The sequence below is a fragment of the Rhizobium sp. Leaf371 genome, from assembly GCF_001424045.1.
In the GTDB taxonomy this organism is placed as follows: domain Bacteria; phylum Pseudomonadota; class Alphaproteobacteria; order Rhizobiales; family Rhizobiaceae; genus Ferranicluibacter.
Genome location: NZ_LMQB01000023.1, coordinates 230,687 through 343,593, shown reverse-complemented (window position 1 = coordinate 343,593; position 112,907 = coordinate 230,687). Strand labels below are relative to the sequence as shown.

Annotated in this window: 104 protein-coding genes, 2 tRNA genes, 3 pseudogenes and 1 riboswitch (2 of these 110 running past the window's edge); of the genes and pseudogenes, 68 read left to right on the top strand and 41 right to left on the bottom strand. The window is 64.1% G+C overall.

Annotation, left to right across the window (positions count from 1 at the left end):
* The 5 genes and pseudogenes from raiA to lptC all read right to left on the bottom strand — a co-directional run.
* Positions 1-294, bottom strand: the 5' portion of a protein-coding gene (gene raiA, locus ASG39_RS12345; RefSeq protein ID WP_062595279.1) for a ribosome-associated translation inhibitor RaiA. The gene continues 279 nt to the left of window position 1, outside the view; the window shows 294 of its 573 coding nt (coding positions 1-294); its start codon is at positions 292-294; its stop codon lies beyond the left edge, outside the window.
* A gap of 242 nt (positions 295-536) precedes the next feature.
* On the bottom strand, positions 537-2,078 hold the full coding sequence (gene rpoN / locus ASG39_RS12335; protein ID WP_062595277.1) for an RNA polymerase factor sigma-54: 1,542 nt from the start codon (positions 2,076-2,078) through the stop codon (positions 537-539).
* A 449-nt stretch (positions 2,079-2,527) separates the two neighbouring features.
* Positions 2,528-3,259, bottom strand: a pseudogene (gene lptB, locus ASG39_RS12330) (LPS export ABC transporter ATP-binding protein); the annotation flags it as partial.
* A gap of 119 nt (positions 3,260-3,378) precedes the next feature.
* Entirely contained in the window at positions 3,379-3,966 is a 588-nt protein-coding gene (locus ASG39_RS12325) for an LptA/OstA family protein (protein ID WP_062595275.1), read from the bottom strand.
* Between the two features lie 15 nt (positions 3,967-3,981).
* Positions 3,982-4,650, bottom strand: coding sequence for an LPS export ABC transporter periplasmic protein LptC (gene lptC, locus ASG39_RS12320; protein WP_062595274.1), 669 nt, complete (start codon positions 4,648-4,650; stop codon positions 3,982-3,984).
* A gap of 299 nt (positions 4,651-4,949) precedes the next feature.
* On the opposite strand from lptC, the gene sppA reads away from it, so the two are divergent.
* From sppA to ASG39_RS12305, 3 genes are all read left to right on the top strand, one after another.
* Positions 4,950-5,900 (top strand): signal peptide peptidase SppA, encoded by a 951-nt coding sequence (gene sppA, locus ASG39_RS12315; RefSeq protein WP_062595273.1) that lies wholly within the window; start codon positions 4,950-4,952, stop codon positions 5,898-5,900.
* Between the two features lie 118 nt (positions 5,901-6,018).
* Positions 6,019-6,333, top strand: a complete 315-nt coding sequence (locus ASG39_RS12310) for an integration host factor subunit beta (protein ID WP_062472306.1) — start codon at positions 6,019-6,021, stop codon at positions 6,331-6,333.
* Positions 6,334-6,434: 101 nt separating this feature from the next.
* Entirely contained in the window at positions 6,435-6,830 is a 396-nt protein-coding gene (locus ASG39_RS12305) for a hypothetical protein (RefSeq protein ID WP_062595272.1), read from the top strand.
* Positions 6,831-6,833: 3 nt separating this feature from the next.
* Here the strand turns inward: ASG39_RS12305 and ASG39_RS12300 are convergent, their stop codons facing one another.
* Positions 6,834-7,289, bottom strand: coding sequence for a carbon monoxide dehydrogenase subunit G (locus tag ASG39_RS12300; RefSeq protein ID WP_062595271.1), 456 nt, complete (start codon positions 7,287-7,289; stop codon positions 6,834-6,836).
* A 157-nt stretch (positions 7,290-7,446) separates the two neighbouring features.
* On the opposite strand from ASG39_RS12300, the gene ASG39_RS12295 reads away from it, so the two are divergent.
* The 5 genes from ASG39_RS12295 (at position 7,447) to ASG39_RS12275 (ending at position 13,486) form a co-directional block, all read left to right on the top strand.
* Positions 7,447-8,619 (top strand): class I SAM-dependent rRNA methyltransferase, encoded by a 1,173-nt coding sequence (locus ASG39_RS12295; RefSeq protein WP_062595270.1) that lies wholly within the window; start codon positions 7,447-7,449, stop codon positions 8,617-8,619.
* Entirely contained in the window at positions 8,616-9,500 is an 885-nt protein-coding gene (locus ASG39_RS12290) for an RNA methyltransferase (RefSeq protein ID WP_062595269.1), read from the top strand. The genes ASG39_RS12295 and ASG39_RS12290 overlap by 4 nt, the downstream gene beginning before the upstream one ends.
* Positions 9,497-10,024, top strand: coding sequence for a signal peptidase II (gene lspA, locus ASG39_RS12285; protein ID WP_062595268.1), 528 nt, complete (start codon positions 9,497-9,499; stop codon positions 10,022-10,024). Before ASG39_RS12290 ends, lspA begins: the two co-directional genes overlap by 4 nt.
* Positions 10,025-10,078: 54 nt before the next feature.
* On the top strand, positions 10,079-12,397 hold the full coding sequence (locus tag ASG39_RS12280) for an ATP-binding protein (protein ID WP_082477195.1): 2,319 nt from the start codon (positions 10,079-10,081) through the stop codon (positions 12,395-12,397).
* 180 nt (positions 12,398-12,577) lie between these two features.
* Entirely contained in the window at positions 12,578-13,486 is a 909-nt protein-coding gene (locus ASG39_RS12275) for a GNAT family N-acetyltransferase (RefSeq protein WP_132534832.1), read from the top strand.
* 111 nt (positions 13,487-13,597) lie between these two features.
* Here ASG39_RS12275 and ASG39_RS12270 read toward each other — a convergent pair whose 3' ends face one another.
* A complete protein-coding gene (locus tag ASG39_RS12270) occupies positions 13,598-15,880 on the bottom strand; it encodes an NADP-dependent malic enzyme (protein WP_062595267.1) in 2,283 nt (760 codons plus the stop codon).
* A gap of 195 nt (positions 15,881-16,075) precedes the next feature.
* Between ASG39_RS12270 and mutS the strand changes: the two genes are divergently transcribed.
* The 18 genes and pseudogenes from mutS to ASG39_RS12180 all read left to right on the top strand — a co-directional run bounded on the left by mutS (position 16,076) and on the right by ASG39_RS12180 (position 37,657).
* On the top strand, positions 16,076-18,754 hold the full coding sequence (gene mutS / locus ASG39_RS12265) for a DNA mismatch repair protein MutS (RefSeq protein ID WP_244481232.1): 2,679 nt from the start codon (positions 16,076-16,078) through the stop codon (positions 18,752-18,754).
* Positions 18,755-19,052: 298 nt separating this feature from the next.
* Positions 19,053-21,899: pseudogene (locus tag ASG39_RS12260) on the top strand ([protein-PII] uridylyltransferase); the annotation flags it as partial.
* Between the two features lie 155 nt (positions 21,900-22,054).
* A complete protein-coding gene (gene murJ, locus ASG39_RS12255; protein WP_062595265.1) occupies positions 22,055-23,674 on the top strand; it encodes a murein biosynthesis integral membrane protein MurJ in 1,620 nt (539 codons plus the stop codon).
* A 19-nt stretch (positions 23,675-23,693) separates the two neighbouring features.
* Positions 23,694-24,089, top strand: coding sequence for a VOC family protein (locus ASG39_RS12250; protein ID WP_062595264.1), 396 nt, complete (start codon positions 23,694-23,696; stop codon positions 24,087-24,089).
* Positions 24,090-24,224: 135 nt separating this feature from the next.
* Positions 24,225-25,289 carry a tryptophan--tRNA ligase gene (trpS, locus tag ASG39_RS12245; RefSeq protein ID WP_062595576.1) on the top strand — a complete coding sequence of 355 codons (1,065 nt, stop codon included), beginning with the start codon at positions 24,225-24,227 and terminating at the stop codon, positions 25,287-25,289.
* Positions 25,290-25,364: 75 nt separating this feature from the next.
* Positions 25,365-25,856: a universal stress protein gene (locus tag ASG39_RS12240; protein ID WP_062595263.1), complete on the top strand. Its 492-nt coding sequence runs from the start codon at positions 25,365-25,367 to the stop codon at positions 25,854-25,856.
* A gap of 192 nt (positions 25,857-26,048) precedes the next feature.
* The gene (locus ASG39_RS12235; protein WP_062470835.1) at positions 26,049-26,615 is read left to right on the top strand and encodes a NifU family protein; all 567 of its coding nucleotides are present in this window, start codon (positions 26,049-26,051) and stop codon (positions 26,613-26,615) included.
* Between the two features lie 119 nt (positions 26,616-26,734).
* The gene (tsaB, locus tag ASG39_RS12230) at positions 26,735-27,406 is read left to right on the top strand and encodes a tRNA (adenosine(37)-N6)-threonylcarbamoyltransferase complex dimerization subunit type 1 TsaB (protein ID WP_062595262.1); all 672 of its coding nucleotides are present in this window, start codon (positions 26,735-26,737) and stop codon (positions 27,404-27,406) included.
* 1 nt (position 27,407) lies between these two features.
* Positions 27,408-27,908, top strand: coding sequence for a GNAT family N-acetyltransferase (locus ASG39_RS12225; RefSeq protein ID WP_062595261.1), 501 nt, complete (start codon positions 27,408-27,410; stop codon positions 27,906-27,908).
* An 8-nt stretch (positions 27,909-27,916) separates the two neighbouring features.
* A complete protein-coding gene (locus ASG39_RS12220) occupies positions 27,917-28,705 on the top strand; it encodes a lysophospholipid acyltransferase family protein (protein WP_062595260.1) in 789 nt (262 codons plus the stop codon).
* A gap of 76 nt (positions 28,706-28,781) precedes the next feature.
* A complete protein-coding gene (miaB, locus tag ASG39_RS12215; protein ID WP_062595259.1) occupies positions 28,782-30,173 on the top strand; it encodes a tRNA (N6-isopentenyl adenosine(37)-C2)-methylthiotransferase MiaB in 1,392 nt (463 codons plus the stop codon).
* A 40-nt stretch (positions 30,174-30,213) separates the two neighbouring features.
* Entirely contained in the window at positions 30,214-31,260 is a 1,047-nt protein-coding gene (locus ASG39_RS12210) for a PhoH family protein (protein WP_062595258.1), read from the top strand.
* A gap of 3 nt (positions 31,261-31,263) precedes the next feature.
* Positions 31,264-31,779: an rRNA maturation RNase YbeY gene (gene ybeY, locus ASG39_RS12205; protein WP_062595257.1), complete on the top strand. Its 516-nt coding sequence runs from the start codon at positions 31,264-31,266 to the stop codon at positions 31,777-31,779.
* Between the two features lie 12 nt (positions 31,780-31,791).
* Complete coding sequence (locus ASG39_RS12200) at positions 31,792-33,015, top strand: hemolysin family protein (protein WP_062595256.1); 1,224 nt, start codon at positions 31,792-31,794, stop codon at positions 33,013-33,015.
* A gap of 209 nt (positions 33,016-33,224) precedes the next feature.
* On the top strand, positions 33,225-34,820 hold the full coding sequence (lnt, locus tag ASG39_RS12195) for an apolipoprotein N-acyltransferase (protein ID WP_062595255.1): 1,596 nt from the start codon (positions 33,225-33,227) through the stop codon (positions 34,818-34,820).
* A 151-nt stretch (positions 34,821-34,971) separates the two neighbouring features.
* A complete protein-coding gene (locus ASG39_RS12190; protein ID WP_062595254.1) occupies positions 34,972-35,397 on the top strand; it encodes a helix-turn-helix transcriptional regulator in 426 nt (141 codons plus the stop codon).
* 220 nt (positions 35,398-35,617) lie between these two features.
* Positions 35,618-36,859 (top strand): methionine adenosyltransferase, encoded by a 1,242-nt coding sequence (gene metK, locus ASG39_RS12185; protein WP_062595253.1) that lies wholly within the window; start codon positions 35,618-35,620, stop codon positions 36,857-36,859.
* Between the two features lie 81 nt (positions 36,860-36,940).
* Positions 36,941-37,657, top strand: coding sequence for a tRNA (guanosine(46)-N(7))-methyltransferase TrmB (locus ASG39_RS12180; protein WP_062595252.1), 717 nt, complete (start codon positions 36,941-36,943; stop codon positions 37,655-37,657).
* A 21-nt stretch (positions 37,658-37,678) separates the two neighbouring features.
* Here the strand turns inward: ASG39_RS12180 and ASG39_RS12175 are convergent, their stop codons facing one another.
* The 3 genes from ASG39_RS12175 to ASG39_RS12165 form a co-directional block, all read right to left on the bottom strand.
* Complete coding sequence (locus ASG39_RS12175) at positions 37,679-38,572, bottom strand: DMT family transporter (RefSeq protein WP_062595251.1); 894 nt, start codon at positions 38,570-38,572, stop codon at positions 37,679-37,681.
* Between the two features lie 161 nt (positions 38,573-38,733).
* On the bottom strand, positions 38,734-38,991 hold the full coding sequence (locus ASG39_RS12170) for a DUF1150 family protein (RefSeq protein WP_062595250.1): 258 nt from the start codon (positions 38,989-38,991) through the stop codon (positions 38,734-38,736).
* Between the two features lie 141 nt (positions 38,992-39,132).
* Positions 39,133-39,561 carry an Hsp20 family protein gene (locus ASG39_RS12165; protein WP_062595249.1) on the bottom strand — a complete coding sequence of 143 codons (429 nt, stop codon included), beginning with the start codon at positions 39,559-39,561 and terminating at the stop codon, positions 39,133-39,135.
* Positions 39,562-39,766: 205 nt separating this feature from the next.
* Here ASG39_RS12165 and ASG39_RS12160 point away from each other — a divergent pair, with 205 nt between their 5' ends.
* Entirely contained in the window at positions 39,767-40,711 is a 945-nt protein-coding gene (locus ASG39_RS12160) for a nucleoside hydrolase (RefSeq protein WP_062595248.1), read from the top strand.
* Positions 40,712-40,787: 76 nt separating this feature from the next.
* On the opposite strand, the gene ASG39_RS12155 is transcribed toward ASG39_RS12160, so the two are convergent.
* The 3 genes from ASG39_RS12155 to ASG39_RS12145 all read right to left on the bottom strand — a co-directional run bounded on the left by ASG39_RS12155 (position 40,788) and on the right by ASG39_RS12145 (position 43,404).
* Entirely contained in the window at positions 40,788-41,108 is a 321-nt protein-coding gene (locus tag ASG39_RS12155) for a hypothetical protein (RefSeq protein WP_062595247.1), read from the bottom strand.
* A gap of 110 nt (positions 41,109-41,218) precedes the next feature.
* Positions 41,219-42,118: a ribokinase gene (locus tag ASG39_RS12150; RefSeq protein WP_062595246.1), complete on the bottom strand. Its 900-nt coding sequence runs from the start codon at positions 42,116-42,118 to the stop codon at positions 41,219-41,221.
* A 62-nt stretch (positions 42,119-42,180) separates the two neighbouring features.
* On the bottom strand, positions 42,181-43,404 hold the full coding sequence (locus ASG39_RS12145; protein ID WP_082477193.1) for a DNA recombination protein RmuC: 1,224 nt from the start codon (positions 43,402-43,404) through the stop codon (positions 42,181-42,183).
* Positions 43,405-43,547: 143 nt separating this feature from the next.
* On the opposite strand from ASG39_RS12145, the gene def reads away from it, so the two are divergent.
* Genes def through truA form a run of 3 tightly spaced genes read left to right on the top strand, consistent with a single transcriptional unit; the run spans position 43,548 to position 45,819 of the window.
* Positions 43,548-44,072 carry a peptide deformylase gene (def, locus tag ASG39_RS12140; protein ID WP_062595245.1) on the top strand — a complete coding sequence of 175 codons (525 nt, stop codon included), beginning with the start codon at positions 43,548-43,550 and terminating at the stop codon, positions 44,070-44,072.
* A 55-nt stretch (positions 44,073-44,127) separates the two neighbouring features.
* Entirely contained in the window at positions 44,128-45,063 is a 936-nt protein-coding gene (gene fmt, locus ASG39_RS12135; protein ID WP_062595244.1) for a methionyl-tRNA formyltransferase, read from the top strand.
* On the top strand, positions 45,064-45,819 hold the full coding sequence (gene truA, locus ASG39_RS12130; protein WP_062595243.1) for a tRNA pseudouridine(38-40) synthase TruA: 756 nt from the start codon (positions 45,064-45,066) through the stop codon (positions 45,817-45,819).
* Between the two features lie 9 nt (positions 45,820-45,828).
* On the opposite strand, the gene ASG39_RS12125 is transcribed toward truA, so the two are convergent.
* On the bottom strand, positions 45,829-46,428 hold the full coding sequence (locus tag ASG39_RS12125; RefSeq protein ID WP_062595242.1) for a hypothetical protein: 600 nt from the start codon (positions 46,426-46,428) through the stop codon (positions 45,829-45,831).
* Positions 46,415-47,665 (bottom strand): succinyl-diaminopimelate desuccinylase, encoded by a 1,251-nt coding sequence (dapE, locus tag ASG39_RS12120; RefSeq protein WP_062595241.1) that lies wholly within the window; start codon positions 47,663-47,665, stop codon positions 46,415-46,417. The genes ASG39_RS12125 and dapE overlap by 14 nt, the downstream gene beginning before the upstream one ends.
* A gap of 115 nt (positions 47,666-47,780) precedes the next feature.
* Between dapE and ASG39_RS12115 the strand changes: the two genes are divergently transcribed.
* From ASG39_RS12115 to ASG39_RS12100, 4 genes are all read left to right on the top strand, one after another.
* A complete protein-coding gene (locus tag ASG39_RS12115) occupies positions 47,781-48,059 on the top strand; it encodes a metal/formaldehyde-sensitive transcriptional repressor (protein ID WP_062595240.1) in 279 nt (92 codons plus the stop codon).
* Positions 48,056-49,057: a CDF family Co(II)/Ni(II) efflux transporter DmeF gene (dmeF, locus tag ASG39_RS12110; protein WP_062595239.1), complete on the top strand. Its 1,002-nt coding sequence runs from the start codon at positions 48,056-48,058 to the stop codon at positions 49,055-49,057. Before ASG39_RS12115 ends, dmeF begins: the two co-directional genes overlap by 4 nt.
* 117 nt (positions 49,058-49,174) lie before the next feature.
* A complete protein-coding gene (locus ASG39_RS12105; RefSeq protein WP_062595574.1) occupies positions 49,175-50,215 on the top strand; it encodes an aldo/keto reductase in 1,041 nt (346 codons plus the stop codon).
* 118 nt (positions 50,216-50,333) lie between these two features.
* A complete protein-coding gene (locus tag ASG39_RS12100) occupies positions 50,334-51,485 on the top strand; it encodes a GAF domain-containing sensor histidine kinase (RefSeq protein WP_062595238.1) in 1,152 nt (383 codons plus the stop codon).
* 26 nt (positions 51,486-51,511) lie between these two features.
* Here ASG39_RS12100 and dapD read toward each other — a convergent pair whose 3' ends face one another.
* Positions 51,512-52,369, bottom strand: coding sequence for a 2,3,4,5-tetrahydropyridine-2,6-dicarboxylate N-succinyltransferase (gene dapD, locus ASG39_RS12095; protein ID WP_062595237.1), 858 nt, complete (start codon positions 52,367-52,369; stop codon positions 51,512-51,514).
* A 166-nt stretch (positions 52,370-52,535) separates the two neighbouring features.
* Between dapD and ASG39_RS12090 the strand changes: the two genes are divergently transcribed.
* On the top strand, positions 52,536-53,435 hold the full coding sequence (locus ASG39_RS12090) for an LOG family protein (protein ID WP_062595236.1): 900 nt from the start codon (positions 52,536-52,538) through the stop codon (positions 53,433-53,435).
* A gap of 87 nt (positions 53,436-53,522) precedes the next feature.
* Complete coding sequence (locus ASG39_RS12085) at positions 53,523-53,939, top strand: pyridoxamine 5'-phosphate oxidase family protein (RefSeq protein WP_062595235.1); 417 nt, start codon at positions 53,523-53,525, stop codon at positions 53,937-53,939.
* Between the two features lie 86 nt (positions 53,940-54,025).
* Here the strand turns inward: ASG39_RS12085 and ASG39_RS12080 are convergent, their stop codons facing one another.
* Positions 54,026-54,544, bottom strand: coding sequence for a hypothetical protein (locus ASG39_RS12080; RefSeq protein ID WP_062595234.1), 519 nt, complete (start codon positions 54,542-54,544; stop codon positions 54,026-54,028).
* Between the two features lie 188 nt (positions 54,545-54,732).
* Complete coding sequence (locus tag ASG39_RS12075; RefSeq protein ID WP_062595233.1) at positions 54,733-55,446, bottom strand: pyrimidine 5'-nucleotidase; 714 nt, start codon at positions 55,444-55,446, stop codon at positions 54,733-54,735.
* A gap of 86 nt (positions 55,447-55,532) precedes the next feature.
* Here ASG39_RS12075 and ASG39_RS12070 point away from each other — a divergent pair, with 86 nt between their 5' ends.
* The gene (locus tag ASG39_RS12070) at positions 55,533-56,165 is read left to right on the top strand and encodes a histidine phosphatase family protein (RefSeq protein WP_062595232.1); all 633 of its coding nucleotides are present in this window, start codon (positions 55,533-55,535) and stop codon (positions 56,163-56,165) included.
* 4 nt (positions 56,166-56,169) lie between these two features.
* Here ASG39_RS12070 and argB read toward each other — a convergent pair whose 3' ends face one another.
* Positions 56,170-57,057, bottom strand: a complete 888-nt coding sequence (argB, locus tag ASG39_RS12065; protein WP_062595231.1) for an acetylglutamate kinase — start codon at positions 57,055-57,057, stop codon at positions 56,170-56,172.
* A gap of 237 nt (positions 57,058-57,294) precedes the next feature.
* On the opposite strand from argB, the gene ASG39_RS12060 reads away from it, so the two are divergent.
* Complete coding sequence (locus ASG39_RS12060) at positions 57,295-58,038, top strand: anti-sigma factor (protein WP_062595573.1); 744 nt, start codon at positions 57,295-57,297, stop codon at positions 58,036-58,038.
* Positions 58,039-58,194: 156 nt separating this feature from the next.
* A complete protein-coding gene (gene msrB / locus ASG39_RS12055; RefSeq protein ID WP_062595230.1) occupies positions 58,195-58,689 on the top strand; it encodes a peptide-methionine (R)-S-oxide reductase MsrB in 495 nt (164 codons plus the stop codon).
* Between the two features lie 61 nt (positions 58,690-58,750).
* On the opposite strand, the gene yihA is transcribed toward msrB, so the two are convergent.
* From yihA to rpmH, 4 genes are all read right to left on the bottom strand, one after another.
* A complete protein-coding gene (gene yihA, locus ASG39_RS12050; protein WP_062595229.1) occupies positions 58,751-59,404 on the bottom strand; it encodes a ribosome biogenesis GTP-binding protein YihA/YsxC in 654 nt (217 codons plus the stop codon).
* Between the two features lie 67 nt (positions 59,405-59,471).
* A complete protein-coding gene (gene yidC / locus ASG39_RS12045) occupies positions 59,472-61,286 on the bottom strand; it encodes a membrane protein insertase YidC (protein WP_062595228.1) in 1,815 nt (604 codons plus the stop codon).
* On the bottom strand, positions 61,286-61,684 hold the full coding sequence (gene rnpA, locus ASG39_RS12040) for a ribonuclease P protein component (RefSeq protein WP_062595227.1): 399 nt from the start codon (positions 61,682-61,684) through the stop codon (positions 61,286-61,288). Before rnpA ends, yidC begins: the two co-directional genes overlap by 1 nt.
* An 81-nt stretch (positions 61,685-61,765) precedes the next feature.
* On the bottom strand, positions 61,766-61,903 hold the full coding sequence (gene rpmH / locus ASG39_RS12035; RefSeq protein ID WP_037104763.1) for a 50S ribosomal protein L34: 138 nt from the start codon (positions 61,901-61,903) through the stop codon (positions 61,766-61,768).
* A gap of 368 nt (positions 61,904-62,271) precedes the next feature.
* Here rpmH and ASG39_RS12030 point away from each other — a divergent pair, with 368 nt between their 5' ends.
* The 3 genes from ASG39_RS12030 (at position 62,272) to ASG39_RS12020 (ending at position 66,273) form a co-directional block, all read left to right on the top strand.
* Positions 62,272-64,380, top strand: coding sequence for a methyl-accepting chemotaxis protein (locus ASG39_RS12030; protein WP_062595226.1), 2,109 nt, complete (start codon positions 62,272-62,274; stop codon positions 64,378-64,380).
* Positions 64,381-64,553: 173 nt separating this feature from the next.
* Complete coding sequence (locus tag ASG39_RS12025; protein WP_062595225.1) at positions 64,554-66,035, top strand: HAMP domain-containing sensor histidine kinase; 1,482 nt, start codon at positions 64,554-64,556, stop codon at positions 66,033-66,035.
* 161 nt (positions 66,036-66,196) lie between these two features.
* A tRNA-Arg gene (locus ASG39_RS12020) sits at positions 66,197-66,273 on the top strand.
* Positions 66,274-66,322: 49 nt separating this feature from the next.
* Here ASG39_RS12020 and ASG39_RS24235 read toward each other — a convergent pair.
* The 5 genes from ASG39_RS24235 to ASG39_RS12000 all read right to left on the bottom strand — a co-directional run bounded on the left by ASG39_RS24235 (position 66,323) and on the right by ASG39_RS12000 (position 72,008).
* Entirely contained in the window at positions 66,323-66,475 is a 153-nt protein-coding gene (locus tag ASG39_RS24235) for a hypothetical protein (protein WP_200943889.1), read from the bottom strand.
* Between the two features lie 34 nt (positions 66,476-66,509).
* Positions 66,510-66,995: a DUF1810 domain-containing protein gene (locus ASG39_RS12015; protein WP_062595224.1), complete on the bottom strand. Its 486-nt coding sequence runs from the start codon at positions 66,993-66,995 to the stop codon at positions 66,510-66,512.
* 80 nt (positions 66,996-67,075) lie between these two features.
* Complete coding sequence (locus tag ASG39_RS12010; RefSeq protein ID WP_062595223.1) at positions 67,076-67,672, bottom strand: YigZ family protein; 597 nt, start codon at positions 67,670-67,672, stop codon at positions 67,076-67,078.
* 112 nt (positions 67,673-67,784) lie between these two features.
* Positions 67,785-71,480 (bottom strand): trifunctional transcriptional regulator/proline dehydrogenase/L-glutamate gamma-semialdehyde dehydrogenase, encoded by a 3,696-nt coding sequence (putA, locus tag ASG39_RS12005; RefSeq protein ID WP_062595222.1) that lies wholly within the window; start codon positions 71,478-71,480, stop codon positions 67,785-67,787.
* A gap of 213 nt (positions 71,481-71,693) precedes the next feature.
* Positions 71,694-72,008, bottom strand: a complete 315-nt coding sequence (locus ASG39_RS12000) for a YkgJ family cysteine cluster protein (protein ID WP_062595221.1) — start codon at positions 72,006-72,008, stop codon at positions 71,694-71,696.
* Between the two features lie 181 nt (positions 72,009-72,189).
* On the opposite strand from ASG39_RS12000, the gene ASG39_RS11995 reads away from it, so the two are divergent.
* Together ASG39_RS11995 and ASG39_RS11990 are read left to right on the top strand one after the other, a co-directional pair.
* On the top strand, positions 72,190-73,224 hold the full coding sequence (locus ASG39_RS11995) for a proline racemase family protein (protein ID WP_062595220.1): 1,035 nt from the start codon (positions 72,190-72,192) through the stop codon (positions 73,222-73,224).
* Positions 73,225-73,420: 196 nt separating this feature from the next.
* Entirely contained in the window at positions 73,421-73,804 is a 384-nt protein-coding gene (locus ASG39_RS11990) for a DoxX family protein (RefSeq protein WP_062595219.1), read from the top strand.
* Positions 73,805-73,876: 72 nt separating this feature from the next.
* On the opposite strand, the gene ASG39_RS11985 is transcribed toward ASG39_RS11990, so the two are convergent.
* Together ASG39_RS11985 and ASG39_RS11980 are read right to left on the bottom strand one after the other, a co-directional pair.
* Positions 73,877-74,311 carry an RbsD/FucU domain-containing protein gene (locus ASG39_RS11985; protein WP_062595218.1) on the bottom strand — a complete coding sequence of 145 codons (435 nt, stop codon included), beginning with the start codon at positions 74,309-74,311 and terminating at the stop codon, positions 73,877-73,879.
* Positions 74,311-75,543: an ROK family transcriptional regulator gene (locus tag ASG39_RS11980; protein WP_062595217.1), complete on the bottom strand. Its 1,233-nt coding sequence runs from the start codon at positions 75,541-75,543 to the stop codon at positions 74,311-74,313. The genes ASG39_RS11985 and ASG39_RS11980 overlap by 1 nt, the downstream gene beginning before the upstream one ends.
* 257 nt (positions 75,544-75,800) lie before the next feature.
* Between ASG39_RS11980 and ASG39_RS11975 the strand changes: the two genes are divergently transcribed.
* From ASG39_RS11975 to ASG39_RS11940, 8 genes and pseudogenes are all read left to right on the top strand, one after another.
* On the top strand, positions 75,801-76,823 hold the full coding sequence (locus ASG39_RS11975) for a sugar ABC transporter substrate-binding protein (RefSeq protein WP_062595216.1): 1,023 nt from the start codon (positions 75,801-75,803) through the stop codon (positions 76,821-76,823).
* Positions 76,824-76,990: 167 nt separating this feature from the next.
* The gene (locus ASG39_RS11970; protein WP_062595215.1) at positions 76,991-78,073 is read left to right on the top strand and encodes an ABC transporter permease; all 1,083 of its coding nucleotides are present in this window, start codon (positions 76,991-76,993) and stop codon (positions 78,071-78,073) included.
* The gene (locus ASG39_RS11965) at positions 78,073-78,870 is read left to right on the top strand and encodes an ATP-binding cassette domain-containing protein (protein WP_062595214.1); all 798 of its coding nucleotides are present in this window, start codon (positions 78,073-78,075) and stop codon (positions 78,868-78,870) included. The genes ASG39_RS11970 and ASG39_RS11965 overlap by 1 nt, the downstream gene beginning before the upstream one ends.
* Positions 78,867-79,502: a nucleoside triphosphate hydrolase gene (locus tag ASG39_RS11960; RefSeq protein WP_062595213.1), complete on the top strand. Its 636-nt coding sequence runs from the start codon at positions 78,867-78,869 to the stop codon at positions 79,500-79,502. The genes ASG39_RS11965 and ASG39_RS11960 overlap by 4 nt, the downstream gene beginning before the upstream one ends.
* Before the next feature lie 159 nt (positions 79,503-79,661).
* Positions 79,662-80,726, top strand: a complete 1,065-nt coding sequence (pyrC, locus tag ASG39_RS11955; protein WP_062595212.1) for a dihydroorotase — start codon at positions 79,662-79,664, stop codon at positions 80,724-80,726.
* Positions 80,727-80,733: 7 nt separating this feature from the next.
* A pseudogene (locus ASG39_RS11950) lies at positions 80,734-81,102 on the top strand (glyoxalase superfamily protein); the annotation flags it as partial.
* 53 nt (positions 81,103-81,155) lie between these two features.
* A complete protein-coding gene (locus tag ASG39_RS11945; RefSeq protein ID WP_062595211.1) occupies positions 81,156-81,851 on the top strand; it encodes an orotate phosphoribosyltransferase in 696 nt (231 codons plus the stop codon).
* A 69-nt stretch (positions 81,852-81,920) separates the two neighbouring features.
* A complete protein-coding gene (locus tag ASG39_RS11940; protein WP_062595210.1) occupies positions 81,921-82,847 on the top strand; it encodes a carbohydrate kinase in 927 nt (308 codons plus the stop codon).
* Between the two features lie 49 nt (positions 82,848-82,896).
* On the opposite strand, the gene ASG39_RS11935 is transcribed toward ASG39_RS11940, so the two are convergent.
* The 3 genes from ASG39_RS11935 to ASG39_RS11925 form a co-directional block, all read right to left on the bottom strand.
* Complete coding sequence (locus ASG39_RS11935; RefSeq protein ID WP_062595209.1) at positions 82,897-83,607, bottom strand: L,D-transpeptidase; 711 nt, start codon at positions 83,605-83,607, stop codon at positions 82,897-82,899.
* Between the two features lie 220 nt (positions 83,608-83,827).
* On the bottom strand, positions 83,828-85,453 hold the full coding sequence (gene pgi / locus ASG39_RS11930) for a glucose-6-phosphate isomerase (protein ID WP_062595571.1): 1,626 nt from the start codon (positions 85,451-85,453) through the stop codon (positions 83,828-83,830).
* A gap of 192 nt (positions 85,454-85,645) precedes the next feature.
* The gene (locus tag ASG39_RS11925; protein ID WP_062595208.1) at positions 85,646-87,346 is read right to left on the bottom strand and encodes a long-chain-fatty-acid--CoA ligase; all 1,701 of its coding nucleotides are present in this window, start codon (positions 87,344-87,346) and stop codon (positions 85,646-85,648) included.
* A 322-nt stretch (positions 87,347-87,668) separates the two neighbouring features.
* Between ASG39_RS11925 and ASG39_RS11920 the strand changes: the two genes are divergently transcribed.
* The 4 genes from ASG39_RS11920 (at position 87,669) to ASG39_RS11905 (ending at position 92,730) form a co-directional block, all read left to right on the top strand.
* Positions 87,669-88,868 (top strand): MFS transporter, encoded by a 1,200-nt coding sequence (locus ASG39_RS11920; RefSeq protein ID WP_062595207.1) that lies wholly within the window; start codon positions 87,669-87,671, stop codon positions 88,866-88,868.
* A 138-nt stretch (positions 88,869-89,006) separates the two neighbouring features.
* A complete protein-coding gene (locus ASG39_RS11915; RefSeq protein ID WP_062595206.1) occupies positions 89,007-90,176 on the top strand; it encodes an AI-2E family transporter in 1,170 nt (389 codons plus the stop codon).
* Positions 90,177-90,283: 107 nt separating this feature from the next.
* Complete coding sequence (locus ASG39_RS11910; protein WP_062595570.1) at positions 90,284-92,338, top strand: NAD(+) synthase; 2,055 nt, start codon at positions 90,284-90,286, stop codon at positions 92,336-92,338.
* Positions 92,339-92,469: 131 nt separating this feature from the next.
* On the top strand, positions 92,470-92,730 hold the full coding sequence (locus tag ASG39_RS11905) for a hypothetical protein (protein WP_062595205.1): 261 nt from the start codon (positions 92,470-92,472) through the stop codon (positions 92,728-92,730).
* A gap of 31 nt (positions 92,731-92,761) precedes the next feature.
* Here ASG39_RS11905 and ASG39_RS11900 read toward each other — a convergent pair whose 3' ends face one another.
* Positions 92,762-93,481 carry a Crp/Fnr family transcriptional regulator gene (locus tag ASG39_RS11900; RefSeq protein WP_062595569.1) on the bottom strand — a complete coding sequence of 240 codons (720 nt, stop codon included), beginning with the start codon at positions 93,479-93,481 and terminating at the stop codon, positions 92,762-92,764.
* 260 nt (positions 93,482-93,741) lie between these two features.
* Here ASG39_RS11900 and ASG39_RS11895 point away from each other — a divergent pair, with 260 nt between their 5' ends.
* The gene (locus tag ASG39_RS11895; protein ID WP_062595204.1) at positions 93,742-93,978 is read left to right on the top strand and encodes a hypothetical protein; all 237 of its coding nucleotides are present in this window, start codon (positions 93,742-93,744) and stop codon (positions 93,976-93,978) included.
* A 147-nt stretch (positions 93,979-94,125) separates the two neighbouring features.
* Here the strand turns inward: ASG39_RS11895 and ASG39_RS11890 are convergent.
* A tRNA-Thr gene (locus tag ASG39_RS11890) sits at positions 94,126-94,201 on the bottom strand.
* A 141-nt stretch (positions 94,202-94,342) separates the two neighbouring features.
* Positions 94,343-95,302 carry a nitronate monooxygenase family protein gene (locus tag ASG39_RS11885; RefSeq protein WP_062595203.1) on the bottom strand — a complete coding sequence of 320 codons (960 nt, stop codon included), beginning with the start codon at positions 95,300-95,302 and terminating at the stop codon, positions 94,343-94,345.
* Between the two features lie 389 nt (positions 95,303-95,691).
* Here ASG39_RS11885 and ASG39_RS11880 point away from each other — a divergent pair, with 389 nt between their 5' ends.
* Positions 95,692-96,954 carry a hypothetical protein gene (locus tag ASG39_RS11880; RefSeq protein ID WP_062595202.1) on the top strand — a complete coding sequence of 421 codons (1,263 nt, stop codon included), beginning with the start codon at positions 95,692-95,694 and terminating at the stop codon, positions 96,952-96,954.
* A 64-nt stretch (positions 96,955-97,018) separates the two neighbouring features.
* Here ASG39_RS11880 and ppk2 read toward each other — a convergent pair whose 3' ends face one another.
* Entirely contained in the window at positions 97,019-97,894 is an 876-nt protein-coding gene (ppk2, locus tag ASG39_RS11875; RefSeq protein WP_062595201.1) for a polyphosphate kinase 2, read from the bottom strand.
* A 246-nt stretch (positions 97,895-98,140) separates the two neighbouring features.
* Between ppk2 and phoR the strand changes: the two genes are divergently transcribed.
* The 7 genes from phoR (at position 98,141) to phoB (ending at position 106,038) form a co-directional block, all read left to right on the top strand.
* Positions 98,141-99,388: a phosphate regulon sensor histidine kinase PhoR gene (gene phoR / locus ASG39_RS11870; protein WP_062595200.1), complete on the top strand. Its 1,248-nt coding sequence runs from the start codon at positions 98,141-98,143 to the stop codon at positions 99,386-99,388.
* A 197-nt stretch (positions 99,389-99,585) separates the two neighbouring features.
* Positions 99,586-100,620 (top strand): substrate-binding domain-containing protein, encoded by a 1,035-nt coding sequence (locus ASG39_RS11865; RefSeq protein WP_062595199.1) that lies wholly within the window; start codon positions 99,586-99,588, stop codon positions 100,618-100,620.
* Between the two features lie 142 nt (positions 100,621-100,762).
* The gene (pstC, locus tag ASG39_RS11860) at positions 100,763-102,247 is read left to right on the top strand and encodes a phosphate ABC transporter permease subunit PstC (protein ID WP_062595198.1); all 1,485 of its coding nucleotides are present in this window, start codon (positions 100,763-100,765) and stop codon (positions 102,245-102,247) included.
* The gene (gene pstA, locus ASG39_RS11855) at positions 102,244-103,566 is read left to right on the top strand and encodes a phosphate ABC transporter permease PstA (RefSeq protein ID WP_062595197.1); all 1,323 of its coding nucleotides are present in this window, start codon (positions 102,244-102,246) and stop codon (positions 103,564-103,566) included. Before pstC ends, pstA begins: the two co-directional genes overlap by 4 nt.
* Before the next feature lie 14 nt (positions 103,567-103,580).
* Positions 103,581-104,396, top strand: a complete 816-nt coding sequence (gene pstB, locus ASG39_RS11850) for a phosphate ABC transporter ATP-binding protein PstB (protein ID WP_062470642.1) — start codon at positions 103,581-103,583, stop codon at positions 104,394-104,396.
* A 55-nt stretch (positions 104,397-104,451) separates the two neighbouring features.
* Positions 104,452-105,162, top strand: a complete 711-nt coding sequence (gene phoU / locus ASG39_RS11845) for a phosphate signaling complex protein PhoU (RefSeq protein WP_062595196.1) — start codon at positions 104,452-104,454, stop codon at positions 105,160-105,162.
* 192 nt (positions 105,163-105,354) lie between these two features.
* A complete protein-coding gene (phoB, locus tag ASG39_RS11840) occupies positions 105,355-106,038 on the top strand; it encodes a phosphate regulon transcriptional regulator PhoB (protein WP_062595195.1) in 684 nt (227 codons plus the stop codon).
* A gap of 17 nt (positions 106,039-106,055) precedes the next feature.
* Here phoB and ASG39_RS11835 read toward each other — a convergent pair whose 3' ends face one another.
* Together ASG39_RS11835 and ASG39_RS11830 are read right to left on the bottom strand one after the other, a co-directional pair.
* On the bottom strand, positions 106,056-106,529 hold the full coding sequence (locus ASG39_RS11835; RefSeq protein ID WP_062595194.1) for a hypothetical protein: 474 nt from the start codon (positions 106,527-106,529) through the stop codon (positions 106,056-106,058).
* Between the two features lie 50 nt (positions 106,530-106,579).
* Entirely contained in the window at positions 106,580-107,149 is a 570-nt protein-coding gene (locus tag ASG39_RS11830) for a GcrA family cell cycle regulator (protein ID WP_062595193.1), read from the bottom strand.
* A gap of 439 nt (positions 107,150-107,588) precedes the next feature.
* Between ASG39_RS11830 and ASG39_RS11825 the strand changes: the two genes are divergently transcribed.
* The 3 genes from ASG39_RS11825 to ASG39_RS11815 all read left to right on the top strand — a co-directional run bounded on the left by ASG39_RS11825 (position 107,589) and on the right by ASG39_RS11815 (position 110,999).
* On the top strand, positions 107,589-108,788 hold the full coding sequence (locus ASG39_RS11825) for an aspartate aminotransferase family protein (RefSeq protein ID WP_062595192.1): 1,200 nt from the start codon (positions 107,589-107,591) through the stop codon (positions 108,786-108,788).
* Positions 108,789-108,886: 98 nt separating this feature from the next.
* Complete coding sequence (gene argF, locus ASG39_RS11820) at positions 108,887-109,804, top strand: ornithine carbamoyltransferase (protein ID WP_062595191.1); 918 nt, start codon at positions 108,887-108,889, stop codon at positions 109,802-109,804.
* 208 nt (positions 109,805-110,012) lie between these two features.
* Complete coding sequence (locus tag ASG39_RS11815; protein WP_062595190.1) at positions 110,013-110,999, top strand: Hsp33 family molecular chaperone; 987 nt, start codon at positions 110,013-110,015, stop codon at positions 110,997-110,999.
* Positions 111,000-111,047: 48 nt separating this feature from the next.
* Here ASG39_RS11815 and apaG read toward each other — a convergent pair whose 3' ends face one another.
* Both apaG and ASG39_RS11805 read right to left on the bottom strand, forming a co-directional pair.
* Positions 111,048-111,440, bottom strand: coding sequence for a Co2+/Mg2+ efflux protein ApaG (gene apaG / locus ASG39_RS11810; RefSeq protein WP_062595189.1), 393 nt, complete (start codon positions 111,438-111,440; stop codon positions 111,048-111,050).
* A gap of 153 nt (positions 111,441-111,593) precedes the next feature.
* Positions 111,594-112,787 (bottom strand): O-succinylhomoserine sulfhydrylase, encoded by a 1,194-nt coding sequence (locus ASG39_RS11805; protein WP_062595188.1) that lies wholly within the window; start codon positions 112,785-112,787, stop codon positions 111,594-111,596.
* 45 nt (positions 112,788-112,832) lie between these two features.
* Positions 112,833-112,907: riboswitch (SAM riboswitch) on the bottom strand (it continues 4 nt past the right edge of the window).

The window sequence follows — 112,907 nt, the reverse complement described above, 5'->3', positions numbered from 1 at the left end:
ATGGTGGTCCTTCAGCCTGCGCTTGTAACGCCGAATGCGCTTTGCGATCCGTTCCGATGCCGCGTCGAATGCGGCTTGCGGCTCTGTGGCCTCGCCGTTCGCATGCAACGTAGCGCCCGTGTCCAGATGGATCATGCAGTCCGCGCTGAAACGCGGTCCCGACTTCACCACCGTGACCTGGCTCGAATACCCTCCGTCAAAATACTTGGTGACCGCCTGAGCGATCTGGTCCTCGATACGAAGACGAAAGCTCTCGCCGATTTCCATATGTTTACCGGATACACGCACACTCATGGAGTTTCCTCTCTTTCATGATTTGCGCACCCAGTTTATTCCAAGCGCCTTCCACCTCCAAGCCTTTCACGCAGCCGTTTTCACTTTGCGCGTGATCGACGATGTCCGGGAGAGGGGGAAAAGAAGCCTATCAATCATGACTGTCGGCGCGCCCTATAAGCTTGCCGCTAAAAAATGTCAATGAATGCTGAACAGCCTGCGCGTGTTTCCGTGCTGCACTGCACGCGGTCTCCGTCCGGCCTCTAGGCGGAAACCTTTGCCATGGCGCGCTTTTCGCGCCGCCGCTGCACCGAGGAGGGGATATTCATCGCTTCACGATATTTTGCGACCGTCCGGCGTGCGAGGTCGACGCCGCCCGTCTTCAGGATCTCCACGATGTCGTCGTCCGACAGCACGGCCTCCGGGCTTTCCAGCACGATCATGTTGCGGATGCGGTGGCGAACCGACTCTGCCGAATGGCCATCGCCGCCCTCCGCCGAACCGATCGACACGGTGAAAAAATACTTTAGCTCGAACAGGCCGCGCGGCGTCATCATATATTTGTTCGAGGTGACGCGGCTGACCGTCGACTCATGCATCTTGATCGCATCGGCGATGGTCTTGAGATTGAGCGGACGCAGATGATCGACGCCGTTGACCAGAAAGGCATCCTGCTGGCGAACGATCTCGGTCGCCACCTTCATGATGGTCTTGGCGCGCTGGTCGAGGCTTCGCGTCAGCCAGTTGGCCGTCTGCAGGCACTCCGACAGGAAGGCATGGTCGCCGCTGTTCTTGGGCGCATGCCGCGACACCGTCGTGTAGTAGACCTGGTTGACGAGCACGCGCGGCAGTGTTTCCGGGTTCAGCTCCACCGCCCAGGTGCCATCGGGCGCGGCGCGAACGACGATATCCGGCACGATCGCCTCGCAGGGCGTCATCTCGAAGCTCGTGCCGGGTTTCGGATCGAGCTTGCGGATCTCGCCGAGCATATCGATCAGGTCCTCCTCATCGACGCCGCAGAGCTTCTTCAATGTCGCGAAATCCCGTCGCGCCAGCAGTTCGAGATTGCCGATCAGGGCCGACATGGCCGGGTCCAGCCGGTTCTTCTGGCGCAGCTGGATCGCCAGACATTCGCTGAGGCTGCGGGCGAAGACACCGGGCGGATCGAAGCGCTGCAGCGTGCCGAGCACGGCTTCGACGTCGGGCGCCGTGCAGCCGAGCCGCTCGGCGATCTCGGCCGTGTCCGCATGCAGATAGCCTGCATCGTCGAGCTGGTCGATCAATGTTTGGGCGATCATCCGGTCGCGGGCGCCGTGGATGCTGAGGATCAGCTGCTCGTTCAGCGCGTCGCGCAAGGTCAGCCGGTTGGCGACGAAATCCTCGAGGTCGTAGCCGTCGCTCGTCTCCCCGTCGCCCCCGCCGGACATGGATTTCCACTGGCTGAGCAGTTCCGGCGCATCGGCCCTTTGCGGTGCCGTGTCATCCGGGAAGACGTTTTCGAAATTGGCGTCGAGCGTCTCGCTCATGCGCAGCGCGTCGTCGCGCGTCGTGCCGTCATAGACGTCGGTCAGTCCGGAAAGATCTTCCGAGTCGCGATGGTCCGGCGACGTGTCGTCGCGGGCGCTGTCGCTCGGCTGTTCGGCTTCGGACACGAATTCGAGAAGCGGGTTCTTCTCGACCTCCTGCTCGATGAACTGGGTCAGTTCGAAATGCGTCATCTGCAGCAGCTGGATCGACTGCATCAGCTGCGGCGTCATGGCCAGGCTTTGGGACTGGCGCAGATACAGGCTGGCCGAAAGTGCCATGAACGCAAAACTCCCCTACGTCAGACATCGCGCGAACCGGAAGCGGCACGGCGACCTCTGCATCAGCTTAAAGCATGGAGCAAAGTCGAGATCGTGAAGATGACGCGCAACGCTCCGGATGTCCGGCACGATCTTCGCCTCGACGCGAAATCTCGCCTGACTTCGTCAACTGGCCCGAAAATTGCTTATTACGGAGGTTTGGTCAAGCGGCTGTAATAAAATTGATAAGATTGCCGCATGCGAAGCTTGGGTGCCGTCGCCAGCGGCAGGGACGTGCTTTGTCCGTATCCACGCGACGAGCGAGGCGTACCGGTACGCGGATGTCGCACGGGGTGAGCCGGCAACGTCAGGATCGAGCGTCGCGCAATCCAAAGGATGCGTCAAGGGCGATGCGGCGGACGATCCTGTGCCATGGGAAACAGGACCGTCGTCTCGCCGCTTTCTGGGGTCTACAGGCTGAAATTATCGCCGAGATAGAGGCGGCGCACGTCCGGATTGTTGACGATGTCGTTGGCGCGTCCATGCGTCAGCACCTCGCCGGCATGGATGATATAGGCGCGGTCGATCAGGCCCAGCGTCTCGCGAACATTGTGGTCGGTGATCAGCACCCCGATGCCGCGGGAGGTGAGATGGCGCACGAGCGCCTGGATATCGGCGACCGAAATGGGATCGACGCCCGCAAAGGGCTCGTCGAGCAGCATGAAGGTCGGGTCCGTCGCCAGCGCGCGCGCAATTTCCAGCCGCCGCCGCTCGCCGCCCGAGAGCGAAATCGCCGCCGCCTTGCGCAGATGCGCGATGTTGAACTCATCTAGCAACGCATTCAGCTTGGCATCCTGTGCCGCGCGCTTCGGTTGATGCAGCTCCAGCACGGCGCGAATGTTGTCTTCGACCGAGAGTCCGCGGAAGATCGACGCTTCCTGTGGAAGGTAGCCGACGCCGAGCCGCGCCCGTCGATACATCGGCATGGATGTGACGTCGTTGCCGTTGATCTCGATCGTGCCCTCATCGACAGGAACGAGGCCGGTGATCATGTAGAAGCACGTGGTCTTTCCGGCCCCGTTCGGGCCGAGCAGTCCGACCGCTTCGCCGCGGCGCACCACGAGCGACACGCCACCCACCACCTTGCGGTCGCGATAGCTCTTGGTCAGGCCCCGGGCGATCAGCGTGCCGTCGTACCGGGCCTTGTCCTCGGGCGTTCTGTCGTCGAATACGGCGGTGCCGAGGTCCTTGGCAAAGGACGGAACGGCGGGCTCGGCGCCGCGCTTGCGCTTGAAAGGAATGTTCACGGTCTGGGGCTGCGTCAGTTGGTCTTCTGGGATTTCGGATCGAGCTGGATCTGGACGCGGCCGCCGCAGGAATCCAGCTGTGCCTCTCCGGTTTCCATATGCACGTTGAGCTGACACCCGCTGAAGACGTTCTTGCCTTCCGACAGCACCACCTGCTTGCCCTTGAGCACCAGTGTCTGTGCCGCCATGTTGAACTGGCCGCTGTCGGCCGTCGCCTGCTGCGTTCCCGACTGCAGGAAGACCTTGTTGTCGACCTCGATCCGATCGATCTCGGCATTGCCGCCCGAAATCGAGCCGCCGCCGGACTTGTAGTAGACGACCATGTTGCCGGCCTGCAGCGTGGTTGCGCCCTGAACCACCTTCACATTGCCGGTGAAGATCGCCTTGCTTTCGGGATCCTTGATCTCCAGCTTGTCGCTCTCGATCTGGATCGGCTGATCGTTGGAGAGCTTCATGCCGCTCATCCGGCTCTTCTGCTGGGCCATGGCCGGCATGAAGGTCAGGCAGAGGCAGGCGAGAGACGAGGCGAGGAGGCCGGCGAGCGGAAGGCTGCGGCGGGGAAGGGAGGCATGGCGGAGAGGGGAGGCAGGGAGGGTCGACATGGGCTGCACCGGGTCCTAATTTGCGTTCTTGCGTATGGTGCTCGGCTCGACGACGACCTTCACCATGCCTTCAAAGGAGATTACCCGCCCTTTATCCGTCATTCTCATCTCTTGCGCAACAATCGACCCACCGGACATCCGAATGGCGATGGGCTTCTGGCTCCGCATCTCGCCGGCGTTGATATCCAGATAGGCGGCCTGGAAATCGGCGATGACCCCATTGTTCATGGAGATCGTAAAGGGCGCGTTCATGTCGAGCGTATTGCCGCCACGATCATAGAGCCCGCTCGTCGCATCCACGGTGGCGATCGTCTTGTCGTTGACCGGCATTTCCGCATGGATCCTCTCCAGCGTGATCAGGTCGGGATTGGCGATATCCTGCAGGGCCCGCTCGGCCTTCATCGAATAGCTGATGTCCTGCTTGTTGCGCCCTGAAATCGCAGGGTTCTGCATGACGATTTTGCCGTTCTCGATCGTCGCGTTCTCGATGTGCAGTTCCTCCGGCAGCATGGTGCGGATGATCGAAACGGCAGCGAAGATGATGGCGATGATGACGGCGACGATCGGCAGGACGATCTTCAGCCGCTTGACGCGACGCGAGTGTCTGGCCGCCCGTTCATAGGCGTCGTTGACCGTCGGCCCCGTATGCGGCAGGGCGCCGGGAAAATGCACATCGTTCGCCATGAGCGGTTCCGTAAGTCCAGGGGTCGGACGACGTCGGGGTCCAGACGTCGTCGGCCGATGGTGTCAAGATGCGTGAATATGGAGATTTTTATGTCGCCATACAATGGATACGTGGAATTCTTTGTCGATCGGGTCTGCAAGCGTTAGCGTGGCGTGTCGGAAACAGCACGCGCGCCCGTCCGTGGCGACGGATTTTTTCCCATACGCCGATACCGGTTCGCTTGAATATGCAGTAGGAGTCGTCGTCGGAAAATCCGGTGCCGGCTTTTGCTGCTGCGCGCTGAACAGGGAAATATGGAATGGATCCTCTCGCATTCGTCGATCGGCGACAGCTGCGTCGCAAGCTGGGCTTCTGGCGTCTCGTGGCCATCGGGCTCATCGTGCTCGTCGCCATCGGCGTCTATGTCGGCATCGCCCAGTCGCGCTCGGGCGTGCTCGGCGCAAGCCAGGTTGCGCGCATCACCGTGTCCGGCGTCATTCTGGATGATCGCGAGCTGCTCGAACGTCTCGACCGCATCGCCAAGGCCGACCAGGTCAAGGGCCTGATCGTCAGCATCAATTCACCCGGCGGCTCCACCTATGGCGGCGAGACGCTCTATGACGCGATCCGCAAGGTGGCGGAGAAGAAGCCTGTCGTGTCCGACGTCCGGACCCTGGCGGCGTCCGCGGGATACATGGTTGCGATTGCGGGCGACCGGATCGTTGCCGGCGATACGTCCATCACCGGTTCCATCGGCGTCCTGTTCCAGTATCCGCAGGTGAAGACGCTGCTCGACAAGCTCGGCGTCTCGCTCGAGGAGATCAAGTCCGCGCCGCTGAAGGCCGAGCCATCGCCGTTTCATCCGCCGAGCGATGCGGCAAAGGCCGTAATCCAGTCGATGATCGACGACAGCTACGCCTGGTTCGTGGATCTCGTCGCGGAACGTCGCAAGATTTCGCGTGAGGAAGCCCTGCGCCTCGGCGATGGCCGGATCTTCACCGGACGCCAGGCGGTCGATCTGAAACTGATCGACGAGCTCGGCGGCGAGCGGGAGATCCGCGACTATTTCAAGAGCCGGAACGTGGCCGATACCCTGCCGATCGTCGATTGGGAAAAGCCGGAGACCGGACTGCCGTTCGGGCTGGGTTCGCTGGCCGCGATCTTTGCCAAATCGTTGGGATTTGACGGTTTTCCGTTTTCGGGAAATCTGGCGCAGGACAAGTTGTTTCTTGACGGTCTCGTTTCCGTTTGGCAGGTTGGCCGCGATTGAGAGACGCCGAGCGCGGGGCAACCCGCGCTGGAGCGTGTCCGGTCCGCGAAAGGATCTCGATCGTTAGCCCGCGGATGACGGGCGTCTCGCGAAGAACGTCGTCAAGAGGGGGCAGAGGGTGATCAAGTCGGAACTGGTGCAGATTGTGGCGGCTCGAAACCCGCACCTCTATCACCGCGATGTCGAGAACATCGTCAACGCCGTTCTCGATGAGATTACGGATGCGCTGGCGGGGGGCAATCGCGTCGAGTTGCGCGGCTTCGGCGCCTTCTCCGTCAAGAACCGACCCTCCCGCTCGGGCCGCAATCCGCGCACGGGCGACAGCGTCTTCGTCGAGGAAAAATGGGTGCCGTTCTTCAAGACCGGTAAGGAGCTGCGCGAACGGCTGAATCCCGGTTCCGACGCGGATGTCGACGAGGAAGACGAAGACTGATTTCGCGATCGCTGTATCAGCACATGATCGCATGATCTTGACCCGGCGCGTTTGACGCCCATCTTGTCGTCAGGCCCTGATAGACGCGGAGACCGGCTCGCATGCTGCGTAAAATTCTGAACATCGTCGTTCTCGTTCCGCTCGGGATCGTGCTTATCGTGCTCTGTGTCGCAAACCGGCAGCAGGTCACGCTCGGCTTCAATCCGTTCGATCCGTCCGACACGGTTCTGGCGATCTCGGGGCCGTTCTTCGTCTTCCTGTTTCTCGCCGTCATTCTCGGTCTCGTGATCGGTGCCTGCGCCGTCTGGTTCAGTCAGGGCAAGTATCGCAAGCGCTCGCGCGTCGAGGCGAAGGAAGCGCTGAAATGGCACACGGAGGCCGAAAAGCGTCGCCAGCAGCAGGAAGCGATCGTTTCGGCGCAGGCCGCAAACGCGCCGATCGATCGCCCGGCATTTCAAGGCTCCAGCCCGACGATGATCGCAGCCCAGCAGAAGTAGGGCTCAGGCCTTTGCAGCCTTCGCATTGGCGGCGGACGTAAAGTCCGAAAAGAAGCGGCTCGCGATCCGGTTTGCGCCGGATTGCACGAGCTTCGATCCGAGCGCTGCGATCTTGCCCGAGACGTCGGCAACAATGGCGTAATGCAGGATCGTCTCCTCGCCATCCTCGACCAGCCGCACATCTGCTCCACCCTTCGCATATCCGGCAAGGCCGCCCTTGCCTTCACCGGAGATCGTATAGCTCTCGGGCGGGTTCATGTTCGTGAGCGTGATGACGCCCGAAAACGCCATGGACATGAAACCGAACTTGACCGTGACGACGGCATCCAATGTTGTGGGAGAGGTCCATTCGAGCCGCGTGCAGCCGGGAATACAGCCCTTCAGCACCTCGGGATCGTTGAGGGCAGCCCAGACGGCATCGCGCGGGGCGGAGATCCGCTCTTCACCGGTCATGTCCATGGATAGTCTCCTCGATCTCATGCCAAGCGGCGGCCATCCTGATTACGCCCGCCCGGCCGCGCCTTGCACCGAAATCTACGGGCGGAAACCGCTTTGCCAAGAGCAGTTGCGATGCTATTTGCACGCCACACGCTGAAGAAACGGGAAATGACGCCCCTTGAAGGACAAGCAGAGACGATCGCCCGGTAAGGCGCCTCCGAAATCCGGTCCGTTCCGCAAGGGTCCGCCGATCGCCGGCCCGGCGCGCTCGGACGCCGGTTCCAAACCGTCAAAGCAGGAGCCTTCGAGACAGGAACCGCACGGGAAGCGCTCGTCGAGCCGCCCGCAGCCGGCAACCTCGCGTCCGTCGCCGGCAGAGCCAACTTCGGATACATCCACGCCCGTCACCATGCGTCAGCGCGCCGGCACCAAGCCGGGGGAGCGCGTGCCTGTGATCCTGGAGACGGCGGGGGAGGCGGATTATCGCCTGATCGACAGCGGCGATGCGCTTAAGCTCGAGCAATACGGCCCCTACACGATCGTTCGTCCCGAGGCGCAGGCACTGTGGCCGAAGTCGCAAGGCCCGCTCTGGGAGCAGGCGGACGCGATCTTTACCGGTGACACCGACGAAGACGGCATGGGCCGTTGGCGTTTTCCGCGCGAAATGCTCGGCGAGACCTGGCCGATGCGTCTGCTCGACGCCGAATTCTTTGGCCGTTTCACCTCCTTCCGCCATGTCGGCGTCTTTCCCGAGCAGCTGGCGCACTGGCGGTGGATGAAGGCGCAGGTGGAGGAGGCCGGCCGGCCGCTGAAAGTGCTCAATCTTTTCGGCTACACCGGCGTCGCCTCGCTGATTGCGGCGAAGGCCGGCGCTGAGGTGACGCATGTCGACGCCTCGAAAAAGGCGATCGGCTGGGGTCGCGAGAACCAGGCGCTCGGCCGGGCCGAGGCGCTGCCGATCCGCTGGATCTGCGACGATGCGATGAAGTTCATCCAGCGCGAGGAGCGCCGCGGCAGCCGCTACGACATCATTCTCACAGACCCGCCCAAGTTCGGCCGTGGTCCGAACGGCGAAGTCTGGCACCTGTTCGATCACCTCGCCGGCATGCTCGACATCTGCCGCGAACTCCTCTCCGACGACGCACGCGGTCTCGTGCTGACCGCCTATTCCATCCGGGCGAGCTTCTATTCCATCCACGAGCTGATGCGCGAGATCATGCGCGGCCGTGGTGGCGTCGTCGAATCGGGCGAACTGATCCTGCGCGAAAACGCGGGATCCAAACAGGATGGTGACGCCGGCGTCGGCCGGGCGCTGTCCACGTCTCTCTTCAGCCGGTGGGTGCCGAAATGAGCAGCGATTACAGCAACGGCAATCCGCGCGGACAGGTGGGACGCGGCGAGGGCCGGGTCGGACAGGTGAAAGAGGTCACGAGCCTTGCCAATCCGATCATCAAGGATATCCGTGCGCTCACCCAGAAGAAGGCGCGCGACGAGAGCGGCACCTTCATCGCCGAGGGTCTGAAGCTCGTCATCGACGCGGTCGAGCTCGGCTGGACCATCCGCACGCTGGTCTATGCCAAGGCCGCCAAGGGCAAGAAGCCTGTGGACGACATCGCCGCACGCACCGTGGCGCGCGGCGGCCTCGTGCTGGAAGTCAGCGAAAAGGTGATCGCCACCGTCACCCGCCGCGACAATCCGCAGATGGTCGTCGGCGTGTTCGAGCAGCGCTACGGCATGCTGAAGGATATCAAGCCGCGGGCGAACGAGACCTATGTGGCGCTCGACAGGGTGCGCGATCCCGGCAATCTCGGTACGATCATCCGCACGGCGGATGCGGCCGGCGTCTCCGGCGTCATCCTGATCGGCGAGACGACGGATCCCTTCTCGCTCGAAACCGTGCGGGCGACCATGGGTTCGGTCTTCGCCGTGCCCGTATTCCGCGCGACGGTGGCCGAGTTTCTCGCATGGCAGAAATTGACCGGCGTCATGGTCGTCGGCACCCATCTGGCCGGGGCGGTCGATTACCGCACGATCGATTACCGCCCGCGCCCGGTCGTCGTCCTCATGGGCAACGAGCAGGCCGGGCTGCCGGACGAACTTGCGGCCAAGGCCGACAAGCTCGCCCGCATCCCCCAAGCCGGACGTGCGGACTCGCTCAATCTCGCCATCGCCACCGGCGTCATGCTGTTCGAGGCCCGGCGCCACCTGCTGACACTGGACGATCGCGGATGACCGACAGCCGGACACCTCTCGCCCCGACCGCGCCCGAAAGCCGGCCGACCCTGTTTTCGCGCCCCAGGCCCATCGCGATCTTCATCCTTCTCGCGCTTGTGCTCGATCAGGCGATCAAGCAGGCGGTGGAGGCCTATCTGCCGATGGAGGAGGCCGTTCACGTCATCCCCATGCTGGCGCTCTACCGGGTCTATAATTACGGCGTCGCCTTCTCCATGCTGTCCGGCATGGAAGGCTGGTTCATCGTGGGCATGCGCCTCGTGGTGGTTTGCTTCGTGCTCTGGCTCTGGCGCAAGACGCCGAAGGACCGCTTCTTCGCCCATCTCGGCTATGCCATGATCATCGCCGGTGCGCTCGGCAATCTCGTCGACCGGTTTCTCTACGGCTATGTGATCGACTATATCCTGTTCTACACCGAGACCTGGTCTTTCGCCGTCTTCAACCTCGCCGATGTCTTCATCTCCGTTGGGGCCGGCGCGATCGTGCTGGACGAGATTCTGCAGGCAAAAAAGCGCGATCGTTAAAATGCAATCGATCGGCTGAAATCATTTCCAACGGCTGCATGATAGGCAAAGCGCATGAGCGAGCCTTCGAGACTGCAGCGCACGATCGTCCAGCACCTGTCGCAGACCCCTGCTGAGGGGCACGACGCGCTGCCCGAATTGCTCCCTGCGCGCGCAGCGTTTCCCGAGCATGACGGCACGGACATCACGCCCGGCAGCGCCCGCCTTTTAGCCCTCCGCCCTGCCATTGCCGGCGTCGGCCTTCTCGCCTCGGGCGCCATTCTTGCCGAAGGCCTGCAGGCAAACCTGATCTTGTTGCCGCTTTGCCTCGCCATTGCGGGCTTGGCCGGCATTGCCCTTCTGTTCAGTGACGGGCGTCGCGGAGGCAGCGCTCTGTCCGAAGGCTCGGGCGATCGCGCCTGGGAAGCCCGCGAAGCCAGCACGGCGCGCTTCGCGATCCACGACGCGCTCGGCGACGTGGCGATGCTGCGCGACTCCGGAGGCCTTATTCTCGAAGCCAACGAGACCTTTCGCACGCTCACCGGCTCGCCGATGCCCGAGGGACAATTTTGTCAGGCCTTCGGGCTTGCGCTGCGTCCTGCCGGCACCTCCGGTCGCTATACGGTCGAATTCCCCACACCCGACGGTCCGCGCTGCTTCGACTGGCACGACGTGCTGACGCGCGAGGCCGGAACCGGCACGTTGCGCATCGTCAGCGTTGGTCGCGATATCACCGACAATGTCAGTGCGGCGCGCGACAACGCGGCGGCGCTGCGAAGAGCCGAGGCCGAAAGCCAGGCGAAATCGCATCTGCTGGCCACGGTCAGCCACGAGATCCGCACGCCGCTGTCGGGCATTCTCGGCATGAGCGACCTGCTCGACCAGACCCGGCTGACGCCGCAGCAGGCGAACTATCTTGCCGGCATGCGCCAGTCCGGTCACGACCTCGTGCAGCTCGTCGATGATCTGCTGGATTGTGCCTCGATGGAAGCAGGGCGGTTCGCTCTGCGCCCGACACGCCAGGCCCTTCGTCCGCTGGTCGAGAGCGTCGTGGAAATGCTGTCGCATCGTGCGCACGCCAAAGGCATCGAAATCGCCTCCACCATCGCGGCAGACGTGCCCGACACGCTGCAGATCGACGGTCCCCGCCTCAAGCAGGTCCTCTTCAACGTGGTGGGCAATGCCGTCAAGTTCACGACGACGGGCGGCGTTCTCGTCAGCTGCGCCGAGCAGATGGGCAGCCTCGTGCTGCGCGTCACGGACACCGGGCCGGGCATGACGACGGACGACCAGTCGCGCATTTTCGATGCGTTCGAACAGGCCGGCAGCACGGCCTCCCGGGCCGGCGGCACCGGCCTCGGCCTCGCCATCTCGCGGCGGATCGTCCGGGCCTTCGGCGGAGACATCACCGTCTCCAGCCGTCTCGGCGCCGGCAGCCTCTTCGAGATCCGCTTTCCCCTGCAGGCATCCGGCCCGTCGCTCGCCCCGGCCCGCAGCCGCACGCTTTCCAGCTCCCGGGTGCTGCTGGTCGCGCCGAAAGGTCCCGCGTCCGAGGCGCTGGCAGCGACGATCGAGACGCTGGGCGGTCGCTGCCGCCTCGTCTCCTCCTTGGGACAGGCGGAGCACCTGCTGCAGGCAACGACGGACACGGACGGCGCCGCGCGGCTGACCGATGTCATCGTCGATCATCGCTGTGCCGCCCTGTTCCGGAGGATCTGCGACGACAAGCCCGACCTCGATGCCTTGCCGCTGCGGCGGACCTATCTGGCCAATCCGGAAGAGCGCATCCAGCAGCCGCTGCACCAGACGGACGGCTTTCACGCCTGGCTCATTCGCCCGCTGCGGGAACGCTCGCTGGTGGCCGTGCTCAAAGGCCAGCTGAGGGGCATCGAGGTTCGCGACGCCATCAACGACAACCGCCCCGTCCTTCGGGATGAGATGCTCCTTCGGGACGAGATGGATACCGCATCCTCAGCCGTTGCGCTGGTCGAGCCGACCGTGCTGCTCGGGGAGGACGATCCGGTCAATGCGGCGATCCTGAAAAGCACGCTGGAGCGCGCGGGGCACGCCGTTCGCCATGTCGTGGACTTTGCCGCATTGGACGACCTGCTCGATCGCGAAGCACCGGAGGCTGCTGGCAAGGGGCCTGCGCCAAAAATCCTGATCACGGACCTCAACATGCCCTCGGGCGACGCTTTGACGACGCTGCGTCGGCTGCGTCTGTCCGAGCAATCGACGGACGCCGCGTCCCGGCTTCCCGTCATCGTGCAGACCTCCGACCGCCGACCGGAAACCCATCGCGCCTTGCTGGAGGCGGGTGCGGATGCGGTGCTGGCCAAGCCTGCCGACCCCAAGCTTCTGATCGATCTGGTCACGCGATTGATTGCCGGCTAAGGATCACCACTCAAGCCTTGTCACGGTCTTGTTGCAGTGACATGCTTAAAGGCCTGCAGGAAGCGGACTGCCACCGCAGCCCGGGCGTGATTCGGAAAATGTCGGGAAAATACCCGTTTTCTTCCCTCAGCGTTCGCGGTTTACGTGCAGGCGCATGCTCGCGATTAGGGGTAATCTGCGATGACGATCGAAATTCTGGAATCCATGACGGCTCTGCGCACCCTGTCCGTGCCCGTGGCGAGCCCGACCCTTGCTCGGGCCCGCCCGCCGCGCGATCTCGCGCCGGCCAGCGATGTGCTCGGCCGCATCGGGCCGCTCGAAACGCGGATCGCCCGCACGCCCTCTGAGATCGATGCCGCACAGGCCCTGCGCTACAAGGTGTTCGTCGAGGAAATGGGCGCCCGCGTCCCGGCTGGTGCCGCCCTGATCGGCCGCGATATCGATGGCTGGGATGCCGTCTGCGACCATCTCCTCGTGCTCGACACCTCGCTTCCCGGACAGTCGGAAGCCCAGATCGTCGGAACCTACCGCTTGCTGCGACAGGATGTAGCCGTCGCCGCCCAGGGTTTTTATTCGGCCTCGGAATTCCTGATCGACCCGATGATCGCCCGTCACCCCGGCAAGCGGTTCATGGAACTCGGCCGCTCCTGCGTCCTGCCGTCCTATCGCACCAAGCGGACCGTGGAGCTTTTGTGGCAGGGCAATTGGGCCTATGCGCTGAAGCATGGCATCGATGCGATGTTCGGCTGTGCCTCGTTCCCCGGCACCATTCCGGAACATCACGCGCTGGCTCTGTCCTTCCTGCATCACACGGTGCCGGCCAGCGGCGATTGGCAGGTGGAAGCGCGACCGGAACTTTACCGCGTCATGGACCTCATGCCGGTCGAGGCGATCCAGGCGCGTGCCGCCCTCTCCGCCATGCCGCCACTGATCAAGGGCTATCTGCGCATCGGCGCCATGGTCGGCGACGGCGCCGTGGTGGACGAGGCCTTCCGCACGACTGACATTCTCGTCGTCCTGCCCATCACCAACATCGCCGGCCGTTACCTGAATTACTACGGCGCCGACGCCACCCGCTTCGCGCTTTGAACAGCCGTTTCGCTCTCTGAAAAAGAGGCGTGATCGCGCGGGTTCCCGGATCTCATGCCCTTCCCAGACCGGGAAGGGCATTTTTCGTTGGGGTTCGGGAAGGCCCCCGCGTTACCCGGCGTTATAAGCGGCCAGCGCCGCCATGTTGACGATCTCGGAGTCCTTGGCCGTCAGGGAGACGATCTGCACGGGCTTGTCGAGGCCGACCAGCAGCGGGCCGATGATCGTGGCACCGCCCAGTTCCTGCAGCATCTTGGTCGAGATGGAGGCGGAATGGAACGCCGGCATCACGAGCACCGTGGCCGGGCCTGACAGACGGCAGAACGGATACTGCTCCATCGCTTTCATGTTCAGCGCGACATCGGCCGCCATTTCCCCGTCATACTCGAAATCGACGCGACGCCGGTCGAGGATCTTCACAGCCTCGCGGACCCGGTCCGAGCGCTCGCCATGCGGATGCCCGAAGGTGGAGTAGGCCAGCATCGCCACGCGCGGGACATAGCCGAGGCGTCTTGCGAGCCCTGCGGCCTCCACGGCGATATCCGCCAGTTCCTCGGAGGACGGCATGTCGTGCACCGCCGTATCCGCGACCAGAACCGTGCGGCCCCGGCAGAGCGCGATCGACACGCCGATCACCCGGTGCCCCGGCTTGGCATCGATACAGCGCCTGACATCGTCGAGGGCGGTCGAGTAGTTGCGGGTGATGCCTGTCACCATGCCGTCGGCGTCACCCAGCGCGACCATGCAGGCGGCGAAGTGGTTGCGGTCGTTGTTGATCAGCCGCTGCGCGTCGCGAAACAGGTAACCCTCCCGCTGCAGGCGGGCATAGAGATAGTCCGTGTAGGCGCCGGTGCGATCGGAAATGCGGGCATTGACGAGCTTGATGCCGGGGCGGTCGAGATCGATGCCCTCGCGCGCCGCCGTCTCGCGCATGCGGTCCTCGCGGCCGAGCAGCAGGGCCGTACCGAGCTTCTGATTGGCATAGGCGAGGGCCGAGCGCATCATCGGCACTTCCTCGCCCTCGGTAAAGACGATCCGCTTCGGCGCAAGCCGCACCCGCTCGTAGATCCGTGCGAGCGTCGAGGCGATGGGGTCGCGGCGCATCGAAAGCTGGTGGCCGTAGGCGGCGAGATCGGCGATCGGCTTCTGCGCCACGCCGCTTTCCATCGCGGCCTTGGCGACGGCGACCGGAATCGACGAGATCAGGCGCGGATCGAAGGGCACGGGAATGATGTACTGCGCGCCGAACCGGGGACGGTTGCCCTGATAGGCAGCCGCGACGTCGTCGGGCACATCCTCCTTGGCAAGGCTTGCGAGCGCCCGCGCCGCGGCGATCTTCATGTCCTCGTTGATCGTGGTCGCCCGCACGTCCAGCGCGCCGCGGAACATGTAGGGGAAGCAGAGAACGTTGTTGACCTGGTTCGGATAGTCGGAGCGCCCGGTCGCCATGATCGCGTCGTCACGGATGGAGGCAACCTCTTCCGGCGTGATTTCCGGATCGGGATTGGCCATGGCGAAAATGATCGGCTGCGGCGCCATCGAGCGGATCATGGCTTCGGAGAAAGCGCCCTTCTGCGACAGGCCGAGCACGACGTCCGCGCCGTCCATCGCCTCTTCCAGCGTCCGCCGGTCGGTCTTGACCGCATGGGCCGACTTCCACTGGTTCATGCCCTCGGTGCGGCCCTGGTAGATCACGCCCTTGGTGTCGCACATGATGATGTTCTCGGGCGCAAAGCCGAGCGACTTGATCAGTTCGACGCAGGCGATGGCCGCAGCACCCGCGCCGTTGCAGACGAGCCGGGTGGTCTTCAGGTCGCGGCCGGTCAGCTCCAGCGCGTTGATCAGGCCGGCCGTCGCGATGATCGCGGTGCCGTGCTGGTCGTCGTGAAACACCGGAATGTCCATGATCTCGCGCAGCTTCTGCTCGATGATGAAGCATTCCGGCGCCTTGATATCCTCGAGATTGATGCCACCGAAAGAGGGCCCGAGATAGCGCACGCAGTTGATGAAGGTGTCCGCATCTTCGGTATCGACTTCGAGGTCGATGGAATCGACGTCCGCAAACCGCTTGAAGAGAACCGACTTGCCTTCCATGACGGGCTTGGAGGCGAGGGCGCCGAGATTGCCGAGGCCGAGAATGGCGGTGCCGTTGGAGATGACGGCGACCATGTTGCCGCGCGTCGTATAATCATAGGCCGTTGCCGGATCGGCGGCGATCGCCTTCACGGGAACCGCGACGCCGGGCGAGTAGGCGAGCGACAGATCGCGCTGCGTTGCCATCGGCTTCGTCGGCGTGATCTCCAGCTTGCCGGGGCGTCCCTGCGCGTGAAAATCCAGCGCTTCCTGATCGGTGACGGCTGTACCGCCTGCACGGGCCTTGCGTTCGTTTGCCATGTCGATGCTCCCTCGGATCCCTCAAGCTTCTGTGGGCGGCCACCCCCGGCCGCGCTTTCTTGTTGTCTTCTATAGACGCCGTTCGCTAGGGTGACACTGTCTTTTTGGCCGGCTGGCGGCTTTTTTAGCGAAATCTGGTATATCTTGACGACACATTTCCCCTCGACGGCCGAAGCAACGGCTGCGTCATCCGCGGTGCCGCCCGAAGTGCGCGTGCAGGCGACGCCGATGATGGAACAGTATATCGAGATCAAGGCCAACAATCCCGGCTCCCTCCTGTTCTATCGCATGGGGGATTTTTACGAGCTGTTCTTCGACGATGCTCTGGAAGCCTCGCGCGCACTCGGGATCGTGTTGACGAAGCGTGGGCAGCACCTCGGTCAGGACATTCCCATGTGCGGCGTGCCGATCCACGCTGCCGATGATTACCTGCAGAAGCTGATCGGCCTCGGCTTCCGCGTCGCCGTTTGCGAACAGACGGAAGACCCGGCCGAGGCCCGCAAGCGCGGCTCCAAGTCGGTCGTCAAGCGGGACGTCGTGCGTCTGGTCACGCCGGGAACCATCACCGAGGAAAAGCTGCTCGTCGCGTCGGAGAGCAACTACCTGATGGCCATGGCGCGTCTGCGCGGCAGCGCCGAGCCGGCCTTTGCGCTTGCCTGGATCGATATTTCCACCGGCATCTTCCGTCTCTCCGAAACGACGGAAACGCGGCTTCTCGCCGATATCCTGCGCATCGAGCCGCGCGAACTCATCCTCGCCGACACGCTGTTCTACGATCCCGACATGCGCCCCGTGCTCGATGTCATCGGGCGCGTTGCCGTGCCGCAGCCGGCCATCCTGTTCGATAGCGCCACCGCCGAAAACCGTCTGGCCCGTTATTACGGCGTGAAGACGCTCGATGGTTTCGGCCAGTTTTCCCGCGCCGAGCTGGCCGCCGCCTCGGCCGCCGTCGGCTATGTCGAAAAAACCCAGCTCGCCGAACGCCCGCCGCTCGACATCCCCGAGCGCGAAAGCGCCGCCTCGACGCTCTTCATCGATCCCGCCACGCGCGCGAACCTGGAACTGGTCAAGACCCTCTCGGGCAGCCGGGACGGTTCCCTGCTGCGAGCCCTCGACCGCACCGTGACCGGCGGCGGCGGCCGTCTTCTCGCCGAGCGGCTGATGTCGCCTTTGACCGATCCGGACCGCATCCGCACGCGTCTCGACTCCATCGCCACGATCCTCGCGCAGCCGTCGCTCTCGGCCGATCTGCGGGCGGCGCTGAAGCATGTGCCGGACATGCCGCGCGCCCTGTCGCGCCTCTCGCTCGGCCGCGGTGGTCCGCGCGATCTCGGCGCGGTGCTGATCGGCATCCGGACCGGTTCCGAGATCGCCCGGCTGATCGGCCAGCCGGACCTGCCGCCGGAGCTGGAAGCGGCACGCACCTCGCTTGCCCGGTTGCCCTCCCAACTGTCCGAAAAACTGTCCGGCATGCTCGCCGACGACCTGCCGCTCCTGAAGCGCGACGGCGGCTTCCTGCGGGATGGCTGCCATGCCGAGCTCGACGAGATGCGCGCGCTGCGCGACCAGTCCCGCCGGGTCATCGCCGCGCTGCAGCTGAGCTATGCCGAGGAAACCGGCATCCGCTCGCTGAAGATCAAGTACAACAATGTGCTCGGCTATTTCATCGAGGTGACGGCAGGCAATGCCGGTCCCATGACGGACGGAGAGGGCGCCAAAGCCCGCTTCATCCACCGCCAGACCATGGCGAATTCGATGCGGTTCACCACCACCGAGCTTGCGGACCTCGAGACCAAGATCGCCAATGCCGCCGACCGGGCACTCGGGATCGAGCTTGCCGCCTTCGACAGCATGGTCGAAGCCGTCATTGCCGCAGCCGAGGAGATCAAGGCGGCGGCGTTGGCGCTTGCCATTCTCGACGTCTCCGCCGGGCTTGCCGTGCTTGCCGAAGAGCAGGATTACCGACGTCCGACGGTGGATGCCTCGAAGATGTTTGCGATCGACGGGGGCCGGCATCCGGTGGTCGAGCAGGCGCTGCGCCGCCAGGCATCCGCCGCCTTCGTCGCCAATACCTGCGATCTCTCGCCCCTGTCGCCAGAAGGCGATGGCGCCCTGTGGCTGCTGACCGGCCCCAACATGGGCGGTAAATCGACCTTTCTTCGCCAGAACGCGCTGATCGCCATCATGGCGCAGATGGGCTCCTATGTGCCTGCCGCCAGCGCCCATATCGGCGTGGTCGATCGCCTCTTCTCCCGTGTCGGCGCCTCCGACGATCTCGCGCGCGGGCGATCGACGTTCATGGTCGAGATGGTCGAGACGGCGGCCATCCTCAATCAGGCGACGGATCGCTCGCTCGTCATTCTCGACGAAATTGGCCGGGGCACGGCGACCTTCGACGGTCTGTCGATCGCCTGGGCGGCCGTCGAGCATCTGCACGAGGCCAATCGTTGCCGCGGCCTGTTCGCCACGCATTTCCACGAGCTGACCGTGCTTTCGGAGAAGCTCAAACGCCTGTCCAACGTCACCATGCGCGTCAAGGAATGGGACGGCGACGTGATCTTTCTGCACGAGGTGGGCCCGGGTTCGGCCGATCGCTCCTACGGCATCCAGGTCGCACGTCTGGCCGGCCTGCCGGCTGCCGTCGTCGCGCGCGCAAAGGACGTGCTGGCGAAACTCGAGGATGCCGACCGGAAAAACCCGGCGAGCCAGCTGATCGACGATCTTCCTCTGTTCCAGGTGGCCATCCGCCGCGAGGAGGTCGCGCGCGCCAAACCGTCCGCGGTCGAAGATGCGCTGAGGCGGCTCAACCCCGACGACATGACGCCGCGCGAGGCGATGGACGCGCTCTACGCCCTGAAGAAGCAGCTCTCCTGACGCCTGTAACGCCCGTGCCTGAGGCGGGGCCGCGCAGGATCCTGTCCGCCCCCGCTTGACCTTTCCGGCGCGCCGCGAGCATATCCAGCCCTGGGTCAGGCGGGCGGCTTAAAGACGCCTTTGAAAGGGCGCATTTGCCCGCTTGGAAGCAACGGATCGGCCCGGACGGAAACGTCTTGGCAATCGTTTGGCCCTATCGTCTTCAGGCCCCATGGGAATTCGGGGGTGGGGCGCAAGCGACGATCGAGCCGCGACCGGTGGCAGAGAGACGCCGGAAGGGCGGAAGGTTCGGAATGTGATGCCAAAAGAGCGGCTCGCAGCTATCGCGCGCCCGGAGTACATCCGGCCGGCGCCAAGGAGACAGGACATCGACTTCAGCGACATCCTGGACATCGCAGCCCTCAAGGCCAAGGTGGATTTCATCGCATCGGCGCATGCCGAGCAGCGCGATCCCATGCGGCAGGCCTTGCTCGCCACGCTCAAGGACGCCAATGTTCGTGGACGTGCCAAGGCCTACGAACTGCTCAAGCAGGACGGCGGCGGGCTTGCCTGTGCGGCGCGCATTTCCTGGCTGCAGGACCGGCTGATCGCCATCCTGCACGATTTCGTGCTGCACCACATCTTCAGCGCCTCGAGCGTGCCGCCCTCCATGCAGATCGCGGTGGCGGCCGTCGGCGGCTACGGCCGCGGCACGCTGGCGCCCGGTTCCGACATCGATCTCCTGTTTCTCCTGCCGTCCAAGAAGATGCCCTTCTGCGAGCCGGCGATCGAATACATGCTCTATCTTCTGTGGGACATGGGTTTCAAGGTCGGCCACGCCACCCGCACGGTCGAAGAGTGCATCCGTCTGTCGGAAGAGGATATGACGATCCGCACCGCCATTCTCGAAGCGCGCCTGATCTGCGGCTGCGCCGGACTGGTGGACGATCTGGAAGCCCGGTTCGACGACGAGATCGTGCGCAATACCGGCCCGCAATTCATCGCCGCCAAGCTCGCCGAGCGCAACGAGCGCCACCGCAAGGCCGGCGATACGCGCTATCTCGTAGAGCCGAACGTCAAGGAAGGCAAAGGCGGCCTGCGCGATCTGCACACGCTGTTCTGGATTGCGAAATATTATTACCGCGTCCGCGAATCGGCCGATTTGGTGAAGCTCGGCGTTCTCTCGCGCTCCGAATACCACCTGTTCCGCAAGTCCGACGATTTCCTCTGGGCCGTGCGCTGCCACATGCACTTCCTGACCGGAAAATCCGAGGAGCGCCTGTCGTTCGACATCCAGCGCGAGATCGCCGAGAGCCTCGGCTATCAGGATCATCCCGGCATGACTTCCGTCGAGCGCTTCATGAAGCACTATTTTCTGGTCGCCAAGAATGTCGGCGACCTCACGCGCATCTTCTGCGCGGCGCTGGAAGACCAGCAGGCCAAGGAACTGCCGGGCTTCTCCGCCGTCATCAACCGCTTCCGCCGCCGTGTGCGGAAAATTCCCGGTTCGCTCGAATTCGTCGACGATGGCGGCCGCATTGCGCTGGCGAGCCCCGACATCTTCCGGCGCGACCCGGTCAACCTCATCCGCTTCTTCCACATCGCCGATGTCAACGGATTGGAGTTCCACCCGGCCGCGCTCAAGCAGCTGACGCGCTCGCTCGGCCTCATCACGCCGGCCCTGCGGGAAAACGAGGAGGCGAACCGCCTCTTCATCTCCATCCTCACCTCGCGCCGCGACCCGGAACTCGTCTTGCGCCGCATGAACGAGGCCGGCGTGCTCGGACGCTTCATTCCCGAGTTCGGCCGCATCGTCTCGCTGATGCAGTTCAACATGTACCACCACTATACGGTGGACGAGCATCTGCTGCGGTCCGTGGACATGCTGTCGCGCATCGATCGCGGGCTCGACCAGGACATTCATCCGCTCGCCGGCAAGCTCATGCCGCAGGTCGAGGAGCGCACCGCGCTTTATGTCGCCGTGCTTCTGCACGATGTCGCCAAGGGGCGTCCGGAGGATCATTCCCAGGCCGGCGCGCGGCTCGCCCGCCGTCTCGGACCCCGCCTCCGACTGACGCACAAGCAGACGGAAACGGTGGCGTGGCTGATCGAGGAGCATCTGACGATGTCGATGGTCGCGCAGACGCGCGACCTCAACGACCGCAAGACGATCCTCGACTTCGCCGAACGCGTCCAGTCGCTCGACCGATTGAAGATGCTGATGATCCTGACGGTCTGCGACATCCGCGCCGTCGGCCCCGGCGTGTGGAACGGCTGGAAGGGCCAGCTGCTGCGCACGCTATACTATGAGACGGAGCTGCTGCTGTCCGGCGGATTTTCGGACGTGCCGCGCAAGGAGCGGGCTGCACATGCGGCCTCGCTGCTCTTCGATGCGCTGGCCGATTTCAGCCAGAAGGATCGCAAGACCTATTCGCGGCTGCACTACCAGCCCTATCTTCTATCGGTGTCGCTGGACGATCAAGTGCGGCATGCCCGTTTCATCCGGGAGACGGACAAGGCCGCGCGGACGCTGGCGACCATGGTGCGGACGCACCAGTTCCACGCCATTACCGAGATCACGGTGCTCGCACCCGACCATCCGCGCCTGCTGGCCATCATCGCCGGCGCCTGCGCGGCGGCGGGTGCCAACATCGTTGATGCGCAGATTTTCACGACGTCGGACGGGCGCGCGCTCGATACCATTCTCATCAACCGCGAATTCACGGTCGATGACGACGAAACGCGACGTGCTGCAAGCATCGGCCGCATGATCGAGGACGTTCTGTCCGGCAAGAAGGATCTGCCGGGCGTCATCGCCAGCCGCACCAAGGGGCGCAAGCGCAACAAGACCTTCACCGTGCCCCCGGCCGTCACGATCAGCAATTCGCTGTCGAACAAGTTCACGGTCATCGAGGTCGAGTGCCTCGACCGGACCGGTCTTCTGTCCGAAATCACGGCGGTGCTGGCGGACCTGTCGCTCGATATCCACTCCGCCCACATCACCACCTTCGGCGAAAAGGTCATCGACACCTTCTACGTCACCGATCTCGTGGGCGCGAAGATCACCAACGAGACGCGGCACGGCCACATCACCGCCCGCCTGAAGGCGGTGATGGCCGAACAGGCCGACGAGGTGCGCGACCGCATGCCGGCCGGCATCATCGCCCAGGGGATCGCACCCCTAGGCCATGTTCCCATGGGTAAGGAACCACCGGGCCAGGTTGCCCCGGGCAATGCCCCGCAGGGTCAACCGGCGCCGGGTGCCGCTGCACCGCCGCCGAACACGCGGCCTGCAGGACCCCGCAAAATGAAGGCCGAAGGATGAGTCTCGCGCGCAAGTTTGCAACCGTCGGCGGAGCCACGCTCGGCAGCCGACTGCTCGGCTTTGGCCGCGAAACGCTGATGGCTGCAGCGCTCGGCACCGGTCCCATGGCCGATGCCTTCTACGCCGCCTTCCGCTTCCCCAATCTCTTCCGCCGGCTCTTTGCCGAAGGTGCCTTCAACGCCGCTTTCGTGCCGCTGTTTGCCAAGGAGATCGAGGCGAACGGCATCGATGGCGCGAAGCGCTTCTCCGAGGAGGTCCTCGGCGTTCTCTTCACCGTGCTGCTCGTCATCACCATCGCGATGGAACTGGCCATGCCGCTGATCGTCTCGACGATCATTGCGCCCGGCTTCGTCGGCGATGCCGAGAAGTTCGACATCACGGTGAAGCTTGCCGTCGTCATGTTTCCCTATCTGATGTGCATGTCGCTGACGGCGATGCTGTCGGGCATGCTGAACTCGCTGCATCATTATTTCGCAGCCGCCATCGCCCCGGTCTTTCTCAATCTGACCCTGATCACGGCGCTCGCCTACGGCCTGTGGACCGGTGCCGATCCGCTGATGACGGCCTGGTATCTCTCCTGGGGCGTGCTCGTTGCGGGCATCCTTCAGATGGCTGTGCTCTATGCAGGCGTGCGCCATGCCGGCATGCGGTTCGGCCTTCGCCGCCCGCGCTATACGCCGAACGTTAAACGCCTGCTGGTGCTTGCCTTTCCCGCCGCAATCACCGGCGGCATCACCCAGATCAACCAGCTGATCGGGCAGATGATCGCCTCCACCAAGGACGGCGCCATCGCCGTGCTGCAATATGCCGACCGGGTGTACCAGTTGCCGCTCGGCGTCGTCGGCATCGCCGTCGGCGTCGTGCTCCTGCCCGAACTGTCGCGCGCGCTGCGCGGGGGTGCGATGAAGGAAGCGGCGAACCTGCAGAACCGCTCGCTCGAATTCGTCCTGTTTCTCACCCTGCCGGCCGCTGGCGCCATCTGGGTCATCTCCGACGAGATCGTGCGGGTGCTCTACGAGCGCGGCGCCTTTTCGCCGGCGACCACGGCAACCGTCGCCTCGACGCTCGCGATCTACGGCCTCGGTCTTCCCGCCTTCGTCATGATCAAGGCGCTCAATCCGGGCTTCTTCGCGCGCGAGGACACCAAGACGCCGATGCGGTTCACCGGCATTTCGGTCGCTTTCAACTGCCTGCTGGCCGTCTCCCTCTTTCCGCTCTACGGGGAACGCGGCATTGCCACCGCCGAAGCCGCCTCCGGCTGGCTGACGACGGTGCTGCTCTTCGTCACGCTCGTGCGCCGCGGTCACTGGGCGTGGGAGCCCGCGCTCTTCTCGCGCGTCCTGCGCCTTCTCGCGGCAACGGCCGTCATGGCGGTCGCGCTCCACTATGCCTCCGGCTACCTCGCCGACTGGCTGACCCCGCAGGCGCGTCTCCTGACGCAGCTGACCGCATTGATGCTGCTGATCGGGATGGCGATGATGGTCTATTTCGTGCTCGCCTTTGCGATCGGTGGCGCGGATGCCTCGATGCTCCGCCGCAACCTGAAGCGCAAGCCGCGCCCGCAAACCGCCAAGGAGGAGGCCGACACCAGCGTCCTGCCTCCACCGCAGATCTGACCGCGCTCAAGAGGAACAGATGGCCCAGACAATCGCCCGCATAACGCTCGTCGTGCCCGATTACGACGACGCGATCGCCTTCTACCGCGACGATATCGGCTTCGAGCTCCTGGAGGACGTCGATCTGGGAGACGGCAAGCGCTGGGTGGTCCTGCGGCCACCGGGCGCGCAGGAAACAGCGCTTCTGATCGCCAAGGCCGACGGCGTGGGCCAAGTGGCAGCCATCGGCAACCAGACTGGCGGACGGGTCTCGTTCTTCCTCTTCACCGACGATTTCGCCCGCGATCACGCTGCGATGCTTGCCAAAGGCGTCACGTTCAAGGAGGAGCCGCGGCACGAGCCCTATGGCACTGTCGCCGTCTTTTCCGACCCCTTCGGCAATCTCTGGGATCTCCTTCAACCAATCAACGGATAGTCTCGTGCGGCGGGAACGCGCGGCCGACGGAGAACCACCTTGATTGTCGGGCATCGCCCGTGCATAAGCCCGGAAAATTCCGCCGGCCGTTCCCGCGGCAGAACGCATGATTTCCCGCGCCTGATCGAGGTTTCCATGTCAAACTTTCCGCCGCTCGTCTTCTCCGGTGTCCAGCCGACAGGCAATCTTCACCTCGGCAACTATCTCGGTGCCATCCGCAAATTCGTGGCGCTGCAGGAGAAGAACGACTGCATCTACTGCGTGGTGGACCTCCACTCGATCACGGCGCAGCTCGTGCATGAGGACCTGCCGGGGCAGATCCGCTCGATCGCCGCCGCCTTCATCGCATCCGGCATCGATCCCAAGGCCCATATCGTCTTCAACCAGTCGGCCGTGCCGCAGCATGCCGAACTCGCCTGGATCTTCAACTGTGTCGCGCGCATCGGCTGGATGAACCGCATGACGCAGTTCAAGGACAAGGCCGGCAAGGATCGGGAAAATGCCTCGCTCGGCCTGCTCGCCTATCCGAGCCTGATGGCGGCCGACATTCTCGTCTATCGTGCAACGCATGTGCCGGTCGGCGACGACCAGAAGCAGCATCTGGAACTCGCGCGCGACATCGCCATGAAGTTCAACCTCGATTATCAGGCCCATATCCGCACCGGCGGCAAGGGCATCGACATCACCGTCGGCGAAGAGCCGGTGCATGCCTATTTCCCGATGGTCGAGCCGATGATCGACGGCCCCGCGCCGCGGGTCATGAGCCTGCGCGACGGTACGAAGAAGATGTCGAAATCCGATCCGTCGGATCTGTCGCGCATCAACCTCGTGGACGATGCCGAGATGATTTCGAAGAAGATCCGCAAGGCGAAGACCGATCCGGACGGCTTGCCCTCGGAGGTCGAAGGCCTTGCCGGCCGCCCGGAAGCCGACAATCTCGTCGGCATCTATGCGGCCCTTGCCGATCGCACCAAGGCCGAGATCCTGGCCGAGTTCGGCGGTCAGCAGTTCTCCGTCTTCAAGCCGGCGCTGGTCGATCTCGCGGTCAACGTGCTCGCCCCGATCACCGGCGAAATGTCGCGGCTGATGGCCGACACCAGCCATATCGACGCGATCCTGCGCGATGGCGGCGAGCGGGCACGGTCCCGCGCGGAAACGACGATGCGCGAGGTTCGCGACATCATCGGCTTCCTCCAATAGGCCATTCCCGTTCCCGAACGGGGACGGCATCAAAACGGTCTTGCGAAGGGCCGGCGCGAGTGTCAGAGTTCGCCCATGGTCTCGACACGTCTCTCTCGTATGGAAGGTCACCGCCGCAAGTTTCTGGCGGTGATCGACGGCACCCCGGAATGCGGCCGCGCCGTGCATTATGCCGGCATGCGCGCCAGGCACTCCTCCGGCGCCCTCGTTCTGCTCTATGTCATTCCCGATGGCGATTTCCAGCAATGGCTGGGCGTCGAGGGGATCATGCGGGCCGAGGCCCGTGCGGAAGCCGAAGCGACGCTTGCAAAGGTCGCCCATGACGTGCGCGAAAAGATCGGCATCGAGCCGGAGATGATCATCCGCGAGGGCATGCCCACCGAGCAGATCTACGGCCTGATCGAGGAGGATCGGGATATCGCCATTCTCGTCCTCGCCGCCGGCTCCTACAAGGACGGTCCCGGCCCGCTGGTGGCTTCGATCGCCGGCAAGACGGCCGTCTTCCCGATCCCGGTCACCGTCATACCGGATTTGCTGACGGACGAAGAGATCGATGCGCTGAGCTGACGAGGGTGAAGCCTCTCGGCGACGGATCTTTCTGTCGAACGACAGGCACCTCTGGTATGCAGGCCACGCAATCACCATTTTCCCGCAATCGCTATGCGACAGTCCGGGCGCAGGCTTGATGGCGAGGCGCCGTACGCTTATGCTCGATCGCATTCTTTCACCGTCGGCCTTTACCCGACAGGGAGCACCATCATGTTCATTCAGACCGAATCGACCCCGAACCCCGCAACGCTGAAGTTCCTGCCGGGCAAGGTCGTCCTGGAAAACGGCACGGCCGAGTTCCGCGACGAGACCGAGGCCCGCGCCAGCTCCTCGCTTGCCGCCCGCATCTTCGACATTCCCGGCGTCACCGGCGTGTATTTCGGCTACGACTTCATCACGGTCACCAAGGCCGATGCCGAGTGGCAGCACCTGAAGCCCGCCATTCTCGGCTCCATCATGGAGCACTTCATGTCCGGCCAGCCGATCATGGCGGGGCAGGGTCGAGCGGAAGAAGCCGATCAGGAAGGCGAGTTCTTCGAGAAGGGTGACGAAACCATCGTCGCGACCATCAAGGAACTGCTGGAAACCCGCGTCCGGCCGGCCGTCGCGCAGGATGGTGGCGATATCACCTTCAAGGGATTTCGCGACGGCACGGTCTTCCTCAATATGAAGGGCGCCTGTTCGGGCTGCCCATCCTCCACGGCAACCCTGAAGCACGGCGTGCAGAACCTGCTGCATCATTTCGTGCCCGAGGTTCAGGCCGTCGAAGCGGTCTGAGCCGAATTCATGAAACGGCTCTTCGGGCAGCGCCAGGGGCGGCGCGTCCAGAAGGGTGAGACGACCGCCCGGGGAGGTGAAACCTGCACGGGCATCCTGAGACGGGGCCATCCTTTCGCATGATCGTTCTTGCCATCGATACTGCCGGCACGGCCTGCAACGTCGCGCTCTATGAGTCGGCGCGGGACGCGACGCTCGGCATCGCCGGCGCCGACATCGGCCGCGGCCACGCCGAGCAATTGATGGGCTTCATCGACGAGGCCCTGGAGAAGGCCGGCGTCGGGATGGAGGCGATCGATCGCGTCGCCGTCACCATCGGTCCGGGCTCGTTCACCGGCATCCGCGTCGGCGTTGCCGCTGCCCGGGGCCTTGGCCTGGCTCTGGGCAAGCCGGTGGTCGGCGTCTCCATCCTGCAGGCGCTCGGCCTTTCCGTGCTTTCCGACAAGCCGGGCCATCCCGTCCTCATCGTCACCGACGCGAAGCGTGAGGAAGTCTATCTCCAGTCCTTCGATGCCGCAGGACAGCCCCTCGCGGACGCTGAAGCGCTCGACATCGCCGCCGCCCAGGCGCGGTTCGCCCGCTTTTCCGGCACCGTCAGCGGCTCCGGCGCAGGTTTGTTGCGCGGTGAAGGCGGTATCGATGGGAGCGAGCGTGTCTCCGATACGGCCGACATCGCCGTGGTGGCGAAGCTCGGTGCGGCTCTCGATCCGTCCGTCGCCCTGCCGAAGCCGCTGTATCTCAGGGGCCCTGATGTCCGCTCGCAGGCGGGCTTTGCCGTGGCGCGCGCCTGAGATGGCATTGATCGACTACTTCCTGCGCCGTCCCGAATTCGACATCTTCCAGATGACGGGCGACCACCTCCCGGATGTCGCCCGCATCCACGGCGTCCTTTTCAAGCCGGCCTGGAGCGCCAGCGCGTTCTACAGCCTGCTGTCGCAGGACAGCGTCTCCGGCTTCGTCGCCCGCCAGAACAATTCGAGCGGAGGATCGGCAATGGGCGGCTTCGTGCTGACGCGTTCGGCCGGCGGCGAGGCGGAGATTCTGACCGTCGGCGTTGACCCGCGTTATGGCAGGGCGGGGCTGGGTTGGCGCCTCATGCAGGCGGCGGTCGGCCGCGCCCGGCAGGATGGCGCAGAGACGATGTTCCTGGAGGTCGATCAGGCGAACGTCGCCGCTTTGGCGCTCTACCGTCGGCTGGGCTTCCGCAAGGTCGGCGAGCGCAAGGCCTACTACAAGCCGTCCGCGCAGGATGCGTCCCCCGGCGGTGCCGATATTCTCCGTCTCGATCTCTGACGCGCACGATGATCGTCTGGCTCCGGGTCCTCGTCTGCGTCTTGCTTCTGATCGTGGCGACACTTCTGCTCGCGCCGGTCCAGATGTTTCTGCTGTGGCGTGATTGGCCGGCACGGCGGACCCTTCCACGTCTCTGGCACGGCATCGCCTGCCGGATGATCGGGCTGCGGGTGCATGTCCACGGCGCTCCCGACACGCGCCGGCCTCTGATGCTCGTGTCCAACCACGTCAGCTGGAAGGACATTCTGGTCCTCGGCTCGGTCGCGGATGTCGTCTTCATTGCCAAGGCGGAGGTGAAGGCCTGGCCGGTCTTCGGCCTGCTCGCCCGGTTGCAGGCGACCATCTTCGTGGCACGCGAGCAGAAGCGCACGACCGGAAACCAGGTCAACGAGATCGGCGCGCGCCTTGCCGCGGGCGAAATCGTCGTGCTCTTTCCGGAGGGAACCACCTCCGACGGCAATCGGCTGCTGGAAATCAAGACCTCGCTCTTCGGTGCGGCGGCGGCAGCCGTTCCGCTTTCGCCGGCCGGCATCGTCCATGTCCAGCCGGTGGCGATTGCCTATACCCGCGTCCACGGCATGCCGATGGGCCGCTATCACCGGCCCATCGCCGCCTGGCCCGGCGATATCGCGCTCGTGCCGCATCTCATGGGGGTGCTCCGCGAGGGGGCCGTCGATGTCGATCTCGTCTTCGGCGAAACCATCGACTACCGTGCCGACAGCAATCGCAAGCAGGTGAGCCGGGACGTGGAGAAGCAGATGAAGACCATGCTTCTTGCGCGGCTTCGCGGGCGCTGAGCGCGGCGTCTCCCTCTCCGGCCTCGCCCGACCCACATCGCTTCATTTTCACCCCGAATTACGCTATGGAGCTGCCATGACCGACCCAACGCTCCTTGCTCCCGTTTCCCATCCCGCCGCGGCCCCTGTGAAGAAGGTCTTCGTAAAGACCTATGGCTGCCAGATGAACGTCTATGATTCCGACCGGATGACGGACGCTCTGGCAAAGGATGGCTACGTCGCGACGGACAATGCCGAGGATGCGGATCTGGTTCTTCTGAACACCTGCCATATTCGCGAAAAGGCCGCCGAAAAGGTCTATTCCGCCCTTGGCCGCCTGCGCGATCTGAAGAAGCGCAAGGCGGGTGAGGGGCGCGAGATGATGATCGGCGTGGCCGGCTGCGTTGCGCAGGCCGAAGGCGACGAAATCCTGCGCCGCGCGCCCGCGGTCGATCTCGTCATCGGGCCGCAGACCTATCACCGTCTGCCGGAGGCGCTGAAGCGCGTCGGCCGCGGCGAGCGCGTGCTGGAAACCGACTATGCGATCGAGGACAAGTTCGAACACCTGCCGGCGCCCGACAAGGCAAAGACCCGTGCCCGCGGCGTCACAGCCTTTCTGACCGTGCAGGAAGGCTGCGACAAGTTCTGCACCTTCTGCGTCGTCCCTTACACGCGTGGCTCGGAGGTCTCGCGGCCGATGGCGCAGATCGTCGCGGAAGCCGAAAAACTCGTCGCAGCCGGCGTTCGCGAGATCACGCTGCTCGGCCAGAACGTCAATGCCTGGCATGGCGTCGTCACCACGGGCGGCGAGGGCCTCGGTGCCTTGCTGCAGCGGCTGTCGGAAATCCCCGGTCTTGCCCGGCTGCGCTACACCACCAGCCATCCGCGCGACATGGACGACAGCCTGATCGAGGCCCATCGCACCCTGCCGGCGCTGATGCCCTATCTCCACCTGCCGGTTCAGTCCGGCTCGGACCGCATCCTCAAGGCCATGAACCGTCGCCACACGGCGGCCGAATATGTCGCACTGGTCGAGCGGATCCGCCGCGCCCAGCCGGACCTCGCTCTGTCCGGCGATTTCATCGTCGGCTTCCCCGGCGAAACCGACGCGGATTTCGAGGACACGCTCAATCTCGTGCGCACCATCGGTTATGCACAGGCATTTTCGTTCAAATATTCGACCCGTCCCGGCACGCCCGGCGCCGACCTGAAAGACCAGGTGCCCGAGGATATCAAGGCCAAGCGCTTGGAAACGCTGCAGGCTTTGCTCATCGAGCAGCAGCGTGCCTTCAACGAGAGCTGCATCGGTCGCACGATCGACCTGCTTCTGGAAAAGCCCGGCCGCATGCCCGGTCAGCTCATCGGCCGCTCGCCGTGGCTTCAATCGGTGAATGTTGATGCAAAGGGCGTGGAAATCGGTGACATTATCAAGGTACGAATCACCGCCGCAGGCCCCAACAGTTTGTTTGCCGACGTGGTCGACGACTGATACAATCAGGGCCTGACGTCATCCTCGGGAGCCCCGCCGCTTGAACGGACACGAATTGGTTTCAACCCCACCGCGCCAGTCACAGACAACGCCTACGACAGACGCCAATCACTTCGTGCTCACATTCGAGAACAACCGCTTTGCGAGCGAGCTGTTCGGACAATACGACCAGAACCTCAAGCTCATCGAACAGCGCCTGCATGTGGATGCCCGTCCGCGCGGCAACTCCGTGGCGATCTCGGGTGAGGTGACGGCCACCAACCAGGCGCGCCGGGCGCTGGATTATCTTTATGGTCGCCTGCAGAAGGGCAGCACGGTCGATGTCTCCGACGTCGAAGGCGCGATCCGCATGGCGGTTGCCGCCGACGACCAGTTGCAGCTTCCCACCATGGAGAAGAAGGCCAAGTTGAACCTCGCGCAGATCTCGACCCGCAAGAAGACGATTGCCGCCCGCACGCCGACGCAGGATGCCTATATCCGCGCGCTGGAACGCTCCGAACTCGTTTTCGGCGTCGGCCCGGCCGGTACCGGCAAGACCTATCTCGCGGTCGCCTATGCCGCCCAGCTTCTGGAGCGCGGCGCGGTCGATCGCATCATCCTGTCGCGTCCGGCCGTCGAGGCCGGCGAGCGTCTGGGCTTCCTGCCCGGCGACATGAAGGAGAAGGTCGATCCGTATCTGCGCCCGCTCTACGATGCGCTTTACGACATGATGCCCGGCGACAAGGTCGAACGGGCGATCACCGCCGGCGTCATCGAAATCGCGCCGCTCGCCTTCATGCGCGGACGGACGCTCGGCAATGCCGTCGTCATTCTCGACGAGGCACAGAACACGACGACCATGCAGATGAAGATGTTCCTGACGCGTCTCGGCGAAAACGGCCGCATGATCGTGACCGGCGATCCGAGCCAGGTCGACCTGCCCCGCGGCACCAAGTCGGGTCTGGTCGAAGCTCTGCAGATCCTGAAGGAGGTCGAGGGCGTCTCGGTCGTGCGCTTCAAGGATGTGGACGTCGTGCGTCACCCGATGGTCGCGCGCATCGTGCGGGCCTATGAGGCGCAGACGGCTGTGCCGGACGAAAGCCTGTAGAGCATGCCAGGTCCATCCCTGCTGGAACTTCAGGTCAGCGTCGAGGAAGGCGGCTGGCCGGAGGAAGCCGTGCTTGAGGCGTCGAGCACCCGCATCCTGGAACAGGCGGCAGCCTATCTCGTCCGCGAGGAAGGCCAGCCCTTTCCGAAGATGCCCCCGGAGCTTTCGCTCGTCTTCACCAGCGACGCCGAGATTCGCAGCATCAACGCCGAGTGGCGCGACCAGGACAAGCCGACCAACGTCCTGTCCTTCCCGGCCTTTCCCGTGGTGCCGGGCGGCATGCCCGGCCCGATGCTGGGCGATATCGTGCTGGCGTACGAGACGCTGGTGCGCGAATCAGACGAGCTGGGAAAGCCCTTCGACGATCACCTGACACATCTTCTGGTACACGGTTTCCTGCATCTCTTCGGCTACGACCACCTGGAAACGGCGGATGCGGAGCGAATGGAACAGCTGGAGACTCGCATTCTCTCGGGTCTTGGGATATCTGATCCCTATGGGGACAGCGATCCCGTTTGACAGTTTGGAACGATGAGCGACTTCAGATCACAGCCTGCCGCGGCTGGCAAAGACGACGCGGACGCCTCCAGTCAGGACGAACCGGGCAGTAGTCGCGCGGTGCAGGCCTATGAGGCCGAAGCCGCCGAGGCCCTGAAACCCGAGGCGCACAAGCCGGAAGGTCACAGGCACCATACCTCCTTCTGGGCCCGCGCCGCCCGCCTGTTCCGCAGCCCGAACGGCGCCACGATCCGTGAGGATCTCGCAGACGCCCTGATGGCGGACCCCGGCACCGACGAGGTCTTCTCACCGGCCGAGCGCGCCATGCTCAACAACATCCTGCGCTTCCGCGAAGTGCGCGTCGAAGACGTGATGGTGCCGCGTGCCGATATCGAGGCCGTGGACCAGAGCATCACCATCGGCGAACTGATGATCATCTTCGAGGAGTCCGGACGCTCGCGCATGCCGGTCTACAGCGAGAGCCTGGATGATCCGCGCGGCATGGTCCATATCCGCGACCTCCTGTCCTATGTGACGAAGCAGGCGCGCGCCCGCCGCCGCGGCCCGCCGCGCGTGGCGGCCTCGCCGGCCGTGGCGGCGATTGCGGCCGATCGTCCGCAAAAGGTTCAGCGCCAGCCGCGCGCCGGCATCGACCTTGCGCGCATCGATCTCGATAAAACGGTGGAGGAGGCCGGCATCGTCCGCCAGGTTCTGTTCGTGCCGCCATCCATGCACGCATCCGACCTGATGCAGCGCATGCAGGCCGCGCGCATCCAGATGGCGCTCGTCATCGACGAATATGGCGGCACCGACGGTCTCGCCTCGCTGGAAGATATCGTCGAAATGGTCGTTGGTGACATCGAGGACGAGCATGACGACAGCGAAGTCATGTTCTCCCGCACGTCGGACGACATCTTCGTGGCCGACGCCCGCGTCGAGCTCGAGGTGATCGCAGCCGCGATCGGTCCCGATTTCGACGTGCGCGAGCAGCTGGAAGAAGTGGATACGCTGGGCGGGCTGGTGTTTGCCTCCCTCGGCCGTATCCCCGCCCGCGGCGAAGTCGTGCAGGCGCTGCCGGGCTTCGAATTCCAGGTTCTGGATGCCGATCCCCGGCGCGTGAAGAAGGTCCGGATCGTGCGCAAGCGCCCGCCCGCCCGCCGGCGCACCGCGCTCAAGGGCGAGGACGACGCAGGCGTCGAGGCTTTCCGCCCGGAAACCGCCTCGACGGAAGAGCCTTCCGACCGCGCAGGTCGCTGACGGATCGACATGTCGTTCGAGCCCGAGGGGGCGGGCCGTGATTCGACGAGATCCCTGACAATGCTACCGGTGGGTCGTCGCGCGCGGTGACGCATGCTCTGGGCATGGCTGATGCGTCATGAACGGGCGAGGACATCGACAGACGCCGCGCGATCATCGCGGCGGGGGGTGCCGGGTGACCGGATCCCGGCGAGCGGAGTGGAATGCGCATGGAACGTTTGGCGGGCAGGGTCATGCTGTCGTCGGGTCTGCGACGGGCATCTCTCGGGTTTCTGGCCGGGCTGCTCACCGTCCTCGCCCTGCCGCCTTTCAACATCTTCGCTGTTCCGTTCCTCACATTTCCCGTTCTCGTCTGGTTGCTCGACGGCACATCCGGCCATCCCGGGCACGGGCCGCTTCGCCGGGCACTGCCGGCCTTCGCGCTCGGCTGGTGGTTCGGCTTCGGCTATTTCCTCGGCAGCCTCTGGTGGCTCGGCAACGCACTTCTGGTCGAGGCCGATACCTTCGCCTGGGCGCTGCCGCTCGCCGTCGTCGGGCTGCCCGCGGTGCTTGCGATCTATTACGGCCTGGCGGCCTTCGTCGCCCGCTTGATCTGGTCCGACGGGGCAGGCCGCATCGCTGCTCTGGCCGTCGCGTTTGCCGGCGCGGAATGGCTTCGGGGCGTCCTGCTCACCGGCTTTCCCTGGAACGCGATCGGCATGGCCGCCATGCCGGTGCCGCTTCTCATGCAGTCGGTTTCGCTGGTCGGCATGATCGGCATGAACCTGCTGGCCGTCTTCGTCTATGCCGCACCGGCCCTGATCGGCACCCGCAAGGGCATGGGCATCGGGCTGACGCTCGCCTTCGGTCTCGTTGCCGCGCATGTCGGCTACGGCGCCTATCGCCTGGCACAACCGGCGCCGCCCGTGGCCGAGCCGCAGCCGACGGTGAGGATCGTGCAGCCGGCGATCGACCAGTCCCGAAAACTCGACGATCGCGAACGCGCGTCCGTCTTCGAAGCGCATCTGGAGTTGAGCGCCGCATCGCCGGTCGGCGACGGCAAGAGACCGGACATCATCGTCTGGCCGGAAACGGCTGTGCCTTTCATTCTCACCGACAACCCCGATGCGCTCACGCGGATCGCCGACGTGCTGCAGGACGGGCAGATCTTGATCACCGGAGCCGTCCGCACGGAGGATGCGGGGGCCGGCCTGCCGCCGCGTTACTACAATTCCGTCTATGTGATCGACGATCGCGGTCAGATCATCGGCGCGGCCGACAAGGTCCATCTCGTGCCGTTCGGCGAGTATCTCCCGTTCGAGGAACTGCTGTCGCGCATGGGGCTGAACGCCATCGCCGCGTCGATGCCCGGCGGCTTCTCGTCTGCGGCAACCCGCACCATCCTGACGTTGCCGGGCGGGCGAACGCTCTATCCGTTGATCTGCTACGAGGCGATCTTTCCGAACGAGATCGGCAGCGACGCGCTATCCACCGCGGCACTGCTCAACATCACCAATGATGCCTGGTTCGGCGATACGCCCGGACCCCACCAGCATTTCCAGCAGGCCCGCCTGCGCGCGGTCGAGAATGGTCTTCCCATGATTCGGGCCGCCAACTCCGGCATTTCCGCCGTCATCGACGCGCGCGGAAACGTCGTCTCCGGCCTTTCTCTTGGTCAACGTGGCTTTTTCGACACAATTCTGCCTGCTCGTGCCGCTTTGGTCGCAGCGCCCGAGCAACAGCGGAGGCACGCTCTCGTTCTGGTGCTGTTTATGATGGTGTCCGCAATACTTTCTCGTTTTGGTTTTGTTTTTCGGCAGAATTGACCCAAAACGCGCGAAGTTGCATAGTGCCGCTGCCGTCGATCTCACCTATGCGCTGAGGGGAATGACCCGGATTGTGTGGCATGGCATATGGTCTGCTTTTTGCAACGGCCGAAGTACGGGCGGAAGTAACTTCGAATAATAGGAACCCGCTATGATTGAGAATAAAAAGAAGCCGAATCCGATCGACATCCATGTCGGAAGTCGGATCAGGCTTCGTCGGACAATGCTTGGAATGAGCCAGGAAAAGCTGGGGGAAGCACTTGGCATTACCTTCCAGCAGATCCAGAAATACGAAAAGGGCACGAACCGCGTCGGCGCGAGCCGGCTGCAGAACATCTCCGCTATTCTCAACGTTCCAGTCTCCTTCTTCTTCGAAGATGCACCGGGCGACGGCGGGTCGGGGAGCGGCGCCTCCGGCATGGCGGAAGCGTCGAGCTCGAACTATGTCGTCGATTTCCTGTCGTCCTCCGAAGGCCTCCAGTTGAACCGGGCCTTCGTCAAGATCGGCGACCCAAAGGTTCGCCGCAAGATCGTCGATCTGGTCAAGGCACTCGCAGCAGACGTCGAAGCCGAGTAGGCTCGAAATCTTGGTATCGAAAGAAGCGGCTTACGGGCCGCTTTTTTTATGTCGTCCGGAAGTCTCTCCGATGGGGTTTGTGATGCGTCGCCGGCACACATTCCGCAATAAATGACCTCATTTGCTGATATAAAGATATATTTATGTCCTTGTGCGCTTGTCTTTTACGGGCATACTTACTACACCGTCGAAGCCTGTTTTCACTGAGGGGACGTCCCGCATGCGCGCTAACTACTTGTTTACTTCCGAATCCGTGGCCGAGGGACATCCCGACAAGGTCTGCGACCGGATCTCGGACGAAATCGTCGATCTGGTCTATCGTGAAGCTGCAAAGACGGGTGTCGATCCCTGGGGCGTGCGCATCGCCTGCGAGACGCTGGCAACCACCAATCGCGTCGTGATCGCGGGCGAAGTTCGCCTGCCGCCGAGCCTGATGAAAAAGGACAAGAACGGCAAGGACGTCATCAATCCGGCCAAGTTCAAGACCGCCGCCCGCAAGGCGATCCGCGAGATCGGCTACGAGCAGGACGGCTTCCACTGGAAGACCGCGAAGATCGACGTGCTGCTGCATTCCCAGTCGGCCGATATCGCGCAGGGCGTCGACAGCGCCGCCGACAAGCAGGGCGACGAGGGTGCCGGCGACCAGGGCATCATGTTTGGCTATGCCTGCCGCGAAACGGCCGACCTGATGCCGGCCCCGATTTACTATTCCCACCGCATTCTTCATCTGCTCGCCGCCGCCCGCAAGAAGGGCGAAGGCGATGCCGGCAAGCTCGGCCCGGACGCCAAGAGCCAGGTCACCGTGCGCTACGTCGACGGTCAGCCGAAGGAGGTCGCCTCCATCGTTCTGTCGACCCAGCATCTGGACGAAAGCTGGGATTCGGCCAAGGTGCGCGACGTCGTCGAGCCATTCATCCGCGAAGCGCTGCACGACATCGAGATCGCCTCGGACTGCAACTGGTACATCAATCCGACCGGCAAGTTCGTCATCGGCGGGCCGGACGGCGATGCGGGTCTCACGGGCCGCAAGATCATCGTCGACACCTATGGCGGTGCCGCACCGCATGGCGGCGGCGCTTTCTCGGGCAAGGACACGACCAAGGTCGATCGCTCGGCCGCCTATGTCGCACGCTATCTCGCCAAGAACGTCGTGGCCGCCGGTCTTGCAGACCGCTGCACGATCCAGCTTTCCTACGCCATCGGCGTCGCGCAGCCGCTTTCGATCTATGTCGATCTGCACGGCACCGGCAAGATCAGTGAAGACGAGGTCGAGGCCGCGATCCGCAAGACGATCGACCTCTCGCCGTCCGGCATCCGCCGTCATCTCGATCTGAACAAGCCGATATATGCCAAGACATCGGCCTATGGCCATTTCGGTCGCAAGGCCGGCCGCGACGGCTCCTTCTCGTGGGAGCGTCTCGATCTGGTCAAGCCGCTGAAGGATGCGCTGAAAGTCGCCTGAGGCGTTTCGGTCGGCCGAATTTTGTGACAAGAGAACGGATGCCCTCGCCGGCATCCGTTTTTGGTTTGGAGACGTCAGCGCATGACAGACAAGCGCCCCTCAGGGTCCCCGACCCGGGCCACAGAGGCCTTTTTTGGTCGCCGCAAGGGAAAGCCGCTGCGGGCGAGCCAGGCAGCTCAGCTCGAGCACGGCCTGCCGACATTGCGTCTCGACCTCGATGCGCCAGCGCCTGACGATTTGAAGAGCCTTTTCCCGGATGACGTGACGCGCGTGCGGCTGGAGATCGGCTTTGGCGGGGGAGAGCATCTAATCCACCGCGCCGTCGAACAGCCCGGAACGGGCTTCATCGGCGTCGAGCCCTTCGTCAACTCCATGGCAAAGCTCGTCGGACGAATCGATGAAGTCGGGGCGCGCAGCATCCGGCTGCACGACGACGATGCGACGCAGGTTCTCGATTGGCTGCCGCCTGCAAGCATCGACCAGATCGATCTGCTCTATCCCGATCCCTGGCCCAAGCGGAAACACTGGAAGCGCCGCTTCGTCTCGTCGGTCAATCTCGACCGCTTCGCCCGCGTGCTGAAGCCGGGTGGCCTGTTCTGCTTTGCGTCCGACATCGATAGCTATGTGAACTGGACGCTGCTGCATTGCCGCGATCACGCCGCCTTCGACTGGCCCGCGCGCAATGCCAGCGACTGGCTGACGCCCTACGAGACGTGGCCGAGCACGCGCTACGAGGCGAAGGCGCGCCGCGAGGGACGCAGCTCCGCCTACCTCACCTTTCTGCGCAAAGACGCCTGAGGAACGAGGATCCCAAGGGGCTCAGGGGACGGGTTTGAGCTTCGGCTTCCGTCCGAAGGGCAGCAAACCCAGCACCAGCGCGCAGCCGGCGATGATGACCGCAGCGCCTGCGATCTGCACGGGCGTGATCGGCTCGTCGAGCACCAGGGCGCCGACGAGAACGGCGACAATCGTCACCGCGAATTCGACGCTGATGGTGCGCGTGGCGCCGATGGAGGCGACGAGCCGGAAATAGGTGACATAGGTGAGGGCGCTCATGACGCAGCCGAGCACGAGCAGCGCGCCCAAATCCGTCCACGAGGGCAGGCCGGGAACGGGCACGACGAGCAGCAGCGGCAAGGTCATCAGCCCGCCGGAAAGAAAGGCGCCGATCGTCACTTCCAGCGACCCGATACCCCGAAGGCGGTGGCTTGCGTAATTGCTGCCGAAGGCGGCGCAGAACGCGCTGAACAGCGAAGCGGCACAGCCGAGCAGGAAATCCGGCGTGATCGGCACGGCGGGAAAGCCGACCAGAAGCACGATGCCGATCGTGCCGGTGACGAGGCCGACCAGCCCCTGCGCCCGGATCCGCTCCAGCTTCCAGAGATGCGCGATGACCATGGAGAAGAGGGGAATGGCAGCCACGAGAATGGCAGCCATCGCCGTCCCGATACGCGGCGTCGCGTAGGAAAGTCCGATCAGCTGGCCGGCAACCGTGGTGGCGCCGACGATGACGAACGGCATTCGCCGCGGGCCGAAACGGAGCACGCGGCGGCCAAGAGCGGCAAACGCCAGAAGCGTGCCGCCGGCAACGAAACTTCGCAAAGTGACGGCACCGACCCAACCGAACGCATCGACCACGTGCAAGAGCACGAGGAAGGAGAGGCCCCAGGCAAAGGCGAGAAAGAGATAGGCGACGACGTCCCGCTGTTTCATGATCTCCCGGTTATCCCAAGGCGGCCACGACGGCAAAGACTTTTAACGAGAGAGGGTTTTGACGCCGCACTGGCGGGGTTCGGAGCGCGGGCGGCGTCGTTGAGCGGATGGTTTGCGGGCGGTGCGGCAGGCGCGTGCACGGGCAAACAGTCGCTCGGCGATCAGTGAAGGGTAACCGTCTTCAGGTCGTCTTCGGCAGCCTTGAAGAAGGTGCTCGAACGGTTGTCGGTGAGGAGAATGGGCGTGCCGTCGGCGCCGAACAGCGCCCAGAGATCGAGGCCGGGTTCCATGCTGGGAGCCTCGGGAAAGCAGCGCGAGACCTCATCAGACCGCATTTTGCGGATGTAACCGACTTCACCTGCACCAAGATGTGCCAGGTCGGTTTTCGACAAATGGCTGCTGACGTGCTTCAATCCCATGAACTCTCTCCTCGTTGCCGCACGAACCTTCCGCAAAGAAAGGCCACGCGACATAAGATTATGTTTTCATGCGAGGATTGGCGAAATTCGCAACCAGGGTCGCCAGCCTTGCAGCCGGCGAAGTCTCCCTTGCCGGTGAGATCACTCTGAGACCAAAATGTTAATTTTCTTTACCATGCGGACAGGTTCTGGACGAATGAGATCGACGGAAAGCAGTCCATTCCGCAATTCGGCCTTCATCACCTCCATGCCCTCGGCAAGCACGAACATGCGCTGGAACTGGCGCGCGGCAATGCCGCGATGGAGATAGTCGCGCGCCTCCGTCTCGGTCTGGCGGCCGCGAATGACGAGCTGGCTTTCCTCGATCGTCACGTCGAGATCGTCTTCGGCAAAACCGGCAACGGCGAGCGTGATCCGCAGGCGTTCCGGCTCGTCCGAGGCGCGGCTGCGCACGCGTTCGATGTTGTAGGGAGGATAGCCGTCATTGCCCTTGGCGACGCGTTCGAGCGTCTTCTCCATGGCGTCGAAGCCCAGCATCAGCGGGCTCGTGAAAGGCGTCAGGCGGCTCATATCTCGTCCTTGCAAACCTCAAGCGACCGATACGCGAACCCGCGAGGCGGCGTCCGCGCTGGATATATGGGGTGGGTGCCGCCGGCGCGCAAGCCGCCGTCCGCCTCTCTTCGCCCCAAACATCAAAGCATCGGCCGGATGCCTTACGGCGTGGCGGGAATCGTTCTATGCAGGACGAACGAGACAGCAGGATAAGGATATCGCCGTGGCCGCACCCGCCAAGATCATCATCGACACCGATCCCGGACAGGACGACGCTGCCGCGATCATGCTGGCGCTCGCAAGCCCTGAGGAGCTGGACGTCGTGGGGATCACGACTGTCGCCGGCAACGTGCCGCTCAGCCGCACCGCCCGCAATGCGCGCATCATCTGCGAGCTGTCGAACCGGCCGGATGTCAAGGTCTATGCCGGAGCCGACAAGCCGCTCGTGCGCACGCTGGTGACGGCCGAACACGTGCACGGCTCCACCGGCCTCGACGGGACGGTGCTCGCCGAACCGACCATGCCGCTGCAGGAGATGCACGCGGTCGATTTCATCATCGAGACCCTGCGCACCGAGCCCGCAAACACCGTCACCCTCTGCACGCTCGGCGCCCTCACGAACATCGCGCTGGCACTGCAGAAGGCGCCGGACATCGCAGGCCGCGTGAAGGAACTGGTGATGATGGGCGGGGGCTTTTTCGAGGGCGGCAACATCACGCCCGCCGCCGAGTTCAACATCTATGTCGATCCCGACGCGGCCGACATCGTCTTCAGGTCGGGCATGCCGATCGTCATGATGCCGCTCGACGTGACGCATAAGGTGCTGACCCTGAAAGCCCGCGTCGATCGCATCCGCGCCATCGGTCGTCCGGCCGCCGTCGCGATGGCGGAAATGCTCGATTTCTTCGAGCGCTTTGATATCGAGAAATACGGCAGCGACGGCGGTCCGCTGCACGACCCGACAGTCATTGCCTATCTTCTTCGCCCCGAGCTCTTTTCCGGCCGGGATTGCAACGTGGAGATCGAGACCCAGTCGGAGTTGACGGTGGGCATGACGGTGGTCGACTGGTGGCAGGTTACGGGCCGCCCGCACACCGCAAAGGTCATGAAGGATGTCGATGCGGATGGTTTCTTCGACCTGCTGACGGAGCGGCTTGCCCGCCTCTGAACCCGTCGCTTTCAACGAAAAAGCCGCACATCCTCCCGGATGCGCGGCTTTTCCATATGGTCGGTATGCCTTGGCCTTAACGCCACCAGGACCGCGGCTCCGGTTCGCTCGACGAGCCGAGAATATAGCCGACGGCGACGCCGATGGCTGTCGCGAGCACCACGACACTGGCGATTCCGGTCGGATGTTCGCGTGCCACGTCCGCAACGGCACGGCCTTCGGCCTTCACCTGGGAGACCGCCTTCTTCGCGTAAGGCGCGGCAGCCTCATAGGCTTCGGCCGCCTTATCGCGTGTGTCGCTGTAAGCGCGAGCACCCTGCGACGAGACGATCTTGGTCAGGCGGGCGACTTCGTCGCGCAGCGCGCGGACATCTTCATTGGAGGAATTCAAAGACATTTCGGGTTCTCCTTGTCTACCGGTCGCTAAACTCCATTGGACGAGGATTGGTTCCGGCCGGCCGCGCTGGGCTCCGATCACGGGAAGCCCGGCGAACCTCTCAGGGTCTCTCAGAGAGCCGCATCCACCATGCTTGCGAGCGGAATGGCCGGCTGGGCGCCCGGCTTCAGGCAGGCGAGCGATCCGGCAACCGCCGCACGCCGCAACGCCCGCTCGAACGGCAGCCCGGCATCGAGTCCGGCAGCGAGATAACCGCAGAACGTGTCTCCGGCGCCGACCGTATCGACCGGCTCGATGACGAGGCCTGCGGCCGTGTACATCTCGCCCTCATGCAGGGCGATGACGCCGTCGGCGCCCAGCGTCACGATGACCGTCTGACCCGTCTCGGCGCCGAGCGCCCGGATGGCGGATTGGCGCTCTTCGGGCGACAGCCGGTCTCGCCCGGCAAGCCGTTCGAATTCGGTTTCGTTGGCCACCACGATATCGGCCATGCGCCCGAGCACGGCGGCATGCTCGGTCAGCGGTGCGATGTTGATGATCGAACGGACGCCGCGCGCGCGGGCGGCAAGGAGTGCGCCTTCGACCGCCGCTGCCGGCACTTCGAGTTGCAGCACCAGCGTGTCCTGCGGCGTCATGGTTTCGATGGCGGCCAGCGCATCCGCTTCGTTGACGGTGCCGTTTGCGCTGGCGACGACGACGATCACGTTCTCGCCGTCTCCGCCCACCAGAATATGCGCGGTGCCCGTCGGTTCGCTCGCCGTCTTCACCAGCGAAAGATCGGTGCCGGCCTCTTTCATCAGGCCGAGCGCGGATTCGGCAAAGGCATCCCAGCCGACGGCGCCGGCCATGCGCACGGTGGCGCCGGCGCGCGTTGCGGCCAGTGCCTGGTTTGCACCCTTGCCGCCGGCGGCCGTGGTGAAGCTGTTGCCCGTCACCGTCTCGCCGGGCTTCGGCAGGCGCGCCGTGGTGGCGATAAGGTCCATGTTAATGGAGCCGAAAACGGTGATCATGCAATGCCTCCCGAATGCGCCGCGTCGGGCGGCGTGTGTAAGCCGGACACTGCCCGACGCTCTTAGTCCTCGTCAACCACCCGCAGCTTCAGCGAGCCGGCGCGGCTGCCAGGTGCCGGCGACGGCGTCGAGGGCGCGGCGCCGGTCCCGGCCTCGTCGGATGCCGTGCTTCGCGTGTCCTGCAGTTCCAGCGCTTCGATCTTCGCGCCCCGTCGCTTCAGCTTGTCGGAGGAGATCAGAATGTCGTCGACATCCTTCTGTGTGGTGGTGAAATGACCGTGCAGCTTGCGCACCCGTTCGTCGAGGCGCGACAGATCCTCCATCAGCCGCACGACTTCGGCCTGGATCAGATGGGCCTGTTCACGCATGCGGTGGTCGCGCAGGATCGCCTGGATCACCTGGATGGAGAGCAGCAGCAGCGAAGGCGAAACGATGACGACGCGCGATCGATGCGCCTTCTGGACGATGCTCTCGAAATGCTCGTGGATGTCGGCAAAGATCGATTCGGACGGCACGAACAGGAAGGCCGTGTCCTGCGTCTCGCCGGGGATCAGGTATTTTCCGGCGATATCCTTGATGTGCACATCCAGATCGCGCCGGAAGAGAAGCGATGCCTGCCGCTTCAGCTCGGGCGACTGCGCGGCCCGCATGGCGTTCCAGGCCTCGAGCGGAAACTTGGCGTCGATGGCCAGTCCCGGCTGGCCGTTCGGCATGTGGATGATGCAGTCCGGGCGCGAGGCGTTGGAAAGCGTCGCCTGAAACGCATAGGCCCCCTGCGGCAGGCCGTCGGCGATGATGGTTTCCATGCGGCCCTGCCCGAAGGCGCCACGCGTCTGCTTGTTGGCAAGGATCTGCTGCAGTCCGGCCATGTCCTTCGCCAGCGACTGGATGTTCGTCTGCGCCGTGTCGATGACGGCCAGCCGCTCCTGCAGCGTCCGCAGGTTCTCGTGCGTCTGGCGCGTCTGCTCGGTAATCGAGGCGCCGATGCGCTGCGTCATGCCGTCGATGCGCTGGTTGATCGACTGGTTCAGCTCGTATTGCCGCGTGCCGAAGATATCGGCGATGGCGGCGATCCGGCCCTGCATCTCGGTCTGCGCCTGGATCAGCGCCGCCATCTGCTCCTGCGCCGTATCGACCTTGCGGAGAGCGCGGCGGCGAAACCCTGCGAGAACAGCGAGGCTGACCGCGACGACCACGCCGACCAGAAGCCAGGCAATGAGGGTCGGCGAGAGGCCCGTCACATCGGAGGCTGCGAGCACGATATCCAGGGGCGAGGAAGGGGTCATGGCCGGACTGTAGCGAAATTTATCGCGAAGGCCAGATCAAATCGTGAACATCATCCGGATGTCAGGCAATTTCCGCTCGAAAATGCGCGCAAATCCGTCTCGCCCGAATTCCATCGTTCGAAAAGATCGGTTATCACCACGCCATGACGATCAAGCCTCTCATCATCCTGCCCGATCCCCTGCTTCGCCAGATCTCCGCGCCCATCGAGCGCGTCGACGACGAGGTGCGACGCATGGCCGACGACATGCTGGAAACCATGTACGACGCGCCGGGCATCGGGCTGGCCGCGATCCAGATCGGCCTTCCCCGCCGCATGCTGGTGATCGACATCGCCAAGGAGGGCGATGAGAAGGCGCCGCAGGTCTTCATCAATCCGGAGATCCTGACATCGACGGACGAGCGGTCGGTCTATGAGGAAGGCTGCCTGTCGATCCCCGACTATTACGCCGAAGTCGAGCGCCCCGCCGGCATTTCGGTGCGCTATCTCGATCGCGACGGTCGCCCGCAGGAAATCGCGGCGGATGGCCTTCTCGCCACTTGTCTGCAGCACGAGATCGACCACTTGAACGGTGTGTTGTTCATCGACCATATCTCCAAGCTGAAACGCGAGATGGTCGTGCGCAAATTCACCAAGGCCGCCAAGACCCGCGGTTCGAAGGCGATCTGATCGGGTCGGGCCGCGGTCAGCCGCAGGCCCCGCCGCCCTATCGAAGGAAGCCGTCATGTCGCTGCGCATCATTTTCATGGGAACGCCGGAGTTCTCCGTGCCGACGCTCGCCGCATTGGCACAGGCGGGACACAAGATCGTCGCCGTCTACACCCAGCCACCGCGTCCCGGTGGCCGGCGCGGGCTCGATCTGCAGAAGTCTCCCGTTCATCAGGCGGCAGAACTGCTCGGCATCGAGGTTCGCACGCCGCTGAATTTCAAGGCCGACGAGGATCGCGAAGCGTTTCGTGCGCTGGATGCCGATGTTGCCGTGGTCGTCGCCTATGGTCTGCTTCTGCCGGAAGCCATCCTGTCGGGCACACGCCTCGGCTGCTACAATGGGCATGCCTCTCTTTTGCCGCGCTGGCGCGGTGCGGCCCCCATCCAGCGGGCGATCATGGCGGGCGACCGGGAGACCGGCATGATGGTGATGAAGATGGAGAAGGGGCTGGATACCGGCCCCGTGGCCCTGACCAGCCTTGTCAGCATCGGGCCGGATATGACGGCCGGCGAGCTTCACGACACGCTCATGGTGCGCGGCGCAGCGCTGATGCGCGACGCGATGGAGAAGCTGGAGGCGGACGACCTGCCGCTGACCCCGCAGCGCGACGAGGGCGTTCTCTACGCGGCAAAGATCGCCAAGGGCGAAACGCACATCGATTTCACCAAGCCGGCGCAGGAGGTTCACGATCACGTTCGCGGCCTGTCGCCTTTTCCGGGCGCCTGGTTCGAGCTCGACATTGCCGGCAAGCGGGAGCGCGTCAAGGTGCTCGCCTCCATGGTGGAAACGGCCCGCGGCGAGACGGGCACGGCGCTCTTCGACGACCTGACGATTGCCTGCGGCGATCGGTCGATCCGCCTGACGCGGCTGCAGAAGGCCGGCGGCAAGGTGCTGCCCGCCGACGAATTCCGGCGCGGCACGCCGGTTCCCGCCGGCACGAGGCTCTTCTGAATGCCGCGCTTTCGCCTGCTGGTGGAATATGACGGGTCGTCCTATGTCGGCTGGCAGCGCCAGGACAACGGCCACTCGGTTCAGGGCGCCATCGAAGCCGCCGTTCTGCGGCTGACGGGCGAGGCCGTCTCGGTCCGCGGGGCGGGCCGGACCGATTCCGGTGTCCATGCCCGCGGGCAGGTGGCGCACACCGATCTCACCCGCGACTGGCCGCCGGAAACGCTGCGCAACGCGCTGAACGCCCATCTCGGCCAGCATGGCGAGCGGGTCGCGATCCTCGATGCGGAAGCCGTGCCGGACACGTTCGATGCGCGCTTTTCGGCCCTTCGCCGCCATTATCTCTACCGCATCATTTGCCGCCGCTCGCCTTTGGCGCTCGAGGCCAAGCGCGCTTGGTGGGTGGTAAAGCCGCTCGACGCAGGTCTCATGCACGCGGCGGCACAGACGCTTGTCGGCCGGCACGATTTCACCACGTTCCGCTCCGTCCACTGCCAGGCCAACAGCCCGGTGCGGACGCTCGACCGTCTCGACGTGACGCAGGATGGCGACGCGATCGAGATCCGCGCGACCGCCCAGAGTTTTCTCCACAATCAGATCCGCTCGCTGGCGGGAACGCTGAAGATGGTGGGTGAGGGCAAGTGGCCGGTCGAGCGCGTGCGCGCCGCCCTCGACGCGCGCGACCGCAAGGCCTGCGGCCCCGTCGCCCCGCCGGATGGGCTCTATTTCATGCAGGTGGATTACCGAGCGGACGCTTGAGAAGCCGCTCTACACCGGCAACAGGCCGAAGCTGCGCTGCATCGCCTCGCCGATCATCAGCGAAGGCAGAATGAAGAGGGCCGACAGCGTGACCGCGAGCAGCGTCTGATCGCCCCCGGTGATCACCTTCAGCACCCGGAAGATCGCGATGATGATGGCGATGAGCGCCATGAGCGAAAGCATCCCCGTCATTCCGTCGCTGTCGGGGATGACAAGCCGAATGGCGGCGGGAACGGCCATGCCGTAGAAGGTCGGGATCGACAGCCAGTTGGTGACGACGATGATCGCGCCCAGCGCCTGCGCATAGCCGAGCGGCCGGGCGAGAACGACGATCAGCAGGATCGGCAGGATCCACGTCGCGACATCCACGATGAAGAGCTTGGCGATGAAAGCAAGGCCCGCCGTCGTCCCCTGGGGCATGTTGATCAGATAGAACATCCGCCACGCCGACCAGCTGACGGCCATGGCCGGCAGGCACCAGAGGATGGCGGCAAAGGAGCGCCAGACGCCGGCGGGGCTGAGATCCAGCCAGTCGAAGCCCTCCGGCTTGCCGAGCACCAGAAGCCAGACGCCCTTGAGATAGGTGCCGATCTCCTCAAGCTGCGGCATCGTCGAACCAGCGCTCGAGAAAGGCGAGATAGATGCCGGTCAGGGTTTCCAGGTCCGCGACCGAAACCCGCTCGTCCACCATATGCATCGTCTGGCCGACCAGTCCGAATTCCACGACCGGGCAATGATCCTTGATGAAGCGGGCATCCGATGTGCCGCCCGTGGTCGAAAGAGCCGGCTGCCGGCCTGTCACCGCTTCGACGGCCGACGAGAGCGACGAGATGAGCTGGTTGCTGCGTGTGAGGAAGACATGGCTCGGCCGCTCGCTCCAGGCGAGATCGTAGCGGACGGGATCGCGACCCGGACGCAACGGACCGCCCGTCGCCGCCCGGTCGAGCCGCGCGACGATCTCCGCCTTGAGGCTGTCTGCGTCCCATGTGTCGTTGAAGCGGATGTTGAACCGGAACGTCGCGCGCGCCGGAATGACGTTGACGGCGGGATTGCCGACGTCGAGGCTGGTGACCTCGAGGTTCGAAGGCTGGAAGTTCTCGGTACCCGCGTCGAAGGGCGGGTCCATCAGCGCCGTCGCAAGCTGCAGCGCACCGCGCACAGGGCTGTCCGCCAGATGCGGATAGGCGGCATGGCCCTGCACCCCGTGGACGGTGACCGTGCCCGAGAGGGACCCGCGCCGGCCGATCTTGATCATGTCGCCGAGCTGGTCGGGATTGGTCGGTTCGCCGACGATGCAGGCGTCCCAGCGCTCGCCGCGGGCTTTCGCCCAGTCGAGCAGCTTCGTGGTGCCGTTGATGGCGGGACCTTCCTCGTCGCCCGTGATCAGCAGCGAGATCGCGCCGTTTGGCGCTCCGTGTCGGCCGATGTAACGGGCGACCGCGGCGATGAAGCAGGCAATGCCGCCCTTCATGTCGACCGCGCCGCGACCATACATCATGCCGTCGTCGATGGCGGCGGCAAAGGGCGGGTGAGTCCAGGCCGCTTCGTCGCCGACCGGAACCACGTCCGTATGCCCGGCAAAGAGCAGATGCGGCCCGCCGGGGACCGCGTCCGCGCCGCCGAGCCGTGCATAGAGGTTTTCGATATCGGGCGTTCCCGCTTCCTCGGCGAGAACACGATCGACCGAAAAGCCGAGCGGCGCCAGCAGGCCGTCGAGCACGCCGAGCGCTCCGCCTTCGGCCGGGGTGACCGAGGGGCAGCGGATGAGGGCGGCGAGGTTCGCCACCGGATCGCTGGAAGAGGGCAGGGCGGACGGGGCAGGGGAGGTGGGATCGGCAAGGGACATGAAGGCAGCCTGTTGATTCCGGAAAGATGTAGCCGATCACTCCCCGGCTGTCACGACGGTTCGCATGTGCAGCATGGATTGCCTCAGAGTTCCCTATAGGGTATCCCCCTATGCTATGTCGCATCTGTCGAAAAACAAAACCAAGCTGATCGCCCGCGTTCGCCGCCTCAAGGGGCAGCTGGAGGCGATCGAAAGGGCGCTGGAGGCGGATGAGCCTTGCGGCACCGTGCTCAACCAGGTCGCCTCCGTTCGCGGTGCCGTGACCGGACTGACGGCCGAACTGATCGAGGATCACATCCGCAACCATGTGAGCGATCCGGACCACGATGCCGATCCCGAGCGCGCCCGCGGTGCGGCGGAGCTGATCGAGGTGATGAGGACCTATCTAAAATGACCGAAAATCGCCTGTCGAACCCCCATCACCACGTCTTTCTCGGGCGCGACCATGCCCGCAACGAGCGCCGGACATGGATCGTCATCGCGCTGACGGCCGGCATGATGATCGCCGAGATCGTCGCCGGCAACGCCTTCGGCTCCATGGCGCTCGTGGCGGATGGCTGGCATATGTCGACCCACGCCGCCGCGATGCTCATCACGGCCCTTGCCTATGTCTATGCGCGCCGCAATGCCCGAAACCCGCGCTTCACCTTCGGTACAGGCAAGTTCGGCGATCTCGCCGGCTTCGCCAGCGCCATCGTTCTGGCGCTGGTCGCTTTGTTCATCGCCTGGGAGAGCGCGCTGCGGCTCTGGTCTCCGGTCACGATCGATTTCCAACAGGCCATCGCCGTCGCGGCCCTCGGCCTTGTCGTCAATCTGGTCTGCGCCTGGCTGCTCGGCGGTGATCACCACGGGCACCACGGGCACGGGCATGCCGACCATCATCACGATCACGCCAACGGCCATGATCACGCTGAGAGCCACGATCACCCGCATGCCGATCACAAGCCCGCCCGACATCAGGACAACAATCTGCGCGGCGCCTATCTGCACGTGCTCGCCGATGCCCTGACGTCGGTTCTGGCGATCGCTGCCCTCGTTCTCGGCAGTCTCTACGGCTGGCTCTGGCTCGATCCGGCCATCGGCATCGTCGGTGCGCTCGTCATCGCCCGCTGGTCCTTCGGCCTCCTGCGCGACAGCGGCGCGGTGCTGCTCGACTACGTCCCCGCCGGTGAGGATCTGCCCGATGAGATCCGCCATGCCATCGAGGGCGGCGATGTCCGAATCACGGACCTCCACGTCTGGCAGCTCGGTCCCGGCCATCACGGCGCGATCGTCGCGCTGACGGACGCAAGCCCGAAATCGCCGGCGTTCTATCGCGCGCAGCTGACGCATATCGCCGAACTGTCGCACGTGACGATCGAGGTGGAGCCGGCGGAAGCCCAGGCGGCCTGAGGATATGTCCGGCGCCGCTGGATCTACGCCCGGATTGCGCTAGCTTATCCGCCGAACCACACGGCTCGCACGGCTTCCGGGCGCGCGTCGATCCGAATTGACAGGATGGAACAGACCATGCGCTACAATCAGCTTGGCAATACCGGCCTCTTCGTCTCCGAACTCTGCCTGGGAACGATGACCTTCGGCTCGCCGGACGATCCGCGATGGGGTCCGATCGCGGATGTCGATCAGGACGCTGCCGATCGCATCGTCGAGCGTTCGCTTGCCGCCGGCATCAACGTCATCGACACGGCCGACGTCTATTCCTTCGGTCAGTCGGAGCGGCTGCTGGGCCAGGCGCTGAAGAACAACGCGGTCGCGCGCAAGGACGTGATCATCGCCACCAAGGTCTACGGCATCATGAGCGGCAAGCCCAACGATCGGGGCGCCTCGCGCGGCCATATCATGGATTCGGTGGAAGCAAGCCTCGAGCGTCTCCAGACCGACCATATCGACCTCTACCAGATCCATGCGACCGATCCCGTCACGCCGATCGACGAGACCCTGCGCGCTTTTGACGATCTCGTCTCCCGCGGGCTCGTGCGCTACATCGGGGTGTCGAACTGGCAGGCCTGGCGGATCGCCAAGGCGCTCGGCATTTCCGAGCGCAAGGGCTATGCCCGCTTCGACAGCCTTCAGGCCTATTACTCGATTGCCGGCCGCGATCTCGAACGGGAACTCGCACCCTTGCTGCTTGAGGAGAAGATGGGCCTCATGGTCTGGTCGCCGCTTGCCGGCGGGCTGCTCTCCGGCAAGTACGGTCCCGGTGCGCCCGGAAACGGCGACGGCCGCCGCGCCAGCTTCGACTTCCCGCCGGTCGACAAGGACCGTGCCTGGGCCTGCGTCGCTGCCATGCGCGAGGTCGGGGAGAAGCATGGGGTGAGCGTCGCCGAGGTCGCGCTTGCCTATATTCTGGCAAAGCCGTTCGTCAGCACCGTCATCATCGGGGCCAAGCGGCTGGAGCAGTTGGAGCAGAACCTGAAGGCCACCAAGGTTCGGCTCGATGCGGGCGATCTTGAAACGCTCGATGCGGTTAGCGCGCTCGCACCGGAATATCCCGGCTGGATGCTGGAGCGGCAGGCCACGAACCGGCGCCCGGACCCCTTCAAGCGTTAGATATCACGACATCGCTAAGGTGTCTGAAAAGCATTGGGCGTCGCTGCACCCATTGCTTGCGGGTTTGTGAAAGGCTACTTTCCGGATCTGTCTAACGTTCTGTTCCGAGAGTAACCCGTTGCCCGATCTGGCCGCCGAATCCGTCGAACTGGTCTCCAAGATCGATGCCGTTCCGAAAGTTCTCGATGTCGTCTCCCGCGTCACGGGGATGCGCTTTGTGGCCGTCGCCCGCGTGACGGAAAGTCGCTGGATCGCCTGCGGCGTGCTCGACAGGATCGACTTCGGGCTTTCTCCGGGCAAGGAACTCGCCATCGAGACGACCATCTGCAACGAGATCCGCGATCACCGCCAGGTCGTCATCATCGAGAACGTGGCCGAAGATCCGGCATTCTCCTGTCACCACACCCCGGCGCAATATGGCTTCCAGAGTTATATCTCTGCGCCGATCCTTCTTTCGGACGGCTCTTTCTTCGGCACGCTTTGCGCGATCGATCCCGCACCCAACAAGCTGAACACGCCCGAGATCGTCGATATGTTCCGGCTGTTCACGGAACTCATCGCCTTCCACGTCGATGCCCGGCGCAAGATGGAGCAGGACCGCCACGCCAACGAGTTGCGCGAGCAGTTCATCGCCGTTCTCGGCCATGATTTGCGCAATCCGCTCGCATCGATCGATGCCGGCACGCGCATGCTTGCCCGCACGGATCTCAGCGACAAGTCGAAGACAGTGGTGGACCTCATGCGCGCCAGCGTCGTGCGCATGTCGGGTCTCATCGACAATGTTCTGGATTTCGCGCGCGGACGTCTCGGTGGCGGGCTTGCGGTGGAGCAGGCCGAGCGCGTGCCGCTGCGCCCGGTTCTGGAGCATGTCGTCGCCGAGCTCAGCATCGCCAATCCGGGTCGGTCGATCGAGACGGACTTCGGCGATTGCCTCGTGCGCTGCGACGAAGGCCGCATGGGCCAGCTCGTCTCCAATCTCGTCGCAAACGCCCTGACGCATGGAAGTGCCGATAGCCCGATCCGGGTGAGAACCGCGCATATCGGACGCGAATTCGTCGTCACCGTCACGAATTCCGGCAAGCCGATCCCGCAGGCGGTGCAGCGGGACCTGTTCAAGCCCTTCGTGCGCGCAACGGTCGAGCACGGTCGCGAGGGTCTGGGGCTCGGGCTCTATATCGCCTCGGAAATCGTCAAGGCCCATCGCGGCACGATCGAGGTGACCTCGACCGAAGCGGAAACCTGCTTTACCTGCCGGATCCCGCTTCTTTAGCCACTATCTGGTATGTCGATCGGCGCTTAGTCGCGCAGCAGCTCGTTGATCCCGGTCTTCGAGCGGGTCTTCTCGTCCACGCGCTTGACGATCACGGCGCAGTACAGTGCCGGCGCCGGCTGGCCGTTGCCCATGACCTTGTCGGAGGCCAGAGCGCCGGCAACGACGACCGAGTAGGGCGGCACTTCGCCATAGGTGATCTCGCCGGTGGCGCGATCGACGATCCGGGTGGACTTGCCGATGAACACGCCCATGCCGAGAACCGAACCTTCGCGGACGATGCAGCCTTCCACGACTTCCGACCGCGCGCCGATGAAGCAATTGTCTTCGATGATCGTCGGCCCCGCCTGCATGGGCTCCAGCACGCCGCCGATGCCGACGCCGCCCGAGAGGTGCACGTGGGCGCCGATCTGCGCGCAGGATCCGACGGTCGCCCAGGTATCGACCATCGTGCCCTCGCCCACATAGGCACCGAGGTTGACGAAAGACGGCATCAGGATGGCGTTCGGCGCGATATAGGCCGAGCGGCGCACGATGCAGTTCGGCACGGCGCGGAAGCCGGCATTCTCGAATTCGTTCGCGCTCCAGCCGTCGAACTTGGAAGGCACCTTGTCCCACCAGGTCGATCCGCCCGGACCGCCCTTGACGACTTCCATCGGGTTGAGACGGAACGAGAGGAGAACCGCCTTCTTGAGCCATTGGTTGACCGTCCAGTTGCCGTCCGCGCCGCGCTCCGCCACCCGCACCTTGCCGCTATCCAGCAGGTTCAGCGCCGATTCCACGGCATCGCGAACCTCGCCTTTCGTACCGGTCGTCACCGTGTCGCGGTTGTCGAAGGCGGTTTCGATCGTGGAAGCGAGAAAGGCAAGATCGTGGGAGGTCATCGCAAATCCTAAAAGCCGGGCTGTTTCCAACGCTGTAGAGCATGATGCCCGAGATTTGAAGCGTTTTTCGGTTGCGGTGCGCCGGGAGGCGCGGTCTATGTCACGGGATCGTAAGTGATGAGATTCGCCGGCCGTTGCCGCGGCAAGCGTTGGAGACGAGACCCCCATGACACGGATGAAGAAGCGGAATTTGCGGCGCAAGGACGGGGTCTGGGATCCGCTTGCCGACAGCGCCCAGGCGCGGGCCCGTGCCGCCGGTGTCGAGAAGACGCCGCAGTCTCTCTCTCCGTCCTACCGCCTGGCCTATGCCGACGAGGATTTCCTGTGCCGCGAGGAGTTGCGGCCGATCCGCCTGCAACTCGAACTGCTGAAGACGGAAATGATCCTTGCCGAGCGCGGCATCACCTCCACCGTCGTCATGTTCGGCGGCGCCCGCATTCCCGAACCCGGCAAGGATGCCTGGGCCGCAAAGAACGAGACGCAGCGCGAGAACCTGACGGCCGCCTCCGTCTATTACGACGAGGCCCGCAAATTCGCGCGGCTCTGCTCGGAGCATTCGGCGCAGTCGAATTTCAAGGAGTTCGTCGTCGTTACGGGCGGTGGGCCCGGTGTCATGGAAGCCGGCAATCGCGGGGCGGCCGATGTCGGCGCGCCGTCGATCGGGCTCAACATCGTGCTGCCGCACGAACAGGCGCCGAACCCCTACGTCACGCCGGATCTCAGCTTCAACTTCCACTATTTTGCGATCCGTAAGATGCACTTCCTGGTGCGCGCCAAGGCCGTGACGGTGTTTCCGGGCGGCTTCGGGACGCTCGATGAACTGTTCGAAACGATGACGTTGATGCAGACCGGGCGCATGGCGCTCGTTCCCCTCATCCTGTTCGGGGAAAAGTTCTGGCGCTCGATCGTCGATTTCGATGCGCTTGCCGCCTTCGGCACGATCGCGCCCGGCGATGTCGATCTGATCCGCTTCGTCGATACCGCCGAAGAGGCCTGGGACATCATTGCCCGCTTCTATGGCAGCGTCGATCCCGCCTCCCTGCCGCTTGCCTCCGGCGAACGATAGCGCCTGGCCGCGCCAGATCGAAGGGCGCTGCGAGGCAACAAGTTGGTCGGGACTGCGTTCTCCTCCGTCAGGAAGAGGAGACCATCCATGACCAACAGGACCCTATCCGATCTCGCCGAAAAGATGCGCGAGATCGACATCTGCATGCTCTCGACCCACACGGATGGCGGTGCGATCGCCGGTCGCCCGATGAGCAACAATCGCGAAGTCGCGTATGACGGCACGTCCTTCTATTTCACGCTCGAAGACACCCGCACGGTGGACGATATCAAGGCCGATCCGAAGGTCGCTCTGGCTTTCCAGGGTGCCAAGGCCTTTCTGGTTGCCGTCGAAGGCAAGGCCGATCTGATCCGCGACAAGCACGCTTTCAAGGAGCATTGGTCCGCCGATATCGACAAGTGGTTTGCCGACGGCATCGACACCGAAGGGCTCGTGCTCATCAAGGTCGCCGCCGAGCGCGCCCATTACTGGGATGGCGAAAACGAAGGCGAAGTCACGCTGTAGCTTTCCAAAGGGCAAGCGAAGCGTGAAAACGAAAAATGCCCCGTTGCCGGGGCATTTCTGTCTCGAGGGTAGGGATCGGTTCGGGATCAGATCTTCCGGGTGAGGTCGGCCGCGTCGATGAAACCGTCGCCATTGCTGTCGCGCGCCTTGAAGCGCTTATCCGCAGCCGCCGTGACTTCGGCAAGCGACAGCGAGCCGTTCTTGTTGGTATCGGCACGCTTGAACATGCGCGGGCCCATTGCGGGAAGCATGACCGGCCGCATATCCTGCAACTTGGCGCGCAGTTCCTGGCGCTCCGGACCCTTGTCCGCCTTGCGCATTTCGGCGCGCGCCGCCTTGAAAGCTTCGCGCTTGGCCTTCACCTCGTCCGGCGTCACCTGTCCGTTCTTGTCGGCGTCGAACGCGGCAAAGACGCGCGAAGCCGCGGCATCCGCCTCGGCACGGGAAACCTTGCCGTCCTTGTCGGTGTCCAGCTTCTTGATCGTCCAGGCGGCACGCTGCTCGCGCGTCGGGCCGTCATGCTTGGCGGCAAACGACGGCGTGGCAAGCGACGATGCGGCAATGGCGATGGCGGAGAGGCCGAGAATGAGGGTTTTCTTGGTCATGGGTGGTCCTTGTCTTGGTCTTGGCGCACGCGCTATCGTCCCGTCAGGCAGGATGTGGCCGCGTGCTCGTTCGGGGAAAGCGGTGCCGCTTTATCGCAGGGCTGACCGCAGCATGTTCGTCCCTGACCACAAGGATAGAGGAGACGCCGCAGGGCACCAGTTAAACTTCGGTAATGAAATTGAGAGGGTTAGGCCGACGGCACGAGCCGACGCAGGAAGCCGGCGAGATCTTCGGTGACGAAGTCGATATCCGTGTTCCCCTCCTCGCTCTGTTCCCAGGCTTCCGCGAACTGGTATTCGAAATTCTGCGGCACCAGCAGAACCGTCTTCATGCCGAGCGCCTTCGGCACCGCCAGATTGCGCGGGAGATCCTCGAACATGGCGGCATGACGCGTGTCGATGCGGTTGAGGCTCATGAACTTGTCGTAGGTCGCGCCCGCCGGCTTCGGCACGTAATCGGCCGCGACGATGTCGAAGATGTCGTCGAAGTGATCGAGAATACCGAGCGCCCGCGCCGCCATCTGCGCATGCACCACCGTACCGTTGGTGAAGATGAACTTGCGCCCTGGCAGAGCCTTGATGGCCTCGCCAAGCGCGGGATCGGGCGGGATGACATTGTAGTCGATCGCATGCGCCTTCTGCAGGAAGTCGTTCGGGTCGATGCCGTGATGGACCATCAGGCCTTTCAGCGTGGTCCCGTGATCGCGGTAGTACTGCTTCTGCAGCAGCTTGGCCTCGGCCGGTTCCATGTGCAGCAGTTCCGCGACGAAGGCCGTCATGTTGCGGTCTATCTGGGAGAACAGGTCGACGCGGTGCGGATAAAGCGTGTTGTCCATGTCGAACACCCATTCGGTGACATGGGCAAAGTCGTCGATGGTCGGCAGTCGGTCGATCGAGGTCATGAGGGCCTGTTCCAGGAATGCCAAGTCGGGCGGCAGGGAAGAATGATATGCACAAACTATGAGTGCGCAGCGAGAAGGAAACAGCCATGAGAACGATTTTCGTCGTCACGCACCCGGAATCCGCTCACCATGTCGAGAAGCGCGTCGGCGGATGGTTCGATACGGGCTTGACGAAACGCGGTCAGGCACAGGCGGGCGCCATTGCGCAGGCGCTGCTGGCGCGGATCGGCAGCCGGCCGGTGGAAATCGTCAGCTCCGATCTGCTGCGTGCGTCTGAGACGGCCGATACAATCGCCGATCTGTTCCGAACGGGCATCACGGTCAATCGCGACCTGCGGGACATCAGCTATGGTGCTGCCGAAGGGCGGCCGCAGGAATGGCTCGATCTCCGGCACGAGTCGATCCCCGACGACGATCGCCTCGACTATCGCAACAGCATGGTCGGCGGTGAGACCCGCCGGGAAGTGGCGACCCGGATCTATGGAGCGATGGATACGATCATGGCCCGCCCCTGCGACTGCCAGATCGTCGTGACGCACGGCTTTGCCCTGACCTTCGTCGTGGCGAAGTGGATCGGCATGCCGATCCCTGCTGCCGGCTGGGTCGCCTTCAGGGCGCCGTCGGGCAGCATCACCCATCTCGAGCAGGACGATCTGTGGCAGAGCCGGGCGCTCGTGTCGCTCGGCGATGTCGCCCACCTCGAGGCCGGTGCGGACTGATCGATCAGGGAACGATCAGCGTTCCCGCGCCGTGCTCGGTGAAGATCTCGAGCAGCACCGAATGGGCGGTCTTGCCGTTGAGGATGACGACGCCCTGTACGCCGGCCTTGATGGCCTCGATGCAGGTTTCGACCTTGGGGATCATGCCGCCGGAAATCGTGCCGTCGGCGATCAGCGCCAAGGCTTCTGCGACCGAAAGCTCCTTGATCAGCTCCTTGTTCTTGTCGAGCACGCCGGGAACGTCGGTCAGAAACAGGAGACGCGTCGCGTTGAGCGCACCGGCAATCGCGCCGGCGAAGGTGTCGGCATTGATATTGTAGGTCGCGCCGTCGCGGCCGGGAGCGACCGGGGCGATGACGGGGATCATCTCGGAACGGGCCAGAAGGTCCAGCAGCGTGCGATCGACTTCGACCACTTCGCCGACGAAACCGAGGTCGAGCACGCGCTCGATATTGCTGTCCGGGTCGATGATGGTCTTCTTGGCCTTTTCGGCAAAGACCATGTTGCCGTCCTTGCCGCAGAGGCCGATCGCCCATTCGCCGGTCTGGTTGATGAGCGCCACGATCTCCTTGTTGATCGAGCCGGCGAGAACCATCTCGACGATCTCGACGGTCTTTGCGTCCGTCACGCGCAGGCCGCCCTCGAATTTCGATTCGATGCCCATCTTGCTCAGCATGGCGCCGATCTGCGGACCGCCGCCGTGGACGACGATCGGGTTGACGCCCGACTGCTTGAGAAGCGCGATATCGGCGGCGAACGCCTTGCCGAGCTCCGGATCGCCCATGGCATGCCCGCCATATTTCACGACGATCGTCTTGTTCTCGTAACGCTGCATGTAGGGCAGGGCCTGCGCGAGAAGACGGGCCTGGATTTCGCTTTCGGATGGGGACATGTCGGAAACCTTCGGGATCGATGCGGATGCTGTTTAGCGCAAGTTTTTTCTCGGGGGAATGATCGGGAGGCAAGATAACGGCATGATGACAGCCGGAAAGTGCGGCGCGTCGCACCGCCTCGGGGCGAACATGCGCCATGCGGCGTAAAAGCCGTGGAAAATACGCCAAACCATGCGTATGATCCCGTCCATCATCCGCTTGGCATGGCCGCGGTTCTAGGCGAGCACATTGACATCATGACGACAGAAAATGCGAAGAGTGGCGATTCCCGCCTCGACCAGGTGATTGCCGGCGAATATGTGCTGGGCGTTCTCTCCCCGGAAGATCGCCAGAAGGTCGAGGCGCGCATGGCGCTCGACCGGAATTTCGCAGCCATGGTGGATCACTGGCGCAGCAACATGCTGACGGTCGACCAGACGCCGCGGCCGACCCGCCGCGCGCCGCGCCGGGCCTCTCCCTTTGCCGAGCCGGTGGCCGCGCGCGCCCGGCCGCAGCGCGAGCGCGTACCTGTCTTCAATGTTGCCATCTGGAACTCCGCGGCCTTCTGGCGCGGCGTCGCCTGCATCGCAACCATCGGTCTCATCGCAACGGGTGTCTCGCAGGCCGGCATGTTCGCGACATCGCCGCCGCGCGGCCTGACCACGAGCCTGCCGCTCGCCACTGGGTCCGATCTGGCCCTGACCGCCCGCTACGACAATGACAGCGGCCGCCTGCGACTGGCTCCCGTGGCCGCGGCCGCAACGGCTGCGGGCGTGGCGGATGCGAAGTCCATCGAGATCTGGCTGACGCCGGAAGGTTCCGCTCCCGTGTCTCTCGGCGTGCTCGCCACGAACAGCAATGGCGAGATCGTCGTGCCCAAGGCGGTGCGGACCCGTCTGCGCGAGGGCGCCCCGATCACGGTCAGCCTCGAGCCGGCCGGCGGCTCACCGACCGGCGCGCCCACGGGCAAGGTGCTTGCGACCGGTATTTCCGGTCGCTGAGATGTTCCGGGACATAGGCGTGGACAAGCGCGTGGACGTGGGCATGGGCCTGTGCGCGGCCATTCTCACGCGGGTTTGATCGGCGGCTGCTTTCTGAATGGTCCCGACAGGCGTAGAACACCGGCGCAGGCAGGATATGGCCTGCAAGGAGGTCCCATGCTCAGCCGTCGCTTCTTTCTCCTGACCGGCACGGCCGGTCTTGCCGCTCTTGCGTTGAAAAACGAATTTGCTCCAGTTGCCGCCGCCGAAACATTCGCGGTCACGAAAACGGATGCCGAATGGAAGGCGATGCTCGGCGACGAGCAATACCGCATCCTGCGGCACGAAGACACGGAGCGCCCCTTTACGAGCGCGCTCAACGAGGAGAAGCGCAAGGGCACATTCCAGTGCGCCGGTTGCGCCTTGCCGGTCTACTCCTCGGAAACGAAATTCGACAGCGGCACCGGATGGCCGAGCTTCTGGGAGGCGCTGCCGAAGGCCGTGGGTACGCGCACCGATACGTCGTTCATGATGGTGCGGACGGAATGTCACTGCAGTCGCTGCGGCGGACATCTTGGACACATCTTCGACGATGGCCCGAAGCCCACCGGCAAGCGACACTGCATCAACGGCCTGTCGATGACCTTCGTGCCCGGAGCGGCACCCGCCTGATAAGCATGCGGCAGAAACCGGGCGCGGCAAGCGGCCGCGCCGGGTATCGTCTTGGACAGTCTCAGTTGCGGATCGCGGTGAGGATCGCCGAGCGCAGTTCCTCGATGCCTTCGCCCTTTTCGGACGACGTCGCGACGATCTCCGGAAAAGCCGCCGGGCGCTTGCGGATCTTCTCCAGCGTCTCCGCCAGCAGATGCGGCACGGCACCCGCCTTGATCTTGTCCGTCTTTGTCAGCACCACCTGGTAGGACACGGCGGCCTTGTCGAGCAGCGACAGCACGTCGTCGTCGTTCTTCTTGATGCCGTGGCGACTGTCGATCAGCACATAGACCCGCTTCAGCGTCGCCCGGCCGCGCAGATAGTCGAACACCAGCTTCGTCCAGGCATCCACATGCGCCTTGGGTGCCTGCGCGTAGCCATAGCCCGGCATGTCGATCAGCGCCATCGGCGGCAGGTCGCCCGCGGCACCGGAATAGCCGTCCGGCACGAAGTAATTGAGTTCCTGCGTCCGTCCCGGCGTGTTGGATGTGCGTGCCAGCCCCTTCTGCCCGACGAGGGCGTTGATGAGCGAGGACTTGCCGACATTGGAGCGTCCGGCAAAGGCGATTTCCGTCGGCCCCTCGGGCGGCAGGAACTCCATGGAGGGAACGCCGCGAATGAAGATCCAGGGATTGCCGAACATCGGCTTTTCGTCGTTCAGGGCGGTGTCGGTCATCGGCAGGTCCCTCTGAGGCTGAAAAAGAAAACCCCGGGCTTGCGGCCCGGGGCGGGAAGGTCGGTCGCTATTCCGCAGGCTTCGGTTTTCGCGAGAACACGCCCTTGATGTTGTCGAACAGCTCGATCTTGACGCCGTGGCGCTTCATGATGAAGGCCTGCTGGATGACCGAAAGCGTGTTGTTCCAGGCCCAGTAGATCACGAGACCGGCCGGGAAGCTCGACAGCATGAAGGTGAAGACCACCGGCATCCAGGTGAAGAGCATGGCCTGCGTCGGATCCGGCGGTGTCGGGTTCATGCGCATCTGCAGGAACATCGTGACACCCATGATCAAAGGCCAGACGCCGATCATCAGCGCGTGCGGAACGCTGTAGGGCAGGAGGCCGAACAGGTTGAACAGCGAGGTCGGGTCCGGCGCGGACAGATCCTGGATCCAGCCGAAGAACGGCGCGTGCCGCATTTCGATCGTGACGTAGATGACCTTGTAGAGCGCGAAGAACACCGGGATCTGCAGGAGGATCGGCCAGCAGCCGGCGATCGGGTTGATCTTCTCTTCCTTGTACAGCGCCATCATGGCCTGCTGCATGCCCATCCGGTCGTCGCCGAACTTCTTCTTCATCTCCTCCATCTTCGGCTGGATCTTCTTCATGTTCGCCATGGAGGCATATTGCTTGCTGGCGAGCGGGAAGAAGAGCGCCTTGACGACGATGGTGGTGAGAAGGATGGCGACGCCGAAATTGCCGAAGAAGCGGAAGAAGAAGTCCATCAGCTTGAACATCGGCTTGGTGATGAAATAGAACCAGCCCCAGTCGATCAGAAGGTCGAACTTCGGAATATTGTAGCTTGCTTCATAGCCATCGACGAGCGGCACCTGCTTGGCGCCGGCAAAGACGAGGTTGTTCAGCGTGGTCGTCTGGCCGGGTGCCACGGTGATGGCATCCTGCTTGTAGTCGGCCTGGTAGCGCGGGCGGCCATCGGTGAAATGCGCAAAGCGCGTCTCGTAAGCGGTCGTCTGCGGCGGGATGATGGTCGCGGCCCAGTACTTGTCGGTAATGCCGAGCCAGCCGCCGGTCGTCTTGCCGGGCTGTGCCGGCGCGTTGTCCTCGACCTTGCTGTAGCTCACCTCTTCGAGGCCGTGCTCGCCGATGACGCCGATGAAGCCTTCATGCAGAACGTAGACGCTGGGGGTCGCCGGCTTGTTGAAGCGGGTGACGCGGCCATAGGTGGACAAAGCGATCGGGGCGCCGGTCGCGTTCTGGATCGTGTCGTCGATCTTGAACATGAAGTGTTCGTCGATCGAGATGACGCGCGTGAAGACCACGCCCTTTTCGTTCGTGTAGGTCAGCGTGACCGGCGTCGCCGTGGTCAGCTTCGCGCCTTCCGGCGCCGTCCAGACGGTGGACGGGCCGGGAACGGTGCCCGAGGAGGCATCGCCGACATAGCCGATTTCGGTAAAGTAGCCTTCCGGCGTCTCGGCCGGGCTGAAGAGGGTGATGATCGGGCTCTTGTCATCGACCGTTTCGTGATACTCGCGCAGCTTCAGGTCGTCGAGACGGGCGCCGGTGAGGTTGATCGAACCGGAAAGAGCCTGCGTGTCGATGACGACGCGGGCAGAGCGGGCGATGGCTTCGTCGCGCGAGGCACCCTGGGGCACCGCGCCGGGAACGGCGGTCGTCGCTGCACCGGGAATGGCGCCCGGGATCGAGCCGTTCGCGGCGGCGGCGGGAGCCTGCTGGGCCTGTTGCTGTGCCTGCTGGGCCTGCACGGCTTCCTGCGCGACGCGTTCGCGCTCCATCTTCGGATTGATGTAGAGAAACTGCCAGGCGATGAGGATCAGCACCGACAGGCCGATCGCGATGAAATAGTTGCGGTTCTTGTCCATCATTCTTTCCTGGAGCCGGCCGGCGGCCGTGCTTGTTTCTGCCTGCCTTCGAGTGGGCCTTCGATTCGGGCAGCGAGCATCTTTGCCAGTCGGTCGAAGGGGACGCCAAGCACCTCGCGGCGGGCGACAATCACATAATCGTGGCCGGGTTTCATTGCAAACGCGGCTTGTAGCCTGACGGCCTCGCGCAAGCGGCGGCGCATGCGGTTCCGTTCCACCGCATTGCCATGCTTCTTCGTCACCGTGAACCCGACGCGGGCAGGCTCGTCCGCCGTCTGTCTGTCGAGCACTTCGAGCAGGAAGACGGAGCCCTTCCGCTTCTCGCCTGCACGCACGGCAAGAAACTGCGGCCGGCTTTTCAGCCGCCCGACAGTCGATTTGGGATTACCTGACGTCATGCGTCTGGGATCTCTTTTCACCGGCAGCCTCCTGCAATGCAGGAGCGCCGGCTGTGGCAACGGCGCGGACGCCGTGTGCCATTAGGCCGAAAGACGCTTGCGGCCGCGAGCGCGACGGGCAACGATGACCTTGCGGCCGCCCTTGGTGGCAATGCGTGCACGGAAGCCGTGACGACGCTTGCGAACAAGCTTGGAGGGTTGGTAGGTACGCTTTGTCATTTATTTTAATACCGCGGTGTGCGGCCCTTCTTGGGTTGCTTCCTTAAGCAAGCAGCGTTTCTGTCAAGGCACGGCAGAGCAGGCGAGCACGGAGCTCACCCGCCATTTGGTTCCCAGACGTGCGGCGGCTTATAAGAATAAAAGCGTCAAAGTCAATTGCCGCCCCCGGTTTGCAGCGCTTTTCACGCGATAATGCGCGTCTCGCACGCCATGATCATCCCGCCGTCGCCCGCATGCCATCGACAGGCGACCCCCAAGGATTTTGCCGGCAGCGGTACTACGTTATTAACTACTTACCGATAATTTCCCCGATGAGTGCAGGGGCGGGGTGATCTCCTGCGGGTAAAGCCGTTGGAGGAACGCGGGCCATGCGCATACGCGGTAAGATTTCGTTGATCGTCATCGTCATGAGCGCAGTTACGCTCGTCGTCGCTGGAATGGCATTGGCCGTCGTGCACCGCTATGACAGCCAGCTCGAAGCCTTCAAGGCGGCCTCCGAGCGCGCCTATAATGGCGAGAAGCTCAATCGTCTTGTGACCGCCGTCGTCATGGATGCCCGCGGCATCTACGCGGCTCCCTCCATGGAAAAAGCCGATCCCTTCGCCGAAAGCCTCCTGAAGACGCTCGACAAGATCGATGTCCTGACGGCCGAATGGCGCCCGCTCGTGCTTCAGGCCGATCTCCCCGCTTTCGACGCTGTCGTCACGCGCGCCGCCGAATTCCGCACGTTCCGCACGGAAACGGCCCGCCTTGCCCGTGAGGTCTCGGTCCAGGCTGCCAACGAGCAGGGCAATAACGACAAGAACCGTGCCAACCGAAAGGCCTTCCAGGGCGAGATCGATGCGGTCGTCGCCAAGGACAAGGCCGATCTCGCGGCGATCGATACGGAAATCAACGGCATCGGCCGCCAGATGACCATCATGATCATCGGCACGGCCCTCATCGGTCTGGCCGCAGGCCTGCTGGTTGCCGTGTCCATCGCGCGCCGCGAGCTCAGCCGTCCCATTTCCGACCTGACCCGGTCGATGACGGCGCTTGCCGGCGGCGATCTCGACATCGATCTTCCCCAGTCGAAACGGTCCGACGAGATCGGAGAGATGGCGCGTGCCGTCGAGGTTTTCCGCAGCAACGGCCTGACGGCGCGCCGTGCAAGCACGGAAGACAGCGTTCTGCGCGAGAAGACCGCCGACCTGCAGGTCAGCATGGCGCATGTCGTCGAGGCCGCCGCTGCCGGTGATTTTTCCCGCCGCATCACGCGAACCTATGGCGAGCCGAGCCTCGACCGCTTCGCCGGCAACGTCAACGAACTGGTTGCGGGCGTCGATCGCGGCATCGGCGAGACCGGGCGCGTCATCGCAAGTCTTGCGCAGGGCGACCTGACCCAGCCCATGACAGGCAGCTTCCAGGGCGCCTTTGCCGATCTTCAGAGCAATGTGAACGAAGCGCTCGCCGTGCTCCAGAAGACGCTCGGCGAAGTTCGATCGACGACGCTCGAAATCAATGGCAATTCGGGCGAACTCCGCTCGGCCACGGACGATCTTGCCAAGCGCACGGAACAACAGGCTGCTTCGCTGGAGCAGACCTCGGCCTCGCTCGGCCAGATCACGGTGGCCGTGCAGACATCTACGGAGCGGGCGCACGAAGCCACCGTCATCGTCACCGAGGCGAAGGAAGCCGCGGCCCAGTCCGGTACCGTCGTGCGCAGCGCCGTCGATGCCATGGGCCGCATCGAGCAGGCTTCCAGCGAAATCGGCAAGATCACCAACGTCATCGACGAGATCGCCTTCCAGACCAATCTCCTCGCCTTGAACGCAGGCGTTGAGGCCGCGCGGGCAGGCGAGGCGGGCAAGGGCTTTGCCGTCGTTGCCCAGGAAGTGCGGGAACTCGCCCAGCGGGCGGCGAGCGCTGCCAAGGACATCAAGGTGCTCATCGCCAAGTCCGGCGCGGAAGTGTCCACCGGCGTGCAGCTGGTTCAGGAAACGGGACGGGTTCTCGGCGAGATCGAGAACCGGGTTCTGTCGATTACCGACCACATCCACTCCATCGCCACCGCGGCGCGCGAACAGGCCGGCAGCCTCGGCGAGGTCTCCACGGCCGTCAACCAGATGGACAAGGTGACCCAGCAGAATGCCGCGATGGTGCAGGAGGCGAATGCGGCCACGCACAGGCTCTCGACCGAGGCCGAAAACCTCGCGCAGATGATCGGGCATTTCCGGCTGGATCAGGCGCGCCCCGCCGCTGCCGCCGCGATGTCGCATGCGCGATCCGGTGGCCCCGTCATGGCTGCCCGCCCCACGCCGATAAAGACCGTGGCGTCGCGGGCGCCTGCGCTGAAGGCTGCGACCGCGACCGCCCGTCCGGTTGCCTCGCCGGCCCGCAAGATGATGGGATCTGTCGCCCGCGCCTTTTCCGCCGGCCCCGCCACGCACGCCGCACCGGCTCCGGCCGCCTCGCAGGACAACTGGGAGGAGTTCTGACCGAGGCCCGACAGCTCGACGGAGGGGTGCCGCCGCCCGGGCACTGTGCGACCGTCTGTCGGTAAGCCTTGAGGGCATCTGGTTGGATATTCGGCCTAAGTGACCTATAATCGGCAGCAAGCGTCGTCGATCGGTCGGTTGTGTCCGGTCGTCGGGCGCCATGGGAACGCTGAATGTCGATCGATGCCATGAAGGAAACGGCTCTGGACGAGCCGCAGCTGCGCTCGGGCTTCCTGCGCGGCCTTTCCGGCAAGCTCCTGCTGCTGACGATCCTGTTCGTCATGATCGCCGAAATCCTGATCTTCGTGCCGTCGGTCGCCAATATGCGGCTGCGCTGGATGCAGGACCGGCTGAACACCGCGGCGGCGGCGGCCGTCGTGGTCGATGGCCTGCAGAACATGCAGCTCTCGGGCCCGGTGCGCGAGGATACGCTGATGGCGACGGGGACGAAGGCGATCGCGCTTCGCCGCGCCGAGGAATCGCGCCTGATCGCGGCCACCGAAATGCCGCTCGAAGTGGACGCGAAGTTCGACGTTGCCAATACCGGTGCCGCAGGCGCCATTCGCGATGCGTTCGACACGCTGCTCTTCGGCGGCGATCGCACCATCCGCTTCTACGGGCCGATCGGCGAAAGCGACACCTTGATCGAACTCGTCATGGATGAACGCAGCCTGCGCAAGGCGATGCTCGTCTATGCCCGTTCCGTCTTTCTCGTCTCGATCGGCATCTCGCTCTTCACCGCAACCCTGATCTTCCTCGTCATCAACCGCGTGATGATCGCACCCATCCGTCGCATGACGGCGAGCATGCGCGACTTCGCCGCCGATCCTGCCGATCCCCGGCGCGTGATGGAGCCCCTGCCGGGTCATGACGAGCTCGCCCTGGCCGGGCGGCATCTCGCCGCCATGCAGATGCAGCTGCAGAAGACGCTCAAGCAGCAGAAGAACCTCGCCGATCTCGGTCTCGCCGTCTCGAAGATCAACCATGACATGCGCAACATCCTGTCCTCCGCCCAGCTCTTGTCCGACCGACTGGCGGACGTGGACGATCCCGTGGTCAAACGGTTCGCGCCGACCTTGCTGCGCACGATCGATCGGGCCGTTGGCTATACCAGCGAAGTGCTGGAATATGGCCGCACGACCGAACCGGAGCCCCGCCGCCGCTTTCTGCCCCTGCGCCCGCTGGTGGAGGATGTCGGCGAAGTGCTGGCGATCGATCCGAAGTCCGGCATCGGCTTCAGCATTGCGGTTCCCGACGATCTGGAAGTCGATGCGGATGGCGAGCAGCTGTTTCGCGTCGTGCACAACATCTGCCGCAACGCCGTCCAGGCTCTGATGAACGAGAACGATCCCGGCAATCCCACGCGCAACGTCACGGTCTCAGCGATGCGCACCGGCAGCGTCGTCAGCATCACGGTCGACGATACCGGCCCCGGCATGCCGCGAAAGGCGCGCGAGAACCTGTTTGCAGCGTTTCGCGGCTCTGCCCGCTCGGGCGGCACCGGGCTTGGACTGGCCATCGCACGGGAACTGGTGCTTGCCCATGGCGGCACCATCGCCCTGGTCGAGAAGGCAACACCGGGCACCCTGTTCCGTATCGAACTCCCCGACCGTCCGGTGCCCCTCGACGCATTCCGCACTCAGGGCCGGACGTGAAAACTTAACGTCGGCGCATTTGTCCATTCAGCGAAATATCAGCGATTTCAGGGAATTGTGAAATCCCGGCCGCAAAAATCCGGAAATTTTCCGAATTTGGCTTGCATTCATTTCCCCCAGGCTTTAGAGGATCGCCACGCACACAGCAGACGCTGTTGCACGCACCCGTAGCTCAGCTGGATAGAGCATCAGACTACGAATCTGAGGGTCGGACGTTCGAATCGTTCCGGGTGCGCCATTCTTCTCCTCATTAAATGATGACCATAGACGCGATCGCTAAGCGTTCGTCACCTCTTATCATAGAGATCCTCGACCCTCTCGGCCTGGCGCTCTCTTTCATCCCGCGACAATTTGCGTTGACTGGATAGCCCGAAGGCGAGTGCGAGGCCGAGGATGGCGGCGCCGCCAGCCGTGGCGAAGAGCCAGAGATAATTTTCCATGTTCGTCTCCTTGATGTGTCTGAACCACGTCCGTTCACCGCCCGCCCGTTGCGGCACGAAGGGGTGCAGGACGCGCAGAGGCGGGCTTGAGGCGCTCAAGCGTGCGCAGGTCCGGCTTGCCGGCGAAATACCGCTTCAGGGCCGTCTGGAACGGCATGGGGTTGCGTCCCGACTGCAGTGCCGCGTGAGAGAACAGCGTCATGGACGAGCGGAATTTGAGGTCGTCGGGACTGGAGAAGATAGCCCGCGCCGTCAGCGCATCGTCGAGCGTGTTGACCGTCGTCGTGGCCTCCAGCAAACGGCTGCCGAGAACCGGGTGATCGAGATAGGCTTGAGCTTCCGCCAGCCCCGAGATTGCAAAATGCCGTGCCGTCGGCGAGGAGCCCAGGCCCTCGATCTGTGGGAAGACGAACCACATCCAATGCGTCCGCTTCTCACCCAGGGAGAGTTCGTCCAGCGCCTGATGATAGACGCGCGACTGCGCTTCGATGAATCGGGCCAGGTGGAATGGATCTGTCATGGTCGTCTCCTGAATGTCAGGTGAGACTAACCAGTTCGCGACAGGTTTGTTCGGTTGCGTGACGCCCTGTCATCGGGACGTTAAAGCGAGCGATCGTCGTCGAAGATGAGGAACGAGTGTCCGCTGGTCACGTCGCGCGCCAGCAACTTTGCCTGGTCGCGTAAGCCTTCGGGCACATCCACCATCAGATCCGCGCCCGTTGCAATGAAGGCTTCCTCGACGATGATGGCGCCGAGGCTTGTCAAACGGGCCTTGATCCGTGCCAGCTCCGAGAAGGCGACGCGCACCGTTCCGCGCGTCATGGCGATATGCTCGACGCGCTCTGCCGCAACCAATGTCATGGCCGCCGTGCCGCCATAGGCGCGCATCAACCCGCCGCTGCCGAGCAGGATGCCGCCGAACCAGCGAATGACGAGAACCACGACATGATCGAGGCCTTGCCCGTCGATCGCCTGGAGGATCGGCTTGCCGGCCGTGCCGCCCGGCTCTCCATCATCGTTGAAGCGGTAGGTCTGCCCGATCCGCCAGGCCCAGCAATTGTGCGTGGCGGAGAGGTCGGACTGGGCAGCGATGAAGGCGCGCGCCTCCGCTTCGTCGGTCACAGGCGCGGCATGCGCCAGGAACCGGCTTTTCCGGATCTCCTGAGAAAGACTGTGGGATCGTGCAAGCGTGAGCATGCCGTTTCTTACGTCAAACGCGGAAGCGTTGAAATCCTCCCGAAAGCAGGGATCAAGCGCGCGCGGTACCGGGAGGACGCGTTGGCATCGTCCCGGCCTCGCAGACGCTGTCTCAGCCGATCGACATCAGGCTGGCATTGCCGCCGGCCGCAGCCGTGTTGACGCTGGTCGAAACTTCCTCCAGCAACCAGTTCAGACAATAGGCTTCGGAGCTGGCCGCGAGATCGTCGGTGGTTGCCGCCTGCACCAGCAGGAGAGGACCCGGCAGCTCGGCGATCACCCGGTTGACGTCCTTCACCCGGTCCGCGTCGCCTTCGACGAGCGCGCCGGAGAAGGGGCCGGCAGAGACCCAGTCGCGGGCAAACGACAGGCGCGCGGCAACGCTTGGCGGCAGCGCGGCAAATGCGTCTGCGAGGCCCGAACCCGCGTCGATGACGCCGCGATTGCCGGTCGCCAGCACGGCCGAAACCTGTTGAATCAGGCCTTCCATCGTCTGCGGCACCAGAAGAATGCTGCCGCGCGGATGCAGCGCATAAAGATTGCGCTCGCCGACCGGACCCGGCATCTCGCTGACGAGGCCAAGCGGCGACTGGCTGCCGGTGTCGCGCGCCGCCGACGCCTCAGCCTTCAGCCCCCGGCCGTCGAGCCATTTGGCGAAATCGAGCAGCGCCGGATCGGTGTGGACCGAGCTGACCTGCGGCGGGACCGGCGCCACGCGGACGAGGCGGCCGAGATAAAGCGGACCGCCGGCCTTCGGTCCCGTGCCCGAGAGCCCGCGCCCGCCGAAGGGCTGGACGCCGACGACCGCGCCGATGATGTTGCGGTTGACGTAGAGATTGCCGGCCTTCACCCGGCTCGTCACATGCGCGATGGTCTCGTCGAGGCGCGTGTGCAGGCCGAAGGTCAGGCCGTATCCGGTGGCGTTGATGTCGTCGATCAGCCGGTCGAGATCATCGCGCTCGTAGCGCAGGACATGGAGCACCGGGCCGAAGACTTCGCGGGCAAGGTCCGAGAGCTTTGCGATCTCGATGATCGTCGGCGCCACGAAGGTGCCGTGCGCGGTGGCGTCCGGCATGGCGATCTGCTCGACACGCGCGCCGATGCCGCGCATGGCGGCGATATGCGTCTCGATCGTCTGCTTCGCCTCGGCCGAGATCACCGGCCCGACATCGGCGGACAGCCTGTCCGTGCGCCCGATCTCCAGCTCGTGCAGGGCGCCCTTCAGCATGGTCAGCACGCGGTCCGCCACATCCGTTTGCAGGCAGAGAACGCGCAGCGCCGAGCAGCGCTGTCCGGCACTGTCGAAGGCCGAGGCGATGATGTCAGCCACCACCTGTTCGGCAAGGGCCGAGCTGTCGACGATCATGGCGTTCTGTCCGCCCGTCTCGGCGATCAGCGGGATCGGCTTGCCCTCGGGCGAAACCCGTGCCGCAAGCTGGGCCTGGATGAGCCGCGCAACCTCCGTCGATCCGGTGAACATGACGCCGGCAACGCCCTCAGCCCCGACCAGTGCCGCGCCCACACGCCCGTCGCCGGGCAGAAACTGCAGCACATCAAGGGGAATGCCGGCCTCGTGCAGCAGGCGCACGCCTTCGGCGGCGATCAGCGGCGTTTCCTCGGCCGGCTTGGCGAGAACAGGATTTCCGGCAACGAGGGCGGCGGCAATCTGTCCGGTGAAAATCGCCAGCGGAAAATTCCACGGGCTGATGCAGACGATCGGGCCGAGCGCGCCATGCGCCGGGCCGAGCGTGCGGCCCGCCTGTTCGGCATAATAGCGCAGGAAGTCGATCGCCTCGCGCACCTCGGCAATCGCGTTCGGCGCGGATTTGCCGGCCTCGCGGATGATGAGGCCGAGGAGATCCGGCATGCGCGCCTGCATCAGGTCTGCCGCCCGTGACAGGCAGGCGGCGCGCTCGGCCGGCGCCGTCGCGGCCCATCGGGTTGCCGCAGCGGCGGCCAGAGCCACAGCGCGCACCGCGTCGGCGTCTGATGCCTCGATCACGGTGCCGACGCGGTCGCGACGGTCGCCGGGGTTCTCCACAGGACGCGGCGGCCCGTGTGGCGTATCGCCGGCCAGCAGGGGCGCTGCTGTCCAGTCGGCGGTGGCGCCCGCGGCAAAGGTTTCGGCCAGCATCGCCAGCGTCGTTTCCGAAGAGAGATCGAGACCGGCCGAATTGCTGCGGCCGGGATAAAGCGCTGCCGGCAGGCGGATCTTGTCGTGCGACGCGCCGGGGGTGGCCATGCCGCGCACGATCTCCACCGGATCGGCGATCAGTTCGTCGATGGAAACGGCGGGATCGGCGATGCGGTTGACGAAGGACGAGTTGGCGCCATTTTCCAACAGGCGCCGGACGAGATAGGCGAGCAGCGTCTCGTGGGTTCCCACAGGTGCATAGATGCGGCAGGGCCGGTTGAGCTTGTCCGCACCGACGACCTCGTCATAGAGGGGCTCGCCCATGCCGTGCAGGCACTGGAACTCGTAATCCCCGACGGTGAAGTCCGGCCCGGCCATGGCATGGATGGTCGCAAGGCTCTGCGCGTTGTGGGTGGCGAACTGAGGGAAGATCACATCCTTGGCGGCCAGCAGCTTGCGCGCGCAGGCGATGTAGGAAACGTCGGTGTGGATCTTGCGGGTGAAGACCGGGAAATCGTCGAGCCCGTCCACCTGTGCCCGCTTGATCTCGGCATCCCAATAGGCGCCCTTGACGAGGCGCACCATCATCCGGTGGCCGGAGCGGCGGGCAAGGTCGATGACCACGTCGAGCACCATCGGGCAACGCTTGCCGTAAGCCTGGACGACGAAGCCGACGCCGTGCCAGCCTGCCAGATCCGGATCGAGCCGGAGGGCTTCGAGCAGGTCGAGCGACAATTCCAGCCGGTCGGCTTCCTCCGCGTCGATATTGAGCCCGATGTCGTAGTGCTTGGCGATCAACGCCAGCGCCTTCACGCGGGGCAGAAGTTCGCTCATCACGCGCGCCGCCTGCGCCCTGACATAGCGGGGATGCAGGGCCGAGAGCTTGATGGAGATGCCGGGTCCTTCATAGATCCCCCGGCCGGCCGCAGCCTTGCCGATCGCATGGATGGCGTTTTCATAGTCGGCGTAATAGCGCTTGGCGTCGGCCGCCGTCGTCGCGGCTTCGCCGAGCATGTCGTAGGAATAGCGGAAGCCACGGGCTTCGAGCGGTCGCGCGCGCTTCAGCGCTTCCTCGATCGTTTCGCCGGTGACGAACTGCTCGCCCATCATCCGCATGGCCATATCGACACCGCGGCGGATGACCGGCTCGCCGGCCCGCGCGATCAGGCGCGTAAGGGCTGCCGAGAGCCCGCGATCGTTGACGGTGGAGGTCAGCTTGCCGGTGACGACGAGACCCCAGGTGGCTGCGTTGACGAAGAGCGAGCGCCCCCCGCCGACATGCGAGCGCCAGTCGCCGGTGGCGATCTTGTCGCGGATCAGCGCATCGCGCGTGGCCGTGTCGGGAATGCGCAGCAGCGCTTCGGCAAGGCACATCAGCGCGACGCCTTCCTGGCTCGACAGGGAATACTCGTGCACCAGCCCTTCGACGCCGGAACCCTTGTGCTTGGCACGCAGCGCGGTGATGAGCCCGCGCGCGGTCGTTGCGGCCTGCAGGCGAACCGCGTCCGGCAACGTCGCCTGTTCGAGGAGCGCCGCGACGCAGGCAGTCTCTGGCAGGCGATAGGCGCGCGTGACGGCGGCCCGCAGCGGTGTCGGCGCTGCCAGTGGCGGCGCGAAGGCCTCAAAGGGAAGCGGCATCGTGTCGAGGGATGACTTCAGCGACGTCTGGCTCATCGGAGGGGCCTTTTCAGAAGCGAAAACAGAAGGGTACATGAGGGCGAAGCACTGGAGCGGAGAATACGGCCGGTCGCGCCGCATCTCCATCCGGAAAAATCGGGCCAACGCCTCACGATCCACGCCCTGAGGCGGTTTCGGGCGTGATAGATGCGGCATCTCGGCGAATGCACCGCGTGATCACCTGAGGTTCACCACGAAACGCGAGGTCGCCTAAAGCAGGACATGCGCCGACAATGCCTGCCGGGCCGTCAGGCACTCGTCGTCGCCCGGCATGCAGGTGCGGCAGACAATCGGCCGGACCGCGTAGATGCCGCAACCGACATGCTGCCCCAGCACGCCGGACAACGCAGCGCATCGGTCGTTTTCGCATCGCATGCCGCCGAGATCGGCGGAAACCAGCGCCTCCGGAATCCGGGCAAGCTCCTCCTCGCTCTCCATCGAGAAGCGCGGCCAGTCTTCAGAATAGGCGCAGCAGGCGCCACAGCTCTGGCAGTCGAAATCTTCGGTGGGAACGGCAGGCATCATGCTCGATCTCTACCACGCAAAACCCTCGCGCGCCATGTGCCCGTCACAAGGGGACGGTCCGACAGAGAGGGCGAGCGGAGATGAAGGAAGCCCTAGGCAAAGGCCGCGAACAGGCGTAAACGAGCCTGTACACATTTTGTCGCCAGCTGTTGAACCTGCGGCATGAGAGGATATTGCACCGATGAGATGGAAGCGCACGATCCAGCTGCTGGATGTTCATTGCGAAGGTGAGATCGGCAAGGTCGCGATCGGCGGCGTGCCGAAGATTCCGGGCAACACGATCGCCGAGCAGCTGCATCACATCAACACCGTGGACGACAGCCTGCGGCGGTTCCTCTGCCTGGAGCCGCGCGCGGCCTCCATCGGCTCGGTCAATCTGCTGGTGCCGGCCAAGCGTCCCGAAGCCGATGCCGGCTTCATCATCCTCCAGGCGGATCAGGCGCATGCCATGTCCGGTTCCAATTCCATCTGCGTCACCACGGCGCTGCTCGAATCCGGCATCGTCGAGATGAAGGAGCCGGAAACGGTCGTCATGCTCGATACCGCCGCCGGTCTCGTCAAGGCGACGGCGACCTGCCGCGATGGCCGCTGCGAGCGCGTCAAGCTGACCATGACCCCGTCCTTCGTCCAGGCGCTGGATGTCGAGGTGGAAACCCCGCAATGGGGCACGATCAAGGTCGATCTCTGCTATGGCGGCATCTTCTATGCGCTGGTGGACGTGCACCAGATCGGCACGACGATCGAGAAGGCCAATGCCCGCGCGATCGTGGAAGCCGGCATGATCATCAAGGACATCGTCAACCGCACCATCCCGACGGTCCATCCCGAGATCCCGGAGATCTCCGGCGTCGCCTATGTCATGTTCCGCAGCACGGAAGCCGACGGCACGGTGCGCACCTGCACGACGATGTGGCCGGGCCGTGTCGATCGCTCCCCCTGCGGCACCGGCAGTTCCGCCAACCTCGCGACCCTTCACGCCCGCGGCCTTGCAAAGCCCGGCGATGTGTTCAAATCCCGCTCGATCATCGGTTCGGAATTCGAAGTCGGGCTCGACAGCGTGACCGAGGTCGCCGGCCGCCCGGCCATCATCCCGACGATCTCCGGCCGTGGCTGGACCTTCGGCCTCCACCAGGTCGCGCTCGATCCCTTCGACCCGCTGGCCGACGGTTTCGCCCTCACCGACACCTGGGGCCCGCAGGCGGGCGAGATCCGCTAGGGTTTGACGGGTTCAGAACGAAGCCGACAGCGTCTCAGACGCCCCGTCGCCTGCAGACGGTTGCAGGTGATGGGCAGTTGACGATGCCGGGTTATCGTTCGCTAACCGTTGACGATGTGTCGTTGCGCCGCAGGCTATGTTCGGCGCTTATTGCTGCTAAAGCTTCCCTATCGCCTTCCTCAACGGAGCCCAACCTATGTCCAGCAGTGCCATCGTCCTCGTCGGACGCATCCTTCTCTCCATCATCTTCATCCTGGCCGGCTTCGGCAAGATCAGCAATCTGGAGGGGACGGCCGGTTATTTCGCCGGTTCGGGCCTGCCGGTGCCGATGGTCACGGCCGTCGTCGTCTCGCTTGTCGAACTCGTCGGCGGCATCTTCATTCTCGTCGGATTCCTCACGCGCCCGACGGCTTATGTCCTCGCCGCCTTCTGCATCGCCACGGCGTTCATCGCGCATTTCAATTTTGCCGACATGAACCAGATGATCAACTTCCAGAAGAATTTCGCCATGGCTGGCGGCTTCCTCGTGCTCGCAGCCTTCGGCCCCGGCGCGCTGTCGGTCGACGCACGCCGCGCCTGATCGTCTTTTTTCGCCCAAGAAAACCCGCCGGACCAACGTCCGGCGGGTTTTTTGCGTTTCTCGAAGGACGCATCACGCCGCGGGATAGATCACGCCCTTGCGCAGGATCATGTTGCCATAGAGGCGCGGCTCGCTGGTCTGCACCACGGTATGCGCCGCCTTGACGCGGGGATAGAAATCGGGCCCGAGCAAGGGAACCACGGCTCTTTCCGGTTCATGGCGGGCACAGCAGGCGATCAGGTCCTCATGGACGGGGTCGAGCGCATCGCGGTCCTGCTTCACCGTCGCGCGAAAGATCGCTTCTTCCACGAAATCGTCGATCGGCATGACGCTGAGGATGGCATCGACCACCGGCACCACGCCATGGCCGTCGAGACGGATCAGGCGGCGGGCATGTTCGAGCGCGGGGTAGTTGCCATCCACGATGGCGATCTCGTCGCCATGGCCCATGGCGCGCAGAGTGGCAAGCAGATCGGGGCTCAGGAGCGGAGAAAGACCTTTGAGCATCAGGCAGGTTCCTTGAAGAGAATATTGGTGTCGAGAAGATAGCGCGAAAACAGCGGCAGGCTCGCCCCGCCGATGGCGCGGGCCTCGGAGCCGACGGCGCCTTCGATGATATCGGGCACGATCACGCCTTGCAGGTCGAGGTCGTGGACGGCAGTGCGCGTGGCGGCAACGATGCGCGCGCGCACCCAGTCGGGAAATCCGCCATCGATGACGGCCGCGGCAAAATCGATGATCGACGCGGCCGAGATGATGGCCCGGGCGAGGGCTTCGGACGTCTGGACGATCCAGTCCTCCAGCGCCGGCCCGAAATCGATCCATTCCTCGGCGGAATACCAGAGCGGCCGCGCATCGATACCGCGCTCCCGCAGCATGTTTTCGAGCACGAAGATCGAGGCGACCTTGAGAAGCGGCTGCGTGCGCCCGTCCGGTCCCGGAACCTGCAGAGGTCCGAGCGCGCCCGCCGTTCCCGTGCGGCCCGAGAACAATGCGGAATTCAGCACGATGCCGCCGCCGATGAACGAGCCGATGTAGAAATAGATGAAATCCGGATAATTCGCGCCGACGCCGAACACCAGCTCCGCCCCACAGGCACTGGTTGCGTCGTTCTGCAGGTAGACCGGGTAGGCGGTGCGCTCCGACACGGCGGCCTGAAGGTCGAAATGCCGCCAGCTTTCCATGGCCTCGCTCGGCGCGCCCACTTCCGGCGCCCAGTTCCAGAGTTCGAATGGCGTGGCGATGCCGATGCCGGCAATGCGTGAGCGCTCGTCGGCGCCGAGCATGCGCTCAAGCTTCGCGACGCCATCCGTAACGAAGGCGAGGATCTCCTCCGGCATCGGGTAGCGGTAGGGCTGGTGCAGGTTCAGGCGGATCTTTCCCACGAAGTCCATCAGGATGAGGTCGGCGCTGCGCCGGCCGATCTTGACGCCGAAAGAGAAAACGGCCGACGGATTGAGATGCATGGGCACCGAGGGTTGGCCCACGCGTCCACGCGTCGGCTCGCCGCGGATCAGCAGTCCGTCCTTCTCCAGCGCCCGCATGATCACCGACACCGTCTGCGCCGACAGGCCCGACCGGCGGGCGATATCCGCCTTAGACAGTCCGTCGTGACGACGCACCAGCGACATGACCAGGCGCTCGTTATGCGCGCGCACCCGCGTCTGGTTCGCCCCGCCCGCCGGATCCACGACGTCGGGCATGACGGGCAGCGTCTCCTGCTCGCTAAAGTCGGTCATTCCTCGTCCTCCCATTCCGGCGCGATGCCGGAACCGTTCCCGCGCTTTTCTCTGCATGCGAGGCATGCGTTTGCACAGTCAACGGGCAGAGAATGCCACAGGATTTTAATAAATCAATTTGATTTAGTTATTGACAGGCAAATATGTTTGGTGTTTTCTGGCTAACGGAAGCGCGGTTTCATTGCGGAGGACGTAACGATCGCGAAGCCTGACGGGCCGGGAACCCGGCTCACCATTTGATCCTTGGGAGGATATCCATGAAGAACCTTGTAACCGCCGGTCTCGGCGCGCTGGCGCTTGGCGTCGTTTTCGCGGGCTCGGCGCAGGCTGCCGACGTGACCGCCTGCCTGATCACCAAGACGGATACGAACCCCTTCTTCGTCAAGATGAAGGAAGGCGCCGAAGCCAAGGCCAAGGAACTGGGCGTGACGCTCAAGGCCTATGCCGGCAAGATCGACGGCGATAGCGAAAGCCAGGTCGCAGCCATCGAAACCTGCATCGCCGATGGCGCCAAGGGTATCCTGATCGCCGCTTCCGATACCAAGGGCATCGTCCCCACCGTGAAGCAGGCGCGCGACGCCGGCCTTCTCGTCATCGCACTCGACACCCCGCTCGAGCCGGCCGACAGCGCCGATGCGACGTTCGCCACCGACAACCTGCTCGCCGGCAAGCTGATCGGTCAGTGGGCTGCCGCAACCCTCGGCGATGCTGCAAAGGATGCCAAGGTCGCCTTCCTCGACCTGACCCCGTCGCAGCCCTCCGTCGACGTCATGCGCGACCAGGGCTTCATGATGGGCTTCGGCATCGATCCGAAGGACCCCAACAAGATCGGTGACGAGGACGACGCCCGCATCGTCGGCCACGACATCACCAACGGCAATGAAGAAGGCGGCCGTACCGCCATGGAAAACCTTCTCCAGAAGGATCCGACCATCAACGTCGTCCACACGATCAACGAGCCGGCCGCTGCCGGTGCCTACGAAGCGCTCAAGGCCGTCGGCCGCGAGAAGGACGTGCTGATCGTGTCCGTCGACGGCGGCTGCCCGGGCATCAAGAACGTTGCGGACGGCGTCATCGGCGCGACCTCGCAGCAGTACCCGCTGCAGATGGCGGCCCTCGGCGTCGAGGCCATCAAGAAGTTCGCCGAAACCGGTGAGAAGCCGCAGCCGACCCCCGGCAAGGCCTTCTTCGACACGGGCGTCTCGCTCGTCACCGGCAAGCCTGCCACAGGCGTCGAATCGATCGACATCAAGGCCGGCACGGACAAGTGCTGGGGCTGAGCCCTGCCTTCGATGCGATAGGCGAGGGGCGGCTTCGGCCGCCCTTTTTCAAAACCGCCTTGTTTCAAACCAAGACAACTTGACCCGTCATCCCGACGAAGCGCCCGGCCTGTGGTAGCCTCCTCTTCGAGGTCGTCCGCATAGGCCGCCAAGCGGAGGATATATTGATGAGCGAGCCAACAGCCGCTGCGCGGCCCTCGCAGGACTTCGAGTCCGTCCTGTCCGGCAGTTCCAAGACGGTTGCGTCTTTCGACACGGACCGCAAGACACCTGTCCAGCACTTCCAGCACTTCCTGCATTCGCGGCCATCGGCCGTGCCCTTGATCGTGCTCGTGCTGTCGCTGGTCGTCTTCGGCTCGATCCTCGGATCCAAGTTCTTTTCCGCCTTCTCGCTGACGCTGATCCTGCAGCAGGTCGCCATCACCGGTATCATCGGTGCGGCCCAGACGCTGATCATCATGACGGCCGGTATCGATCTCTCGGTCGGCGCCATCATGGTGCTGTCGTCGGTCGTCATGGGTCAGTTCGTGTTCCGCTACGGTCTTCCGGCGGAACTCGCCATCCTCTGCGGCTTTGCCGTCGGCGCCGCCTGCGGCGCGATCAACGGCTGGTTGGTTGCCCGCATGAAGCTGCCGCCCTTCATCGTCACGCTCGGCATGTGGCAGATCATCCTTGCCTCCAACTTCCTCTATTCGGCCAACGAGACCATCCGCAGCCAGGATATCGAGGCGACCGCACCGCTTCTCAAGTTCTTCGCCGAACCCGTCCGCCTGGGCGGTGCCGTGTTCACCTATGGCGTCTTCGCCATGATCCTGCTCGTCATGCTGCTCTGGTACGTGCTGAACAAGACCGCCTGGGGCCGGCATCTCTACGCCGTGGGCGACGATCCGGTGGCGGCCGAGCTCGCCGGCGTCAACGTCAAGCGCATGCTGCTGTCCGTCTACACGATTTCCGGCGTCATCTGCGCGCTCGGCGGCTGGGCCCTCATCGGCCGCATCGGCTCCGTCTCCCCGACGGCCGGCCAGTTCGCCAACATCGAGTCCATCACGGCCGTCGTGATCGGCGGCATCTCGCTCTTCGGCGGACGCGGCTCCATCATGGGCATGCTCTTCGGGGCGCTCATCGTCGGCGTCTTCCAGCTGGGCCTGCGCCTCGTCGGCACGGATCCGCAATGGACCTATCTCATGATCGGCGTTCTCATCATCGCCGCCGTAGCAATCGACCAGTGGATCAGAAAGGTAGCCGGCTGATGAATGCGCCCTCCTATTCCGAAGCTCCCATCCTCACCGGCCGCGGCCTCGTCAAGCGCTATGGCCGGGTCACAGCCCTCGATCATGCGGATTTCGATCTGCACAAGGGCGAGATCCTCGCCGTCATCGGCGATAACGGTGCCGGCAAGTCCTCGCTGATCAAGGCGATCTCTGGCGCGATCAAGCCCGACGAGGGTGAAATCCGTCTCGACGGCCAGGTCATCAGCTTCAAGTCGCCGATCGAGGCGCAGAAGGCCGGCATCGAGACCGTCTACCAGAATCTCGCGGTCTCTCCGGCTTTGTCGATCGCCGACAACATGTTTCTCGGCCGCGAGATCCGCAAACCCGGCGTTCTCGGCTCGGTGTTCCGCATGCTCGACAAGAGCGCGATGGAAAAGTTCGCGCGCGACAAACTGTCCGAACTCGGCCTGATGACCATCCAGAACATCAACCAGGCCGTGGAAACACTCTCGGGCGGCCAGCGCCAGGGCGTTGCCGTGGCCCGTGCCGCGGCCTTCGGCTCCAAGCTCGTCATTCTCGACGAGCCGACCGCGGCCCTCGGCGTCAAGGAAAGCCGGCGCGTGTTGGAACTGATCCTCGACGTGCGCTCGCGCGGCATGCCGATCGTGCTCATCTCGCACAACATGCCGCATGTTTTCGAAGTCGCCGACCGGATCCACATCCACCGCCTCGGCAAGCGTCTCTGCGTCATCAATCCGAAGGACTATACGATGTCGGATGCCGTGGCCTTCATGACCGGCGCCAAGGAGCCCCCGCGCGAGGCGCTGGCGGCATGACGCGAACCGTCGGCGAGATCGCCGATCTCGTTCTCGATCGGGCGGCCGGTGCCGCCCGCTTCGTCGTCGCCATCGCCGGCCCTCCGGGGTCCGGCAAATCGACGCTCGCCGATGCGCTTCATGCCGAGCTTGCCGGGCGCGGCGAGACATCGGCCGTCCTGCCCATGGACGGCTTTCACATGGACAACGGAATTCTGGAGGAACGCGGCCTCCTGAAGCGCAAGGGCGCACCCGAAACCTTCGACGTGCGCGGCTTTCTTGATATCGTCACGGCCGTGCGCCGCGGCGGCGAGGAGGTGCTCGTGCCGGTCTTCGACCGCGCGCGCGAGATCGCCATCGCCTCCGCCCGCCCGATCTCGCCCGAGACGCGGTTCATTCTCGCCGAAGGCAATTATCTTCTGTTGGACGAGGCGCCGTGGACCCGGCTTGCACCGCTCTTCGATCTCACGATCTTCGTCGGCCCGACCTATGCCGTGCTCGAAGAGCGCCTGCGCCAGCGCTGGATCCATTACGGTCTCGACGAAGAGGCGATCCGCTGGAAACTCTACGGCAACGATCTGCCGAATGGAGAGCGTATCTGCAATGGCTCGAGGCCTGCCGATGTCATGCTGGAGGTTTTCGAGCAGCCGTGATCGCGGAGGCGATCAGGCCATTGTCATCGGCGGCCCGATGAAGCAAACGGGAACGGACAGCCCCGAGCCTTGCAGCAGGGCGCACGGCCACGGAAGCGATGCAGATCGTCCCGGCCCCCTTGAAGGGTCCGCGGATATCGGCAGGAAAAGAGGCAGACGATGAGCGACAACCGGACGACAACCCTCACCATCCGCCGGCCCGACGATTGGCATCTTCATCTGCGCGACGGCGACATGCTGAGGGGCGTCCTGCCCGACACCAGCCGCCACTTCGCCCGCGCCATCATCATGCCCAATCTGGTGCCCCCCGTGGTGACCACGGCCGATGCCGAGGCCTATCGCGCCCGCATTCTCGCGGTATTGCCTGCAGGCGACCGGTTCGAGCCGTTGATGACGCTTTACCTCACCGAGCAGACGGACGCGGCGGATGTCGCCCTGGGCAAGGCAAGCGGGCTGATCCATGCGGTCAAGCTCTATCCCGCCGGTGCCACGACGAACTCCCATGGCGGTGTTCGCGATCTCGAAAACGTCATGCCGGTGCTGGAAAAAATGGCCGAGATCGGCCTGCCGCTCTGCGTTCATGGCGAGGTGACGACCCCGGAGGTCGATATCTTCGACCGTGAGGCCGTGTTCATCGAAACCGTCCTCGACCCCTTGCGCCGCCGCCTTCCGGACCTGAAGGTGACGATGGAACACGTGACGACGCAGGACGGCGTCGATTACATCCAGGGCGCCGACAGGAACCTCGCCGGCTCGATCACCACGCACCACCTGATCATCAACCGCAACGCGCTTCTCGTCGGCGGCATCCGTCCGCATTATTACTGCCTGCCCGTCGCCAAGCGCGAAGTGCATCGCTTGGCTTTGCGCAAGGCCGCGACCTCGGGGGATGCGCGCTTCTTCCTCGGCACCGACAGCGCCCCGCACGTCGATCCGCTGAAGGAATGCGCCTGCGGCTGCGCCGGCGTCTACACCTCGGTCAACACGATGAGCTGCCTTGCCCATGTCTTCGAGCAGGAAAATGCGCTCGACAGGCTTGAAGCCTTCGCATCCCGCAATGGCCCCGCCTGGTACGGACTGCCGGTCAACGACGAGACGGTCACGCTCACCCGCCGTAGCGCGCCGGTGGAATACCCTGCAAAGATCGAGACGGGCGCAGGTCCCGTGACCGTGTTCGACCCGATGTTCCCGCTGCACTGGGCCGTGGAGGCGACGCATGGCTGACGCGCGCGCGCCCGTCGGGATCAAGCCGGCGATCCCGATCTTCCGGATCTTCTCGGTGGAGAAGGCGATGGAGTTCTATCTGGGCTTTCTCGGCTTCAAGCTGGATTGGGAACACCGTTTTTCCGAGGGAGCGCCGCTCTACGCCCAGATCTCCCGCGAAGGGCTGACCCTCCACCTCAGCGAACATGCAGGCGACACGACGCCCGGCACCCGCATCTTCGTGCCCATTGGCGATGCCAAGGCGCTGCAGGCCGAGCTTTCGGGCCGCAACTATGCCTATATGAACCCCGGCCTTGAGACCGCGCCGTGGGGCCTCGAAGTCACGGTCACCGACCCTTTCGCCAACCGTATCACCTTCTGCGAGCAGAGGTCCTGACACGGGATTGTCAGCCGCCTCGCTCTCAGCCTTCGATCAAGAGGAACCGCATCATGATCCCCGCATCCTTCCCCGATAAGGCCGTGATGGCCGAGCTGCTGGCGAAAATGCTGTGGGAGATCAAGGCGGTGCACTTCCGGGCCGATCAGCCTTACAAGCTTGCCTCCGGCATGGCGAGCCCGGTCTATATCGACTGCCGCAAGCTGATCTCCTATCCGCGCATCCGCTCCGCCGTGATGGATTTTGCGGCCGTCACGGTCATGCGCGAGGCGGGCTTCGAACGGTTCGACGTGATCGCCGGAGGCGAGACGGCGGGCATTCCCTTCGCCGCCATGCTGGCCGAGCGTCTGGCGCTGCCGATGATCTATGTGCGCAAGGCGCCGAAGGGCCATGGCCGCACCAACCAGATCGAGGGCCACATGCCCGAAGGCGCCCGCGTTCTCGTGATCGAGGACCTGACGACGGCGGGCGTCTCGATGTTCACCTTCATCGATGCCATTCGCGCGGCCGGTGGCGTGGTCGATCACGGCATGGCGCTGTTCTATTACGATATCTTTCCCGAAGGCCGGGCCAATATGGGCAAGAAGGGCATCACCCTCCACAACATCGCGACCTGGCGCAACGTGCTGGCCGTCGCCCGCGAGGACAAGCTTTTCGATCCGGAAACGCTGGCCAGCGTCGAGGCCTTCCTCGATGCGCCGCTCGAATGGTCGGGCCGCAACGGCGGCATTTCCGCATTGGCGGGCTGAGGCCCAACGACGACCGTTTTTGGCCGGCAAACAAATCTCGTAACGCTTACAGTCCGAAGAGGAAGCCCCATGATCATCTGCTGCGGCGAAGCCCTGATCGATATGCTGCCGCGCCAATCCACGCTCGGCGAACCCGCATTCGCGCCCTATGCCGGCGGCGCGATTTTCAACACGGCGATCGCGCTCGGGCGCCTCGGGATTCCCACAGGCTTCTTCACCGGTCTTTCGACCGACATGTTCGGCGATATCCTCCGCGACACGCTGAAAAGCAGCAATGTGGATTTCGCCCCGTCGGCCACGTCCGATCTGCACACGACGCTCGCCGTCGTGAAACTGGTCAACGGCTCGGCAACCTACGCCTTCTTCGACGAGAACAGCGCCGGCCGCATGATCACGGAAGCCGATCTGCCGGCGCTCGGCGATTTCTGCGAAGCCCTGCATTTCGGTGCCATCAGCCTCATCCCCGAGCCGTGCGGCTCGACCTATGAGGCGCTGATGACGCGCGAGCACAAGAAGCGCGTGATCTCCTTCGATCCGAACATCCGTCCCGGCTTCATCAAGGATGCCGAAGCCCATAAGGCGCGCATGCTGCGCATGGCCGCGATGTCGGATATCGTCAAGTTCTCGGACGAGGATCTCGACTGGTTTGGCGAAGAGGGCGATCACGAGACGCTGGTCGGCCATTGGCTCGCCCGTGGCCCGAAACTCGTCGTCATCACCAAGGGTGCCGAGGGCGCGGACGCCTATACGGTGCGCGGCAAGGTGTCGGTGCCCGGCGAAAAGGTGACGGTGGTCGATACGGTCGGTGCCGGCGATACGTTCGATGCCGGCATCCTTGCGTCGCTGAAGATGAACAATCTGCTGACGAAGGACGCCGTGGCGACCTTGAGCGACGATGCCATCAAGGCGGCGCTTGCACTCGGCGCAAAGGCCGCCTCCGTCACGGTCTCTCGTGCCGGTGCCAATCCGCCCTGGGCTTACGAGATCGGCCTTTAGGTAGACGTCGGACGGCGCGCCCACCCTTGCAGGCGCGCCGAGGCCGAACTTACTGATGCACGACGATGCGCGCGTGGTAGGGCACGCGGGCATAGAGGTCGATGATGTCCTGGTTGATCAGGCGGACGCAGCCGGACGAGACGGCCTTGCCGATCGAGCGCCATTCCGGGCTGCCATGCAGCCGATACAGCGTGTCCTGCCCGTTCTGGAAGATATAGAGCGCACGGGCGCCGAGCGGGTTCTTCAGGCCCGGCTCCATACCGCCATTCTCGATGGAGAAGCGGGCAAGCTCCGGCTGGCGCGCGACCATTTCGTTCGGCGGCTTCCAGCGCGGCCAGTGCTGGCGCCAGTGGATGATGCCTTCGCCCTGCCAGGCAAAGCCCTCGCGGCCGATGCCGACGCCATAGCGCATGGCCGTGCCGCCGGGCTCGGTGATGTACAGGAACCGGCCGGGCGTATCCACCACGACGGTATTGTCCGGCTCGCCGGTCGTGTTGGCGACGCGCTGGCGATAGAAGCGCGGATCGATCTCGCGATAGGGGATGGCAGGGATAAGGATGCCGTCATCTTCCACCGGGCCGTACATCACGGCGAGCTCTTCGTCCGTCGGCGGCAGGATCGGACGGCTGATCACGGGCGGGACCGGCGGAGTGCGCACGCCCGTCGAGGTCGTGCACCCCGCCAGCGTTGCGGCCGTGGAAAGCGCGCCGAGCAGGAAGGTGCGGCGCGAGAAGGGATCGGCGATATCGGTCGGTGTCATGAAAAGTGCCCCGGTGAGCCCTGATCTCTATTCCCCGACGGCACGGGCACAAGGCGTGATCCGATCACGTTTCCCGGAATGAAAGGTAAGTCCGCCGAAACCCGGCCAGTGTCGCCAAGCGGCAACAGTTTTCGCCTCGGGGCGGCTCATGACAATGCGATCTTCCCCCGTGGGGGAAGATCCTTCTCAAGCAAGACACATCCCGCTGTCGCGCGCGGTCTTAGTTCTTGGCGGCAAGCAGTGCCTTGACGAGGCCGACGGTCGAGCTGTCATGGCCTTCGGCACTTTCCTTGCCTTCCACGACGGGCAGCAGGCCGGTCGCCAGTTCCTTGCCGAGCTCCACGCCCCACTGGTCGAAGGAATTGATGTTGAAGAGTGCGCCTTCGACGAAGACCCGGTGCTCGTAGAGCGCGATCAGGCGACCGAGCGCAAACGGGGTCAGCTTATCATAGACGATCGTCAGCGAGGGGCGGTTGCCGGTGAAGACGCGGTGCGGCGCGATGTGATCGGCCTTGGCATCGTCCATGCCCTTGTCGGTCAGCTGGGCCTTCGCCTCTTCCAGCGTCCGCCCCTTCATCAGGGCTTCCGACTGCGCGAGGCAATTGGCGATCAAGAGGTCGTGCTGGTGGCGCAGGGTCGGCTCATGTGCGTTGGCCGCGATCATGAACTCGGCCGGTATCACCGTCGTGCCCTGGTGGATCAGCTGGTAGAACGCGTGCTGCCCGTTGGTGCCCGGCTCGCCCCAGACGACAGGTCCGGAATTGCCCTCGACCGGCGTCCCGTCGAGCGTCACGCCCTTGCCGTTCGATTCCATATCGAGCTGCTGCAGATAGGCCGGGAAGCGCGACAGGCGCTGGTCGTAGGGCAGGATGGCGCGGGAGGGATAGCCGAGCACGTTGCGATGATAGTAGCCGATGAGGCCGAGCAGCATCGGCAGGTTCTGCCGCAACGGCGCGGACTTGAAATGCTCGTCGATCGCATGGGCGCCGGCCAGGAACTCGCCGAACTTCTCCTTGCCGATGGCGATCATCAGCGGCAGGCCGATCGCCGACCAGATGGAATAGCGTCCGCCGACCCAATCCCAGAAGCCGAAGATGCGGTCGCTGGCGATGCCGAAGGCGGCGACCTTGTCGAGCGCCGTGGAGACCGCGCAGAAATGATGGCCGACGGCGTCTTCGCCAAGCGCCTTGGCGATAAAGGCGCGCGCCGTCTGGGCGTTGGTCATCGTCTCGATCGTCGTGAACGTCTTCGACGCGACGATGAACAGGGATGTTTCCGGATCGAGCAGTTTCAATGTGTCGGCAATGTGAGCGCCGTCGATGTTGGAGACGAAATGGGCGCGGGGGCCGTCATGCTCCGGCGCCAGCGCCAGCGTCGCCATCACCGGGCCGAGATCGGAGCCGCCGATGCCGATATTGACGACGTCGGTGATCTTCTTGCCGGTCGCGCCCGTCAGTTCGCCGCTGCGAACCTTGTCAGAGAAGGTGCCCATCGCGTCGAGCACGGCGTTGACATCCGGCATCACGTCCCGGCCATCGACCATGACAGGCGTGTTCGACCGGTTGCGCAGAGCCGTATGAAGAACGGCGCGGCCTTCGGTGAAATTGATCGGCTTGCCGGCAAACATCTCGTCGCGCTTCTCGGCGACACGGGCGGCCTTGGCGATCGCCTCCAGACCGTCCAGCACCCGCTCGTTGACGGCGCATTTCGAATAGTCGAACAGAATATCATCGAGCGTTACCGAGAAGCGCTGGAAGCGCTGCGGATCGCCGGCGAAGGCTGCACGAATATCGGTGGCGTCTGTTTCGGTGGCGGTGCTCTTCAGCTCTTCGACCAGCGCTTTCATCATCGGCTCCTCGGGCAGTTCCGGTGAAGGCCTCGGGCCGCTCGTCCGGACATGCTTTCAATGGGTTTTTATTAGCCGCGATAGCTAGTGCGTTTGGTCACCGCAAATCAAGCCTCGGCACCCGAATTTAACGGGCAGCCGGACATGGAAAGTCCCGATAGGCGTGACAGGGATCACGCCCTCCCGGCCTCGTCAGCTGCGCAAGTCCTTCCGCAGGATCTTCCCGACATTGGACTTCGGCAGGTCGTTGAGGAATTCGATGCTGCGCGGCCGCTTGTAGTTGGTCAGCTTGTCGCTGCAATAGGCGCGGATCTCGGCTTCGGTCAGATCGGGGTCGCGCCGGACGACGAACAGCTTCACCGCTTCGCCGGAATGCGCATCGGCAATGCCGATGGCCGCGCACTCCAGTACGCCGGGATGCGACATGACCACTTCCTCGATCTCGTTCGGGAAGACGTTGAAGCCGGAGACGAGGATCATGTCCTTCTTGCGGTCCACGATCTTGATCAGCCCCTCCGGGCTCATGCGGCCGATGTCGCCGGTCCGGAAGAAGCCGTCCTTCGAAATTGCCTGCGCGGTTTCCTCGGGCTTGTTCCAGTAGCCGGGCATGACCTGCGGCCCGCGAATGCAGATCTCGCCGACATCGCCGATCGGCACGTTTTCGTCAGCCTCGTTGCGGATCTCGATCTCGGTCGATGGCAAAGGCAGGCCGATGGTGCCGGTGAAGTCCGGCAGGTCGAGACGATTGGCGGTTGCGACGGGCGAGGTCTCCGACAGGCCGTAGCCTTCCTTGATCGGGCAGCCTGTCACCTTCTCCCACCGCTCGGCCACCGGCCGCTGGACGGACATGCCGCCGCCGAAGGTCAGCACGAGCGAGGAGAAGTCGAGCGCGCGGAACGGGGCATTGTTCAGGAGGGCGTTGAACAGCGTGTTGAGCCCGGGGAAGATGTTGACCTTGTGGCTCCCGAACTCTTTCACCAGCGACGGTATATCGCGTGGGTTGGGAATGAGGATGTTGTGCGCGCCGAGCACGAGGCCCATCAGCCCGTTCACGGTCAGCGCGAAGATGTGGTAGAGCGGCAGCGCGCAGAGGAAAACGATGGTCTCCGGCTTCGGCTTGTTGGTGAAGGCCAGTTCGAGCCAGAGGGTCATCTGCGCCGCATTCGCAAGCAGGTTCGCATGCGTCAGCACGGCTCCCTTGGAGATGCCGGTGGTGCCGCCGGTATATTGCAGGAACGCGACGTCCGCGGCCCTGGTCTCGCGCTTGGCAAGCGTCAGCCGCTTGCCCTTGGCGAGCGCGGTCTTGAACGGGACATGGCCGGGCAGCGACCATGCCGGCACCAGCTTCTTGACCGCGCGGACGATGAAATTGACGAGGAGGCCCTTGGCGCCGAGCAGATCGCCCATCGATGCGACGACGAGGTGCCTGAGCTCGGTCCTGGGCGCGACCTGCTCCACCGTATGGGCGAAGTTTTCAAGGACGACGATCGCCTTCGCGCCGCTGTCCTTCAGCTGGTACTCGAGTTCGCGGGGCGTGTAGAGCGGGTTGACGTTGACGACCACGAAGCCGGCCCGCAGGATCGCGAAGATGGCAACCGGGTTCTGCAGCACGTTCGGCATCATGACGGCCACGCGATCGCCCGGCTTCAGCCCCGTCGATTGCAGGTAGGCGGCGAACGCGTCTACCGTCCGAGAAAGCGCGGCGAACGTCATCGTCGTGCCCATGCAGGTATAGGCCGGCCGGTCGGCAAACCGTTCGCACTGGATCTCGAACAGGTGGCTGAGGGACGTGTAGGGGCTCGCCTCGATCTCGGCGGGCATGCCGGGCGGATAGGACGCAAGCCAAGGCCTTTGAGGTGACAGCGATTGTGTCCGGCTGGCCGTGTCGGGCATGTTCGTCCTCCCTGAGCTGGCGTCAAACCGCCGGCATTCCTCCAGATATCTCACTTCTCCCGAGTGAGCCTGCGTCGAAGTCTATGCTCTTCAGCACCAGCTTCAAGTCACTTCAAAATTATATGACCTACACGTAAGCGTCAACAAGTCATGTTGAAAAGGCATGGGAGCTTTTCCGTAAGCGCATGTCTACGGGGCAAAGCTTTGCGGATGTGCCCGATAAGGTTTACGCCCTCGTACAAAGGCTCACGCCCCGCCACGGGTGGCGCCGGCCGAACCGCTTTCCCACAGGGCCGACACGGTCTCGACGCAAGGTTACCTCATGTCCGAAACAGCGCTTCCGTCCCACACCATCGCCCGGTTCGGCGGGGTCTCCATGGCGGAAGTCGCCCTGGCCGTCGGCGGCTTCGGCATCGGCACGGGAGAGTTTGCGATTATGGGCCTGCTGCCGCAGGTCGCGCAGGATCTCGATGTCTCGGTGCCCCGCGCCGGGATCGTCATCAGCGCCTATGCGCTCGGAGTCGTTGTCGGGGCCCCTCTCATCGCTGTGGTCGCTGCCCGATACGCCCGCCACACCGTGCTTCTCACCCTCATGGCCCTGTTTGCGGCGGGCAATCTTGCCAGCGCACTGGTGCCGTCCTTCGGCCTGCTGGTCACGGCCCGCTTCCTTGCGGGCCTGCCGCATGGGGCCTATTTCGGCGTCGCCGCTCTCGTGGCGGCCGGCATGGTCGCGCCGCACCAGCGAGGCCGCGCTATCGGCCGGGTCATGATGGGCCTCACCATCGCGACGCTGCTCGGCACGCCGCTGACCGCATGGTTCGGCCAGACGCTCGGCTGGCGCGCCGCCTTCGCCATCGTCGGCGGCATCAGCCTGCTGACCATCGTGCTCACCCTGCTTTTCGTGCCGAGGGACAAGGGCAATCCCGCATCCTCGCCGCTGCGCGAACTCGGCGCCCTGCGCAAGCCCCAGGTCTGGCTGACGCTCGGTATCTGCGCCATCGGCTCCGGCGGCATGTTCGCCACGTTCAGCTATATCACGCCGGCGCTGACGGAGGTTGCGGGCCTGCCGCTCTCCCGCGTGCCGCTGATGCTGTCCGTCTTCGGCGCCGGCATGATCCTCGGCAACATCATCGGCGCGCGACTGGCCGACTGGTCGCTCCTGAAAGCGATCGGCATCGGCCTCGTCTTCAATCTGGCCGCTCTCCTGCTGTTCTACGCCACGATGAATTCCCCCATGATAGCGACGTTCAACATTCTCTCCATCGGCTTTGGCTTTCTCATGATCCCGGCCATGCAGACCCGTCTGATGGATGTGTCCGGCGACGCGCAGACCCTGGCCGCAGCGCTCATGCACTCCGCCTTCAACCTTGCCAACGCGCTGGGTGCCTGGCTCGGCGGCGTGTCCATCGCCGCAGGCTACGGCTGGACCTCGACCGGCCTCGTCGGGGCCGTCATGGCCGTGCTCGGCATCGGCATCTTTGCGGTGTCGGTGGCCGCGGAACGCCGTTCGCGTTCCGCCTGAGGGGGTGGCGGCCGGACCGTGAGCCGGTCGCCGCCATATTTTGGCGCCGATTTTGCAATTGTCATCCCGCGCGCGCCCTTCGGCTGTTATAGAGGGTGGACACGACAATTGCAGGCGGGAGCCTGACGGAGGTAGCGGGTGCGCCATCGCGAATTGGAAAACCAGTCGGCAGAGCCGCGGCTCTTCGGGCGTCCGGCCTATGATCGCTCGGCGCTGGTCGGCCCCGCATCCGCTGCGCGCTGGCTGCTGGTGTTCATCCTCCTTGCCGGGGCCTATTTCTTCCATGGCTTCCTCGTCCCGGTTCTCGCCGCGGTCGTCATCGGTTTTGCCAGCTGGCCGCTCTATCGACGCCTGCTGATCGCCGTGAATGGCAATCGCACCATCGGTGCCACGATCGCGATCATCCTCGTCGTCGCCTTCATCGTCACGCCTGTCACATTCGCCGCCATCTACGCCGTGGACGAGTTTCGCGGCTGGGTCGGCTGGGCCGTCGAGGCCAATTCCGTGGGGGCCGATGTGCCTGCCTGGGTCCTGCAACTGCCGCTGGGCGGCGTGTGGCTCGGGGAGCAATGGGCAAAACATGTCGGGCATCCCGGCGCGCTCGGCGAACTCGTGCAGCTGGTCAGCGGCTCCAACATCGGCAGCATCTATCGCGGTGCGCTCGTCGTCGGGGCAGGGGCTGCACGCTCGCTGCTGACCCTGCTGTTCATGCTCATCACCCTGTTCTTCGTCTACCGCGATGGCGAGAAGTTCGTGGCGCAACTGGACAAGCTTGGCGAGCGGATCCTGCCCATGCGGTGGGAGCGCGTGTCGCGCATCGTGCCGCTGACCATTTCTTCCACCGTCACCGGCATGGGCTTGATCGCCATCGGCGAGGGCATCGTTCTCGGCGTCGCCTACTGGGTCGCCGGCGTCCCGTCGCCGGTCACCCTCGGCATCATCACCGGCTTCATGGCCCTCATTCCCGGTGGCGCGCCGCTCTGCTTCACGCTCGTCTCGGTTTATCTGCTGGCGAGCGGTGCGCCGGTCGCGGGCTTTGCGCTGTTCGCCTGGGGCACGATCGAACTCTTCATCGTCGACAAGACGCTCCGTCCCCGCCTCGTCGGCGGCCCGATCAAGTTGCCGTTCCTGCCGACCTTCTTCGGCCTCGTGGGGGGCGTGAAGACCATGGGCTTCCTCGGCCTGTTCGTCGGTCCGGTGCTCATGGCCCTGATCGTCGCGATCTGGCGCGAATGGCTGCATGACGTGACGGTATCGGCGCAGACGCCGGCACAAGCCCAGACAGCCGCGCTGATCAAGCAGGCCTGACACGCCGCCGCTCAAGACAGATCGTCAAAGCGGGCGCGGAGCCTTTTCGCGAACGCCTGACTGCCTTAAGTATGCTGGCGACAGCGATCAACACGGGATGCGTGCCGGTGAATTTCTTTTCAGCCTATGATCAGGGTTTTGTGCGCGTTGCCGCCTGCACGCCACGTTGCGAGGTTGCCGATCCCGCCTTCAACGCCGATCAGGTCATCGCGCTCGCCCGCCAGGGCGACGCCCGGTCCGTCGGGCTGATGGTCTTTCCCGAACTCTGCATTTCGAGCTACACGCTCGACGACCTCCTGGGGCAAGCCGCGCTGCACGAGGCGGTGGACATGGCGCTGGCCCGCCTGGTGGAGGAAAGCCGCACGCTGTCGCCTGTCCTCCTCGTCGGTGCGCCCATTCCCAAGAACGGCCGACTCTACAACTGCGCGCTTGCCATTCATCGCGGTCGCATCCTCGGCGTCGTGCCGAAAAGCTACCTGCCGAACTATCGCGAATTCTACGAGAAGCGCTGGTGCGCGGCCGGGCGGGATATCCGCGGCGAGACCATTGCTGTCGCCGGGCAGGTGGCGCCGTTCGGCGTGGACCTCCTGTTCTCCGCAACCGACGTTCGCGGGTTCGTCTTCCATATCGAAATCTGCGAGGACGTCTGGATCGCGGCATCGCCGAGCGACTTCGGCGCGCTCGCCGGAGCGCTGATCCTCACCAATCTCTCGGCCAGCAACGTCACGGTCGGCAAGGCCGAGACCCGGCGCGTGCTTGCGGGCTCCCAGTCCAATCGCTGCTTTGCCGCCTATGTCTATGCCGCGGCCGGCCCGGGGGAATCCACCACCGATCTTGCGTGGGACGGCCAGGCCTGCATCTACGAACTCGGCACCTTCCTGGCAGAGACCGAGCGGTTTCCGAGCGGCCCGCAAATGTGCGTTGCCGACATCGACGTCGATCGCCTGCTGCTCGAGCGTCTGCGGACCGGCACCTTCAACGATGCCGCCAACCACCAGCACCGCGAGGATCGCACCTTCCGCACGGTCGATTTCCTGTTCGAGCCGAACCGGGGCGATATCGGGCTCGAGCGCGGCATCTCGCGCTATCCCTTCGTTCCCGCCGAAACCGCGCGGCTCGATCAGGATTGCTACGAGACCTACAATATTCAGGTCCAGGGTTTGATGAAGCGGCTGCAGGCGACGGGCATCAAGAAGATCTGCATCGGCGTTTCCGGGGGCCTCGACAGCACCCATGCCCTCGTCGTGGCCGCCCGCGCCTTCGACCAGCTGGGCCTGCCGCGCTCCGGTATTCTCGGCTTCACCATGCCGGGATTTGCCACCGGGGACGAGACCAAGACGAACGCCTGGAAGCTGATGCGCTCGCTCGGCATCACCGCCGACGAGATCGACATCAAGCCGCTGGCCGAACAACTGCTGAGAGACCTGAAGCATCCCTATTCCGAGGGAAAACCGGTCTACGACATCACCTTCGAGAACGTGCAGGCAGGCCTGCGGACGGATTTCCTGTTCCGCGCGGCCAATCGCTATGATGCGCTGGTGCTGGGGACCGGTGACCTTTCGGAGATCGCACTCGGCTGGTCCACCTACGGCGTGGGCGACCATATGAGCCATTACAACGTCAACGCCTCCGTGCCGAAGACGCTGATCCAGCACTTGATCCGCTGGATCATCGCCAAGTCGCTGTTCGACACTGACACCAATGCGACGCTGGCCGACGTTCTCGACACGGTGATTTCGCCGGAACTGGTGCCGGCGGACGAGACGGGCGCGATCCAGAGTACCGAGGACAGGATCGGTCCCTATGCCTTGCATGATTTCGCGCTCTATTACATCACCCGCTTCGGCCTGAAGCCGTCCAAGGTCGCCTTCCTGGCCTGGCATGCCTGGCACGACGCGAAGGCCGGTGCCTGGCCGTCCGGTTTTCCCGAGGAGAGCCGTGGCGCCTACGATCTCGCGACCATCCGCAAATGGCTGGAGGCCTTTCTGTTCCGCTTCTTCACGACCAGCCAGTTCAAGCGCTCGGCGTCTCCGAACGGCCCGAAGGTTACCTCCGGCGGCTCGCTGTCACCCCGCGGCGACTGGCGCGCCCCGTCCGACGGCAATGCCCGTCTCTGGCTGGAGGAGCTGCGGCGCAACGTGCCGGAGACCGAGCCGGCCTGAACCGTCGACGCGGCATCCGGATGAGGCGCGATTGGCGAGACGATACCCAAGGTTTTGCTCCTCATTTCTGCGACTTGAGAATTGACCCGTTTCCGTCATCATGACGGCGGGTTAACTCTCTGGGGCGGAAGATGGGGCTGCGACTTGTTACCAGCGCTGCCGAGGATCGCGACGACGCGCCGGTCGGCATTGCCGATGTGAACGCCGAGGCACGTCGGCGATTGTCGGCGCTCGGCTATGATCGTCATCGTGCAAGGGTGCTTGCCACCGGCATCGACATGCCGCGCGACATCCATATCCGGCATCTGCAGATCATGGCCATCGCACTGGCGCTTGGCAGCCTTGAGACCATCCCGGACGACTATCGCTCGGATGCGTACTGGCCGACATGAGTGCGCCGGCCGCCAAACCGGAAAGATCGGCTCAGCGCGGCTCCACGGTCAGGCTGAGATACGTCGGATCGAAATCCGCAATGTCGCGCAATTCATCCCAGTCGAGGATCGTCACCGTGTGATTGATCCAGCTGATCAGCCCGTCCTTGCGCAGGTTCTGGATCGTGCGGTTCATGTGAACCAGCGACAGCCCGAGCACATCCGCCATCTCCCCCTGCGATAGGGGGAAGTGGAAGCTGAGATCCTTCGTCAGCCCCATCGCCTCCAGTCGCATATGCAGTTCGCAGAGGAGGTGGGCGAGATGCGCACGTTTCGAGCGGCGGCCCATCGCAACGATCCATTCCCGGTGGATCGCGCCATCGATGATCGTCTTCAGCCAGAGCAGGCGCGTCAGATGCGGAGCCTTCTGCGTGACGACTTCCAGGTCGGCGTGATCGATCTGCATCACGCGGCACGGGGAAAGCGCGATGATCCCATGGTCCATCGTCTTCAGGAGAAAGGCGTGCAGATCGACGAAATCACCGGGAACATGCAGCGCGGTGATCTGTCGCGTGCCATCCGGCGTCAGCTTGTAGCGCGCCGCAAAGCCGTCGACCAGCTGCGTGCTGTAGGTCGGTCGCGAATTTTCCGACACGAGATCCTCATCCACGTCGTACACGCGCTCGCGGGCGGTAAGGGACCTCAGAAGGCTCTTCTCATCCTCCGAGACGATGTCGTGGTTGGCGAGGTTCCGAATGAGAATGTCGATCACGATCAAGGCCTTCAATGATAAACCCGCACGGACACCCGCAAGGGTCTCGAATAAGCGACGGCTGAGCCGAGACCCCGATTGCAAAACGGCGTCGGTCCCGCATTCTAAACAGCGGCGCCTGAAAAACGGCAAGCGCAAAAACGAGATGCCGCCCGTCGCGCCCCGTTTTTACCAGAAGCATCCTCAGATGTCGGAACAAAAGCTTTATCTGCAACTTAGCAGCACGAACGCGCCTGAGCCGAGAATGTCGAGACCCCGTGATGAGCCGCTATTTCTTTGATCTTCACAATGGAGACGGTCCGGTTCTGGACGATGAGGGCCAGGAACTCGCCACGCGCGATTCCGTCGCCATGGAAGTCGGCCGCATCCTCGGCGATATCGCTCGCGACGAAATGCCCGAGACCCGCAACGGCACCATCGCCCTGACCGTCCGCGACGACACCGGCCGCACCATCACGGTCGCGCGCCTGACCTTCAGCAACGAGTGGATCGACTGAGACGTGTCGTGAATGCGATAGAGAGGCCAACGCGGCCCGACCGGACAGTGCCGGATCTGCCAAAGGCGTGAGAATTCCCGCAAGGTTCTAAACGACATATCGGTCGCGCGGCAGGGCCGGAGACCGGATCGCTTTGGAAATGAGAAATGGTGCCGCTTGCAGGACTCGAACCTGCGACCCCATCATTACGAATGATGTGCTCTACCACCTGAGCTAAAGCGGCTTATCCGGCGAACCCCAAGGTCAGCCTGTGATGTGAGGGGCTGATACCTGCAAAGCTCGGGGAATTCAAGCGGTCTCTTTGCCTGTTGTCGAAAAACTCGCGCGGGTGGCGGGGCAGGGCTCGCGGGAAATGCCTGGCCGCTTACAGCGACAGGCGCGTGCGGGCGTCGTTGTATTCCGTCTCCAGGCGATCGACCAGCGTGGCGACCGGGGTGACGGCTGTGACGGCGCCGATGCCCTGGCCCGAGCCCCAGATGTCGCGCCAGGCCTTCGCGCCGGTGCCGACGGCGAGCTCGAGATCCATCTCTGCGGCGTCTGCAGCCGGCAGGTTGTCGGCATCGAGACCGGCCGCAGCGATGGAGGGGCGCAGATAGTTGCCGTTGACGCCTGTGAAATGCGGCGTCTCCAGGATGTCCTTCGCCCGGCTGTCGACGATCATCTGCTTGTAGTCGTTGCTCGCCCGCGCCTCCTCGGTGGCGATGAAGGCCGAGCCGATATAGGCGAGATCCGCGCCCATGGCCTGCGCCGCCAGCACCGCGCCGCCGTTGGCGATGGCGCCGGAGAGAAGGAGCGGGCCGGAAAACCAGCTGCGGATTTCCTGAATGATGGCAAAGGGCGAGAGCGCGCCCGTATGGCCGCCGGCCCCCGCGGCAACGGCGATCAGCCCGTCCGCACCTTTGTTGATGGCGGAGCGGGCATGCTTGTCATGGATCACGTCGTGCAGAACGATGCCCCCATAGCCATGCACCGCCGCATTCACCTCCGGCACCGCGCCGAGCGAGGAAATAATGAGCGGCACCTTGTATTTGGCGCAGAGCATCAGGTCGTGCTCCAGCCTCTTGTTGGAACGGTGAACGATCTGGTTCACCGCAAACGGTGCGGACGGCCTATCCGGATTTGCCTTGTCATACGCGGCCAGTTCTTCCGTGATCATCGCCAGCCATTCGTCCAGTTGCGCTTCCGGTCGCGCATTGAGCGCGGGAAAAGAGCCGACCACGCCAGCCTTGCACTGGGCGATCGTGAGGGCGGGATGCGATATGATGAATAAGGGGGCCGCGACGACGGGGAGGCGGAGATTCGAAAGGATCGGCGGCAGGGCCATGGCGGTCTCTCTTCATTGACGTTCGCGTAAACGGAAGATAGCCGCGAGATGGCGGGTCTGACAAGAGGGTGAGATGAAGATGCGTCCGCCGACGCGTGCACCGTACCTGCCGCGGTCAGAGCGTTCAGACCGTCTTTGCGATGGAACGTTTCCAAGAGCTTCGGCTTTTGAAGGGGTTGGAGCCGAAGCCCTTAGGGCGCGGACAGCTCGGACCGGGGACATCGCCGTCCTTATCGTCTGCAGGTCGCTGCCTCATCGGCTTAAGTGCGTTCGGCAGACTTGCGCAACGGGACGGCAATCGTTACCGAAAAGTAAACGTGCTTCCTTCGTCTCGGCACCTGCATCCCTGAAGGGGTGTGCGACGCGAAGGCTCCAGGCAAGGGATTAGGGTGAGCGGACTGGAAACGGCCATCAAGCAGGCGCTGGAGCGCTCCGACCGGGCGAATGCGGAAACCCGTGCCCGGATCTACCAGTCGGCGCGCAATGCGCTCGAAGCCGGCCTGCGCAAGCAGAACGTCCACGACGAGACCGTCATCGCCCAGCAGCGGCACCGGCTGGAGGTCGCCATTCACGCGATCGAGCAGCAGGAGCGGGCGGCGCTGCGCGATCTTCCGGTCGTGACGCCTCCTGCGGCTCCACAGGGTCTAAATAGCAGGGTCGAGCCGGTCGTGCAGGATGTCGTTCGCGCAGAACCACCGGCCACCACGCGCGAGCATCGCCGCGAGGAACCCGGATTTGACGACGTCGTTCCGGATCGCCATCCGTCAGCGGCCTCGCGCCCGGCGCCCGCAGCACATGCTCCGCGCAGCCACCGCCCGACGGTGGAGATCGACGACCGCCCCAGAGACCGTACCCACGACCGTACCGACGACCGTGAGGACGCGTCCTTCACGCCGATGGTGGCGCCGGATCGCGATCCTCATCGGCCGGGTGCCCAGGCGCGCGATACCGTCAACGATCTCGGACTTCCCGGGGCAGAGCCTCTCGTGCCGCGCAGACGTCGCGGCCGTGGCGGGCGTATCGCCTCCATTCTCATGGTGACCGCCGTTCTCGTGGCCGCCATTGGAAGCGCCACCTGGTGGGTCATGAGCACGGGGCTTCTCGAACGGCCGCAGGGCCAGCCGGCCCCGCCGCCGACCGTCGCCGCCGAGGATTTCGATGGTGGCGCCGGCCTGCGCACACTCGGCGCCCAGGCCGGCTTCACCGCGGACTGGGTGGATCTCTATCTGCCGACCGCCTCCGGCGGCGTGACACCGGGAGCGCGCGTGCGCACCGAGGTCGTGCGCGACGAGGGCGGTGCGCGGCTGCGCATCACGTCCGGCGCGGGCGATGCGAGCGGAAATGTCGCCATCGAGGTTCCCGCCTCCGCGCTCCAGCGCATGGCGGGGCAGACCTCGACCCTGGCGCTCAGCGTCCAATCGGCAAACGGCAAGCCGACGCAGTTTTCCGTGGAATGCGATTTCGCGTCGCTGGGGGATTGCGGCCGGCATCGCTTCACGGTCAATGACGAGAAGAGCGACATGCTGTTCAAGATCGGCTTCGACCGCACGATGTCGCCGAACGGCCCGGGCCGCATTCTCATCAACAGCGACGTGACCGCCAATGGCGGCGGTCTCGATCTCTACGCCGTCCGGCTCCTGCCCGGGCAGTGATGCAGCGGCAGCGCCCTGAGGAGAGGCGCAGCGCCAGGCAGGAGGACCGTCGGAGCCCTGCCGGTCAGGACTTCCGGAAATGGTGTCCGGATGTGAGGATCTTGTCGTCGATCTCTCCGATCGCCTTCTCGTCCTTGCCCGTATAGTCGAGGCTCGTCAGGATGTGGCGGATAAGGTTGAGACGGGCGCGACGGCGATCGTTTCCGAGGATCACGGTCCAGGGCGCCTTGCCCTTATGCGTTTCCTTCAGCATCCGGTCGCGCTTTTCGGTGTAGTCGTTCCAGCGCGACAGCGCTTCGATATCCATCGGCGAGAGCTTCCACACCTTCAGCGGATCGTGGCGGCGCTGGTGGAATTGCGTCAGCTGCATTTCCTGTCCGATTTCCAGCCAGATCTTGAAGAGGACGATGCCCTCATCGACGATCAGTTTTTCAAACGGCGGCACCTGCTTGAGGAAATGTTCGTACTGCGCCGGCGTACAGAAACCCATGATCGGTTCGACGCCGGCCCGATTGTACCAGGACCGGTCGAACATCACGAATTCGCCGGCCGTCGGGAAATGCGAGACGTAGCGCTGAAAATACCATTGACCGCTTTCCGTCTCGGTCGGCTTGGTCAGGGCGACGATCCGGGCGGTGCGCGGGTTCATATAGGCGCGCGTCTCGTGGATCGCGCCGCCTTTGCCGGCCGCGTCGCGCCCTTCGAACAGCACGATCACGCGCTTGCCGCTCGCCTGCTGCCAGGCCTGCACCTTCACGAGCTCGATCTGCAGCTGCTCCAACTCGGCCTTGTAGGTGTCCTTGTTCAGCTTCTTCTCGTAGGGGTAGCCGCCGGAGGCCATGGCCGCCTTGGTGATCCAGTCCGGCAGATCGGGCGTGTCGACGTCGAACAGATGCGTCTTTCCGTCGATGACGATCTCGACCGGCTTGATGTCGTCCATGCTGTTCACTCCAATGCATGTCGGGCGGGCCGAGCTGAAACATCGGTTGCCGCATGGCGGGAGCAGGCCATAAGTCCATTGCGATTTCAAGCGCACCGTGAAAATCATGTCATGAAGCCGGGTTACGGTCTGAAGGTCGCTGCGTCGACCGATGCGCGTGACGGGAAGCGCCGGATATCCGGCCGGGCCCGGACGCGTGGATCGGCTCCGGCTCGTTCGGGCAGGCAGCAACAGTCGGGAGGACATGTGCAGGAAACGACATTCTGGAGGACGATCGGCACCCGCATCTGGGCGGAGAAGTGGCTGATCGGCCTGACTCTTGCCGGCTGCGTCGGAATGATCGTCACCAATGGCCACGCCGTGCTTGCCGGCGCATTGTGGTGCGTTCTCGTTCTGGCGCTGCTGCGGCAACCGGCCATGCCGGCACCGCCTGCTGCCATCGAGCCGTCGCCGTCGACCGGAGAGGCCGAACTGGCGACGCTCGAAACCGGCTTCGACGCGCTGGACATGCCGGTGCTCGTCATCGGGCCGGACGAGCGGGTGCTCTTCCAGAACCAGGCAGCCGAAAAGGCGTTCGGCGTCATCCCGGCCAATTCCGATCTCTCCGGTCGCGTCCGCTCGCCGGGCATCCTCGACATGGTGCGCGAGACCATCGCCACCGGCCGCATCTATCAGATCGAACACTCCGAACGACTGCCGTCCGAGGCCGTCTACATCGTCCGCGTGGCGCCGGCTGCCCTTTCTGGCGTCGGGTCGGAAAACGCGGATACCGTCTATGTCGTCTCCTATCGCGACATCTCGCAGGCCCGGCGGATCGACCGCATGCGCTCGGATTTCGTGGCCAATGCGAGCCATGAATTGCGCACGCCGCTTGCCTCCTTGCGCGGCTTCATCGAAACGTTGCAGGGGCCCGCGCGCAACGATGTGAAGGCACATGAGCGGTTCCTCGGCATCATGCTGGAGCAGGCGACGCGGATGAGCCGCCTTGTGGACGACCTCCTCTCCTTGTCGCGCCTCGAGCTCAAATCCCATATCGCACCCGAAGAGGATGTCGCCCTCGGTCCTCTGCTCGGTCATGTCTGCGATACGCTCGGGCCGCTTGCGCAGGAGCTGGGTGTCACCATCTCGCTCGATCTTCCGCCCACCGCGGTGATCGTCCAGGGCGATCGGGACGAACTGATCGAGGTGTTCGAGAACCTCGTGGAAAACGCCTGCAAATATGGTCAGGAGGGCGAGACCGTCGAGGTCAGCCTGTCCGGCGGCAGCGGCGATCCGGTCGAGGTCTCGGTGCGAGACCGCGGGCCGGGCATCCCCGCCGAGCATGTGCCGCGCATCACCGAGCGTTTCTACCGCGTGAATGTCGAGGCCAGCCGCTCGAAAAAGGGGACGGGACTGGGACTGGCGATCGTCAAGCACATCCTCACCCGGCATCGTGCCCGGCTGATCGTCCGCTCCGTGTTGGGCGAAGGGACCGTTTTCACCGTCAGATTCTGACGCGTTTCACAGAGATCCGGATGGGTAAAAGAAAAGGTCAGCAAATTCAATTATATGAGCTGTCATAAATCTTTCGTCAACTTGACATAAAAGCTGGTGGCATCGGCCGCTAATGAATGTCAGCCGATGAGATCGAAACGGCGAAAGCGAGCGCTGAGACCCTAGCGCACCCACACAAGCCCATCCGGGAGAATTCCATGAACGCCCTGAAACTCACTGCTGCAGCCCTGGTGGCATCCGTCGCCTTTGCCGGCGCCGCTGCCGCCCGCGACCAGATCCAGATCGCTGGTTCGTCCACCGTTCTTCCCTATGCCAAGATCGTTGCCGAAACCTTCGGCGAGACATTCCCCGACTTCAAGACGCCGGTCGTCGAATCCGGCGGCACGGGCGCCGGCCTCAAGGAATTCTGCAAGGGCGTCGGCCCCGACACCATCGACATCGCCAATGCGTCGCGCAAGATCAAGGACAGCGAACTGGCCGAGTGCAAGTCGGCCGGCGTCACCGAAGTGCAGGAAGTCAAGATCGGCTACGATGGCATCGTTTTTGCGACCGACAGCGGCAATGCCGACCTGAAGCTTGAGCCGAAGGACCTCTATCTCGGCCTCGCAGCCCAGGTCGTCGTCGATGGCAAGATCGTCGCCAACCCCTACACGAAGTGGTCGGAAGTCAACAAGGACCTGCCGGACGCCGAAATCGCCGCCTACATCCCGGGCGAAAAGCACGGCACGCGCGAAGTCTTCGAAGAGAAGATCCTTCATGCAGGCTGCAAGGCTTCCGGCGCTGAAGACGTCATCAAGGCTGCCGTTTCCGACGCCAAGGAACAGGCCCGCACCTGCGTCGCCGTTCGCAAGGACGGCAAGGCTGTCGACATCGACGGCGACTACACGGAAACGCTGGCCCGTATCGCTGCCAACAAGAACGGCATCGGTGTCTTCGGCCTCGCATTCTATGAAAACAACGCCGACAAGCTGAAGGTCGCGACCGTCAACGGCGTCGTTCCCTCCACGGAAACGATCGCTTCCGGCGAATATCCGGTTTCGCGCCCGCTGTTCTTCTACGTCAAGAAGGCCCATCTCGGCGTTATCCCCGGCCTGAAGGAGTTTGTTGAGTTCTTCCTCGACGACCAGATGGTCGGCCCGGAAAGCCCGCTGGCAGCCTACGGCCTCGTTGCCGCACCGGATGCCGAGCGCGAAGCTGACCGCAAGGCCTTCACCGACGGCACGATGCTGTAATCGACCTGGATCCGGAGACAAAATCTCCCAGGATCATCCGGCACGGCGCACAACAGGCGCCGTGCCGGAACCCCAACGTTCGAATGGCCGGCGTCCGATCTTGCAGCATGCGATGTCGTGAAACGACCGGGGGACCCAGACCATGAGCGCTTCTCTCCTCTTTTTTCTCGTTCTTCTCGTCGGCGCATCCGCCTTCGTGATGGGGCGTTCGCGGGCCATGGCCACGGCCGGTGGCAAGCTGTCCTCGCTGCACTCCCTTCCCGGATATCACGGAAGCTACGCCGCCATCTGGGCTCTGCTGCCTGCCCTCGTCGTTCTCGGGGTCTGGCTGGTCGCGGCCCCGCCGATGATCGATCGCAGCGTCCTCTTCCATCTGCCGACCGAAGTCCTCAACCAAGGCAGCGCGCCCGCGGAGCTTGCCCTCGGGCAGGTCAAGTCGGTCGCCCGCGGTCTGGCGCTTCTCTCGGACACTGAGCGCAGCGCGCTCGACAGCGGCGCCATCAATCTGCGCGACGCCATGGCCGCCAAGGGCATTCCGCTGGCCAGCGCCGGCGAAGCCTGGATGATCGAGTCGGCGACCGATTTCAACCGGATGACGGCAAACAGCCACCTGGCCATGGCCGGCGTCGTTCTGCTGCTCGCCATCGGCGGTGCCGTTCTGGCGCTTCGCGGCATCTCCCAGCGCTTCCGGGCGCGCAACCGCGTCGAGCAGGTCATTCTCGGCGGCCTGATCCTTGCCTCCTCCATCGCCATCCTCACGACGATCGGCATCATCGGCTCCATGCTGTCGGAAGCCCTGCGCTTCTTCGCGTCGGTCTCGCCGATGGAGTTCTTCTTCGGAACGGTGTGGGATCCGCGCTTCGCCGCAGCCGGCCAGGCGGGACAGGCGGGGCAGTTCGGCCTCCTGCCGCTTCTCGCCGGTACGCTCTACATCGCCTTCGTGGCCATGCTGTTTGCGGTGCCGATCGGCCTCTTCGCGGCGATCTACATGGCGGAATACGCCAACAACACCGTGCGGTCGGTCGCCAAGCCGCTGCTGGAAATTCTCGCCGGCATCCCGACCATCGTCTACGGCTTCTTCGCCCTCGTCACGGTCGGTCCCTTCCTGCGCGATATCTCGGGCCAGTTGAACGGTCTCGTCACCGGCAACTATCAGAGCTTCATCCAGGCGCAGAGCGTTCTCACGGCCGGCATCGTGATGGGCATCATGTTGATCCCCTTCGTGTCCTCGCTGTCCGACGACATCATCACGCAGGTGCCCCGGTCGCTGCGGGACGGATCGCTCGGGCTGGGCGCCACGCGATCGGAAACCATCAAGCGCGTCGTCCTGCCTGCCGCTCTTCCCGGCATCGTCGGCGCCCTTCTCTTGACGGCATCCCGCGCCGTGGGCGAGACGATGATCGTGGTGCTCGCAGCGGGCGTGGCGGCGCGCATGCAGCTCAATCCCTTCGAGCCGATGACCACGGTCACGGTGAAGATCGTCAACCAGCTGACGGGCGACCTGGAGTTCACCTCTCCGCAGACCCTCGTCGCCTTTGCGCTCGGCATCACGCTGTTCGCCATCACGCTCTGCCTCAACATTTACGCGCTCTACATCGTGCGCAAATACCGGGAACAGTACGAATGACCGACATGACCACATCTCTCGCCGGTTCATCGCCGCGTCCCGCCGTCAGCCGTCGCGATATCGGCATCAAGCGCCGCTACGCCGCAGAACGCCGCTTCCGGGCCTATGGCATCGGGGCGATCTCCATCGGCATCTTCTTTCTCGGACTCCTCCTCTGGACCGTCGTCTCCAAGGGCTATACCGCCTTCCTGCAGACCGAGATCGTCCTGCCGATCACGTTCAGCGAAAAGGTCATCGATCCGAAGAACGAACGGGCGACCAACCCCGCCAAGCTGATGACGGCGAACTATCCGCTGCTGGTGCGCGATGCGCTCGTGCAAAAGCTGGGCATCGATCCCAACAACCGCGCCGACGTCAAGCTGGCGACCGATATGGTCTCGGCCAGCGCCCGCACGCAGCTCCGCGACGTCGTCGTCGCCAATCCGGCCATCATCGGCCAGACGGTGCCGGTGGCGCTGCTCGCCGAAGGCAATATCGACTCGGCCAACAAGGGCCAGATCGACGTGACGGTCGATGAGGCCAACCGTAAAGTGAAGGACAAGCAGCTCGCCTGGATGCAGACGCTCGCGCAGGACGGGGCGATGACGAAGTCCTTCAACACGGGCCTCTTCACCTCGGGCGCCTCGTCGCGGCCGGAAGCCGCCGGCATCGGCGTCGCAGCGCTCGGCTCGCTCTACATGATGCTGATCGTTCTGGCGCTCGCGCTGCCGATCGGGGTCTCCGCCTCGATCTATCTCGAAGAGTTCGCGCCGAAGAACAAGCTGACCGACCTCATCGAGGTCAACATCAACAACCTCGCGGCCGTTCCTTCCATCGTCTACGGTCTGCTCGGCCTGTCGATCTTCATCAACTTCGCCGGCATGCCGCGCTCGGCGGCTCTCGTCGGTGGCCTCGTCCTCACGCTGATGACGCTGCCCACCATCATCATCGCCACGCGTGCCGCGCTGAAGGCGGTACCGCCGTCCATCCGGGCCGCAGCCCTGGGCCTCGGTGCCTCGAAGATGCAGACCATCTTCCACCATGTCCTGCCGCTTGCCATGCCGGGTATCCTCACGGGCACCATCATCGGCCTCGCGCATGCGCTCGGCGAGACCGCACCGCTGCTGCTCATCGGCATGGTGGCCTTCGTGGTCGATTTCCCGGGCTCGCCGCTCGAACCTTCGACGGCCTTGCCGGTCCAGATCTACATGTGGGCCAACGAAGCCGAACGTGCATTTGTCGAACGGACCTCCGGCGCGATCATCGTGCTCCTGATCTTCCTGGTGGTCATGAACCTGGGCGCAATCCTGTTGCGGCGCCGCTTTGAACGACGCTGGTAGTGAGGTAGAGAATTATGAACATGATGTCAGAAGCGACTCTCGAAAAGGCGGTCGATCAGAAGATGAATGCTGTCCCTCACAAGATGATCGGCAAGGATGTGTCGGTCTACTACGGCGAAAAGCGCGCGCTGTTCGACGTGAACCTCAACATCCGCGAAAACACGGTCACGGCCCTGATCGGCCCGTCCGGCTGCGGCAAGTCGACCTTCCTGCGGACGCTCAACCGCATGAACGACACGATCGATCACTGCCGGGTGACCGGCAAGATCACGCTCGATGACGGCGATATCTACGATCCCTCGATCGACGTCGTCGAACTTCGCGCCCGCGTCGGCATGGTCTTCCAGAAGCCGAACCCGTTCCCGAAATCGATCTATGAGAACGTGACCTATGGGCCGAAGATCCACGGTCTGGCCCGCAGCAAGGCCGAACTCGACGCCATCGTCGAGCAGAGCCTGCAGAAGGCCGGCCTCTGGAACGAGGTGAAGGATCGCCTGCACGAATCCGGCACCGGCCTCTCCGGCGGCCAGCAGCAGCGTCTCTGCATCGCACGCGCCGTTGCCGTCAGCCCCGAGGTCATCCTCATGGACGAGCCTTGCTCGGCGCTCGACCCGATCGCCACTGCCAAGGTCGAGGAACTGATCCACGAACTGCGCGCCAACTACACGATCGTGATCGTCACGCACTCCATGCAGCAGGCCGCCCGCGTTTCGCAGCGCACCGCCATGTTCCACCTCGGCAATCTCGTCGAGGAGAACGATACCGACAAGATGTTCACCAATCCGGATGACCAGCGCACCCAGGATTACATCATGGGACGCTTCGGCTGATCGGTCGCCCGACCGACAGCGAAGCGCCCGTGACCGAACTCCAAGGACAGGATCCATGGCAACCCATATCGTATCCGTCTATGACGAAGACCTGAAATATCTCAGCCGCCGCATCTCCGAGATGGGTGGCCTTGCCGAGCAGATGGTGGCGGAATCCGTGCGCGCTCTCGTCAATGCCGATCTGGGTCTTGCCCAGAAGGTCATTTCCGACGATGTCGTGCTCGACGATGCCGAACGCCAGATCGGCGAAAAGGCGATCGTGACGATCGCCAAGCGTCAGCCGATGGCGGCCGACCTGCGCGAGATCATGGGATCGATCCGCATCGCGGCCGATCTCGAGCGCGTGGGCGACCTCGGCAAGAACACGGCCAAGCGCGTCATCGCGGTGTCCAGCGCCAGCCTGCCGCGCCAGCTGTCCCGCGGGATCGAGCATCTGGCCGAGCTGACGTTGATGCAGCTGAAGGAAGTGCTGGATGTGTACGCATCCCGTTCGGCCGAAAAGGCCAAGGCCATCCGCGAGCGTGACGGCGAGATCGACGCGATCTACACCTCGCTGTTCCGCGAACTCCTGACCTACATGATGGAAGATCCGCGCAACATCACGCCCTGCACGCATCTCCTGTTCTGCGCCAAGAACATCGAGCGCATCGGCGACCACGCGACCAACATCGCCGAGACGATCTACTACATGACGACCGGCGCGCAGCCGCTCGGCGAACGCCCGAAAGACGACTCGTCGAACACCGTCGGCGCACTCGCCACCTGAGCGAACGGCGCAGGAGGGAAACGCTCCTGCGCCCATCGTCTCCGGTCTTGAACGCGGTCGATGCCTCGGCTGAGGGATCTGCGGCCGAAAGGGCGGTTTCCCGCCGCCATGTCTGAACAGTCAACGATGATCGCCGCCTTCGGGTTCTGGCGAAAGCCTCGTCACGCGACGAGGACACTACGGAGTCCAGAAATGCAGCCGAAAATTGCCGTCGTCGAAGATGAAGAAGCCCTGAGCGTTCTCCTGCGTTACAATCTTGAGGCGGAAGGCTTCGATGTCGATACCATCAACCGGGGCGACGAGGCGGAAGTCCGCTTGCAGGAACGGCTGCCGGATCTCCTGATCCTCGACTGGATGCTGCCCGGCGTGTCCGGCATCGAGCTCTGCCGGCGCCTGCGCCAGCGCAGCGAGACCGAGCGCCTGCCGATCATCATGCTGACGGCGCGCGGCGAAGAGAGCGAGCGGGTTCGCGGCCTTGCCACCGGCGCCGACGATTATGTCGTCAAGCCCTTCTCGACGCCCGAGCTGATCGCACGCGTGAAAGCCATGCTGCGCCGCGCGCGTCCCGAAGTGCTGTCCTCGCTGTTGAAGTGCGGCGACATCGAGCTCGATCGCGAGACGCACCGCGTCCATCGCAAGACCCGCGAAGTCCGCCTCGGCCCGACTGAGTTTCGCCTGCTCGAATTCTTCATGGCCTCGCCCGGCCGCGTCTTCTCGCGCTCGCAGCTCCTTGATGGCGTCTGGGGGCATGATATCTATGTGGACGAGCGCACCGTCGACGTCCATGTCGGTCGCCTGCGCAAGGCCCTCAATTTTTCCAACATGCAGGACGTCATCCGGACCGTCCGCGGCGCGGGTTACTCGCTGGAAAGCTGAAGAAGGCGACGGCTCAGCTAAAGGCTACCAGTTTTCGATCCGACGAACGCAATGATTGAAGCTGTTCCGACCAGAAAGCAGAATGCCGACGCCAAAAACGAGTAAGCCCGCCAGTATGGTAAGCGCTGAGCAAATTCCAATGTCAGGAGCACGCTCCGCCGTGCTTCCATCTGCGCCCACAACTTTTCCCACTCCGGCATAAAGTCGTCGGGAGTGGTAGGGTCATTTCGCACTTCGATCAGAAAGTCTCGTACGGACTGGCTCTGCTCGCGCTCACGCGTGTCACTGTTCACAAGTGAAATAATAGATTTTGAGACAAACGCAAAAATCAAGCCGAAGAAGTAGAACCACAACGGGTAGACAGGAAGGCTGAACTTTATATCTGAAATTATTCCTGCAATCGCCGCTAAGGCAGCTGTAAGGGCTGTCCCATTCGCACCAAAAAGAATGGCAGTGTCGTCTTCGATTATGAAGTACTTAACAGTTGCCATTCTCTTCGCAGCCCTCAGAGAACTCTTTCGCTATTTCTAGCCCCAGAGCTTCACCGCGCGCGACGGCGCTCGGCCGAGGGCTGGTAGGCGAGCTTGGCGTGGAAGGTGCAATAGGGCGAGCTATCCGGCGAGTCATTGCCGCAGAAGTGAAACTCGTCCTTCATCGGGTCGCCGATCGGCCACTTGCAGGTGCGGTCGGTAAGCTGCGTCAGAACCAGCTTGCGCGACATCGGCACGACGACATTGCTGCCCGTTGCGCCGGCGCCGCTACCGGTGACGGTCAGCGCGGTTTCCGGCGCGAAGACGCTTTCGGAATCTTCGATGACGTTCATCGCGTTGACCGGACGGGCCATCGGACGCTGGGGAACGGCGCGGGGAGCCGCGTTGGCAACGACGGTTTCCGGTGCTGCCGGGCGTGCGGCGACGATGGGGCGCTTCGGGCGGGTTGCGCTCGGCGAGGCTCCGCCTGCCTTTGCGCGGCCGGGGAGCGACAGGCGGTGAACCTTGCCGATGACGGCGTTTCGGCTGACGCCGCCGAGCTGCGCCGCGATCTGGCTCGCGCTCAGGCCTTCGGCCCACAGCTTCTTCAGTCTCTCTACCCGCTCGTCAGTCCAGTTCATTGTCGTCTCCATTCCAGGCATACGGAAGGACGAATCCCTCACCCCGCCCCGGATGGCTCCGAAGCTGCAACGCCTTGACTCTTCTGGTGACTAGGTCCGCCGCATGCGTCTAGCAATTCCTTGCTAACCTAGAGACGGGGTGACTCCGTGACAAGAGTCCGGGGAATCGACCCGAATCGATTTTTGGGTTTTCCCCAACTTGCTGCCGTTGCGTGATATATTTGCAAGGTCTTTTTGCCGGAAAGCATCGCGCCCGGAAAAGGCATGCCAGACCCCTATTTCCGGGACTTTTGTTGACAGCGGCACCTGAAAAACCGATAGTGCGCTCGCCGCCGTCAGGGCGGTATTTTTCATTTCGGGCCGGCACTGCCGGTCCCTGCGAAAACGGATCGAACCTTCCCCGCAAAGCGCGTGCGGACAGGACGAGGAGATAGGCACGATGGCCGAGGCAACCCCGCTTTACGAGACCTACATGCGTGCGCCGCTGCGCTTCGAGCGCGGCGAAGGTGTCTGGCTGGTGGCGGAAGATGGCGCGCGCTATCTCGATTTCGCCGCGGGCGTGGCCGTCAATTCGCTCGGCCATGCGCATCCGCATCTTGTTGCAGCGCTCAAGGACCAGGCCGAGAAGGTCTGGCATCTGTCGAACCTCTACGAGATCCCCGGCCAGGAAAAGCTTGCCAAGCGGCTGACGGACAACACCTTCGCCGACAAGGTCTTCTTCACCAATTCCGGTGCCGAAGCTCTGGAATGCGCCATCAAGACGGCGCGCCGCTACCAGTTCGCCAAGGGGCGGCCGGAGCGTTTCCACGTCATCACGTTCGAAGGTGCCTTCCATGGGCGCACGCTCGCGACGATTGCTGCCGGCGGCCAGGAAAAGTATCTCGAAGGCTTTGGCCCGAGGGCACCCGGCTTCGTCCAGGTGCCCTTCGCCGATCTCGACGCCGTCAAGGATGCGATCACCGAGGAGACCGCGGCGATCCTGATCGAGCCGATCCAGGGCGAGGGTGGTATTCGCCCAGCCTCCAAGGCCTTCCTTCAGGCGCTGCGCGCGCTTTGCGACGAACACGGCCTGATGCTGATCTTCGATGAAGTCCAGTGCGGCGTCGGGCGAACCGGCAAGCTGTTTGCCTATGAATGGTCCGGCATCGCGCCGGATATCCTCGCAGCTGCCAAGGGCATTGGCGGCGGCTTTCCGCTCGGCGCGTGCCTGGCGACGGAAGAGGCCGCGTCCGGCATGGTCGCGGGCACGCATGGGTCCACCTATGGCGGCAATCCGCTGGCCATGGCCGTCGGCAATGCCGTGCTCGACGTCGTTCTCGGCGACGGCTTTCTCGAACATGTGCGCGACGTCGCGCTGGTCTTCCGTCAGGGGCTCGCATCGCTTGCCGATCGGTTCCCCGATGTGATCGAGGAAATCCGCGGCGAAGGCCTCATGCTCGGTATCAAGGCCGCCGTGCCCTCCGCCGAATTGCTGAAGGCGATCCGGGCGGAGCGGATGCTGGCCGTTCCCGCAGGGGAAAACGTCATCCGTCTGCTGCCGCCGCTGATCACCAGCGCGGAAGAAGCCCGTGAAGGCCTTGCCCGCATCGAGCGCGCCAGCGAAACGCTGACGACGGTCAAGCAGCGCGCGACGGCGTAACGTCAAACCCCACCACCATACCTCGGCATCGACCGACACCCAGGCCCGGACAGGGAGCTGAAAGCCCCGACGGGACAAGGACAGGACACCGCATTTTCATGGCTGATACCCGGCACTTCCTCGATCTCTCCGCCATGTCGGCGGAGAACCTGCGCTCCATCATCGATGACGCCCGGGTGCGAAAGGCAGCGACCAAGGCCGGGACTGCGGAAAAGCCGCTGGCCGGCAAGATGCTCGCCATGATCTTCGAAAAACCTTCGACCCGGACCCGCGTGTCGTTCGATGTCGGCATGCGCCAGCTCGGCGGCGAGACGCTGTTCCTGTCGGGCACGGAAATGCAGCTCGGCCGTGCCGAGACCATCGGCGATACGGCCAAGGTTCTCTCGCGTTACGTCGATGCCATCATGATCCGCACGACGGATCACAGCCGTCTGCTCGAGCTTGCCGAACACGCGACCGTTCCCGTCATCAACGCTTTGACGGACACGACGCATCCCTGCCAGATCATGGCCGATATCATGACCTTCGAGGAGCACAGCGGTCCGGTGAAGGGCAAGACCATCGCCTGGACGGGGGACGGCAACAACGTGCTGCATTCCTTCATCGAGGGGTCGGCCCGCTTCGGCTACACGATGAAGATGGCCGTGCCGCTCGGCTCCGAGCCCGACGACAAGATCCTCAACTGGGCGCGCAACAATGGCGGCAACGTCGTGTTGTCGCATGATGCGGAAAAGACCGTCGCCGGTGCCGATTGCGTGGTGACGGACACCTGGGTGTCCATGAACCAGGAGCACCGCGCCCGCGGCCACAATGTCTTCCAGCCGTATCAGGTCAATTCTGCCCTGATGTCGAAGGCGGACGAGAACGCGCTCTTCATGCACTGCCTGCCGGCACACCGCGGCGAGGAAGTGACCGACGAGGTGATCGACGGTCGTCAATCGGTCGTGTTCGACGAGGCGGAGAACCGCCTTCATGCCCAGAAGTCGATTCTCGCCTGGTGCTTGGGCGCTCTCTGAGCGCCGGCGCTCGGCGCACAAGGCCGAAACCTTGAAAACCGGCATCCGGCCACCGATCTAGGTGCAAAGCGGAATGCCACGGTTTTTTGCTGGCATTTCATATCAATCCAATAGAATGGAGTTGCGGCTTGCGATTCCCGGACCTGTCCGGGGCGCCGTCATCTGCGTTCGGGCTCGCCGCGGCGGGTCTTGCATCAGGAGCATGGACATGGTGGACAAAGGACCAGATCTCGGCGAATTCGGTTATGCGGGCGATGACCGCGTCGTACCCTTCCAGGTGGAAGGTCTCGACGTGCGCGGTCGCGCGGTCCAGTTGGGCCCGATGCTGGACGCGATCCTCGAGCGGCACAACTATCCGCTCCCGGTCGCACGCCTCGTGGCGGAAACGGTGGTGCTGACCGTGCTGCTCGGAACCTCGCTCAAGTTCGACGGCAAGCTGATCATCCAGACGAAGAGCGATGGCCCGGTCGATCTCGTGGTCGCCGATTTCTCGACGCCGGATCGCGTGCGGGCCTATGCCCGCTACGACGAAGAGGCCTTGGCGAGCGCCATCGAAAAGGGCGAAACGGATCCGCAGGACCTTCTCGGCGAGGGCGTTCTGGCCTTTACCATCGATCAGGGCGAGTTCACCCAGCGCTACCAGGGGATCGTGCCGCTCGACGGCGCCTCGCTCGAGGAGATCGCCGGCGTCTATTTCCGCCAGTCGGAGCAGATCCCGACCAAGGTGCGCCTCGGCGTCGCCGAGCTTCTGGATCGCGACGAAAACGGCAAGCCGCGTCATCGCTGGCGTGCCGGCGGCATGGTCGCGCAGTTCCTGCCGGAAGCGCCAGACCGGATGCGCCAGCCGGACCTGCATGGTGGCGATGGTGCCGAGACCTTCGATGGCCGCGTGGACGACCTCTGGGACGAGGCGCGCGTCATGGTCGAGACGATCGATGCGGACGAACTGACCGACCCTACGGTCGGCACGGAGCGGCTGCTCTTTCGCCTGTTCCACGAGCGCGGTGTACGGGTCTATCCGCCGCAGGCGGTCTACGACCAGTGCGCCTGCTCGCGCGAAAAACTCCGCGATGTCCTCGCGAGCTTCAGCCAGGAGGAAATCGACAGCACGGTGGAGGATGGGGTCATCTCGGTGACCTGCGAGTTCTGCTCGACCACCTATACCTTCGAAGCAACCGAGGTCCGTCCGCAGTAAGGGCGTCTTGAAAGATCGAAGACGCTCCCCGGCTGTCGCGGCCGGGGATCAGTTCAGCGTGCGGTTGAGGCCCGGCAGGTCCAGCGAAAACGCGGGAATATCGACCGTGAAGGTCTCGCCTTCGGGCGTCTCCATCGAGTAATGGCCGAACATCACGCCGGAGGGCGTGTCGAGCGGGCAGCCCGAGGAATATTCGAACGTGTCGCCCGGATTGAGAATGGGCTGCTCGCCGATGACGCCCGGGCCATTCACCTCGTCCACCTGTCCGCTTTCGTCGGTGATATGCCAATACCGCGTCATCAGCCGCACGGTCTTCGTGGAGCGGTTTGAAATCAGGATGCGGTAGCCCCACACGTAGCGCCCATCTTCGGGATCGGACTGATCCTCCAGATAATAAGGCTCTACGGTGACTTCGATGTCCCGTGTCAGCGCGCGATACATGATGCAAACCCTTCCAGTCGGTATCCTTATTCTAGGGGCAGATGGTTTCCCGAAGAATAACGCCCGCGAAAAGTGTGTTGCAGCGTGGCACGAAGACAAATCGCGCCGATGGGGCGCGATTTGACGTTATTTCGATCGGTGGGGCGAGGTGTCTCAGGCGGTGACGGTTCTCAGGGCCCGCGCGAAATCCTCGACGAGATCGGCGCTGTCCTCGATCCCGGCGGAGAGGCGCACGGTGCCGTCGGAAATGCCGAGTTCGGCGCGGGCCTCTTCGGCCAGGTTCTTGTGCGTCGTCGTCGCCGGATGCGTGATCAGGCTCTTGCTGTCGCCGAGATTGTTGGAGATCTTGACGATCTCCAGCGCGTTCTGCAGCGCGAATGCCGCCTTCTTGCCGCCCTTCATCTCGAAACAGACGAGCGTCGATCCGCCCGTCATCTGCTTGGCGATGATATCCGCCTGCGGGTGATCCTTGCGGCCGGGATAGATCACGCGCGCAATCTGGCTCTGCTCTGCCAGAAAGTCGGCAACCTTCGCCGCATTCTCGCTCTGCTGGCGCACCCGCAGCGGCAGGGTTTCGATACCCTTGAGCAGCGTCCAGGCATTGAACGGCGACAGGGCCGGGCCGGTGTGGCGGAAATAGTCGTGCAGATGCTCGTCGATCCAGTCCTTGGACGACAGAACGACCCCACCGAGGCAGCGGCCCTGGCCGTCGATATGCTTGGTGGCGGAGTAGACGACGACATGCGCGCCGAGTTCGAGCGGCTTCTGCAGGAGTGGCGTCGCAAAGACGTTGTCCACCACGAGCTTTGCGCCCGCTGCATCGGCAAGCTTCGCCACGGCCGCGATATCGACGACTTCCAGCGTCGGGTTGGTCGGGCTTTCCAGGAAGAAGACCTTGGTGTTCGGGCGGATCGCCTTTTCCCAGTTCTCGATGAAGCGGCCATCGACCAGCGTGCATTCGATGCCATAGGACGGCGCCAGCGTTTCCACGACCCAGCGGCACGAGCCGAAGAGCGCGCGGGCAGCGACGATGTGATCGCCGGTCTTCAGCTGGCAGAGAATGGCGGCGGCAACGGCGGCCATGCCGGACGCCGTCGCGCGCGCATCCTCGGCGCCTTCCAGCAGGCACATGCGCTTTTCGAACATCTCGTTGGTGGGGCTGCCATAGCGGGCATAGATAAAGCCGTCCGTCTCACCCTTGAAGCGCGCTTCGGCCGCTTCCGAGCTCTCGTAGACGAAGCCCTGCGTCAGGAAGATCGCCTCGGAGGTTTCGCCGTGATTGGAGCGGGTGGTGCCGCCGTGAACGAGCTGTGTCGCCGGGCGCCAGGTCTTGTTTGCCGTGCTCATCGATTGTCTCCTTCCAGAAACAAAAAAACCGGTCGCGTAAAGCAGACCGGTTCGAGCCCGGTCTTTTTAGCCATTTGTTTAACGTGGCTGCAAGCCGACCGGCCAAATCACCACGGGATA

What these genes read in the sequence shown, in the direction of transcription:
- ASG39_RS11925 (WP_062595208.1), bottom strand. Translation starts at nt 87,346, where the DNA reads ATGCCCGACACGGCCAGCCGGACACAATCGCTGTCACCTCAAAGGCCT.
- ASG39_RS11885 (WP_062595203.1), bottom strand. Translation starts at nt 95,302, where the DNA reads ATGGCCCTGCCGCCGATCCTTTCGAATCTCCGCCTCCCCGTCGTCGCG.
- ASG39_RS12170 (WP_062595250.1), bottom strand. Translation starts at nt 38,991, where the DNA reads ATGGGATTGAAGCACGTCAGCAGCCATTTGTCGAAAACCGACCTGGCA.
- ASG39_RS12165 (WP_062595249.1), bottom strand. Translation starts at nt 39,561, where the DNA reads ATGAGCCGCCTGACGCCTTTCACGAGCCCGCTGATGCTGGGCTTCGAC.
- ASG39_RS12010 (WP_062595223.1), bottom strand. Translation starts at nt 67,672, where the DNA reads ATGCTCACGCTTGCACGATCCCACAGTCTTTCTCAGGAGATCCGGAAA.
- ASG39_RS11865 (WP_062595199.1), top strand. Translation starts at nt 99,586, where the DNA reads ATGAACGCCCTGAAACTCACTGCTGCAGCCCTGGTGGCATCCGTCGCC.
- truA (WP_062595243.1), top strand. Translation starts at nt 45,064, where the DNA reads ATGCCGCGCTTTCGCCTGCTGGTGGAATATGACGGGTCGTCCTATGTC.
- ASG39_RS11940 (WP_062595210.1), top strand. Translation starts at nt 81,921, where the DNA reads ATGATCATCTGCTGCGGCGAAGCCCTGATCGATATGCTGCCGCGCCAA.
- ASG39_RS12115 (WP_062595240.1), top strand. Translation starts at nt 47,781, where the DNA reads ATGTCGCATCTGTCGAAAAACAAAACCAAGCTGATCGCCCGCGTTCGC.
- ASG39_RS24235 (WP_200943889.1), bottom strand. Translation starts at nt 66,475, where the DNA reads ATGGAAAATTATCTCTGGCTCTTCGCCACGGCTGGCGGCGCCGCCATC.
- argB (WP_062595231.1), bottom strand. Translation starts at nt 57,057, where the DNA reads ATGTCCCCATCCGAAAGCGAAATCCAGGCCCGTCTTCTCGCGCAGGCC.
- ASG39_RS12190 (WP_062595254.1), top strand. Translation starts at nt 34,972, where the DNA reads ATGATTGAGAATAAAAAGAAGCCGAATCCGATCGACATCCATGTCGGA.
- ASG39_RS11985 (WP_062595218.1), bottom strand. Translation starts at nt 74,311, where the DNA reads ATGCTCAAAGGTCTTTCTCCGCTCCTGAGCCCCGATCTGCTTGCCACT.
- ASG39_RS12060 (WP_062595573.1), top strand. Translation starts at nt 57,295, where the DNA reads ATGACGACAGAAAATGCGAAGAGTGGCGATTCCCGCCTCGACCAGGTG.
- ASG39_RS12075 (WP_062595233.1), bottom strand. Translation starts at nt 55,446, where the DNA reads ATGACCTCGATCGACCGACTGCCGACCATCGACGACTTTGCCCATGTC.
- yidC (WP_062595228.1), bottom strand. Translation starts at nt 61,286, where the DNA reads ATGGACAAGAACCGCAACTATTTCATCGCGATCGGCCTGTCGGTGCTG.
- trpS (WP_062595576.1), top strand. Translation starts at nt 24,225, where the DNA reads ATGTCAAACTTTCCGCCGCTCGTCTTCTCCGGTGTCCAGCCGACAGGC.
- phoB (WP_062595195.1), top strand. Translation starts at nt 105,355, where the DNA reads ATGCAGCCGAAAATTGCCGTCGTCGAAGATGAAGAAGCCCTGAGCGTT.
- ASG39_RS12325 (WP_062595275.1), bottom strand. Translation starts at nt 3,966, where the DNA reads ATGTCGACCCTCCCTGCCTCCCCTCTCCGCCATGCCTCCCTTCCCCGC.
- ASG39_RS11825 (WP_062595192.1), top strand. Translation starts at nt 107,589, where the DNA reads ATGGCCGAGGCAACCCCGCTTTACGAGACCTACATGCGTGCGCCGCTG.
- ASG39_RS12090 (WP_062595236.1), top strand. Translation starts at nt 52,536, where the DNA reads ATGACACGGATGAAGAAGCGGAATTTGCGGCGCAAGGACGGGGTCTGG.
- ASG39_RS12025 (WP_062595225.1), top strand. Translation starts at nt 64,554, where the DNA reads ATGTCGATCGATGCCATGAAGGAAACGGCTCTGGACGAGCCGCAGCTG.
- ASG39_RS12070 (WP_062595232.1), top strand. Translation starts at nt 55,533, where the DNA reads ATGAGAACGATTTTCGTCGTCACGCACCCGGAATCCGCTCACCATGTC.
- ASG39_RS12235 (WP_062470835.1), top strand. Translation starts at nt 26,049, where the DNA reads ATGTTCATTCAGACCGAATCGACCCCGAACCCCGCAACGCTGAAGTTC.
- ASG39_RS11815 (WP_062595190.1), top strand. Translation starts at nt 110,013, where the DNA reads ATGGTGGACAAAGGACCAGATCTCGGCGAATTCGGTTATGCGGGCGAT.
- apaG (WP_062595189.1), bottom strand. Translation starts at nt 111,440, where the DNA reads ATGTATCGCGCGCTGACACGGGACATCGAAGTCACCGTAGAGCCTTAT.
- ASG39_RS12270 (WP_062595267.1), bottom strand. Translation starts at nt 15,880, where the DNA reads ATGGCAAACGAACGCAAGGCCCGTGCAGGCGGTACAGCCGTCACCGAT.
- ASG39_RS12175 (WP_062595251.1), bottom strand. Translation starts at nt 38,572, where the DNA reads ATGAAACAGCGGGACGTCGTCGCCTATCTCTTTCTCGCCTTTGCCTGG.
- ASG39_RS11895 (WP_062595204.1), top strand. Translation starts at nt 93,742, where the DNA reads ATGAGCCGCTATTTCTTTGATCTTCACAATGGAGACGGTCCGGTTCTG.
- ASG39_RS12225 (WP_062595261.1), top strand. Translation starts at nt 27,408, where the DNA reads ATGGCATTGATCGACTACTTCCTGCGCCGTCCCGAATTCGACATCTTC.
- ASG39_RS12155 (WP_062595247.1), bottom strand. Translation starts at nt 41,108, where the DNA reads ATGTCTTTGAATTCCTCCAATGAAGATGTCCGCGCGCTGCGCGACGAA.
- ASG39_RS12145 (WP_082477193.1), bottom strand. Translation starts at nt 43,404, where the DNA reads ATGACCCCTTCCTCGCCCCTGGATATCGTGCTCGCAGCCTCCGATGTG.
- rnpA (WP_062595227.1), bottom strand. Translation starts at nt 61,684, where the DNA reads ATGACGTCAGGTAATCCCAAATCGACTGTCGGGCGGCTGAAAAGCCGG.
- ASG39_RS12015 (WP_062595224.1), bottom strand. Translation starts at nt 66,995, where the DNA reads ATGACAGATCCATTCCACCTGGCCCGATTCATCGAAGCGCAGTCGCGC.
- rpoN (WP_062595277.1), bottom strand. Translation starts at nt 2,078, where the DNA reads ATGGCACTTTCGGCCAGCCTGTATCTGCGCCAGTCCCAAAGCCTGGCC.
- ASG39_RS11935 (WP_062595209.1), bottom strand. Translation starts at nt 83,607, where the DNA reads ATGACACCGACCGATATCGCCGATCCCTTCTCGCGCCGCACCTTCCTG.
- ASG39_RS11920 (WP_062595207.1), top strand. Translation starts at nt 87,669, where the DNA reads ATGTCCGAAACAGCGCTTCCGTCCCACACCATCGCCCGGTTCGGCGGG.
- ASG39_RS12280 (WP_082477195.1), top strand. Translation starts at nt 10,079, where the DNA reads ATGAGCGAGCCTTCGAGACTGCAGCGCACGATCGTCCAGCACCTGTCG.
- ASG39_RS12105 (WP_062595574.1), top strand. Translation starts at nt 49,175, where the DNA reads ATGCGCTACAATCAGCTTGGCAATACCGGCCTCTTCGTCTCCGAACTC.
- ASG39_RS11905 (WP_062595205.1), top strand. Translation starts at nt 92,470, where the DNA reads ATGGGGCTGCGACTTGTTACCAGCGCTGCCGAGGATCGCGACGACGCG.
- ASG39_RS12220 (WP_062595260.1), top strand. Translation starts at nt 27,917, where the DNA reads ATGATCGTCTGGCTCCGGGTCCTCGTCTGCGTCTTGCTTCTGATCGTG.
- phoU (WP_062595196.1), top strand. Translation starts at nt 104,452, where the DNA reads ATGGCAACCCATATCGTATCCGTCTATGACGAAGACCTGAAATATCTC.
- ASG39_RS12030 (WP_062595226.1), top strand. Translation starts at nt 62,272, where the DNA reads ATGCGCATACGCGGTAAGATTTCGTTGATCGTCATCGTCATGAGCGCA.
- ASG39_RS12200 (WP_062595256.1), top strand. Translation starts at nt 31,792, where the DNA reads ATGAGCGACTTCAGATCACAGCCTGCCGCGGCTGGCAAAGACGACGCG.
- ASG39_RS11805 (WP_062595188.1), bottom strand. Translation starts at nt 112,787, where the DNA reads ATGAGCACGGCAAACAAGACCTGGCGCCCGGCGACACAGCTCGTTCAC.
- metK (WP_062595253.1), top strand. Translation starts at nt 35,618, where the DNA reads ATGCGCGCTAACTACTTGTTTACTTCCGAATCCGTGGCCGAGGGACAT.
- dapE (WP_062595241.1), bottom strand. Translation starts at nt 47,665, where the DNA reads ATGTCCCTTGCCGATCCCACCTCCCCTGCCCCGTCCGCCCTGCCCTCT.
- ASG39_RS11970 (WP_062595215.1), top strand. Translation starts at nt 76,991, where the DNA reads ATGAGCGAGCCAACAGCCGCTGCGCGGCCCTCGCAGGACTTCGAGTCC.
- ppk2 (WP_062595201.1), bottom strand. Translation starts at nt 97,894, where the DNA reads ATGGACGACATCAAGCCGGTCGAGATCGTCATCGACGGAAAGACGCAT.
- lspA (WP_062595268.1), top strand. Translation starts at nt 9,497, where the DNA reads ATGACCGACAGCCGGACACCTCTCGCCCCGACCGCGCCCGAAAGCCGG.
- ASG39_RS12150 (WP_062595246.1), bottom strand. Translation starts at nt 42,118, where the DNA reads ATGATCACCGTTTTCGGCTCCATTAACATGGACCTTATCGCCACCACG.
- ASG39_RS11975 (WP_062595216.1), top strand. Translation starts at nt 75,801, where the DNA reads ATGAAGAACCTTGTAACCGCCGGTCTCGGCGCGCTGGCGCTTGGCGTC.
- pstA (WP_062595197.1), top strand. Translation starts at nt 102,244, where the DNA reads ATGACCGACATGACCACATCTCTCGCCGGTTCATCGCCGCGTCCCGCC.
- pgi (WP_062595571.1), bottom strand. Translation starts at nt 85,453, where the DNA reads ATGAAAGCGCTGGTCGAAGAGCTGAAGAGCACCGCCACCGAAACAGAC.
- putA (WP_062595222.1), bottom strand. Translation starts at nt 71,480, where the DNA reads ATGAGCCAGACGTCGCTGAAGTCATCCCTCGACACGATGCCGCTTCCC.
- ASG39_RS12250 (WP_062595264.1), top strand. Translation starts at nt 23,694, where the DNA reads ATGGCCCAGACAATCGCCCGCATAACGCTCGTCGTGCCCGATTACGAC.
- lptC (WP_062595274.1), bottom strand. Translation starts at nt 4,650, where the DNA reads ATGGCGAACGATGTGCATTTTCCCGGCGCCCTGCCGCATACGGGGCCG.
- dapD (WP_062595237.1), bottom strand. Translation starts at nt 52,369, where the DNA reads ATGACCTCCCACGATCTTGCCTTTCTCGCTTCCACGATCGAAACCGCC.
- ASG39_RS11990 (WP_062595219.1), top strand. Translation starts at nt 73,421, where the DNA reads ATGTCCAGCAGTGCCATCGTCCTCGTCGGACGCATCCTTCTCTCCATC.
- ASG39_RS11945 (WP_062595211.1), top strand. Translation starts at nt 81,156, where the DNA reads ATGATCCCCGCATCCTTCCCCGATAAGGCCGTGATGGCCGAGCTGCTG.
- ASG39_RS12305 (WP_062595272.1), top strand. Translation starts at nt 6,435, where the DNA reads ATGCTGCGTAAAATTCTGAACATCGTCGTTCTCGTTCCGCTCGGGATC.
- msrB (WP_062595230.1), top strand. Translation starts at nt 58,195, where the DNA reads ATGCTCAGCCGTCGCTTCTTTCTCCTGACCGGCACGGCCGGTCTTGCC.
- ASG39_RS11830 (WP_062595193.1), bottom strand. Translation starts at nt 107,149, where the DNA reads ATGAACTGGACTGACGAGCGGGTAGAGAGACTGAAGAAGCTGTGGGCC.
- ASG39_RS12300 (WP_062595271.1), bottom strand. Translation starts at nt 7,289, where the DNA reads ATGGACATGACCGGTGAAGAGCGGATCTCCGCCCCGCGCGATGCCGTC.
- def (WP_062595245.1), top strand. Translation starts at nt 43,548, where the DNA reads ATGACGATCAAGCCTCTCATCATCCTGCCCGATCCCCTGCTTCGCCAG.
- lnt (WP_062595255.1), top strand. Translation starts at nt 33,225, where the DNA reads ATGGAACGTTTGGCGGGCAGGGTCATGCTGTCGTCGGGTCTGCGACGG.
- pstC (WP_062595198.1), top strand. Translation starts at nt 100,763, where the DNA reads ATGAGCGCTTCTCTCCTCTTTTTTCTCGTTCTTCTCGTCGGCGCATCC.
- ASG39_RS12180 (WP_062595252.1), top strand. Translation starts at nt 36,941, where the DNA reads ATGACAGACAAGCGCCCCTCAGGGTCCCCGACCCGGGCCACAGAGGCC.
- sppA (WP_062595273.1), top strand. Translation starts at nt 4,950, where the DNA reads ATGGATCCTCTCGCATTCGTCGATCGGCGACAGCTGCGTCGCAAGCTG.
- dmeF (WP_062595239.1), top strand. Translation starts at nt 48,056, where the DNA reads ATGACCGAAAATCGCCTGTCGAACCCCCATCACCACGTCTTTCTCGGG.
- pstB (WP_062470642.1), top strand. Translation starts at nt 103,581, where the DNA reads ATGAACATGATGTCAGAAGCGACTCTCGAAAAGGCGGTCGATCAGAAG.
- ASG39_RS11960 (WP_062595213.1), top strand. Translation starts at nt 78,867, where the DNA reads ATGACGCGAACCGTCGGCGAGATCGCCGATCTCGTTCTCGATCGGGCG.
- ASG39_RS12240 (WP_062595263.1), top strand. Translation starts at nt 25,365, where the DNA reads ATGGTCTCGACACGTCTCTCTCGTATGGAAGGTCACCGCCGCAAGTTT.
- ASG39_RS12000 (WP_062595221.1), bottom strand. Translation starts at nt 72,008, where the DNA reads ATGATGCCTGCCGTTCCCACCGAAGATTTCGACTGCCAGAGCTGTGGC.
- ASG39_RS11965 (WP_062595214.1), top strand. Translation starts at nt 78,073, where the DNA reads ATGAATGCGCCCTCCTATTCCGAAGCTCCCATCCTCACCGGCCGCGGC.
- ASG39_RS12085 (WP_062595235.1), top strand. Translation starts at nt 53,523, where the DNA reads ATGACCAACAGGACCCTATCCGATCTCGCCGAAAAGATGCGCGAGATC.
- fmt (WP_062595244.1), top strand. Translation starts at nt 44,128, where the DNA reads ATGTCGCTGCGCATCATTTTCATGGGAACGCCGGAGTTCTCCGTGCCG.
- rpmH (WP_037104763.1), bottom strand. Translation starts at nt 61,903, where the DNA reads ATGACAAAGCGTACCTACCAACCCTCCAAGCTTGTTCGCAAGCGTCGT.
- ASG39_RS11835 (WP_062595194.1), bottom strand. Translation starts at nt 106,529, where the DNA reads ATGGCAACTGTTAAGTACTTCATAATCGAAGACGACACTGCCATTCTT.
- miaB (WP_062595259.1), top strand. Translation starts at nt 28,782, where the DNA reads ATGACCGACCCAACGCTCCTTGCTCCCGTTTCCCATCCCGCCGCGGCC.
- ASG39_RS12275 (WP_132534832.1), top strand. Translation starts at nt 12,578, where the DNA reads ATGACGATCGAAATTCTGGAATCCATGACGGCTCTGCGCACCCTGTCC.
- yihA (WP_062595229.1), bottom strand. Translation starts at nt 59,404, where the DNA reads ATGACCGACACCGCCCTGAACGACGAAAAGCCGATGTTCGGCAATCCC.
- ASG39_RS12125 (WP_062595242.1), bottom strand. Translation starts at nt 46,428, where the DNA reads ATGCCGCAGCTTGAGGAGATCGGCACCTATCTCAAGGGCGTCTGGCTT.
- pyrC (WP_062595212.1), top strand. Translation starts at nt 79,662, where the DNA reads ATGAGCGACAACCGGACGACAACCCTCACCATCCGCCGGCCCGACGAT.
- ASG39_RS12080 (WP_062595234.1), bottom strand. Translation starts at nt 54,544, where the DNA reads ATGACCAAGAAAACCCTCATTCTCGGCCTCTCCGCCATCGCCATTGCC.
- tsaB (WP_062595262.1), top strand. Translation starts at nt 26,735, where the DNA reads ATGATCGTTCTTGCCATCGATACTGCCGGCACGGCCTGCAACGTCGCG.
- ASG39_RS12290 (WP_062595269.1), top strand. Translation starts at nt 8,616, where the DNA reads ATGAGCAGCGATTACAGCAACGGCAATCCGCGCGGACAGGTGGGACGC.
- ASG39_RS11980 (WP_062595217.1), bottom strand. Translation starts at nt 75,543, where the DNA reads ATGACCGACTTTAGCGAGCAGGAGACGCTGCCCGTCATGCCCGACGTC.
- ASG39_RS11995 (WP_062595220.1), top strand. Translation starts at nt 72,190, where the DNA reads ATGAGATGGAAGCGCACGATCCAGCTGCTGGATGTTCATTGCGAAGGT.
- argF (WP_062595191.1), top strand. Translation starts at nt 108,887, where the DNA reads ATGGCTGATACCCGGCACTTCCTCGATCTCTCCGCCATGTCGGCGGAG.
- murJ (WP_062595265.1), top strand. Translation starts at nt 22,055, where the DNA reads ATGAGTCTCGCGCGCAAGTTTGCAACCGTCGGCGGAGCCACGCTCGGC.
- ybeY (WP_062595257.1), top strand. Translation starts at nt 31,264, where the DNA reads ATGCCAGGTCCATCCCTGCTGGAACTTCAGGTCAGCGTCGAGGAAGGC.